The 106,646-nt window shown below is 72.6% G+C and carries 96 protein-coding genes and 2 pseudogenes (1 of these 98 running past the window's edge); 47 read left to right on the forward strand and 51 right to left on the reverse strand.

Annotated elements, in window-relative coordinates; all coding sequences use genetic code 11:
* The 3 genes from ABZ738_RS24725 to rpsD all read right to left on the reverse strand — a co-directional run.
* Positions 1-1,045 carry the 5' portion of a hypothetical protein gene (locus ABZ738_RS24725; protein WP_357216802.1) on the reverse strand. It extends 317 nt beyond the left edge of the window, so only the first 1,045 of its 1,362 coding nucleotides appear in the window; the start codon lies at positions 1,043-1,045; its stop codon lies beyond the left edge, outside the window.
* Complete coding sequence (locus ABZ738_RS24730) at positions 1,042-1,347, reverse strand: DUF6403 family protein (protein WP_176094479.1); 306 nt, start codon at positions 1,345-1,347, stop codon at positions 1,042-1,044. Before ABZ738_RS24730 ends, ABZ738_RS24725 begins: the two co-directional genes overlap by 4 nt.
* A gap of 128 nt (positions 1,348-1,475) precedes the next feature.
* A complete protein-coding gene (gene rpsD / locus ABZ738_RS24735; RefSeq protein WP_357216987.1) occupies positions 1,476-2,084 on the reverse strand; it encodes a 30S ribosomal protein S4 in 609 nt (202 codons plus the stop codon).
* A gap of 47 nt (positions 2,085-2,131) precedes the next feature.
* Here rpsD and ABZ738_RS24740 point away from each other — a divergent pair, with 47 nt between their 5' ends.
* The 3 genes from ABZ738_RS24740 to ABZ738_RS24750 all read left to right on the forward strand — a co-directional run bounded on the left by ABZ738_RS24740 (position 2,132) and on the right by ABZ738_RS24750 (position 5,750).
* On the forward strand, positions 2,132-2,845 hold the full coding sequence (locus ABZ738_RS24740) for a DUF2470 domain-containing protein (protein ID WP_357216806.1): 714 nt from the start codon (positions 2,132-2,134) through the stop codon (positions 2,843-2,845).
* 36 nt (positions 2,846-2,881) lie between these two features.
* Positions 2,882-3,610: a DUF2470 domain-containing protein gene (locus ABZ738_RS24745; RefSeq protein ID WP_357216809.1), complete on the forward strand. Its 729-nt coding sequence runs from the start codon at positions 2,882-2,884 to the stop codon at positions 3,608-3,610.
* Between the two features lie 118 nt (positions 3,611-3,728).
* Positions 3,729-5,750, forward strand: coding sequence for a copper resistance protein CopC (locus ABZ738_RS24750; protein WP_357216812.1), 2,022 nt, complete (start codon positions 3,729-3,731; stop codon positions 5,748-5,750).
* A 19-nt stretch (positions 5,751-5,769) separates the two neighbouring features.
* Here ABZ738_RS24750 and ABZ738_RS24755 read toward each other — a convergent pair whose 3' ends face one another.
* Complete coding sequence (locus ABZ738_RS24755) at positions 5,770-6,954, reverse strand: MFS transporter (RefSeq protein WP_131054551.1); 1,185 nt, start codon at positions 6,952-6,954, stop codon at positions 5,770-5,772.
* A 130-nt stretch (positions 6,955-7,084) separates the two neighbouring features.
* Here ABZ738_RS24755 and ABZ738_RS24760 point away from each other — a divergent pair, with 130 nt between their 5' ends.
* Positions 7,085-7,222 (forward strand): hypothetical protein, encoded by a 138-nt coding sequence (locus tag ABZ738_RS24760; protein ID WP_161595005.1) that lies wholly within the window; start codon positions 7,085-7,087, stop codon positions 7,220-7,222.
* Here ABZ738_RS24760 and ABZ738_RS24765 read toward each other — a convergent pair.
* Positions 7,209-8,189, reverse strand: a complete 981-nt coding sequence (locus ABZ738_RS24765) for a winged helix-turn-helix domain-containing protein (protein ID WP_131054550.1) — start codon at positions 8,187-8,189, stop codon at positions 7,209-7,211. The two genes, ABZ738_RS24760 and ABZ738_RS24765, sit on opposite strands and share 14 nt — an antisense overlap.
* 58 nt (positions 8,190-8,247) lie before the next feature.
* Between ABZ738_RS24765 and ABZ738_RS24770 the strand changes: the two genes are divergently transcribed.
* The 3 genes from ABZ738_RS24770 (at position 8,248) to ABZ738_RS24780 (ending at position 11,178) form a co-directional block, all read left to right on the forward strand.
* On the forward strand, positions 8,248-9,447 hold the full coding sequence (locus tag ABZ738_RS24770) for an MFS transporter (RefSeq protein WP_357216816.1): 1,200 nt from the start codon (positions 8,248-8,250) through the stop codon (positions 9,445-9,447).
* 148 nt (positions 9,448-9,595) lie between these two features.
* Positions 9,596-10,474: a hypothetical protein gene (locus ABZ738_RS24775; protein WP_131054548.1), complete on the forward strand. Its 879-nt coding sequence runs from the start codon at positions 9,596-9,598 to the stop codon at positions 10,472-10,474.
* A 152-nt stretch (positions 10,475-10,626) separates the two neighbouring features.
* Positions 10,627-11,178 carry an adenylate kinase gene (locus tag ABZ738_RS24780; protein WP_357216821.1) on the forward strand — a complete coding sequence of 184 codons (552 nt, stop codon included), beginning with the start codon at positions 10,627-10,629 and terminating at the stop codon, positions 11,176-11,178.
* 27 nt (positions 11,179-11,205) lie between these two features.
* Here the strand turns inward: ABZ738_RS24780 and ABZ738_RS24785 are convergent, their stop codons facing one another.
* The 3 genes from ABZ738_RS24785 to ABZ738_RS24795 form a co-directional block, all read right to left on the reverse strand.
* The gene (locus tag ABZ738_RS24785; protein WP_176094472.1) at positions 11,206-11,841 is read right to left on the reverse strand and encodes a response regulator transcription factor; all 636 of its coding nucleotides are present in this window, start codon (positions 11,839-11,841) and stop codon (positions 11,206-11,208) included.
* Positions 11,813-13,948, reverse strand: a complete 2,136-nt coding sequence (locus ABZ738_RS24790) for a sensor histidine kinase (protein WP_357216824.1) — start codon at positions 13,946-13,948, stop codon at positions 11,813-11,815. The genes ABZ738_RS24785 and ABZ738_RS24790 overlap by 29 nt, the downstream gene beginning before the upstream one ends.
* Positions 13,949-14,075: 127 nt before the next feature.
* A complete protein-coding gene (locus tag ABZ738_RS24795; RefSeq protein WP_357216827.1) occupies positions 14,076-14,807 on the reverse strand; it encodes a hypothetical protein in 732 nt (243 codons plus the stop codon).
* A gap of 177 nt (positions 14,808-14,984) precedes the next feature.
* On the opposite strand from ABZ738_RS24795, the gene ABZ738_RS24800 reads away from it, so the two are divergent.
* Together ABZ738_RS24800 and ABZ738_RS24805 are read left to right on the forward strand one after the other, a co-directional pair.
* Positions 14,985-17,012, forward strand: a complete 2,028-nt coding sequence (locus ABZ738_RS24800) for a hypothetical protein (protein ID WP_357216830.1) — start codon at positions 14,985-14,987, stop codon at positions 17,010-17,012.
* Positions 16,999-17,913 (forward strand): hypothetical protein, encoded by a 915-nt coding sequence (locus tag ABZ738_RS24805; protein WP_357216833.1) that lies wholly within the window; start codon positions 16,999-17,001, stop codon positions 17,911-17,913. The genes ABZ738_RS24800 and ABZ738_RS24805 overlap by 14 nt, the downstream gene beginning before the upstream one ends.
* Positions 17,914-18,021: 108 nt before the next feature.
* On the opposite strand, the gene ABZ738_RS24810 is transcribed toward ABZ738_RS24805, so the two are convergent.
* Positions 18,022-19,236: a S8 family peptidase gene (locus tag ABZ738_RS24810; protein WP_357216836.1), complete on the reverse strand. Its 1,215-nt coding sequence runs from the start codon at positions 19,234-19,236 to the stop codon at positions 18,022-18,024.
* A gap of 261 nt (positions 19,237-19,497) precedes the next feature.
* On the opposite strand from ABZ738_RS24810, the gene ABZ738_RS24815 reads away from it, so the two are divergent.
* The 4 genes from ABZ738_RS24815 (at position 19,498) to ABZ738_RS24830 (ending at position 23,753) form a co-directional block, all read left to right on the forward strand.
* Positions 19,498-20,586: an aldo/keto reductase gene (locus ABZ738_RS24815; protein WP_131054964.1), complete on the forward strand. Its 1,089-nt coding sequence runs from the start codon at positions 19,498-19,500 to the stop codon at positions 20,584-20,586.
* Positions 20,587-20,601: 15 nt separating this feature from the next.
* Complete coding sequence (locus ABZ738_RS24820; RefSeq protein ID WP_357216840.1) at positions 20,602-21,216, forward strand: TetR/AcrR family transcriptional regulator; 615 nt, start codon at positions 20,602-20,604, stop codon at positions 21,214-21,216.
* Positions 21,217-21,479: 263 nt separating this feature from the next.
* Positions 21,480-22,805, forward strand: coding sequence for a cellulose binding domain-containing protein (locus ABZ738_RS24825; protein WP_357216843.1), 1,326 nt, complete (start codon positions 21,480-21,482; stop codon positions 22,803-22,805).
* Between the two features lie 168 nt (positions 22,806-22,973).
* Positions 22,974-23,753: a DUF4184 family protein gene (locus ABZ738_RS24830; RefSeq protein WP_357216846.1), complete on the forward strand. Its 780-nt coding sequence runs from the start codon at positions 22,974-22,976 to the stop codon at positions 23,751-23,753.
* Here the strand turns inward: ABZ738_RS24830 and ABZ738_RS24835 are convergent.
* A complete protein-coding gene (locus ABZ738_RS24835) occupies positions 23,695-23,907 on the reverse strand; it encodes a hypothetical protein (protein WP_131054241.1) in 213 nt (70 codons plus the stop codon). The genes ABZ738_RS24830 and ABZ738_RS24835 overlap by 59 nt on opposite strands.
* Before the next feature lie 176 nt (positions 23,908-24,083).
* Positions 24,084-24,881, reverse strand: a complete 798-nt coding sequence (locus ABZ738_RS24840) for an SAM-dependent methyltransferase (RefSeq protein WP_131054242.1) — start codon at positions 24,879-24,881, stop codon at positions 24,084-24,086.
* A 150-nt stretch (positions 24,882-25,031) separates the two neighbouring features.
* Here ABZ738_RS24840 and ABZ738_RS24845 point away from each other — a divergent pair, with 150 nt between their 5' ends.
* Positions 25,032-25,592: a hypothetical protein gene (locus ABZ738_RS24845; protein WP_357216851.1), complete on the forward strand. Its 561-nt coding sequence runs from the start codon at positions 25,032-25,034 to the stop codon at positions 25,590-25,592.
* Between the two features lie 228 nt (positions 25,593-25,820).
* Here ABZ738_RS24845 and ABZ738_RS24850 read toward each other — a convergent pair whose 3' ends face one another.
* Entirely contained in the window at positions 25,821-26,615 is a 795-nt protein-coding gene (locus ABZ738_RS24850; RefSeq protein WP_357216854.1) for a phosphohydrolase, read from the reverse strand.
* Between the two features lie 269 nt (positions 26,616-26,884).
* Between ABZ738_RS24850 and ABZ738_RS24855 the strand changes: the two genes are divergently transcribed.
* A complete protein-coding gene (locus ABZ738_RS24855) occupies positions 26,885-27,838 on the forward strand; it encodes a DUF559 domain-containing protein (protein WP_357216857.1) in 954 nt (317 codons plus the stop codon).
* Positions 27,839-27,864: 26 nt separating this feature from the next.
* Here the strand turns inward: ABZ738_RS24855 and ABZ738_RS24860 are convergent, their stop codons facing one another.
* Complete coding sequence (locus ABZ738_RS24860) at positions 27,865-28,158, reverse strand: hypothetical protein (RefSeq protein ID WP_357216860.1); 294 nt, start codon at positions 28,156-28,158, stop codon at positions 27,865-27,867.
* The gene (locus ABZ738_RS24865) at positions 28,155-28,433 is read right to left on the reverse strand and encodes a DivIVA domain-containing protein (RefSeq protein WP_357216863.1); all 279 of its coding nucleotides are present in this window, start codon (positions 28,431-28,433) and stop codon (positions 28,155-28,157) included. The genes ABZ738_RS24860 and ABZ738_RS24865 overlap by 4 nt, the downstream gene beginning before the upstream one ends.
* 325 nt (positions 28,434-28,758) lie before the next feature.
* On the opposite strand from ABZ738_RS24865, the gene ABZ738_RS24870 reads away from it, so the two are divergent.
* The 6 genes from ABZ738_RS24870 (at position 28,759) to ABZ738_RS24895 (ending at position 34,496) form a co-directional block, all read left to right on the forward strand.
* Positions 28,759-28,998 (forward strand): winged helix-turn-helix domain-containing protein, encoded by a 240-nt coding sequence (locus ABZ738_RS24870; protein WP_357216866.1) that lies wholly within the window; start codon positions 28,759-28,761, stop codon positions 28,996-28,998.
* A gap of 175 nt (positions 28,999-29,173) precedes the next feature.
* Positions 29,174-29,368 carry a hypothetical protein gene (locus ABZ738_RS24875; RefSeq protein WP_357216869.1) on the forward strand — a complete coding sequence of 65 codons (195 nt, stop codon included), beginning with the start codon at positions 29,174-29,176 and terminating at the stop codon, positions 29,366-29,368.
* A gap of 84 nt (positions 29,369-29,452) precedes the next feature.
* Positions 29,453-30,685, forward strand: a complete 1,233-nt coding sequence (locus tag ABZ738_RS24880; RefSeq protein WP_357216872.1) for a hypothetical protein — start codon at positions 29,453-29,455, stop codon at positions 30,683-30,685.
* Positions 30,686-31,169: 484 nt separating this feature from the next.
* Entirely contained in the window at positions 31,170-31,826 is a 657-nt protein-coding gene (locus ABZ738_RS24885) for a hypothetical protein (RefSeq protein ID WP_357216990.1), read from the forward strand.
* Positions 31,827-32,004: 178 nt separating this feature from the next.
* Complete coding sequence (locus tag ABZ738_RS24890) at positions 32,005-34,176, forward strand: EAL domain-containing protein (RefSeq protein WP_357216875.1); 2,172 nt, start codon at positions 32,005-32,007, stop codon at positions 34,174-34,176.
* Entirely contained in the window at positions 34,173-34,496 is a 324-nt protein-coding gene (locus tag ABZ738_RS24895; RefSeq protein WP_131054247.1) for a hypothetical protein, read from the forward strand. The genes ABZ738_RS24890 and ABZ738_RS24895 overlap by 4 nt, the downstream gene beginning before the upstream one ends.
* A gap of 84 nt (positions 34,497-34,580) precedes the next feature.
* On the opposite strand, the gene ABZ738_RS24900 is transcribed toward ABZ738_RS24895, so the two are convergent.
* The 8 genes from ABZ738_RS24900 to ABZ738_RS24935 form a co-directional block, all read right to left on the reverse strand.
* Complete coding sequence (locus tag ABZ738_RS24900; RefSeq protein WP_357216878.1) at positions 34,581-37,415, reverse strand: AAA domain-containing protein; 2,835 nt, start codon at positions 37,413-37,415, stop codon at positions 34,581-34,583.
* A gap of 374 nt (positions 37,416-37,789) precedes the next feature.
* Positions 37,790-39,352: a pectate lyase gene (locus ABZ738_RS24905; protein WP_131057113.1), complete on the reverse strand. Its 1,563-nt coding sequence runs from the start codon at positions 39,350-39,352 to the stop codon at positions 37,790-37,792.
* A gap of 71 nt (positions 39,353-39,423) precedes the next feature.
* Positions 39,424-40,785, reverse strand: a complete 1,362-nt coding sequence (locus tag ABZ738_RS24910; protein WP_357216993.1) for a pectate lyase — start codon at positions 40,783-40,785, stop codon at positions 39,424-39,426.
* Between the two features lie 211 nt (positions 40,786-40,996).
* Positions 40,997-42,160 (reverse strand): Gfo/Idh/MocA family oxidoreductase, encoded by a 1,164-nt coding sequence (locus tag ABZ738_RS24915; protein ID WP_357216882.1) that lies wholly within the window; start codon positions 42,158-42,160, stop codon positions 40,997-40,999.
* An 86-nt stretch (positions 42,161-42,246) separates the two neighbouring features.
* Complete coding sequence (locus ABZ738_RS24920) at positions 42,247-43,737, reverse strand: mannitol dehydrogenase family protein (RefSeq protein WP_357216885.1); 1,491 nt, start codon at positions 43,735-43,737, stop codon at positions 42,247-42,249.
* A complete protein-coding gene (locus ABZ738_RS24925) occupies positions 43,728-45,029 on the reverse strand; it encodes an enolase C-terminal domain-like protein (RefSeq protein WP_131056985.1) in 1,302 nt (433 codons plus the stop codon). The genes ABZ738_RS24920 and ABZ738_RS24925 overlap by 10 nt, the downstream gene beginning before the upstream one ends.
* The gene (uxaC, locus tag ABZ738_RS24930) at positions 45,026-46,456 is read right to left on the reverse strand and encodes a glucuronate isomerase (RefSeq protein ID WP_131056983.1); all 1,431 of its coding nucleotides are present in this window, start codon (positions 46,454-46,456) and stop codon (positions 45,026-45,028) included. Before uxaC ends, ABZ738_RS24925 begins: the two co-directional genes overlap by 4 nt.
* Before the next feature lie 24 nt (positions 46,457-46,480).
* Complete coding sequence (locus ABZ738_RS24935) at positions 46,481-47,809, reverse strand: Gfo/Idh/MocA family oxidoreductase (RefSeq protein ID WP_357216890.1); 1,329 nt, start codon at positions 47,807-47,809, stop codon at positions 46,481-46,483.
* Positions 47,810-48,048: 239 nt separating this feature from the next.
* Between ABZ738_RS24935 and ABZ738_RS24940 the strand changes: the two genes are divergently transcribed.
* The 6 genes from ABZ738_RS24940 to ABZ738_RS24965 are packed head-to-tail and all read left to right on the forward strand — an operon-like array spanning position 48,049 to position 53,962.
* Positions 48,049-49,179, forward strand: coding sequence for a LacI family DNA-binding transcriptional regulator (locus tag ABZ738_RS24940; protein ID WP_357216893.1), 1,131 nt, complete (start codon positions 48,049-48,051; stop codon positions 49,177-49,179).
* A gap of 19 nt (positions 49,180-49,198) precedes the next feature.
* On the forward strand, positions 49,199-50,542 hold the full coding sequence (locus ABZ738_RS24945; RefSeq protein WP_357216896.1) for an extracellular solute-binding protein: 1,344 nt from the start codon (positions 49,199-49,201) through the stop codon (positions 50,540-50,542).
* 31 nt (positions 50,543-50,573) lie between these two features.
* Positions 50,574-51,557, forward strand: a complete 984-nt coding sequence (locus ABZ738_RS24950) for a sugar ABC transporter permease (protein ID WP_131056866.1) — start codon at positions 50,574-50,576, stop codon at positions 51,555-51,557.
* Complete coding sequence (locus ABZ738_RS24955; protein ID WP_176094442.1) at positions 51,557-52,441, forward strand: carbohydrate ABC transporter permease; 885 nt, start codon at positions 51,557-51,559, stop codon at positions 52,439-52,441. The genes ABZ738_RS24950 and ABZ738_RS24955 overlap by 1 nt, the downstream gene beginning before the upstream one ends.
* A complete protein-coding gene (locus ABZ738_RS24960) occupies positions 52,425-53,054 on the forward strand; it encodes a hypothetical protein (RefSeq protein ID WP_357216900.1) in 630 nt (209 codons plus the stop codon). Before ABZ738_RS24955 ends, ABZ738_RS24960 begins: the two co-directional genes overlap by 17 nt.
* Positions 53,051-53,962 carry a PmoA family protein gene (locus tag ABZ738_RS24965; RefSeq protein ID WP_357216903.1) on the forward strand — a complete coding sequence of 304 codons (912 nt, stop codon included), beginning with the start codon at positions 53,051-53,053 and terminating at the stop codon, positions 53,960-53,962. Before ABZ738_RS24960 ends, ABZ738_RS24965 begins: the two co-directional genes overlap by 4 nt.
* 10 nt (positions 53,963-53,972) lie before the next feature.
* Here ABZ738_RS24965 and ABZ738_RS24970 read toward each other — a convergent pair whose 3' ends face one another.
* On the reverse strand, positions 53,973-56,594 hold the full coding sequence (locus ABZ738_RS24970; RefSeq protein ID WP_357216906.1) for a CHAT domain-containing protein: 2,622 nt from the start codon (positions 56,592-56,594) through the stop codon (positions 53,973-53,975).
* A 168-nt stretch (positions 56,595-56,762) separates the two neighbouring features.
* Between ABZ738_RS24970 and ABZ738_RS24975 the strand changes: the two genes are divergently transcribed.
* Genes ABZ738_RS24975 through ABZ738_RS24985 form a run of 3 tightly spaced genes read left to right on the forward strand, consistent with a single transcriptional unit; the run spans position 56,763 to position 59,173 of the window.
* Positions 56,763-58,085, forward strand: coding sequence for a S8/S53 family peptidase (locus tag ABZ738_RS24975; protein WP_357216909.1), 1,323 nt, complete (start codon positions 56,763-56,765; stop codon positions 58,083-58,085).
* 16 nt (positions 58,086-58,101) lie between these two features.
* On the forward strand, positions 58,102-58,734 hold the full coding sequence (locus ABZ738_RS24980) for a sigma-70 family RNA polymerase sigma factor (protein ID WP_131056670.1): 633 nt from the start codon (positions 58,102-58,104) through the stop codon (positions 58,732-58,734).
* Positions 58,709-59,173 carry a hypothetical protein gene (locus ABZ738_RS24985; RefSeq protein WP_357216913.1) on the forward strand — a complete coding sequence of 155 codons (465 nt, stop codon included), beginning with the start codon at positions 58,709-58,711 and terminating at the stop codon, positions 59,171-59,173. Before ABZ738_RS24980 ends, ABZ738_RS24985 begins: the two co-directional genes overlap by 26 nt.
* Positions 59,174-59,226: 53 nt before the next feature.
* Here ABZ738_RS24985 and ABZ738_RS24990 read toward each other — a convergent pair whose 3' ends face one another.
* Positions 59,227-60,252, reverse strand: a complete 1,026-nt coding sequence (locus ABZ738_RS24990; protein ID WP_357216916.1) for a hypothetical protein — start codon at positions 60,250-60,252, stop codon at positions 59,227-59,229.
* A gap of 150 nt (positions 60,253-60,402) precedes the next feature.
* On the reverse strand, positions 60,403-61,410 hold the full coding sequence (locus ABZ738_RS24995) for a LacI family DNA-binding transcriptional regulator (RefSeq protein WP_131054782.1): 1,008 nt from the start codon (positions 61,408-61,410) through the stop codon (positions 60,403-60,405).
* 139 nt (positions 61,411-61,549) lie between these two features.
* Here ABZ738_RS24995 and ABZ738_RS25000 point away from each other — a divergent pair, with 139 nt between their 5' ends.
* From ABZ738_RS25000 to ABZ738_RS25015, 4 genes are read left to right on the forward strand one after another with little or no spacing between them, the layout of a single operon-like run.
* Positions 61,550-62,857: an extracellular solute-binding protein gene (locus tag ABZ738_RS25000; RefSeq protein ID WP_176094434.1), complete on the forward strand. Its 1,308-nt coding sequence runs from the start codon at positions 61,550-61,552 to the stop codon at positions 62,855-62,857.
* Positions 62,854-63,858, forward strand: a complete 1,005-nt coding sequence (locus tag ABZ738_RS25005) for a sugar ABC transporter permease (protein WP_131054784.1) — start codon at positions 62,854-62,856, stop codon at positions 63,856-63,858. The genes ABZ738_RS25000 and ABZ738_RS25005 overlap by 4 nt, the downstream gene beginning before the upstream one ends.
* A gap of 1 nt (position 63,859) precedes the next feature.
* On the forward strand, positions 63,860-64,720 hold the full coding sequence (locus ABZ738_RS25010) for a carbohydrate ABC transporter permease (protein ID WP_131054785.1): 861 nt from the start codon (positions 63,860-63,862) through the stop codon (positions 64,718-64,720).
* Between the two features lie 60 nt (positions 64,721-64,780).
* Positions 64,781-67,111, forward strand: a complete 2,331-nt coding sequence (locus ABZ738_RS25015; protein WP_131054786.1) for a glycoside hydrolase family 3 N-terminal domain-containing protein — start codon at positions 64,781-64,783, stop codon at positions 67,109-67,111.
* Between the two features lie 61 nt (positions 67,112-67,172).
* Here the strand turns inward: ABZ738_RS25015 and yidC are convergent, their stop codons facing one another.
* The 19 genes from yidC to ABZ738_RS25110 form a co-directional block, all read right to left on the reverse strand.
* Positions 67,173-68,087: a membrane protein insertase YidC gene (gene yidC, locus ABZ738_RS25020; protein ID WP_131054787.1), complete on the reverse strand. Its 915-nt coding sequence runs from the start codon at positions 68,085-68,087 to the stop codon at positions 67,173-67,175.
* A gap of 172 nt (positions 68,088-68,259) precedes the next feature.
* The gene (locus ABZ738_RS25025; protein ID WP_357216923.1) at positions 68,260-68,541 is read right to left on the reverse strand and encodes a DUF6412 domain-containing protein; all 282 of its coding nucleotides are present in this window, start codon (positions 68,539-68,541) and stop codon (positions 68,260-68,262) included.
* 72 nt (positions 68,542-68,613) lie between these two features.
* Positions 68,614-69,384, reverse strand: a complete 771-nt coding sequence (locus ABZ738_RS25030) for a hypothetical protein (protein WP_176094431.1) — start codon at positions 69,382-69,384, stop codon at positions 68,614-68,616.
* Between the two features lie 14 nt (positions 69,385-69,398).
* A complete protein-coding gene (locus ABZ738_RS25035; RefSeq protein WP_357216926.1) occupies positions 69,399-69,851 on the reverse strand; it encodes a hypothetical protein in 453 nt (150 codons plus the stop codon).
* Positions 69,852-69,971: 120 nt separating this feature from the next.
* A complete protein-coding gene (locus ABZ738_RS25040) occupies positions 69,972-70,889 on the reverse strand; it encodes a hypothetical protein (RefSeq protein WP_357216929.1) in 918 nt (305 codons plus the stop codon).
* The gene (locus ABZ738_RS25045; protein ID WP_131055574.1) at positions 70,886-71,476 is read right to left on the reverse strand and encodes a phage tail protein; all 591 of its coding nucleotides are present in this window, start codon (positions 71,474-71,476) and stop codon (positions 70,886-70,888) included. The genes ABZ738_RS25040 and ABZ738_RS25045 overlap by 4 nt, the downstream gene beginning before the upstream one ends.
* Positions 71,457-74,045, reverse strand: coding sequence for a putative baseplate assembly protein (locus tag ABZ738_RS25050; RefSeq protein ID WP_357216932.1), 2,589 nt, complete (start codon positions 74,043-74,045; stop codon positions 71,457-71,459). The genes ABZ738_RS25045 and ABZ738_RS25050 overlap by 20 nt, the downstream gene beginning before the upstream one ends.
* The gene (locus ABZ738_RS25055; protein ID WP_176094426.1) at positions 74,042-74,500 is read right to left on the reverse strand and encodes a GPW/gp25 family protein; all 459 of its coding nucleotides are present in this window, start codon (positions 74,498-74,500) and stop codon (positions 74,042-74,044) included. The genes ABZ738_RS25050 and ABZ738_RS25055 overlap by 4 nt, the downstream gene beginning before the upstream one ends.
* Entirely contained in the window at positions 74,497-74,835 is a 339-nt protein-coding gene (locus ABZ738_RS25060; RefSeq protein WP_357216936.1) for a hypothetical protein, read from the reverse strand. The genes ABZ738_RS25055 and ABZ738_RS25060 overlap by 4 nt, the downstream gene beginning before the upstream one ends.
* A complete protein-coding gene (locus ABZ738_RS25065) occupies positions 74,835-76,430 on the reverse strand; it encodes a phage baseplate assembly protein V (RefSeq protein WP_357216939.1) in 1,596 nt (531 codons plus the stop codon). The genes ABZ738_RS25060 and ABZ738_RS25065 overlap by 1 nt, the downstream gene beginning before the upstream one ends.
* Positions 76,427-77,170: a hypothetical protein gene (locus ABZ738_RS25070; protein WP_176094424.1), complete on the reverse strand. Its 744-nt coding sequence runs from the start codon at positions 77,168-77,170 to the stop codon at positions 76,427-76,429. Before ABZ738_RS25070 ends, ABZ738_RS25065 begins: the two co-directional genes overlap by 4 nt.
* Positions 77,170-77,682, reverse strand: coding sequence for a hypothetical protein (locus ABZ738_RS25075; protein ID WP_357216943.1), 513 nt, complete (start codon positions 77,680-77,682; stop codon positions 77,170-77,172). Before ABZ738_RS25075 ends, ABZ738_RS25070 begins: the two co-directional genes overlap by 1 nt.
* Positions 77,683-78,889: 1,207 nt before the next feature.
* Complete coding sequence (locus ABZ738_RS25080; protein ID WP_131054719.1) at positions 78,890-79,369, reverse strand: phage tail protein; 480 nt, start codon at positions 79,367-79,369, stop codon at positions 78,890-78,892.
* A gap of 1 nt (position 79,370) precedes the next feature.
* Positions 79,371-80,633, reverse strand: a complete 1,263-nt coding sequence (locus tag ABZ738_RS25085) for a phage tail sheath subtilisin-like domain-containing protein (protein WP_131054720.1) — start codon at positions 80,631-80,633, stop codon at positions 79,371-79,373.
* A 22-nt stretch (positions 80,634-80,655) separates the two neighbouring features.
* Positions 80,656-81,345 carry a carboxypeptidase-like regulatory domain-containing protein gene (locus ABZ738_RS25090; protein WP_131054721.1) on the reverse strand — a complete coding sequence of 230 codons (690 nt, stop codon included), beginning with the start codon at positions 81,343-81,345 and terminating at the stop codon, positions 80,656-80,658.
* On the reverse strand, positions 81,342-81,953 hold the full coding sequence (locus ABZ738_RS25095; RefSeq protein ID WP_131054722.1) for a glycine zipper family protein: 612 nt from the start codon (positions 81,951-81,953) through the stop codon (positions 81,342-81,344). Before ABZ738_RS25095 ends, ABZ738_RS25090 begins: the two co-directional genes overlap by 4 nt.
* A gap of 12 nt (positions 81,954-81,965) precedes the next feature.
* Positions 81,966-82,301 (reverse strand): hypothetical protein, encoded by a 336-nt coding sequence (locus ABZ738_RS25100; RefSeq protein ID WP_131054723.1) that lies wholly within the window; start codon positions 82,299-82,301, stop codon positions 81,966-81,968.
* An 84-nt stretch (positions 82,302-82,385) separates the two neighbouring features.
* The gene (locus ABZ738_RS25105) at positions 82,386-83,135 is read right to left on the reverse strand and encodes a DUF3153 domain-containing protein (RefSeq protein ID WP_357216950.1); all 750 of its coding nucleotides are present in this window, start codon (positions 83,133-83,135) and stop codon (positions 82,386-82,388) included.
* A gap of 213 nt (positions 83,136-83,348) precedes the next feature.
* Entirely contained in the window at positions 83,349-84,335 is a 987-nt protein-coding gene (locus tag ABZ738_RS25110) for a LacI family DNA-binding transcriptional regulator (protein ID WP_176094419.1), read from the reverse strand.
* Between the two features lie 168 nt (positions 84,336-84,503).
* Between ABZ738_RS25110 and ABZ738_RS25115 the strand changes: the two genes are divergently transcribed.
* A complete protein-coding gene (locus ABZ738_RS25115; protein WP_176094418.1) occupies positions 84,504-85,793 on the forward strand; it encodes an MFS transporter in 1,290 nt (429 codons plus the stop codon).
* 86 nt (positions 85,794-85,879) lie between these two features.
* On the forward strand, positions 85,880-86,215 hold the full coding sequence (locus tag ABZ738_RS25120; RefSeq protein ID WP_176094417.1) for a hypothetical protein: 336 nt from the start codon (positions 85,880-85,882) through the stop codon (positions 86,213-86,215).
* 31 nt (positions 86,216-86,246) lie between these two features.
* Here ABZ738_RS25120 and ABZ738_RS25125 read toward each other — a convergent pair whose 3' ends face one another.
* Positions 86,247-87,008, reverse strand: a complete 762-nt coding sequence (locus ABZ738_RS25125) for a class I SAM-dependent methyltransferase (protein ID WP_176094416.1) — start codon at positions 87,006-87,008, stop codon at positions 86,247-86,249.
* A gap of 171 nt (positions 87,009-87,179) precedes the next feature.
* Between ABZ738_RS25125 and paaI the strand changes: the two are divergent.
* Both paaI and ABZ738_RS25135 read left to right on the forward strand, forming a co-directional pair.
* Positions 87,180-87,620 (forward strand): annotated as a pseudogene (paaI, locus tag ABZ738_RS25130) (hydroxyphenylacetyl-CoA thioesterase PaaI); the annotation flags it as partial.
* 166 nt (positions 87,621-87,786) lie between these two features.
* Entirely contained in the window at positions 87,787-88,353 is a 567-nt protein-coding gene (locus ABZ738_RS25135; protein WP_357216997.1) for a dienelactone hydrolase family protein, read from the forward strand.
* Positions 88,354-89,004: 651 nt separating this feature from the next.
* On the opposite strand, the pseudogene ABZ738_RS25140 reads toward ABZ738_RS25135, so the two are convergent.
* Positions 89,005-90,246 (reverse strand): annotated as a pseudogene (locus tag ABZ738_RS25140) (adenylate/guanylate cyclase domain-containing protein); the annotation flags it as partial.
* Positions 90,247-90,383: 137 nt separating this feature from the next.
* On the opposite strand from ABZ738_RS25140, the gene ABZ738_RS25145 reads away from it, so the two are divergent.
* From ABZ738_RS25145 to ABZ738_RS25165, 5 genes are all read left to right on the forward strand, one after another.
* A complete protein-coding gene (locus tag ABZ738_RS25145) occupies positions 90,384-93,269 on the forward strand; it encodes an AAA family ATPase (protein WP_131056253.1) in 2,886 nt (961 codons plus the stop codon).
* Positions 93,270-93,353: 84 nt separating this feature from the next.
* Positions 93,354-94,124: a DUF5995 family protein gene (locus ABZ738_RS25150; protein ID WP_131056251.1), complete on the forward strand. Its 771-nt coding sequence runs from the start codon at positions 93,354-93,356 to the stop codon at positions 94,122-94,124.
* Positions 94,125-94,381: 257 nt separating this feature from the next.
* Entirely contained in the window at positions 94,382-94,777 is a 396-nt protein-coding gene (locus ABZ738_RS25155; protein ID WP_357216956.1) for a hypothetical protein, read from the forward strand.
* A gap of 5 nt (positions 94,778-94,782) precedes the next feature.
* Positions 94,783-96,873 carry an amino acid transporter gene (locus tag ABZ738_RS25160; protein WP_357216959.1) on the forward strand — a complete coding sequence of 697 codons (2,091 nt, stop codon included), beginning with the start codon at positions 94,783-94,785 and terminating at the stop codon, positions 96,871-96,873.
* 174 nt (positions 96,874-97,047) lie between these two features.
* On the forward strand, positions 97,048-98,676 hold the full coding sequence (locus ABZ738_RS25165; protein ID WP_357216962.1) for a hypothetical protein: 1,629 nt from the start codon (positions 97,048-97,050) through the stop codon (positions 98,674-98,676).
* Positions 98,677-98,956: 280 nt separating this feature from the next.
* Here the strand turns inward: ABZ738_RS25165 and ABZ738_RS25170 are convergent, their stop codons facing one another.
* The 5 genes from ABZ738_RS25170 to ABZ738_RS25190 form a co-directional block, all read right to left on the reverse strand.
* Complete coding sequence (locus ABZ738_RS25170) at positions 98,957-99,163, reverse strand: hypothetical protein (RefSeq protein ID WP_117228195.1); 207 nt, start codon at positions 99,161-99,163, stop codon at positions 98,957-98,959.
* 224 nt (positions 99,164-99,387) lie between these two features.
* Positions 99,388-100,485 carry a hypothetical protein gene (locus tag ABZ738_RS25175; RefSeq protein ID WP_357216965.1) on the reverse strand — a complete coding sequence of 366 codons (1,098 nt, stop codon included), beginning with the start codon at positions 100,483-100,485 and terminating at the stop codon, positions 99,388-99,390.
* A gap of 219 nt (positions 100,486-100,704) precedes the next feature.
* A complete protein-coding gene (locus ABZ738_RS25180; protein ID WP_357216968.1) occupies positions 100,705-102,054 on the reverse strand; it encodes an NAD(P)/FAD-dependent oxidoreductase in 1,350 nt (449 codons plus the stop codon).
* 14 nt (positions 102,055-102,068) lie between these two features.
* Positions 102,069-102,416 (reverse strand): TcmI family type II polyketide cyclase, encoded by a 348-nt coding sequence (locus ABZ738_RS25185; protein ID WP_131056046.1) that lies wholly within the window; start codon positions 102,414-102,416, stop codon positions 102,069-102,071.
* 144 nt (positions 102,417-102,560) lie between these two features.
* Positions 102,561-103,367, reverse strand: coding sequence for a BTAD domain-containing putative transcriptional regulator (locus ABZ738_RS25190; RefSeq protein ID WP_357216972.1), 807 nt, complete (start codon positions 103,365-103,367; stop codon positions 102,561-102,563).
* Positions 103,368-103,676: 309 nt separating this feature from the next.
* On the opposite strand from ABZ738_RS25190, the gene ABZ738_RS25195 reads away from it, so the two are divergent.
* From ABZ738_RS25195 to ABZ738_RS25210, 4 genes are all read left to right on the forward strand, one after another.
* The gene (locus tag ABZ738_RS25195; protein WP_131056042.1) at positions 103,677-104,003 is read left to right on the forward strand and encodes a TcmI family type II polyketide cyclase; all 327 of its coding nucleotides are present in this window, start codon (positions 103,677-103,679) and stop codon (positions 104,001-104,003) included.
* Positions 104,000-105,688 carry an acetyl-CoA carboxylase carboxyltransferase subunit alpha gene (locus tag ABZ738_RS25200; RefSeq protein WP_357216976.1) on the forward strand — a complete coding sequence of 563 codons (1,689 nt, stop codon included), beginning with the start codon at positions 104,000-104,002 and terminating at the stop codon, positions 105,686-105,688. The genes ABZ738_RS25195 and ABZ738_RS25200 overlap by 4 nt, the downstream gene beginning before the upstream one ends.
* Entirely contained in the window at positions 105,685-106,425 is a 741-nt protein-coding gene (gene accB, locus ABZ738_RS25205) for an acetyl-CoA carboxylase biotin carboxyl carrier protein (protein WP_357216979.1), read from the forward strand. The genes ABZ738_RS25200 and accB overlap by 4 nt, the downstream gene beginning before the upstream one ends.
* Before the next feature lie 11 nt (positions 106,426-106,436).
* On the forward strand, positions 106,437-106,646 hold a 210-nt coding region (locus tag ABZ738_RS25210), incomplete at its 3' end, for a biotin carboxylase N-terminal domain-containing protein (protein ID WP_357216982.1).

Here is a 106,646-nt window from a genome sequence, read left to right on the forward strand (position 1 = left end):
CCAGGAAGCCCGCCACACAGGCCGCGAAGATCCAGGGCAGGGCGGGCAGCGCCACTCGCAGCGGATCCAACGGCCGGTAGGGCAGTGGGCGGTCGAACAGGCCCGCGTACCGGATGTCGGTGACCCGGCCCAGGTAGACGCCGAGCACGTTCTGCTGCGGATAGTCGTAGCGGCTGAGCCGGTCGCCGAAGTGGGCGTAGAAGCTGGTCCCGGCGAGCTCCGCGAAGTCCGCCGCGCCCGGACCGTGGTACTCGACCCAACTGCCGTACATCACCACCAGCGGCTGGTCCGGAAAGAGCCGGTGCAGCGCCGGCCCGTACGCGGGAAGCGGCTCGCCGTACGGCTGGGCGGGCAGGGCGACGTACCAGGCGCCGTCGGGGAAGGCGGTGTCGGCGTCCTTCGGCACCTGGCGCAGCGTGGCGCCCTCCGCCACGTGCAGCCCGTCGGCGCGGAGGTCGGCGGTGACGGTGTCGAGTTCCGTCCCGCTCGGGTCACGCCAGCGCAGCGTGTCCTGGTCGGCCGGTCGCGGCACCTTGCGCAGCGCGGTGATCAGCGCGACCAACTGGCCGGTGACGTCGCCGGTGGCGAACTGGGCCCGCCAGCCGGGCAGGGTGTCCGGGGTGGCCTGGAACATGCCGCCGCTCACCTGCGTACCGATCACCCGGACGGTGGCGTTCTCGACCTCGCGGACCCGTTTGCGTTCCTCCTCGTCCAGGCCGGTCGGGGCGACCAGGATCCGGGTGTCCTCGCCGCCGATCGCCTCCCGTACCCGCTGCTCGTCCCAGCGGGCGACGGCACCCGGCAGGCGTACCACCGGGTCGGCGTCGACCAGGGCGGTCATCTCCTCGGTGGACGGCACGGTCGCGTCGCTCAGCTCACCGGCGGAGCCCTCCTCGACCTGCCTCGACACCGCCGGTGACTGCCCGTAGCTCACATCGATGCTCTGCCGCTGGGCGAGCAGGAAGACCGCCAGGACGACGACCGCGACGGCGAGCAACGCCCAGCGCAGCGGTTCGGCGCGTCGGACGCCTCGGGGCGCGGTCACCGCCGCGCCTGCCACAGCGCGTCGGCGCGGCGGGCGAAGTCGGCCGCCGCGCGGGCGGCCGTGACGCCGCCACGGTCGGCGGCGAGCAGTTCGGCGCGGGCCAGCAGGCCGTCGGCCTCCGGCAGCCGGGTGCCCGCCGCGTCGCGGCTGACCGTGGCGCTGTCGATCGCGGCCCGGGCGGTCGACCAGGCCACGAGGCGGTCCTGCCGTCGCGACCGCAGGCGGGGCAGGAGGGTGGTGAGGAGTCCGGCACCCAGCAGCAGTACGCCGCCGGTGAGCCAGGTGAGCAGGGATGGTGACATGTGCTCCCGCCATCCGAGGGGGTCGGTAGGGCTACCTGTCTAGCGCACCGGTACCAACCCTCCGCAGGCCACCCCTGGTGCCGGTGGTCCGGCCGGTGCCCGTGGGCGGCTCCGGCCGGACCGCGCGGTCAGCGGGAGTAGTACTCGACGACCAGTTGCTCGTCGCAGCGCACCGGCACCTCGGCGCGCTGCGGCAACCGGATCAGCCGTGCGGTCAGCCCGGCCAGGTCGACGTCGAGATAGGGGGCGGTCCGTTCCGGGGCGTGCGCACCGGCGGCGGCCACCACGAACGGCGTCTTGGCGCGGCTGCCCTCGCGGACCGCGATCACGTCGTCGGGACGCAGCCGGGCCGAGGGGCGGTCCACCCGCCGTCCGTTGACGTTGACGTGACCGTGGGTGACGGCCTGGCGGGCCTGGTAGATGGTGCGGGCGAGACCGGCGCGCAGGACCAGGGCGTCCAGGCGCGTCTCGAGGTCGATCACCAGTTCCTCGCCGGTCTTGCCCGGACGGCCCACGGCGCGTTCGAAGGCCAACCGGAGCTGCTTCTCCCGCAGGTCGTACTGCGCCTTGAGGCGCTGCTTCTCCAGCAGCCGGACCTTGTAGTCGCTCTCCTTGGTCCGCGCCCGACCGTGCACACCGGGTGGGTAGGGCCGGCGTTCGAAGTACCGCACGCACTTGGGGGTGAGCGGGATGCCGAGGCGGCGGGAGCGCTTGATCTTCGGGCGGGACTGGTTCATCATCACCTCTCTAGTAAGGTAAGGCTAACCTAATGGGAGGTGGGGCATTGAGCAAGGCACCCCTGGCGGCGACCACCGCCACACCGGCCGAGCGACTGCGTACGCTGCTCGCCGCCGCGGACTCGCTGCGCCTGCGGACCACCCGCCACCGCGCGGACCTGATCGGACGGCACTCCCTCGACGCCGACGGGCTGCTCCGGGTGGCGCTGCCCGCCCACGCCGAACTGGCCCGACACCTGCTGGACACGGGGGAGGTGCCGGCGCTGGTCGAGATCACCGACCTGGCACCGGTCCCGGCCCGCCACCGGGTCCGGGCGCGGGCCAGGCTCACCGGCTGGCTCACCCTGGACGACCTCGACGGTGGCGACGTGACCGCCTTCCTCGCGCTCGCCACCGCCGACCTCGTCGACGCCGACGGCGACGCCACCGTCGACCCGGACGACCTGGCCGCCGCCGACCCCGACCCGCTCGCCCCGTACGAGGCCGACCTGCTGCGTCACCTGTACGCCGCACACCCGGAGACGCTCGGTGGCCTGACCCGTCTGGTGCCGGCCGACCGGCGGGCCGGTGCCGGCCGGGTCCACCCGCTGCGGCTCGACCGGCACGGGATCGTGCTGCGCCTGGAGGTGCCCGAGGGGCACCGGGACGTCCGGCTCGCCTTCGCCGAGCCGCTCACCGGACCGGACGACGTCGGCGCGGGGCTGTCCCGCCTGCTCGGCGGCGAGCCCGGCTGCCCCACCTGCGTCCACCCCCACCCGTGACCTCACCCCGGCCGTCCGCCCGAACGGAGCCCGCCCATGCAACCCAGTAGCGCCGAGATCGCCCGCACCCTGGCCGGCAGCACGACGCTCGCCACCGTGGTGGCGTACCGCGGGCCGACCGTGACCGACGTGCGGCACGGTGCCGCCGACGACGGCCGCATCCTGCTGTTGTGCCGACGGGACGAGCCGCTCGCCGGCATCACCGGCTCGGTGCTCGTGCACATCGCGGACGTGCCGCCACTGCCGTTCTCGCCGACCTGGGGCCGGTTGCGGGTCGGTGGCCGGGCGACCCCGCTGGCCGGGGCCGCCGCCCGCGCCGCCGCCGACGCGGTGGCGGCCACCCTGCCCGACCCGGACCTGCTGGACATCGGTGCGGAGACGGTCATCGTGGAGGTGGTGCCGAAACGCGTCACGCTCGCCGGCCGGGACCGGGACCTGCCGGTACGCCTCGTCGACTACCGGGCCGCCGCGCCCGACCCGATCTCCGCGATGGAGCGACCGTTCCTGGTCGACCTGGTCGACCACCACGGCACCCGGTTCTATCCGTTCCTGCGGCGGCAGTTGGTCGCCGCCGGGGTCGACCTGCCCGCCGACTGTCTGCCGTGTCCGCTGCGGCTGGACCGGTACGGGCTGCTGGTGTCGATTCCCACCCCCAGCGGCGGGAGCGCCTGCTACCGGCTCTGCTTCACTCCGCCGCTGAACGGGCAGGAGGACCTGGTGCAGCGGCTGCATCCGGTGCTGTTTCACCCGTGCGACCGGCACTGATCCTCGCTGTTTCGTCGGAGGTGCCGACAGGTTGAGTCGGGGAGGGCATAACTTTTGCTATCTGAATAAAAAGATGACGGGCTATTGAACGAAGCCCTGCCGTCGCAACGATGACCGGATGCGTCGACTCCCAACGGCTCCCCGACGCGTGGTCTCGGGCCTCCTCGCGCTCGTCCTCGCCTCGGCCGCCGTCCTCCTCGGGTCCACCCCACCGGCCGCCGCCCACGGCACCCTGGCGGTGTCCACACCGGCCGAGGGCGCCACCGTCGACACACCACTGACCACAGTGGAACTGCAATTCACCGAGCAGGTCCGGGACGACGCGTACTTCGCCGTCACCGCGCCCGGCGGCGCCCGGGTCGACAACGGTTGGACACACGGGACGCCCACACCCCTGGACCGCCCGGTCCGGGAGTACTTCCTGGTCGACGGTGTCTTCGAGCCACGCGAGTACGCCACCGGCTTCCCGGCGGTGCTGACCCTCGCGCACCTGCCCGCGACCGGCCGCTACTCGGTCAGCTACCTCTCCGTCGCCTCCGACGGCGAGACCGTACGCGGCACCATGAGCTTCCGCTACACCGGACCGGTCACCAAGGCACCCGCCGGCTGGAAGGCGCCCACGGACCAGCCCGCCCCGGCACTGCTCGCCGCCGCCGAGCAACACGGGACGCCCGGGTCCGGCGCGACGCCCGCCGCCTCACCCGAGGCGGCCCCCGCACCGGCGATGACCGAGCCCCCCTCATCTTCCGGCGACGGCGGGGGCGGCCCCGGATGGCTCGCCTGGCTCACCGGCGCGGTGGCGCTCGGCGCGGCGGTCGCGGCCCTGCTCGTCCTGCGTCGCCGCCCCACCACCGGCGTCCCCGCCGGCCGATCGCGCCCCACCCGCCCCCGGGGTGACACCCGCCGGACCGGCACCGGACGTCGATCCGGCGCGAGCGCGGTCCCGGCGACCACCACGAAGAAGCCGGCGTCGGCGCGGAAGCCCGGCGGCGGCGGAGTCAGGACGTCCACGGTGACCGCCTCCACAGCGAACGCCGGCCGGACCTCGACGGTGGCGACGTCCTCGGCGCGCGTACGCGCGACGTCGGCGGCCGATCGGAGGCCCTCGGCGGGCGTCCCGGTCGGTGCGCTCGCCACCACCGAGCGGGAAACGCCGGTCGTCGACCCACCGGACGACTCGGCACCGGCCCGCACCGGCCCGGAGAACCGACGCGGTGACACCCGGCTGGTGCTGCTGGTCGGTGGGCTGGTGGTGGCCCTGCTGGCCGGATTCGGGCTGGGCCGCCTCGGCACCGGCGAGCCACGCACCACCAGCACGGGCGGCCAGCAGGCAGCCGCCGCCGGTTCCCCGGTCGCCGGAGCGGTGGCGGGCGACGGACACCAGCACCCGTCGGGCACCGGTCCCCACACGCACCCCGGCGACGGCACCGGCCAGGCGACCGGCACCGAGGTCAGCGTGAGCGGCTACACCCTCCAGCCGGTGCTGCGGACGCAACAGGCCGGCAAGGCCCTCGACTACCGGTTCCGGATCCTCGGCCCCGACGGGCAGCCCGCCACCCGGTTCGCGGTGGTGCACGAGAAGCCGCTGCACCTGATCGTGGTCGGCAACGACCTCGGCGGCTACCAGCACCTGCACCCGACGATGACGCCGGACGGCACCTGGAGCGTCCCGCTGACCGTGGCGAAGGCCGGCGACTACCGCGTCTACGCCGACTTCTCCGTCACCACCACCGACGGTCGACAACTGCCGTTGGTGCTCGGCGTCGACCACCACGTCCCCGGGGCGTACACCCCGGCCGGGCTGCCGCCGCCGCAGCGGGAGACGACCACCGGACCGTACGCGGTCGCGCTGGAGGGCACGCCCACGGTGGGCGTGAGCACGCCACTGGCACTACGGGTCACCCGCACCGGCGGCACCGAGCCGGCCCGACTGGACCGCTACCTGGGCGCGTACGGGCACCTGGTGCTGATCCGGGAGGGGGACCTGGGTCTCGTGCACGTCCACCCCGAGCAGGAGCTGGTCGACGGCGCGGTGACGTTCTGGCTGACCCCGCCCAGCCCCGGCCGGTACCGCGCGTTCTTCGACTTCCAGGTCGACGGCGAGGTGCACACGGCCGCGTACACGGTCACCGTGACGTGATCGGACTCACGGCGGGGCGCTACGAGGTAGTGGGACCCCTGCGGAGCAGGACCGGTGCTGCCGCGAGCGTGGCGACGACTGCGCCGAGACCCGCGACGAGGAGGCTGGTCGCGCCGCCGAGGACCACCACGGCCGGTCCACCCAGCGCGGTGCCGGAGAGGTTGGCGCCGTTGAGGAGCGCCGAGGCGCAGGCGAAGGCACGACCCCGCACCTCGGCGGGTACCTCGGCGTGGATGAGGTTCCGGACGGCCAGGTTCTGCAGGGCGTTGGCGATGCCGGTGCACACGAAGCCGACGAGTGCCACGGCGAGGACGGGGAGCACGGCGACGACGGTCAGCGCCACACCCATGAGGAGCCCGGCTCCCGCGAGCACGCGCGGCTGGGCGGCCACCGGCACGCGGGGCGCGAGGAGGACCGACGCGGCCACCATGCCGACGGCGTGGGCGGTGAGCAGCAGTCCGTAGCCGACATCGGTGGTGCCCACGTCCTCGCGGGCGAAGAACACCCGGGCGGTGCTCATGGTGGCGGTGAAGACGACCGCAGCGGCCAGTGCGGAGACGGCGGTGACCAGCATGCGGTTGCGGCCCAGCACGACGACGCCCTCGCGCACCTGCTGCGACCAGTGTGCGCGAGCACCGGACACCGGCTCGCGGCGCACCGCGACGGCGGTGACGACCATCGCCATCAGCACGAACGACACCGCGTCGATCAGCAGTGCGCCCCGACTGCCGAACGCGGCCACGAGGATTCCGGCCAGGGCCGGCCCGAGGACGTTCCCGACCGCCCGGAAGGCTTCCAGGCGCCCGTAGCCGTACGCGACCCGTTCCTCACCGACGACTGCGGGCACCAGGAGCAACAGTGCCGGCGAGACGACGGCGAGACCGGCCCCCAACGCGGCCACGAGCAGCAGCGTGACGCCGACGTGATCGGTGAGTGCCACGACCACCACCACGGCGGCCTGCACCAGGGCGACCGCCGTGACCAGACGGCGGCTCTCCACCCGGTCGATCAACGGCGCGGCCAACGGCCCGATCACCACGATCGGCAGCACTCCCACCACCACGAGGGCGGAGATCAGGACCGCTGAGGCGCCCTGCTCGTAGAAGCGCAAGGTCAAGGCCACCAGCGCGACCTGGTCACCCATCGAGGAGATCGCGTAGGCCATGGCGACTGCGGTCAGCGCGGAACCGCCGCGAATCGGCATTCGACGATCCTGGCACGTCCTGCACGGTCGTGCCGCCTCACCATCCGCGTGTCAGGACCCGTCTGTCCGATGCTCGCGGTGGATCTGCCGCCGGAGGAAACTGATCGGGCTTCGGATACGTCCGATCGGCATGAAGATTCATCGAAGCGGGCGGCTGGTGGTCCTTCCTCTGCTGTTGCTGACCTCGCCGGCCGTTTACCGCGCGTTCTTCGACTTCCAGGTCGACGGCGAGGTGCACACGGCCGCGTACACGGTCACCGTGGAATGACCGGTCCGGCCGACGCGCCGACCCCGGCCAGGGCGGCGCCGCGCGCGGTGTGCCAGTACAACACCTCCCGGCCCGACCTCCGCCGGGTCACCATGCCGGCGTCGCGGAGCACCCGCAGATGGTCACCGACCGCGCCCAGGGACAGCCCGGTGATCGCCGCCAGTTGCGACGTACTCAGCGGATTCGTCAACCGGACGAGGATGTCCGCGCGGTTCGGGCCGATGAGCCGGTCCAGCCCGTCCGGCATCGGTGGGCTGTCGTCGGCGAGGATGCCGCTGGCCGGATAGACCATGCCGAAGAGGGTCGGCCGGTCCCACAGCACCCAGCCGCGCACACAGTGTGCCGGGACGAACACCAGATGCTCGGCCCGGTCGAGCGGCAACGGCGGTGCGGGGTAGTCGTTGACCTGGAGGTTGCCCTCGCCGAGCCACCGCACGGTGGGCTTGAAGTCGGCGAGTACGCCCGCCCAGCCCTGGGTGCTGAGCCGGGCGGTACGGGCCACCACGTCGGCCCGCAGGCGGCGTTCCCGCGCCGGCCACTCCGGTCGCACGGTCTGCGTCCACACCCAGTCGAGCAGGGCCAACACCTGGTCGACCAGGCCATCGCCGCACAGCAGGTCGGCGAGTGGACCCGGGCGGGCCGCCCGCAGGTCGGCGCGGATCCGGTCGTCGTCGCGCCCGGCGACCACCGCCAGTTCCTCGGCGAACGTCGGTGCCGCCGTCGCGGGTGCCAGGGTGAGGAAGTCGGCGGTCCAGCGCGGCTGGAACGCCGCCGCCAGCAACGCCGGCAGCAGCGGCCGGGCCGCCACCATCCGCTGGTACGCGTCGAGGTGCGGGCGGCGCCAGGCATGCTGCCACGGTCGACGTGGGCTGTGTAACGCCCGCAACGCGGCGACGGTGTCGGTCATCGGCGAGATGACGAAGCGGCTGTGCGCCAACAGATCCACCGGTACCTGCCAGACGGACATGTTTCGCCTCCAGCCGTAACTGTAGGGCGCGCGGCGACCTGCGCCGAGGATCGTCGGAGTGAGAACCTACTCGGAGCTGTTCGCCGTCCACGAGTTCCGCAACCTCTTCGTGGCCAACTGCGCCGGCATCGCCGCGCACACCACCTCGGCGCTGGCTCTCGGCTCGCTCACCTACGTCGCGACCGGGTCGGCCCTGCTCACCGCGCTGAGCATGTTCGGCGCGCCGCTGGCCAGCGTGCTCGGCAGCCTGACCCTGCTCTCCGCCGCGGACAGCCTGCCGCCGCGCCGGGCGCTGACCATCGCCGCGCTCGTCGCGCTTGCCGGGGCGGCTCTCCAGGCGCTGCCGGGGCTGCCGTTGTGGGCCAGGTTCGCCCTGATCCTGACGGTTGCGTACGTCGGGTCGGTCACCGGCGGCGCCCGCTGGGCGCTGCTCAACGACATCCTGCCGCCCGGCGCGTACGTGCTCGGCCGGTCCACGCTGAACGTGAGCGTCGGCGTCATGCAGATCGCCGGTTTCGGGGCGGGTGGCGTGCTGCTGGTCTGGCTGAGTCCGTACCAGGTGTTCCTGGTCGCCACCGTGCTGCGGGCGGTGGCGGTGGCGGTGACCTGGTTCGGGCTGCGGGAGCGACCGGCCCGGGCGGACGCGTCGACCTCGACGGCCCGGACCATGCGGATCAACCGGGAACTGTGGGCCGATCCGGGACGCCGCTCGCTCTACCTCAACCTGTGGGTGCCCAGCGGCCTGGTCGTCGGCTGTGAGGCGCTGTTCCTGCCGTACGCCGGTGACCGCGCCGGTTTCCTCTTCGCCGCCGGCGCCCTCGGCATGCTCACCGGTGACGTCCTGGTGGGTCGCTTCCTCGGGCCGGCTACGCGCCAGCGTTGGGTGCTGTCGCTGCGACTGTTGTTGCCGTTGCCGTACCTCGCCTTCCTGGTCCGTCCGGAGCTGCCGCTCGCGGTGCTCGTCGCCATGGTCGCCTCGGTCGGTTTCGCGGCCTCGCTGCCGTTGCAGGAGCGGCTGCTTGCCCACTCCCCGCCACAGGCCCGTGGCCAGGTGCTCGGCCTGCAACAGAACGGCATGCTGACCGGGCAGGCGGTCTGCGCGGCGCTGGCCGGCGCGGTCGCCGACGTGATGCCGACCCATCGGGCGGTGGCCGTGCTGGCCGCCCTGTCTCTGGCGACGACGCTGCTACTCACCCGAGGACTGCGCCGCACCCGGCCAGAGGTGTCGCCGATCACCGCCGAACCGGCCCAAGCCTGATGCGCTGACAGCCGAGGACGAGATGTAAGGAAGGGACCCCTACTAACGTCTGGTGAGGTAAAGGGGTCCCTTCCTTACATCCACGCCCGACGCGCGCGAAAGATGACGGCGGAAGAAACCGATCGGGCTCCGGATACGTCCGATCGGCATGAAGATTCATCGAAGCGGGCGGCTGGCGGTCCTTCCCCTGCTGTTGCTGACCTCGGCGGCCTGCGGCCAGCAGGGGGCCGGCGGCGCGGGCGACGCCGGTTCTCCCGAGCGCTCCTACTCGGCGGACTCCGTGGTGTTCCGGATGGACTACGTCGGCGGGTTCGTCACGCCGGCCATGCTGGCCACCCGCCTGCCCGCGATCAGCGTCTACGGCGACGGGCGGGTGATCACCGAGGGGCCGACGACGTTGCAGTATCCCGGCCCGGCCCTGCCCAACCTCCAGGTCCGCACGATCAGCGCCGACGAGGTCGAGAAGCTGGTGGCGCAGGCCCGGGCGGCGGGCGTCGGGGGAGTCTCCGACCTCGGGACCCCGCCGGTCGCGGACGCCGCCTCGACCCGGTTCACCCTCCTGGGTGACAAGGGCGTCGAGGAGTCCGAGGTCTACGCGCTCGGCGAGGCCACCGGCACCGACAGCGGCCTGAGCGCCGAGCAGCAGTCGGCCCGGGACAAGCTGCGCGCCTTCGCCGAGTCGCTGACCGACCCGTCGGGCCCGCTCGGCGACACCCTGGAGGACACCACCGCGTACGCGCCGACCGCCGTCGCGGCCGTCGCCGAGCCGTGGGTCGCCGACAGCGAGGCCGGCGAGCAGCCCGAGGTGGCCTGGCCGGGGCCGGCACTGCCCGGTGCCGCCCTCAGCAAGGACCTCGGGTTGGGCTGTGTGACGGTCACCGGTGACGAGGTGCGCACGCTGCTCGGTGCGGCGGCGAGCGCCAACATGGCGACGCCGTGGACCTCCGACGGCAAACAGTGGCGGGTCACCCTGCGGCCGCTGCTGCCCGACGAGTCGGACTGCGGCGACCTCGCCAACCGGCGTTGAGTCCGACCGGGCGGCCGGGCCGGGTGCACCGGCCGCCCGGCGGATCCCGTGCCGACCAGGATCGTGGTGCCAAGTGACCATCCAGGGGAGGATCCGTACCACGATCTGGGCCCGGTCGACCGCGCGAAGATCACTCGGTAGGCTGCCGCGCGATGAACAGCCCGACTCGCATCCTGGTGTACGGGGTGCACGGCTCCGGCAAGTCCACCCTCGCGCAGCACTTGGCCCACCGGCTCGGGCTGCCCTGGCACCCGGTCGACGACCTGCTCTGGGAACCGGGCTGGGTGGAGGTGCCGGTCGCGGTGCAGCGCAGCCGGATCGAGGCGATCTGCCGCAAGGAGCGGTGGATCCTGGACGGGGCGTACCACGGCTGGCGGGACGTACCGTTGGCCCGGGCCGACCTGGTGATCGGCCTGGACTATCCGCGTTGGCTCTCCTTCCGGTGGCTGCTGCGCCGCACCCTGGACCGGCTGCGGACCCGGGAGGAGATCTGCAACGGCAACCGCGAGTCGCTGGGCAGCGTGCTCTCCTCGGAGTCCGTCCTGGTCTGGCACCTCACCGGGTACGCCCGCGAACGCGCGCGGATGCGCGCCTGGCAGCGTGACCCGGCCGGGCCGCCGGTGCTGCTGTTCGACACCCCGCAGGCGCTGGAGCACTGGCTCGCCGCCCTACCGTCCCGCCCGCCCGACGCACCGTCCCGCTGACCCGCCACACCAACGCGCCGCCCCGGCTCAGAGGCCCTGGCGGCGGGCCACGCTGATGGCCTGGGCGCGGTCGGCGACCTGGAGTTTGGCGAAGATGTTGGAGACGTGGTTGCGGACCGTCTTCGTGCTCAACCCCAGCCGGGTCGCGATCTGCGGATTGGTCAGGTGCGCGGCGATGAGCGTGAGGATCTCCCGCTCGCGTGCGGTGAGTTCGGGGAACGCCGGTTCGGCCCGGTCCAGCCCGGCGAAGTAGCCCATCAGCCGGGTGGCGATGGCCGGTCCGAAGATCGCCTCGCCGTCGGCGACCACCCGCACCGACCGGATGATCTCCAGTCGGCGGGCGCCCTTGAGCACGTACCCCCGGGCACCCGCGCGCAGCGCGGCGAAGACCGAGTCGTCGTCGTCGGCCATGGACAGGATCAGCACCCGCACGTGCGGGCTCATCCGGACCATCCGCTCGGTGGCCGCGATGCCGCCCATCCCCGGCATGGTCAGGTCGAGCAGCACCACGTCGGGTTGCAGCCGGGCGAGTACGGCCAGCGCCTCCTCGCCGCTGGCCGCCTCGCCGCACACCTCGATGTCGGGGCTGGTGGCGAGCAGCGCGCGCAAGCCGGCCCGGAACGGCGCGTGGTCGTCAACCAGCAGGGTCCGGATCTGGTCCATCGGTCTCCTTCATACCGGTGAGCAGGGTGGCGGTCACCAGCGTGCCGGCGCCCGGTGTCGAGGTGACGACGCAGGAGCCGCCGAGTTCCTCGGCCCGTTCCCGCATCGTGTGCATGCCCACGCCGTCCGGCCGGTCGGGTCGGCGGCCCCGGCCGTCGTCGCGGATCTCCAGACACAGCCGCCCGCCGGAGACCCGCAGCCGCACCCGCACCTGGGTGGCGCGGGCGTGCCGCCGGGCGTTGGTGAGGGCCTCCATGGCGATGCGGTAGGCGGCCACCTCGGCCGCCGCGGAGAGCTCCGGCAGCACCGGTGGGGCGTCGAAGACCACCCGGGGCCCGTCGTCCGGCCAGCCGGCGATGTGCGACCGCAGTGCCCCGATCACGTCCATGGTGTCCAGCGCCGGTGGTCGCAGACCGTTGACCAGCCGCCGGACGTCGGCGACGGCGGTCTGGGCGTCCACCACGATCTCCTCCAGCAGCCGCTGGGTCGGCGGACCCGGTCCGAGTTCCTGGGCCGCCTCGGCGCGCATGGTCAACCCGGCCAGCGTCGGCCCGAGGCCGTCGTGCAGGTCGCGACGCAGCCGCCGCCGTTCCTCCTCGCGTGCCAGCACCAACTGCTCGCGGGAGCGTTGCAGGTCGGCGGCGAGCGACTGGGCCCGGTCCAGGGCACCGACCGCCTGCACCGCCACCCCGATGTGCCGGGCCAGGTCGCGCAGCAGCCGCAGTTCCCAGGCACCGAGCGTGGTCTCCCCGATCCGGGGGCCGAGCAGCAGGTGACCGACGGTGTCGTGGGCGGCCAGCGGAAGCCGCACCGGGTCCGGTGGCGGGACACCCAGCCGGTACGACCGGCCGTCGACCGTCTCGATCTCCACGTAGGAGAGCTGGAGCGCCTCGCGGACCGTCGCCGTGCTGGTGGCGAGGACGGCGGCGGCGTCCTGGGTCTGGTCCAGCCGCTGCCCCAGCCGGGCCAGCACCGCGTACGGGTCGTCGCGTTCGCCGTACACGAGAAGGTTGACGCGGCGTTGCAGCCAGCCGCGCAGCGGCGCCAGGATCAGCGCCGCCACGGCCGCCGCGACGAACGAGACCGGCAGGCTCGCGGAGGCGTCGAAGCCGGCCCCGAGCAGACCGACGACCAGCACGTACGCGCCGCCGACCGCCACCGACAGGGCGACGAACACGGCGGTCCTGCTGATCAGCAGGTCGATGTCGAAGAGCCGGTGTCGCAGGACGGCGATGCCGATGGCCACCATGATCAGCGCGCCGCTGAGACCACCGGCCAGGTCCCAGAGCAGGTTGCCGTGCGGCCAGATGGTCGGGTGCGCGTCGGTCAGGCCGGCGACGAGTCGGGCGACCACCACACCGACCGCGAGCGCGACCGCGTACCCGAGCCACTTGACCTGCTGTCGGCGGACGCCCTGGGCCTGGCGGGCCTGCCACACCACGGCGCAGCCGGCGGCCACGTAGATGATCGCGCTGGCCAGGGTGGCCACGGCAGCGGTCGAGTCGGCGACGGGTTGCCAACCCGGTACGCCGAGCGGGTTGACCGCGCCGACCGGGCTGACCTGTTCGTTGGCGCCGGGTCGCAGCGCCCCGGCGACCATGGCGGCGACGCCGAGGAGCACCACCACCCAGACCGCCGGCCGCCATCGGGGCGACAGCAACCGGCCGTCGGGGAAGAACACCGGGATCAGCGCCACGGCCGCGTTGCCGGGCACCCAGAGCCAGTTCTGCGGCCAGGCCAGCACCTCGGCGAACGGCACCCGACCGGGTGCCACCACCAGCCCGTACGCGGCGTACTGGCCGCACGCCTCCTGGAGCGAGAAGCAGAACCCGCTGGTCAGGGCCAGCCAACCGATCGGGTTGTCCGGACGGTGGGCGGCGATCGCCGCGCCGACGATCGCGCACGAGGTCACCAGCAGCAGGTGTGACATGTCGCCCACCGAGCCGCCGTTGAGCACCGCCAGACCCACCGCGACGGCGGCCAGTTGCAGCGACGCCCCGCACAGCGCCCATGCGGCGCGGCGCGACCAGGCCGGGCGCGGTCCGCGTACGGCTCGCGTCCGGGCGGCGTCCGTGACCGGCGCGACGGCGGTGTTCTCGGTGGTCATGGCGTCGCCGAGACTAGACCGTGCGGGCGGGTCGGCGGATCGGGCGACCGGCCCGGCACCGCCGTCGCCTCGGTGGGCTCGTGCCCGCGCGTGGCCCCGCCGGTGCCGTACCAGGACCCCCGCACGGTCAGGGACGCCCGCCCGGACGTGGGCGCATCGCCAACGCCACCCCGGCGACGACCAACCAGATCCCGCCGGGGACCAGCGAGATGTACTGCACCGGCGCGAGCTGGGTGGCCGCGACCAGCACGGCGATCACCGCGCTGAAGACCGCGAACCAGCGGCTCACCGAGCCGTGCCGGAACCCGCCGACCGCGACCGCGGCGGCGGTCAACCCGATCCCGCCCCAGAGCCAGGCCATGGTGGCGTAGATGGTGAGCTGCGGCGCGATCACGTCCGGGTCGTACTCCGCCGCCGCGTTCAGCGAGAAGAACAGCTCGGTGGAGATCCCGCCGCCGATCAACAGCCCGACCAGCACCAGGCCGACCCCACCGGCGGCGAGCGTCGGGACCAGGCTGCCGGCCGGTTCCTGCGCCCCCAGGTAGCGCCGCAGCCCGGCCGCGAAGACCGCCAGGCAGACGATGGCGACCACGGTCACCACCTGGTGGGCCCACACGTACCCGGCGCGGTCGGCCAGGGCGGCGACGTAGCCGGCGTTGTCGGCGCGGTACTGCTCGGCGGGGGCGGTCAGGCTCGCGGTGGTGAGGATGCCGACCAGGCCGACCAGGCCACCGAGAGCACCGGTCAGGGCCCAGAGACGCGGCGGGCGTACGGGTGCCGGCGGGGGATCGCTCGGCGGGTTCTCCGACGTGGTGGCGGGATACATGGTGGTCTCCTTCTCGGGCGCAGGGTGCGTCACCTCGCACCCTGCCGCCGGGCCGACCCGGTCCGCATGGGGCGTCGCGGCCCACCGGCGCGTGAGGTTCCCGACCGGCCGGGACATCGGTCCCTGGTGACCGGGATCGGCCTGCCGGTCTGATGCCGGGGGTGGCACTGCCCGGTGCCCCACCGCCCAGCAGGGAAAGGACCCACACCGATGACACGCACCTCCTGCCGGGCACGAGGTGTCCCCGCGCCACGCGGCGTCACCCGCCTCCGGTGGCGACCACCGGTGATCGCGCTGCTCTGTCTGGCGCTCGTCGCCTCCGCCTGCACCGCCGACCGTGACGATCCACCGCCGTCGGGCGGGGTCGACCGTCCCGCCCTCGAAGCGGTCGCCGCCACGTTGCCGGCCGATCCGGTGGAGGCGGCCGAACGTCTGGTCACCGAGATCCATGCCGCAGACCCGACCCGGTCGGCGGCGGCCACCGCCGAACTGCTGCGCCGCGCCGGCCACCCGATCGTGTCGGTACGCGGGCCGGTGGTGGCGATGCCCGACCAGGTGGCGCTGCACGACGCACCGGTCTACGCCGAGCTGCTGCCGCTGCTGGCCGCCGCCACCCGGGCGGGGGACCGGTACACGGTGGACCAGTTCGCCGAGCTGCTGGACGCGGTCGGGCTGACCCGGAAGAAGATGACCTTCGCAGAGGTCACCACCGCCGTCGCCGGCTGGGCCCGGGAACCGGACCACCATCCGATCTTCGTCACCGCGGCAGCCGGCGTACGGGCCCTGTCGGGGCACCGGCAGCAGGTGCTGTTCGCCGGGGCCGACCCGGACACGGCGTATCTGGACCCGTTGCAGACGGTCCTGCTGCTCGGGCACGCCACCAGCCGTCTGGTCGAGGTGGTCGACGATGCCCAGCCCCGGGCGGCGGCCCGGCTCGGCGCGTTCGACCGGTTGGTCGGCGGCGGGGTCGCGTACGCCTCGGACGGGCCGTGCAAGGCGCTCACCCGACGGTTCGGGGCGCCGCAGGACCCGGTGGCCAAGGGGATCGTCGACTCGGCCAAGGGCTACCTGAAGGACAACCTGGTCAAGAATCTCTCCGACGAGGCACAGAACCGGGTGGGCAAGGCGGACGAGGTGTGGGGCAAGTCCGCGGCGGCGGCGAGCGCGATCCTGTTGCTGCTGGGCGCCCGGCTCTCGCTGAGCGCCGACAAGACCAGCACGCACTTCAAGCACACGGCGGGCAGCCGGGCCGAACACGTCCTGCTGACCGCGACCGCGACCTTCGACCTGGAGACGGCGCTCGAAAAGATCGACTGTTACGCGTTGGCCGGGGTCACCGTGCCCAGGAGCGGACCGCTGAAGGACTTCACCGTCCGGTTCAGCACTATCCAACCGCAGGTCGGCACCATCCAGGAGGGCGGCACCCAACTGCTGAAGGCGGTCTCGGCGGACAGTGTGAAGTCACAACGGGGCGCCAAGACCGGCGCCGACGGCGTGGCCACTCTGGAACTCAAGCCGCCGGTCGAGGATCCGAGCGGCGAGGGCGAGAAGCTGACCGGCCAGGCCACCTACATCGCCTCGCTGGACAAGGAGAGCCTCCCGTTCGAGCTGGGCGACGTCTACGGACTGCTCAGCAACCCGGTCGGCTTCGGCGTGGGCAAGAACTTCGACCTGCTCCGGGACGTCCTGGTCAAGGCGGGCCTGCCGGCACAGCAGATCACCATCGAGGTCACCTACCACGGGTCCGACATCGTGCTGGCCCAGGGCGCGGGCGAGGTCAACCTGATCCTCGCGAAGCTGCCCAAGGTCTACGTCGACCTGGTGAGCTGCGCCGGGCTCGCCGGACCGTTCACCGGCACCGCCGGCTACAGCGGCGCGCAGAGCGGCCAACTGTTGCAGATGGCCGGCGCGGCGACCGGGGTGCACGTCCCGAAGGGCTTCGCCGGCAAGGCCAACAGGATCAGCGTCACGCCCAACAACCAGGGTGGTCCGGAACCGTTCTTCATCATGAAGGGTGAGGGCGGCAACCAGTTCCTCGACGGCGTCCTGCGGTTCTATCCGTTCCTGAACACCCGGGCCGAGATACTCGCGGACTACCGGGTCGGCCGGCCGGTCGGCGACGTCGAGATCCTGCTCGCCGGCAGTTCGTTCCCGTTCAGCAGGCTCTCCTGGCCGGTGGTCCGGGTGACCACCGACCCACGATGCCCCAAGGTGAGGTACTTCCATGACGAGACGTGACCGGTGGCGCACCGGTGCGGTGACGTTCGGCGCGGCCGTGGTGCTGGCGCTGACCGCCTGCACCGGCGGCGGGTCCACCCCGGACACCGCCCCCGAGGGGCGGCCGGGTGGTGGCGTCGGTGCGATCGACGACGGCGCGACACCGGCCGCCTTCCCCGGGCTGTACCTCGCCACCGACGTGGTGCCGGTCGAGTCCGCCGACACCCGGATCACGCTCGCCAGCGGGCGTCGGTGCCGGGACCTGTCCGCGATGCTCGCGGCCGGTCAGTGGCACCGGGTCGACCGGCTCACCTTCGGCACCCTGGGCAGCGCCGAGGTGGCCCTGCTGGCCGGCTTCGGCGGGGTCGCGGGCGACCTGCTGCGCCGGGGTGACCGGCTGATCTTCGCCGGCCTGGAGGGCGATCCGGCCTGCACGGCCACCGTGGCCGAGGTGACCCGGGGGGAGATCGGCATCGAGGGTCGGGGGCTGCCGGGGGCGTCACCGGGCTGGGTGGCGACGACCCGGTGCTACCGCTCCAAGGCCGACGGCGCGCTGACCGTGAGCCTCTATTTCGACACCGAGGCGAAGGTGGGCGGTCAGGGCCAGTTCGTGCTGACCCGGTCCGGCGACCGGTATCAGGTGGACGACGACACCTCCGCGCTCACCCTGGTCCTGCTGCGCCACTCCGGGCGCTATCTGACCAGTATGTCGGCCGTGTACGCCGAACCGAACCGCCGCCCGGCCGGGCTGAGTCAACTCGTCGCCGGTGACTCGTTCCGGGCCGAGGTGACGGTACGCGACGGGACGGCCGACCGGCCCGCCGGCACCGTCGAGATCGCCGGCCTGGCCGACGAGAGCCGGGGTGGGGCTGTCTCGGTGTCGCTGCCGTTCGCCTGCGCCCACGTGACCGAGATCCGCTAGTCGGGCGGGGGCCCGGCCCGACAGCGGCGGGCCGTCGAGTCCGAGCGCGCGGGTGCGGAGAGGCCGGGTGTCCCTGCCGGGGGAGCGGCGGGGACACCCGGTCTCCGGTTACAGGTTCTTCTTGTTCAGCAGGAGGTTCGGGGTGCCGGAGAGGCTGCCGGTGACCACGCCGCTGGTGCCGTTGGCCACGATCCAGTTGTGCACCGTCGCCTGGCTCGCGTCGCCGTTGGTCGCCTTCCAGAGGGCGGCCACCCCGGCGGCGTGCGGCGTCGCCATCGAGGTGCCGTTCAGCGAGGCGGTCGTCGAGGTGGGGTACGTCGACACGATGCCCGAGCCGGGGGCGTAGATGTCCACGCAGGAGCCGACGGAGGAGTAACTGGCCCGCGCGTCGGTGTTGGTGGTGGCGGCGACCACCAGCGCGGCGGTCAGGTTGCGCGGCAGCCGGTCACACGAGTTGCCACCGGTGTTGCCGGCGGAGGCGGCGAGGAACACGCCGCTGTTCATCATGTTCGTCAGCGCGGTCGCCAGGCTGGCGCTGTAGGTGTAGTTCCAGGAGGCGTTGGCCACCGCCGGCTTGTTGGCGTTGCGGGTGACCCAGTCCACCGCACCGATGGCGGCCGACAGCGTGCCGCCGCCGGAGCAGTTCAGCCACTTCACGCCGTACAACCGGACGTTCTTGGCGACGCCGTGGCTGGTCCCGCCGATGGTGCCGGCGACGTGCGTGCCGTGGCCGTTGCAGTCGGTGTTGTTGGTGTCGATGGCGTTGTAGGCGAACTGAGCGCGCCCGCCGAAGTCCGGGTGGTTGGCCTGGATGCCGCTGTCGATCACGTACGCGTGCACGCCGGTGCCGGTCGAGTTGTAGGTGTAGCTGCGCGACAGCGGCAGAGTGGTCTGGTCGATCCGGTCGATGCCCCAGGCCGGCGGGTTGGTCTGGGTGGCGTCGACCACGTCGTACTGGAGCACGTCCCGCTCGATGCTGAGCACGTTGGCGTTGTGCGCCAGCTCGGCGACCTGCGCGGCGGTGAGGCGGGCCGCGAAGCCGTTCACCGCCCGGCTGAAGTAGGCGGAGGGGGCGGCCTTGAGCGCGCGGGCCGGCGCGGTGGCGTCGGCGCCGGGCTTCATCGTGACGACGTACGCGCCGGGGATCACCGCGACGTCTCCGGCGGCCTGCGGGGTGGTGACCGGTACGGCGGTGGCCCGGTACGGCCCGCCCGCAGCCACCGCGGGTTGCGGCAGTGCGAGCAGGCTGGTGACGACGGCGGTCGCGGTGATGCCGGCGGCGAGTACGGCACGACGCCGGCGAGGTAGGCGTGCTTGTGACACGGAGCCTCCTTGGAAGCAGACCACCCGTAGTGGATGATCTTCGATGTCAGGAGGCTAGCGGCGCGCGGGCCGACATATAAGTCTGTGGATGTTACGGATTGGTACCGAGGTGGGTCGCGGGTGACAGACGGGGTTTGGCTCCCCACCCGAGGTGCCCGAGAGATGCCGCGCGACTGCCCGGTGCGGCGCGGGTCGCGGCCCTCCGGGCGGGCCGGGAGTTCTGGACTTGTCAGTCCAATTTTGCCGCGTCACAGTGACGCCATGAATCACTACTACCTGCTCGGCCGGTCCGGGCTGCGGGTGAGTCGACTGGCGCTGGGCACGATGAACTTCGGCACCGGCGGCTTCCACGCCGCGTACGGCCGCACCGAGGCGCAGGCGGAGCCGATCTTCCGGCGCTACCTGGAGTCCGGCGGCAACCTGATCGACACGGCGGACTTCTACACGGCGGGGGAGAGCGAGCGGATCCTCGGCCGGCTGATCGACTCCGCGAAGGTCCGCGACCGGCTGGTGCTGACCAGCAAGTTCACCAACACGGTCGACCCCACCGACCCCAACGCCAGCGGCAACGGCCGCAAGCACATGATCCGTGCCGTGGAGGAGTCGTTGCGCCGGCTCGGCACCGACTACCTCGACCTGTACCTGCTGCACACCTGGGACCGGATCACCCCGGTCGAGGAGGTGGTCCGGACCTTCGACGACCTGGTCCGCGCCGGCAAGATCCGCTACGCCGGTCTCTCCGACGTGCCCGCCTGGTACGCCGCCCGGGCGCAGAGCGTCGCCGAGGCGCACGCGATGACCCCGATGGTCACCGTGCAACTGCCGTACTCGCTGGTGGCGCGGGACATCGAACCCGAGTTCGTGCCGATGGCCCAGACGCTGGGGCTGGGCCTGACCGCGTGGAGCCCGCTCGGCGGCGGCCTGCTGACCGGCAAGTACCGCCGAACCGGCGACGGCCTGTCCGGGGCGGGACGCCTCGGCGACGGAACCCGGCCGGTCGGCGACGCCGAGTGGCGCGTGGTGGAGACCCTGCAGAACGTGGCCGGTGAACTGGACCGGCCCATGGCGCAGGTCGCCCTCAACTGGGCGATCACCCAACCGGCCGTGGGTTCCGTGGTCGTCGGCGCGAGCAGCGCCGACCAACTCGACGGCAACCTCGCGGCCCTCGACTTCGAGATCCCCGGCGAACTGCGCGACCGGCTCGACGCCGCCAGCGCCCGGCCGCTCGCCGCCCCGTACTCGATGTTCACCCCGGCGTACCAGTCCTGGATCGTCAGTCCCGGCCTCGGCATCGGCGACAAGCCGACCGGCTACGCGCCGCCGGTGTTCAATGGCCCGGTAGCCGCCTGACCTCGGGAGGACGAGTTGCCGCGTGCGCTGACCCGCAAGGGCGAGCAGACCCGCGCCCGCATCGTCGCCGGTGCCGCCGCCGAGGTGCGCGAGCGTGGCGTCAACGAGGTACGCCTCGACGACGTCATGGGGCGCACCGGCACCAGCAAGGGGCAGATCTTCCACTACTTCCCGGACGGCCGGGAGGAACTGCTGCTCGCCGTCGCCCAGCACGAGGCAGACCAGGTGCTCGCCGACCAGGAGCCGGCGCTCAGCGACCTGACCACCTGGCCGGCCTGGCAGGAGTGGCGTGACCTGCTCGTCGCGCGCTACCGCGCCCAGGGCATGTCCTGTCCGCTCAGTACCCTGCTCGGGCCGACCGGTCGGCGTGGCCCCGGCTCACAGGCGGTGGTCGCCGGGCTGATGACCCGCTGGCAGGCGCGGATCACGGCCGGCGTCCGGCAGATGCAGGCGACCGGCCAGATCGCCGCCGGGTTGGACGCCGACCGGGTCGGGTCGGCACTGCTGGCCAGCATCCAGGGCGGCGTGCTGCTGATGCTCTCCACCGGCAGGATCGACCATCTCGAGGCCGCGCTCGACTTCGCCCTGGACGGTCTGCGCGCCTCGGCCCCGACAACCACCGGCCGCTGATCCGACTGGTGGGCATGACGCACCGGCCGGCCGCACCCGGCGGGGCGGTTCCGCAGGTTGCCATCGACTCCTTGCTATGTTATCGCTCACAGGTTACCGTCCCTACGGGAGTGAGGGGCACGCGCCAACGCTCGGCCGCGTTCGTGAATCGGCGCGGCCGAGCGCACGGCACCAGGCCGGTTGATGGGCATCCCGGCCGTACCCACCACCACGGCGCCCCCGCGCCGCCCGCGCGTCCACGCGACGCGGAATGGAGTAACACGATGTCCAGGCGTAGATCGTTCTTCGGGCCTGTGCTGCTCGCGGCCCTCCTCCTGGTGGCCGCCGCCGCCACGGCGGTGACCGACAGCCTCGGCCGCACCGCCGCCGCGGCCGAGATCGGCACCCTCGCCGCGACCGCCGGGTGCGGCAAGACCCCGACCCTGCGCAGCGGTACGCACACCATCCAGAGCAACGGCAAGAGCCGCAGCTTCATCCTGCGGGTGCCCGACAACTACCAGAACACCAACCCGTACCGGCTGGTCTTCGGTTTCCACTGGCGCGGCGGCACCGCCACCGACGTCGCCACCGGCCAGACCGTGCAGCGTGACGCCTGGGCCTACTACGGGCTGCTGCCCCTGTCGAACAACAGCACCATCTTCGTCGCGCCGCAGGGACTGAACAACGGATGGGGCAACTCCGGCGGCGAGGACATCACCTTCGTCGACGACATGCTCCGCGTGATCGAGTCGGACCTGTGCGTGGAGACCACCCAACGCTTCGCCCTCGGCTTCAGCTGGGGCGGCGGGATGAGCTACGCGGTCGCCTGCGCCCGGCCGAACGTGTTCCGCGCGGTCGCCGTGTACGCCGGTGGCCAGATCAGCGGATGCAGCGGTGGCACCGGCCGGATCGCCTACTTCGGGGCGCACGGCATCCGGGACAACGTCCTCGGCATCGCCGGTGGCCGCTCCCTGCGCGACCGGTTCGTCGGCAACAACGGGTGCACCGCGCAGAACCCGCCGGAGCCGAGCCAGGGCAGCCTGACCCACCGGACCACCACGTACTCCGGATGCGCGGCCGGCTACCCGGTCGTCTGGGCGGCGTTCGACGAGGGACACATCGCCGCCCCGCAGGACGGCGCTCCCGGTGACAGTGGCTCGCGGACCTGGCTGCCGGGCGAGACCTGGCGCTTCTTCACCCAGTTCGGCGGCACCACCCCGCCGCCGACCACCACCCCGCCCACCACGACCCCGCCGACCACCACACCGCCGACCACCCCGCCCCCGGGTGGTGCGTCCTGCCGCGTCACCGCCACGGTCAACGCCTGGAACAACGGCCTGACCGAGGACCTCACCATCACCAACACCGGCAGCTCGGCGGTGAACGGGTGGTCGCTGGTCTTCACGCTGCCCTCCGGGCAGACCATCACCGGCGGCTGGAACGCCAGCTACTCGCCGACCTCCGGGCAGGTGACCGCGAGGAACGTCTCCTACAACGGCACCATCGCGCCCAACGCGTCGGTCAGCATCGGATTCCAGGCCAACCACACCGGCAACACGGCCCGACCCGGTGCGTTCACGCTGAACGGCGCCACCTGCACCGTCGCCTGACCGCGCGGGGGCGGAGCCGGGCGGGCTCCGCCCCCGCTGATCGGGCCGGTGCCCGCCTCAACGTGGCGGAGCGGCGGTGCCCGCCTCAACGTGGCGGTGTAGCTGTTCGCGCGTCGGCGTGTCGCACAGCCACACTGCCACGATCAGGGATGGGCTTAGGCTGCGGCGGTGCCGTTGACCTTTCCCGCGCATCTCGCGCCGGTGCTGGCGCTCAAGGTCTGGCGGCCCCGATGGTGCGACGGGGTGGCACTGAGCACCGGTGCCGTGGCCCCGGACGTCGCGTACCTCGCCGTCGGCGCGGACGGCCGGACAATCGCCGACACCCACTCCTGGCCCGCGCTGTTCTGGTGGTGCCTGCCCGTGGCGTTGGCGTACGCGGCGGTGGTCCGGTTCGCCGGTCCCGACGTCGCGGTCCACCTGCCCGGGAACCGGTGGTTCGGCTGGCGGGGGTACGCGCTGCGTGGTGCGGTGCTGCCGTACCGCCTGTGGATCACGGTCGGCTCGGCGGTGCTCGGCGCGGCGAGCCACCTTGGTTGGGACTGGCTCACACACACCGACGACTGGTTGCGGGTGCTGTTCGGGGTCGACTGGTCCCGGGTCAGCGGCGTGGCCTGGTGGACCGTGTCGGACCTGACGAGCACGGTCTTCGGCAGCGCGCTGGCGGTCGTACTCGCGGCTCGGATCGGTCGGCGCGGCGGGCGGGAGGCGGACGGAGGTGCCGTCCCGGCCCGCCGGCCGACCCTGTTCTGGGGTGTCGCCGGGGTGGTCGCCGTGGCCGGTGCGGTGTGCGTGGCGGCGCTGCCCGGTGCCGACCTGCTCGCGCCGACCGGCGTCCGGCTGTTGCACCTCGCCGCGCTGGCGCTGCTGGCCGGTGGCCTGGCTGTCCGGGTCAGCTCGCGGCGCGGCGTCTGGCGGCGTACGGCAGGGCGAACAGGTACAGGCCGGTGACGAGCAGCAGGAAGAGCGGCGGCAGGGGCAGGAAGAACACCCACTCGGCCGGTTCCTGCTGCCCCATCACGACGACGGTGACGATGACGACTGCCACCGTGAAGACGATCGACGTCCACCGGTGCACCTGACGGACCCACGCGTTGCCCTTCACCGGGGCCTCCCTCCGGACCGAGCCGCCGCACCGGCACTCTGCCGGTGGTGTGCTCGACCGGAAGTCAGGCTATGGTCGGGGCGCTGACCTGCGCTTCTCGATTCCTGACCGGTCCGTGCACCGGTTCACACCGGGCCATCCCGAAGGCCCGGCAGATCACCCCGGGTGGGCGAGGGTCAGGGCTTGCGGCCCACCGCACCGTACGCGTCGATCGCCACCGCCTCCGGGTCCGCCGGACGCCACAGCGGGATCGGCACCAGGCCCGGCTCCACCAGCGTCAGTCCCTCGAAGCAGGTGCCGAGCTGTTCGGGGCTGCGCAGGATGTAGGGCACGCCGCCGCTCTGGGCCAGCCGTTCGGCACCGGAGACGACCTCGGGGCTGGTGTCGGTGCCGTCCCAGAGCACGAGGTGGCTGCCGGAGGCGGTGGCCGCCATGGTCCGGCCGACGATGGCGCGTACCACGTCCAGGTCCGGCTCGTAGCCCATCACGCCCATGTACATCACCGCGACGGGCTTGTCGAAGTCGAGCGTCTGCGCGGCCTCGGCGAGGATCTTCTCCGGGTCGTGGTAGTCGGCGGGCACGTACGTGGTGACGCCCTCGGAGGTGGTGCTGGACAGCAGCGCGCGGGCGTGGACCAGCACCATCGGGTCGTTGTCGACGTAGACGATGCGCGAGTCGGGCGCGATGGCCTGGGCGACCTCGTGGGTGTTCTGCATGGTGGGCAGACCGGTGCCGATGTCGAGGAACTGCCGGACGCCCGCCTCGGCGGCCAGGTAGCGCACCGCCTGGATGAGGAACTTGCGCGACTGCTGGGCCATCACCACGATCTCGGGGTAGACCTCCGCCACGGCGTCACCGGCGGCCCGGTCGGACTGGAAGTTGTCCTTCCCGCCCATCCAGTAGTTCCAGATCCGCGCGGCATGCGGCACCTCGGGCTGGAGCTTCGCGGCGAGTTCGGGATCCGGGCTGGCCATTCCTAGCTCCTGTCGACGGGGTCGGCTGACGGACCTGCGGATGATCACATCATCGTACGCAGGCTCCGTCCACTGTCGAAGGTGAAGGTACCGCCTTGAGCGGGATTCCCATGCCCCGTCACCTTGCCCGAGGGTGGCAGGCTTCGGGTGGTGGGAAGCCTGCTGGCACAACTGCCTGCCCTGATCGGTGTCCTGATCGGCACCGTCGGCACGATCGTCGCCACCTCGCTGGCCGACCGGTCGCGCTGGCGGCGGACCCAGACGGTGCGCTGGGACGAACGGCGGCTCGACGCGTACGCGGAGTTCGCCCGCGCGCTCAAGGAGGTGCACGCCACCGCCGGTCGGTTGTTGCCCGGCCGGAAAGGCCCGCCGGTGGACCGCGAGCGGGAGTTGGCCAACCTCGTCGAGGCCGACTTCCGGCACACCCTCGCCTGGGAGAACGTGCTGCTGCTCGGTGACGGTCCGACGGTGACCGCGGCCCGCGCGTGGCGCGACGCGGTCTGGGCGATCGAGCGTCTCGTCCGAGGTGTGCCCACCGACGCCGAGCTAACGGATCTGCTGCACCGGGCCAACGAGGCGCGCGACCACTTCTACGACGCGGCCCGGGACGGCCTGGGCGTCGGCGGTGGCTCGGTCGCCCAGGCCACCCTCTTGCAGAGCCGCCTGGGCGACCGGGACCTCCCGTTCACCCGTGACGTTCACCCGGGGTGAGGAGTACGCGCGTTCATCTCGACAGGCACGCGGAGTGGCCTGCCGTCGCTGGCGATGACGGCGAAGCCGTGACCGTCGGACAACCCGCTCGCCCGCAGCGCGTTCACCCCGTCGGGCGCCAGCGTCGGGAACGCCCCGCCCAGCACGTCCCGGCTGTGGCGTGGCCCCGCCACCAGTGGGTCGAACCCGACCTGAGGTAGCGCGACGGCAAGTGTCGCAGCGACCCGGTCAGGCGGGGTGGGCCGGTTGGTCGAGGATGGCGCTGAAACGCTCCTCGGCCAGGTCGAGCTGGTCGAGGATGTGCCGCCGTACCGCATCGGAGAGCGGAGTGTCCGCCCGGGTGACCAGATCCCGATAGACCGGCACCAGCGGCCGGTACTTCCGCGCCAACGACTCGACCTTCGGCCCGACCGAGTGGATCACGCCGACCCCGTTGTCCGTGAAGTCGGAGATCTTGACGACCCGTGCCCACGGCTCCCGCTCCAGGCTGGCGGCGACGTGCTCGTGGTACTGCTCGTCACGCCCCCGCCCCGGGTCCCACGGCGGATTGGTCACCGCCGCCACCAGCCGCGCCACCCGAGGCCCGAACCGCTCCGCGAGCACCTCCAGCGCCGCCCCGGTCCGGTCGGACTCGCCCTGCTCGCCGGTCGCGGTGTCCTGGCCGGAGCCGTCCTGGCCGATGCCCCCGGACCCGCTCGCTTCTCCGCACCCGGCCAGCTCGGCCGGGTGGTCCTCGACCGCGTCGTGGAGCAGCCCGGCGACGATCACGTCGACGTCGCGTACCTCGTAGTAGTGCATCATCCGGATGGCGACCCGGAGCAGGTGGTTGACGTACGGCTCGCGGGATCGCCGGTCGTCCCGGTGCAGCCTTGAGGCCAGTGTCAACGCCTCGTCGAGGCGCTGCTGATGATCCTCGTCGAAGACCTTGATCTCCAGCCGGAACCGCTCCCGCAGACCGGCCTCGCCGTGCATCTCGGTGATCGCGTGCATCGGCATGGTGGCCAGATACGGTGGCAGTTCCATGCGTCTCTTATAACCGATCGCCCCGGCCTGCGGGGGACCACCAGTCCGCCGCAGCGCCCTGCCGCGCCGCCGCCTTCTTGTCGTGGCAGCGTGGCTGGTCGACACGCCGCTGCGAGAACAGCCACACTGCCACGCTAAGACGAGGCACCTTCCCGGCCGCCATAGCAGACGGGGGGCCGGGGCGGGGGTTGTCCACAGCGGGCCGCCCATCCACAGGTACGGCCGCTCGGGGCTGTGGAACCTGCGGGCCGGGTGGCACGGTCGGGGGCGTGGACGTGGTGCTGGCGGAACTGGTGGAGCGCGGGCACGGCCTGGTGACCCGGGCCGTCGTCGCACAGGTCGTGCCGGCGTGGATCCTGCAACGGGCGTGCACCACCGGCGAGCTGGTGCGGGTCCTGCCGGAGGTGTTCGCGGCAGCACACCTGCTGGACGAACGGAACGATCGCGCGGCCAGCCCACCGCTCAGCCGGATCGGCCCGGACCTCGGCCGCCGTGCGGTCGCTGCCTGGATTAGCGGGCGCGGCGCGCTGAGCCACCTCACCGCCCTCGACGTCTGGGGGTTGCGTGCACAACTGCCCGGGGACCTGCTGCACGTGAGCGCCCCGGCCGGCAGCGGCCTACGAAGCTGGCCCGGTGTCCGGGTCCACCGACGACGCCACTTCAGCCTCACCTCACCGTCGGTGCTGGTACGACAGGAACTGCCGGTGACCACCATCGAGCGAGCCCTCGTCGACTCCTGGCCGATGCTCTTCCCGGCGGAACGGCGGACGCCGATGATCAGGGCGGTGAACGACCGGCTGACCACCCCCGAGCGGTTGCGGGCCGCACTCGATGGCACGACGCGGGTGCCGGGCCGGGCAGGGCTCAGCACACTGCTGACCAGGCTCGCCGAGGGCTGCCGAAGTCCGTTGGAGATCTGGGGCCACGAGCGGGTCTTCACCGGCCCGGGAATGCCGACGTTCCAACGGCAGGTACGCGTCCGGCTCGGTCGGCGTACCGTCTACCTCGACCTCTACGCCGAGCCGGAACGCGTCAACATCGAACTCGACGGCGCCGCCGTTCACGGTGATCCGCGACAGCGCGAGATCGACTTGCGTCGCGACGCACAACTGGCCGCTCTCGGCATCCTGGTGGTTCGCTTCGCCCATCGTCGGCTCGTGCGCGAGCCGGAGACCGTACGCCGAGAAACCCTCGCCATCCTGGCCAGCCGTCGACCCCGTTGATGCCCGGCACCGCACGTGCTCAACTGTCAACCGTCCACCACCGCCCTGGTGCGACGTGCGGAAGGGCGAACGAGCCGCGCCGACTGCGGCGGAGTGCTGGCGGCGGGGCGGAGACCGGCTATTTGGACGTAGATCTCGCGTTTGGTGGTGGCGGTGCCGTGCCGGTCGATGACGTACCCGGTCAGCCAGATCCAACCGTCGTACGCCTGTCGGTCGCTGGTCGAGACGACGCGCAGGGTCAGTGCCCGGCCCCCGGCGAACTGCACCGAGGCGTGGCCGTCGATCCGGAGCAGGTCACCGGGGGCCGGGCGCGCGATCACCAGCGGGCCTGGTTCGGCGGTCGGCAGTGCCGCGCGTGCATCGACTGCCAGTCGCGCAGCGCCCGCTTGAGCCGCTCGTTCTCGTGGGCGAGCTGATGGACCTGCTGGTGCAGGTCAGCAAGATCGTCGGCGACCGTGGCCTGGAACTCGCGTACCTGATCGGGGTCGGCCCCACGGCGGCGCGGGGCGAACGTGCGGGTACGTACCTCGTGCGGGGTCAACCGGGTCGGGCGCCCGGTCCCGTAGGGCTGGCCACCTCGATACACCTGGGCCACGACGGTCCTTTCCTCAAGGGCTGTCTGGAGCGTGGAGGGTCGGTGCGGTGGTACGTGGAAGGGCGGACCGTGCGTGGCCGGCGTCCGCACGGCCCGCCCGCTCGGCCGCCGCAGCCCAGTTCGGCGGTACGACGACAGAGCAGCTCACAGGGTCGGGACGGGCACGCGCACCCGCCCCGACCAGGGGGAACGCCTCTGCTCCTCGTTGCCACGCAAGGGGAGAGGCGTGATTCAACTTAGCTGCCCCAGTCATCTGAGTCAAACGGTGAGTTGTTGTGGAGTGTCGTTGCGTGATCGAATTGGCATGCCACGCAAGGGGAAGGTCATGCCAATCACCGCCGACTACATCCGTATCGCCGACGAGATCGTTGCCGACATCAGAGCCAACCGGCTCACGCCGGGGGACAGGCTGCCCTCGATTACGCAGCTTGCGGCGAAGTACAAGGTCAGTCCGTCAACGGTCAAGCAGGTCTACGTGCGGCTGGAAGCACTTCGGGTGATCTGGCGGCACCAGGGCAAGGGTGTCTTCGTAAACGATCCGAAGACCTGGATGCGGGAGCCATAGGTAGCGGCTCGGCGACGGAAACAGCCCTAACGGGTACCCCGTCCCGTGAGCGGGACGATTAGAGTCGTCGCGTGGCCGACCGGAAGCTGCTCTTGTCGGACCTGCAGAAGCCGGTCAACGACCTGCTGGGACCACCGCGAACAGACCCACGCCCGCGCCACGCTGATCGTCACCCGTGAGTAGGGGCGGCAGGGTCAGCGACCTGCTACCGCTGCCGGTCGCGTGGCTGCGCGAGATCGTTCCCTGCGTACGCCGCTGGCACGACGAGTTCGATGCAGAGTGGGGTTCGTCGCAGGCCGCAGTCCATGCCGATCTTCTCGCCGACACGACCAGTCGCGGTCGGGTCACCGACGAGGCGCTGGCATCGTGACGTCCCCCGAGGCCACTCGGGGCCGGAAGGCGAAGCAGTGAGTACGTCGTTGATTGCCCCTGCCCGCACCGTCAGGAGATGACGATGGACGACGACATTCAGCTCATCAGTGACGGCGACGGGTTGGCCGTCATCGGCGATCCGGTGGCGGTCGAACGCTTCCTGGTCTCCGAGGGGCTGCCGTCGAAGGATCTCGGTCTGCACCGGCTCGGACTGTTCCTGGGTGGCGCTGCGGGCGCGGCGCAGGCAGGTGCTGAGTTCGCCGCCCACTCCGGCCGCTGGATGAAGCTGACCGAGGAGTCCGCGCGGGCCGCGTCGAAACTCCCGATGGTCACGAACTCGACCACCGGCAACCTCCACGCCACGCTGCGGGCACCCTCCGGCGAGTTCGCCAAGAACCTCCAGTTCGTGAAGGGCGGATTCGCCAACCCTGCGCTCCTGTCCGGTGCGGCGGGACTCATGGCACAGCTTGCGATGCAGCAGGCCATGGAGGAGATCACCGACTATCTCGCGGTGATCGACGAGAAGGTCGACGACGTGTTGCGCGCCCAGAAGGACGCCGTGCTGGCGGAGATGGTCGGGGTGGGCTTCGTCATCGAGGAGGCTATGACCATCCGACAGCAGGTGGGCCGGGTCTCCGAGGTGACCTGGTCGAAGGTGCAGACCGCGCCCACGACGATTGCGGACACCCAGGCGTACGCGCTGCGTCAGCTCGACGCACTCGCCGAGAAGCTGGAGCGTAAGAGCAGCATCGGTGATGTCGCCAAGGCGGCCAGGGAAGCGGAGTCCAAGGTCCAGGAGTGGCTCGCTGTCCTGGCACGCTGCTTCCAACTACAGGACGCGGTCGCCGTGCTCGAACTCGACCGCGTCATGGAGGTGTCTCCGGACGAGCTGGACGACCACCGCCTCGGCCTGAAGACCGCCCGACGCAACCGGTTGGACCTCATCGCCCGGTGCACCGAGCGCCTGATGGCGCGCATGGACGCGGCTGCCGGGACGGCCAACACCAAGGTGCTGATGCATCCGTTCGACGCGCCGGCGGTGGTGCAGTCGAGCAACCACGTCTCGACCGCCATCGTCGACTTCCAGGGGCGGCTCGGGATCGAGGGGGAGCGACAGTCGTCGGAGGCGAGACGGTGGGCGGACGCGGCCATCGAAGTGCGGGACAAGGCGTTGGAGGCCGGGGCGGACGGCGTCGACGTCGCGCGACGCTTCGGTAGCGACACCTTCGACCGGGCCAAGACGGTGACGGGCAGGCTCTCCCACCGGATAGCCGAGCGAGCCGCCCGTCTCCGCGGAGCTGACGAGCAGACCTGACCGGGCGACGCTCCGAGCGTGTCCACCTGTTCCGCGTGCCCGCGCAATTACCCGTCGACGTCGTCAGGACCGCCTCTGTTTCGGAACGAATCTGACGACCCTACGAGGGAGATCCGGATGAGCCGTGAAGCCTGCAGCACTCCAGGATCGACACTGCGGGTGGGTACGATCTTCGTTCGTCCACCAAGCCTGATATAGGTAGGCAGAGGGTGGCAGGCCACCGGGCAGCAGGTTCGAGATCTCGTCGAGTGTGAACCTGACTTCACCACTGCGTCGGTCAAGTTGGTCTCGGAGAGCGTCATATTTGGACACGCCACCTACTCGTGAGCCGGATTGCCGATCGTAGGGCGATTCGCCGTCTGGTAATGGCGCAGTCTATTGACGGCCGCAGCAGGCATGCTTCGTCCGATCGGCTGGACCGGAGCCACCGTCGGCCCTCTGCGGCGGCGCTGTCAGCGGTACGCAGACGATGACAGGCTTCGCTATGGTCGGCGCCGGGAAATCGGGCGAGAGGGGTGCCGTGGCAAAGTCGGGTGGGGTCTTCTGCTTCGAGGGCCAGTGGGATGACGACCTCACGGCGCGAGGATCCGTCCTGCCGACGCTCGAACTTCTCGAGCGCCTGGGCAGTGTCCGATTCGTCTACCGTGACACCGCCACTCCCCAAGAGTTGCGATACTTCTTGGAGCGCTGGCTGACCCGTAAGTACGCCGCCTATGAGGTCGGCTTCTTCGCGCTCCACGGGTCGCCGAGCGAGGTTCATCTGTCCGCCTCGTACTCGGTCAGCCTGAAGGAGATCGCGAGCTGGATGTCCGGTCGATGCGCCGGCAAGCGCCTCTACTTCGGAAGTTGCTCCGCCCTGCGTGCCTCGGACAACGCCCTCAAGGAGTTCCTGCACGAGACGCAGGCGTCGATGGTGTGCGGCTTCACCAAGAACATCGACTGGATCGAGTCGGCGGCGTTCGAGACAGTGATCCTGAACCGGCTCGTCAACGGCGGCAAGGTCAACAGCGTCGAGTTGTTGGCCCGCTCGGCGCGCTGGGCGCCGTTGGCGCAGCACCTCGGGTTCCGGGTGGTCTATCGGAATGGTGGCCAGCCGCTGCCGACTATGCGGCCGTCGGAGGAGTCCGACGTGCGCCTGTGAGAGGGCGCGACGTGGTCTCGCACGTGTCCATCCGGTCGCGCCTGATTCCGGACTCAGCGGCTGGTTGACGGGAATCTGACCTTGCGCGGTCCGATGTGGAGAAACCGATAGGGTTGCTCACGGCAAGCAGGCGAACTCGTGCCGTGACCGTGTGACCGATCGCCTCCGGGGGTGTGCGATGGCGCCGAGCAAGCGACAGGCCGTCCTGATCGGAGTCAACCAGTGCGGCTACGACGTGCAACTGCCCGCGCTGCGGTATGCCGAGAGTGACGCACAGGATCTCCGGGCCGTGCTGCTCGACCAGGACTACGGCACCTTCCACGACGGTGACGTCAAGATGTTCCTCGGTGCGGACGCCACGTGGCGTGACATCAAGGCGTATCTGCGCGGGATCGCGTTCGAGTCGGGCCCCTCGGATGTGCTGCTGGTCTACTTCGCCGGGCATGCGCTGGTGCCGGAGTGGAACGAGCAGCTCGACGCGTATCTGGTCACTGCTGATCTGGATCCGGACGCGCTGCCCCGGGAGCCGGACAACGGCCTGCGGATGTCGTTCCTCAAACGGGATGTGTTCGAGGCGTTCGCGGGCACCTCGTTCCTGGTGTTGGACTGCTGCCAGGCGGGCATCTATGCGGACGCCGACCGGCGACATGCGGCGGCGATAGAGACCTACCGCACCCAGGTCGACCGGCACAGTGCGTTGCTGGCATGCCCGAAGGGCGGGGTGGCCCGGGAGAGCACCGACTACGGGCACGGTGTGTTGACCCACCACGTCCTGCGGGCACTGCGTGGCGAGGCGGCGGACGAGGCTCGCCGGGTGTCGTTCGCCCGGATGGCGGCGTTCGTGGCTGAGCAGGGCATCGACCCGCCGCCGGCCCAGTGGGTGAAGACCTACGGGCCGGCGATACCGCTGACCCAGCCGCCCGTGTCGCGGCACGATCGGCAGACGTTCAACACACCGGCCAATCCCGGCGTCATCCGGCCCTGCAAGAACCCGTTGGAGGACCACGCGAACTCGATCATGCAGTTGCTCGGCCGGATGTTCCGCGGCGCGAACCGGCCGAACCACCACGCCCAGCAGGTCGAGCTCATCCGGTACGCGGTGGACGCCGACTCGGTGGCGGTGGTGCAGTTCGCCGGTGACGGCATCAGCGTGGTGGACAAGACCTCACGCTTCGACTACGAGTTGCTCCGGCCGATGCTGGAACTCGCCGCCGACGAGGCCGTGCAGTACCGCACCTCGATGCCGGGTCATGAGGTTTCCGACGGGGCCCGTCGGCGCATACTCTGCGTACCCGTCAAGGCGGTGGACGACAGACTGGTCGCCTACGCCGTGGTCGACCCGGCCCCCGCGCAACTGGAGATGGGCGAGCCGCTCGCGGTGATCCTGCGAGCAGTCTGGGATTCCGACCCGATCAACAAGCCGGTCGAGTCCGAGATGATCGTCATGACGGCGCTGCGGGCCGCGTTCGGCCGGATGCCGACACCGGTGTACGAATACGCCTTCACCAGCTATCAGAAGCTGGTCGACTCGCTGACCATGGTCTTCCAACCGGTGGTGGAGTTGAGCCGACATCCCACCGGGGTGGGGGTGCACAGCTTCGAAGCACTGGCCCGCCGCAAGGAGGGCGACACCGGAGCACCGATGCCGGTCCTGCAGATGGCGCACCAGTGGGGCGACCGGTTCATCATCGAGCGCGACGCACTGCTCGTCTCGAAGGCCATCCGCTCGTACGCCAAGGCCGCCGTCGCCGCCAACTGGCAGGGCATCAAACCGCTGTCGGTGAACGTGGCGGTCCGCTCGCTGTTGCGCGACTCGTACCTGCATCAGGTGAGCCGGGCACTCGTCGAGGCGGACGTCAACCCGCAGACCCTCACCCTGGAGATCTCCGAGCAGGATCCGATCATGCCGGGGCCGGGTGAGGACTGGCCGCAGAAGCCGCTGGAGTACTTCCACCGTCGTCTCACCACGCTGGCTCGGGACCTGCACATCAACTTCGCCGTCGACGACTTCGGTGTGGGCCACGCGTCGCTGGCGCGAATGGCCGAGTTGCGGCTCACCCAGATCAAGGTCGACCGGGCGGTTCTGCACCATCCACTGGCCGTCGAGGAGTTGGAACTGGTGGCGAAGGTCGCCCGCTACGCCCGTGACCAGGGCGATGCTCCCCATCCGCGAGCTGTCGTGGTCGAGGGGTACGACGAGAAGGCACCGATCGCCCTCAAGCAGATCTGGGATCTCGGCATTCACCACGTCCAGGGCTACTTCTGCGGGGCGGTGGCGTCGACGAGCCTGCAACCGCTCGACCGGCAGATTCAGGAAGAGATCGCAGCCCAGGTAAAAGGAGAACGATGAGCGTCGTCAAGCTTGAGTTGCCGGCGGACGTGCTGAACGAGATAGATCTGCCGTACGAGGGAATTCGTGGGCTGGACGCCCTCACGCTCGCCGTCGAAGGGGTCGCGGTTATGGCCAACCTCGCCACCCTCGCCGCTGTGCAGCCACAACTGGGTGCGTTGGTCGTCGCGATTCGCAACTGGCGGTTGCGCGACAATCGGCAGACTGTCGTGTTGACGGTCAAGGGCCGCGGTATCGACATGCGAATCGACCTGCCGCGCAACGTGGATACCGCGAGGCTGTTGAAGCACCTGCAGCCGATCTTCGAGGAAGAACGGTGACGTGTCTTCTGCGGATCCGGGACTTCATCCACCGGCACGAGCGAGTTGCCATTCCTGACCCCGGCTGTGACGCCACGACAGGTACTACCGCGCCTTCACCATCCGGGCGGTGAGGTCGAGGGCGGCGCGGATCGGGTCGTCGGACCAGCGGCTGGCGAACACGTCGTACAGGCACCAGCCGGCGCGGGCCAGAGTGCGTTGCCGTTCCACATGGGCGTCCACCCCGTCCGGGTGAACGCCGCAGATCACCCCGACCGCGTTCGCGTCGGCGCCGACGCAGAGGTCGATCCGCCAGCGGCCGACCGGGTAGCCGGGGCGTACCGGCACGCCGATCCGGTCGAGTTCGACGGCGACGGCGCGGGCCCACGGCTCGGACGCGGGTGCGTCGGGAGCGCTGGACACCGGCGGCTGTGCGGCGTACCGGAGGTAGTCGGCGACGATGCCGTCGGGGGAGCGCAGCGAGGTGACCACCGTGAGCTGCTTCCGGGCCCGGGTGACCATGACGTTGAACAGGTTCGGGTCGGCCAGGAAGCGGTGTCGGCCCGGCGGGTCGTCGTCGACCAGCCCCAGCGAGACGATCACCACGTCCGCCTCGCTGCCCTGGAACGCGTGCACCGTGCCGGAGCGCAGGCCGAGCCGTTCGATCTCGTCGACGTCGTACGCCGAGAGCAACGCCGCCTCCACCGCGTCGGCCTGCGCGCGGAACGGGCTGATCACCGCGATGCCGCCGCCGGGCGGCTGGGTGGCGAGCTTCCCGACCAGGTCGAGTACGGCGTCCACCTCGGCCTGGTTGACGCCGTCCACCACGGCGGCGTCGGTGGTGGTCAGCACGTCGATGGCGTCGACACGTTCGGTGCGGGGGTGCCGGGTGACCAGCTTGAGCCGGTCGCCGTAGAACCGCCGTGCGGAGAATCCGATCAGGTGCGGCGTGGACCGGTAGTGCTCGCCGAGCCAGGTGACCGGTGCGGCACCGGCCGCCAGGTCGAAGGCGCTGGACCGGCGTACGTCGAGCCGGTCGGCGAAGCGGTCCAGCCCGTGCCGGTGCAGGGTGGCGGTCACGTCCTCGTCGGAGACGAAGGAGACGAACCGTAGTTGGCGCGGGTCACCGGCGACCAGGGCGTGCCGGGCCCGGGCCAGCACCGGGGCGGCCCGCAACTGGTCGACGTGCGCCGCCTCGTCCAGCACGACCAGGTCGAACATTCCGGAGACCGGCGGCAGCAGGTCCTCCACGTCGGCCACCGTGCCCACCCAGAGCGGCAACGCCCGCACCAGTGCCTCGGCGTCCAGCCCGGCGAGCATCTCGCGGCGACGGTTGCGACCGGCCCGCAGGGAGGTGCCCAGGGCTCCGGCGGCACGTCGGCCCTCGCCGGTCCACCGTCGCGCACTGGTGACCTGGTGCCGCAGCGCGGTGCCGACCGCCTCGGCGAGCGCGGCGTCCGCCTCGGCCAGCGCCGACCAGGCGGCCGACAGGTCGGTGCCGCCCTCCGCCGGCAGTCGCGCCGCCGCGCGTACCGCCTCGGCGGCCTCCACCGCGGCCCGGAGCCGTTCGGCGGGTAGCTGGGGACCGGCACCGGTCAGGCGCCGGAGCCGTCGGGCGGCTCGGGCCCGGCGCAGCCGGGGCCACCAGCCGGTACCCGCCCGACGCGTGTCGGCCAGGGCCCGCCGGATCGCGGCGAGGTCGGCGTCGGGTGCGAAGACCGCCGGGGCGTCGTGGCCCAACGCCGGCAGCAGGGGCTGCCAGCCGGGCAGGGTGGCGGCGAGTCGTTCCTGCTCCAGCGCCGCGCTGATGCCGGAACGGACGGCGGCCACCCGGTCCCGGGCGGCGGCCACGGCGGCGGCGTCGTCGCGCAACTGGGCGTCGTCCACTCCGGCCGCGATCCCACCGGCGAGGTCGGCGGCGACGGTCTCCCGTCGCTCGGCGTCGCCGAAGAGGACCGGAGGCGGGCCGGGATGCCGACGCAGCAGTTCGCCCAGCACCTCCGCGGCGTGCGCGGACTGCGTCGCCACCAGCACCGAACCGCCCCGGCCCACGGTGTCCAGGGCGGCGGCGACCAGGGCGTGACTCTTGCCGTTGCCGGGCGCACCGGAGACCACCACCACCGCCTCGGTCCGGGTCCGCCGGACCACGTCCCGCTGCGCCTCGTTCAGCGCCAGCGGCGACAGTACGTCGTCCCGGTCCGCCCCGCCGCCGATGCCCTCGTCGGCGCTGCTGCTGGCGCTGTTGCCGCCGGTGCTGCTGTCGGTGCCGGTGCCGGTGCCGTCCGGCGTACCGGCCGGGCCGAGGTAGATCCGGGCCAGGGCGGTCCCGGTCAGTCCGGGGCGGCCCGCCCAGTTCAGCAGGGTGTCCCGCAGCCGGCCGGCGAACACGTCCCGGGTGACGAACAACGCCGCCGAGGCCACACCGGTCAGGGTCGTCTCGTCGACGCGGCGCGGTGGCCTCGGCACGACCCGGTCGACCGTCAGGCCGGCGGCCTGGGCCGCCGTGGTCACCCAGGCGGCCGTGCCGGGCGCGGTCAGCCAGCCGGGGCCGGCGAGCCCCGGCGCGGCCTCCAACCGGGCGGCGAGGTCCCGATCCTCGATCAGCGAGGTCAACTCGAGGTCACCGGCGGGAACCACCCGGTAGGCGCGCCGCCCGCGTTCCAGGCGTACCGGTTGGGCCAGCAGCGGCAGCCGCACCCGACGTCGGACTCCCGCCACGTCGACGCCGCCGACCAGGAACGCCAGGCCCAGCCGGAGGATCCGCTCGTCGCGGTGCAGTGCGTCCAGCGCCGCCAGCCGGTCCAGTCGAGCGGTACGCGGACCCCGGTGCGGCTCCGGCAACCAGATCAGCGGACGCCCGGTCCCGGACACGTCGAACACCCGCTCCGCGCCGGCCGGAGCCAGGTCGGCGAGAGCGGTGAGGATCGTCGCCGCGCGCATCGCCCGCCGATTCTGCCGTACGCCGTCCCGCCCGGCCGCCCGCGTGCCCCGATCCGCCGGGCGTGGCTGGTGGGCCTGGCCTGGTCCGCCGGGCGTGGGTGGTCGGCCTGGCCTGGTCCCCCGGGCGCGGCGGGTCGGCCTGGATGTTCCACCCGGCCCCCTTTGCTCTGCTTCACCCCACGCACTGGTTCCACCCGGAAACCGTTGCGTCGGTTGAAGCAGAGCAAAGGGGCCAGCGAGGGGAGTGGTGGCGGCGATTACCGGCAGCACACCAGCACACCAGCGCGGCAGCGCGGCAGCCGCGTGGCGGCACCGGGTGGAGACGGCGGTGGGCGGGAGCCGTCGACGGCTCCCGCCCACGTGGCGGTCGGTTGTCAGGCGTACGTCTCGAACTCGGCGACCCTCGGCGTACTGCTGGAACTGGTGATCTCGAAGGTGACCTTGCTGAGCGAGGTCGAGGCGAAGCTGATCACACCGGCGGTGGTGCCGGAGGCGAGTACGGCCCCGTTGCCGTGGTTGATGACCCGCCAGCCACGGATGTTGCCCACGGAGCCGGACGCCTCACGGATGTTGATCCGGGAGATCGTCTTGGCGGAATCCCACTTGATCGAGATGGAGCCCGTGGCGCCCGACGGCGACCAGGCGGTGCTCATGTTGCCGTCCCGGACGTCGCCGTAGCTGGTGCCGCTGGCCTTGCTGGAACCGTCGGAGCCGGCGCCGATGCTCAGGTTGGTGCCGCTCGGCGGGTTCGTCGGCCCGGGGGTGGGGCTGGTGGTCGGTCCGGGCGTCGGGCTGGTCGGCCCCGGGGTGGGGCTGGTCGTCGGGTTCGTCGGCGTGCAGTTGCCGTTCGACGTCCGGATGCCCTTGTTGGCGCCGGCCGTGTCCCGCACGATGGTCGGCACGCAGCTCGCCGCGTCCATCCGGTACGAGTAGGGGATGCTGACGCTGGTGTTGGACGTCGGGTTGGGACCGGCCGGGTTGTTGTCGCCGCTCCGGCTGGACCAGGTCACGTTGTCGAAGGTGTTGCCGCTGACCTGCCAGTAGCCGGCCTCGCTCGTGTAGAACGTGCCGAGCACGTCCTTGGCGTTCTGGAAGTAGTTGTTCTCCACCTTGGCCTGCCCGCCGGCCCGCGAGTTGATGCCGGACTCGTTGATCCGCAGGTAGTGGTTGTTGTAGATGTGGGCCACCCCGCCGCGCAGCAGGGGCACCCGCGAGTCGAGGTTCTCGTACAGGTTGTTGTGGAACGTGACGAAGCCGTTCGAGCGGTCGCTCTCGCTGGAGCCGATCAGGCCGCCACGACCCGAGTTGCGCAGGATGCTGTACGACAGCGTCACGTACTGCGTGTCGTTCTTCATGTCGAAGAGGCCGTCGAAGCCCTCCGACTCGCCGCCCGACGCCTCCAGGGTGACGTGGTCGACCCAGACGTTGCGGACGCCGCTCTCCATGCCGATCGCGTCACCGCCGTTGGAGGTGGGCGAGCCGGACTTCTTGACGTTCCGCACCGTCACGTTCTGGATGATGATGTTGCGGGCCTCGCGGATGTGGATGCCGAGCTGGTCGAAGACGGCGCCGTTGCCCACCCCGAGGATGGTGACGTTGCTGATCTGCTTGAGCTCGATCACGTCGGCGGCGGTGTTGCAGCTCGACCCGGACACCTTGGTGGTGTTGCCGTGGTTGATGGTCCCCTCCACCTGGATGGTGATCGGGGTGCTGCTGCTGGCCCGGTTGCAGAGGGCCGCGTGGATCTGGGTGCCGGTGGTGGCGCGTACCGTCTGGCCGCCCGCGCCGCCGGTGGTGCCGCCGTTGCGGGTCGCGAAGCCGGTGGCGCTGCCGACAGCGGCGGACGCCTGGGGGGTCACCAGGGTCACGCAGACCGCGGCGCCCACGGCTGTCGCGGACAGCCCCGCGAGGAGTCGCAGTGCGACTGTTCGTCTCATCCTTGCCTACCTTCCTATCGGTGGTGGTACTGCTACAACCGGGTGTGGTCGCCGGGTCGCCTGAGGGACGGTCAGAGCGGCAGGCGGTCGGCTCCGGCGAGCGGGCCGACGACGAGGGGCACCAGTGGTGCCGGGAGGACCGGTCCGTGCCGCAGCGTCGGCGTCCAGCCGGCGTCGGGCGACAGGTCGGGGTCGTGTGCGACGTTGTACGCGGCCACCAGGTCCACCGGGCGGGGTAGCTTGCCGGCGGCCTGCACCCAGTTGCCCCGGGTGGTGATCGCGGTGCCGCTCCAGTCGTAGAGCAGGTCGGCGGCGGTGATGCCGGCGCCGAGCGTGAAGTGGTTGTTCTCGGCGTACACGGCGGACTGCACGCCGACGCCGATGGCGTACTCGAAACCGTCGCCGGTCAGGCGGTACTGGTTGTTGTAGAGGTCGACCTGCCCGAAGCGGACCCGGGGCAGCCGCTGGAGTGCCTCGTCGAACAGGTTGTGGTGCAGGGTGACGTTGAGTCGGCCGACGTCCGGGCCGACGGTGTTGGAGGAGCCGATCAGCATCAGCTTGTCCCGCCCGTCGAACCGGTTCCAGGAGGCGGTGACCAGGCTCGCCGTGTGCGTGATGTCCAACGCGCCGTCGTGCACCTGGTACGGGCGCCCGAAGTGGATCGGTTGGCCGCTGTCGGGGTTGTCGCCGTCGGTGAACGTGTTGTGGTCGATCCAGACGTTCTCGCTGCGGCGGACCGAGACCAGGTCGTACTGGGAGTTCCAGTTGCCCGTCTCGCCGTCGGTGGGGGACCAGGCGGGGAAGCAGTCCCGGGCGTCGTCGAAGGTGATGTTGCGGACGATGACGTTGGTTGCCCGGTCGATCATCAGGGTGAGGCCGGTCAGCCGTGCCCCGCGCAGCCCGACGATGGTGGTGTTCGGGCCGACGTTGATCTGGGTCTGCCGGGTCTGGTTCGTCACCGACCGGACCCGGGCCTCCTCCACCGGTCCGCTCGGTGCGACCCGGCCCCACGTCGCCGGGTCGTACGCGGCCAGGTAGGCGTCCAGTGAGTACCCGGGGTCGGCCAGGTCGGTGCAGTCGAGCAGTCGCCCGTCGGCGTCCTCGAACCCGTCGATCTCGCCCTTGACGAAGATGATCTTCGGGGTGGTGTTGGTCGCGTTGGTGGCGTTGTTCCCGCCGAGCGCGGCGACCAGGTCCTGGCGACTGTCGACCACGTGGACCTGGTCGGCGGTGGCGGCGGAGCCGCCGGTGGTGCCCGGTCCGGCCGCCGCCCAGCCGTCGTTCGTCGGCAGCGCCTGTCGGCCGATCTGGCGGGCCGGCACGGACAGGGTGTCCGGGCCGCCCGTCGGGCCGGGGTGCGCCGTCGCCGGGGTGGGTGCGGCGGTCAGGGTGAGAATGATCAATGCCGCACCGGCGGCAATTCTGTGCATCAGCTCGTCCCGTTCCCTCGTCGTTGTTTCTCTATGTGACGAAGGTTACGGTTGTGTTTTTATTGTGGTCAATATTAATGATGTGCAGTTTTGTTGCAGAAAATGCTTTCGGCCGGCATCGTCCCGACCTGCCCCGGTCGGGATACCGCTGGTCATCGCGGGGTCCTCAGTCCTGATCGGACCGGCGATGTTGCAGTGGCGTTGCGGTGTCCCCCTATTTTCCTCCGGTCGGATCGGTCCGCCACGGAGCGACCGACCACGGCACGCCCAGCTCGGTCGGCAGTACGCCGCTCTCGGCGGCCCGGCGCAGCACGTCGTTGACGCCCGGTATCCGTAGCACCCGCTGCGGCCCGTCGCCGACCGCCTCGACGAGATCGTCGCCGAGCAGCGTCGGCTCGGGTGCCGCCTGCAACGCGGTCAGCACCGCGGTGAACGGGGCGGTCCGGGCCAGCGGCGCGATCAACGGCACCCGGGGATCGGCCCGGTGGTCGAGCAGGTTCTCCAACAGCCCCCGCCGGCCGGGCACCTCGCGCGCCCGATCCTGGCCGGGCAGCAGCAGCCGGTCCGTCGGGTACTCCAGCACGGCCCGTCCGGCGTCACCGGTGACGATCACCTCGCCGGGCACGAAATCCTCACCGGCCAGCGTCACCGCGGCCACGATCGGCGGGCCGTGCCGCAGGCGTACCCGCAGCACGGCGGTGTCGTCGACCTCGATCGGCCGGACCCGGTAGCGCTCCACCTCGACGGCCACGATCTCCGCCGGCTCACCGGTGACCGCCTCGGCCACCGCCAGGCACTGCATCACCGCGTGCGCCAGCGGGTTGGCCAGCGCGCCGTCGAGCACCGGTCGCCCGTCCAGGCTCCGGCGACCGGCCCATGGCGAGCGGGCGTAGTACGCGTCCGGACGCTGCCAGGCGGCGACCGTGGCGATGCCGGTGACCATACCCAGTCGGCCGGCGCTCACCGCGTCGGTCAGCCCGGTGAGCGCGGCCGACCCGAGCGCCTGGAAACCGACCTGCGCCACCCGGCCGGTGCTGACCAGCGCCCCGGCCAACTCCTCGTGCTCGGCGGTGCAGAGCACCGGCGGTTTCTCCAACAGCAGGTCGGCACCGGCGGCCAGCGCGTCCCGGGCGATCGGCAGGTGGGTGTGGGGCGGGGTGCAGATCACCACCACGTCCGGCCCGACGGCCGAGAGCATGGCGCGGTGGTCGGTGAAGACCCGGGCGCCGGGGGGTACCGGTGCGGCGGGCTCGTCGTCCAGCGGTCGCGTGTCCACCAGCGCGACCAGTCGCAGCCGGCCGGCGTCGTGCAGTGGACCGAGCACCCGACGGTGCCAGCGCCCGTGCCCGTTCGCCCCGACCAGCGCGACCCGTGGCACGGCCGTCGCGGGCGTTGCGGCCGTCGGGGTGTTAGCAGGGGACCCCTGCTCTACCTGAGGCGTTAGGAAGGTGCCCTTCCTTTCACTCATCCGGCACCGGCCAGGGTCGCGGGGACGCCGTGGCGGTGCAGGTCGGTCAGCCAGGCGGTGACGTCGGCGCGGACCTGGGCGTCGGCGGCCACCTCGGGCGGAACGACCTCGTCGAGAGCGAGGACCGCGTCGACGGCCCCGGCCGGGGTCTGCGGTGCGGCGGCCAGGGCGGTGCGGATCCGCTCCGCCAGCGGGTCGTCCAGCGGCAGCGCCCGACCGTCGTCGGCGGTGCCCTGGGCGAACCGGATCCAGGCGGCCACGACCAACGCCGCCCATCGGGCGGAGCGGCCGGACGCGCGCAGGTCGGCGATGGTGTGCAGGATCCGCTGCGGCAGCTTCTGCGAGCCGTCCATCGCCACCTGGAGGGTGCGGTGCCGGATGGCCGGGTTGCCGAAGCGGGCCAGCACCTGCTCGCCGTACTCGACCACGTCGACGCCGTCGGGCGGGGTGAAGCTGGCCGCCACGTCCTCGGCGATCAGCCGCCGCAGCACCGTCGCCAGGTGCGGCAGGACGAGGGCGTCGGCGATCGTCTCGCACCCGGCGAGCGCACCGAGGTACGCGGCGGCCGAGTGCACCCCGTTGAGCCCGCGCAGCTTCAGCCGCTCCCACGGCCCGGCGTCGGCGCAGAGCACCGCACCGGCGCGGTCCCAGGCGGGCCGCCCACCGGGGAAGTCGTCCTCGATCACCCACTGGGTGTACGGCTCGGCCGCCACCGCCGCCAGGTCCTCGACACCGAGCGCCCGGCGGGCCTCGGCGAGGGTCTGTGCGGTGCTGGCCGGCACGATCCGGTCGACCATGGTGCCGGGGAAGCCGACCTGTGCCTGGACCCAGTCCAGCGCGGCCTGTCCGGCGCCCGCGTACACCAGGGCCTGGGTGACCAGGCCGCGCAGCCGGCGGCCGTTGGCGGGCAGGTTGTCGCAGCTGACCAGCGCGATCGGGCCGGCGTCGGCGGCGGCGCGGGCCAGCAGACCGCGCACCAGCAGCCCCGGCACGGTGGCCGGTGGCCGGTCGCTGGTCAGGTCGGCGACCAGCTCCGGATCGGGGCGCAGCGTCCCGGCCGCCGGATCGAGCTGGTACGCCTTCTCGGTCACCGTCAGCGTGACCACCCGGATCGCCGGGTCGGCCAGCAACGCCACGATCGCGCCCGGGTCGGCGGCGGCCAGCCGTACGTCGGCCAGTGCCCCGATGACCCGGGTCTGCTGGTCGTCTGCGGAGAGCGTGCTCACGCTGAACAGGTTGTCCTGCGCGGTCAGTGTCCGCACCAGATCCGCGTTGCGCGGAGCGACACCGACGATGCCCCAGTCACCCCCGGCCGACGCGAGCGCCTGCTCGGTGTAGACGGCCTGGTGGGCGCGGTGGAACGCGCCGAGCCCGAGGTGCACCACGCCGGCCGGCACGGTGCCCGGACGGATCAGGGGACGGGACTGCACCGGTAGTCGGCGCAGGGCGCCCAGATCGAGTCGGGACGCGCCCACGGTCACCGCCACGTCGGGCCGTCCGGGAAGCGGAAGGTGGCGATCGACTCGGGACGCATGGTGGCGCTGTAGCCCGGCTCGGTCGGCAGCAGGTACCGCCCGTCGCGGGTGCGTACCGGGTCGACGAAGTGTTCGTGCAGGTGGTCGACGTACTCCACCATCCGGCCGTCCAGGCTGGTGCCCACCCGCAGGTAGTCGAAGATCGCCAGGTGCTGGACGTACTCGCAGAGCCCGACGCCGCCCGCGTGCGGGCAGATCGGTACGCCGAACTTCGCGGCGAGCAGGATCTCGGCGAGCACCTCGTTGACCCCGGCCACCCGGCAGGCGTCGATCTGCATCACGCCGATCGCCTCGGCCTGCAACAACTGCTTGAAGATGACCTTGTTGGCGGCCACCTCGCCGGTGGCGACCCGGCATCGGCCGCCGGTCAGCTCGGTCATCGCGCGGGCGATGCGGGCGTGCCCCAGGACGTCGTCGGCGTGCGTCGGCTCCTCGATCCAGTACGGGTCGACCTCGGCCAGCGCCGTCATGTTGGTGATCGCCTCGTCGACGTCCCACACCTGGTTGGCGTCCATCATCAGCAGCGCGTCCGGGCCGATCTCGGCCCGGATGATCCGGGCCCGCCGCAGGTCGTCCTCGGGCGGGCCGCCGACCTTCATCTTCATCGCCCGCCACCCCTGCGCGTACGCGTCCCGGGTCAACGCCCGGACCTTGTCGTCCGGGTAACCCAGCCAGCCCACCGACGTGGTGTACGAGGGGAAGCCGTCCCGCTCCAGCAGGGCCAGCCGGTCGCCGAGGCCGTCACGCCCCTTGTCGAGGATGGCGGCGGCGTCGTCCGGGGTGAGCGCGTCGGTGATGTGCCGGAAGTCGACGTTGGCCACCAGTTCCTCGGTGGACAGCTCGGCCAGGTAGCGCCACATCGGCTTGCCGGCGAGCTTGGCGCGCAGGTCCCACACGGCGTTGACCAGCGCGCCGGTGGCCATGTGGATGACCCCCTTCTCCGGGCCGAGCCAGCGCAACTGCACGTCGGCGACGAGCGAGCGCCAGAACGCCACCGGCTCGGCGGTGATCTCCTCCACCGTGCGTCCCCGCACGTGGTGGGCGAGGGCCCGCACGGCGGCGCAGGTGATCTCGTTGCCGCGACCGTTGGTGAAGGTGAACCCGGCGCCGGTCGGACCGTCGTCGGTGTGCAGCTCCACGTAGGTGGCCGAGTAGTCACCCCGGTTGATCGCGTCGGAGCCGTCGCCGCTGGCGGCGGTCGGGAACCGCACGTCGTGCACGGTCACGTCGGTGATGGTCGTCATGCTTGCTTCTCTCCGAACTTGAAGACCTGCTTCGGCAGCCGGTACGCCAGGTCGACGATGGTCTCGGCGGCCTCGTCCATGGGCAGCCGGTGCTCGGCGACCAGCCGGGCCAGGAAACCGGCGTCGATGCGGCGGGCCACGTCGTGGCGTACCGGAATGGAACAGAACGCGCGGGTGTCGTCGACGAACCCGGCGGTGTTGTAGAAGCCGGCCGTCTCGGTGACCGTCTCGCGGAACCGGCGCAGCACCTCGGGGGAGTCCAGGAACCACCAGGGCGCGCCGAGCACCAGGGCGGCGTACCCGCCGGCCAGCGGTGCCAGTTCCCGGGTGAAGGTGTCCTCGTCGAGCGTGTAGAGCACCACCCGCAGCCGGGGGTCGTTGCCGTACGCGTCCAGCAGCGGAGCCAGCGCGTGCACGAACTCGGTGACCTGCGGGACGTCACCGCCCACGTCGCGCCCGTGCCGGGCGTGCAGCCACCGGTTGTGGTTGCGCACCGCCCCCGGGTGCAACTGCATGACCAGCCCGTCGTCCAGCGACATCCGGGCGAACTCCAGCAGCATGTGGGCCTGGAACGCCTCGGTGTCGCCCGGTTCGGCCCGGCCCCGGCGGGCCCGGTCGAACAGCGCCGCCGCGTCCGCGCCGAGGTCCAGGGTGCGGGCGGTGAGGTGCCCGTGGTCCGACGAGGTGGCACCGGCGGCGATGAACGCCTCCCGGCGGGCGCGCAGCGCGGCCAGATAGCCCTGGTACGTGCCGGTGTCCTCGCCGGTGATCTCGCCGAGCCGGTCGACGTTGGCCGACCAGTCCTCGAACTCCAGGTCCACCACGTTGTCCGGCCGGAAGGTGGTGACCACCCGGCCGCCCGGACCTCCCCACCCGTCGGCGGCGAGCTTGGCGTGCCGACCAAGGTCGTCCAGGGGCGACTCGGTGGTGGCCAGCACCTCGATGTTGAACCGCTCGAACAGTGCCCGGGGCCGGAAGTCCGGCTCGGCGAGGCGGGCGGCGAGGGCGTCGTACACGTCGTCGGCGGTCTGCGGCGACAGCCGGGTGTCCAGGCCGAAGACCTCGGTGAGGGTCTGCTCCAGCCAGAGCCGGGACGGGGTGCCCCGGAACAGGTGCCAGTGCTCGGCGAAGCGCCGCCAGATCCGCCGCCCGTCGGTCTCCACCGGGCTGCCGTCACGGGTGGGCACGCCCAGCTCGGCCGGGAGCACCCCCTGGCTGAACAGCATCCGGGTCAGGTAGTGGTCGGGCACGATGAGCAGCCGGGACGGGTCGGGGAACGGCTGGTCGTCGGCGAGCAGCCCCGGGTCGACGTGCCCGTGCGGCGAGATGATGGGCAGCCGCGCCACCAGCGCGTACAGCTCGCGGGCCAGGGCACGTTGGCCGGGCTCGGCGGGTAACAGCAGGTCGGGACGGGTCGAGGTGGGCACGGGGTTCGGCTCCTGGGGTCGAGGTCAGTCGAGGGTGAGCAGGTCGGCGACCCGCACGGGGGCGCCGGTGTCGAAGGACCGGTTGGCGGCCAGACCGGTGAGCAGGGCCAGCGCGCCGTCGCGGGCGCTGGCCGCGCGATCCAGCGGATCGGGTACGCCGCCGAAGAGCACCTGGGTCATCCGGGCGTCCGCACCGCCGTGGCCGTGCCGGGTGTACCCGTCGACCTCGATGCGTCGGGGCGGGGACCAGAAGGGGCGCAGGGTCAGCGTGGCCTGACCGCCCTCGGCGGCGGCCTCGGTGCCGTGCAGGGCGGCACCCTTGAGCGCACCGGCGGCGGCCGGGCTGACGAACTCGCTCTCGGTGACCTCCAGTTCCAGCCGGCCCCGGCTGCCGTTGACCATCACCCGGTAGCCCTCCCACGGTGCGTACGCGGTGAGGTGGTAGGTCATCGTCGCGCCGCTGGAGTAGGTGGCCAGCACCGCCATGTCGTCCTCGATGGTCACGCCGGGGGCGAAGACGTTGCGGTCGCGGTGGTAGCCGTCGGCGGCCTCGGCGTCGAGGTACAGCTCGCGCAGCCGGGGGTGCTCGGCCAGGCGCAGCGCGAACGGGTCGTCGGCGGCGGCGGGGGCGGCGTGCGCCCGGTCGTAGTCGCGGGCGTAGCCGTGCCGGCGGCCGTCGTCGCCGTAGAAGAACAGTCGGCCGGCGGCGTACACCTGCACCGGGGTGGCGTCGAGCCACCAGTTGACCAGGTCGAAGTGGTGGCTGGCCTTGTGCACCATCAGCCCGCCGGAGCTGGCCTTGTCGCGGTGCCAGCGTCGGAAGTAGTCGGCGCCGTGGCGAACGTCGAGCAGCCACTCGAAGTGCACCGAGCCGATCTCGCCGACCGCGCCCTCGGCGAGCAGCCGTCGCATCTGTTCGTGCAAGGGGTTGTAGCGGTAGTTGAACGCCACCGTCACCCGTCGCCCGGTGCGGCGTACCGCGTCGAGGATGCGGTGGCAGCGGGCCGCGTCGGTGGTCATCGGTTTCTCGGTGACCACGTCACAGCCGGCGTCCAGCGCGGCCACCACGTACGTGTCGTGGGTGACGTCGACCGAGGTCACCAGCACCACGTCGACACGTTCCTCGGCCAGCATGGTGGTGAAGTCGTCGGCGTGGTACGTCGGCAGCCGAGCGTGGCCCAGCTCGCCGAGCCATCGGTTGTGGGCGTCCATCCGGGCCTGGTTGACGTCGGCGAACGCGACCAGTTCGGCGGTGTCCGCGTGGTCGCGGACCAGGGCCCGGACGAACATCTCGGCGCGGGCGCCGGTGCCGACGACGGCGTACCGGGCACGCTTGCCGGGTTGCGGTGACACAGACCGATCCTCCTCGATCTTTATGCAAACCTTTGCAGTGAAGTAACCACGATCGATTGGTCAGAGTCAACGAGCGGCCGAGAATCGGCGTCGTTTGACCCTATTCATGGGGTTTGGAGTGCATGGCGAGAGCCCGTCCGAAACAGAGCTGTAATCAAGTGCCGTTGACAGTGGAGCAACCGTTTGCATTAATTGGCGACACCCGTGACCGCCGACACACATCGATGAAGGGGGCCTGAGTGCCAGTCACCATCCGGGACGTCGCACGGGCCTCCGGCGTGCACATCTCCACCGTCTCCCGCACCTTCTCCGCGCCCCACCTGGTCAACCCGGAGACCCGGGTGCGGGTGCTGGCCTGCGCCGAGGACCTGGGCTACCGGCCGAACCGGGCCGCCCGGGCCCTCATCACCGGCCGGACGCACAACATCGGCCTGATCATCGCCGACATCGCCAACCCGTTCTTCCCGCCGCTGATCAAGGCGGCGGAGAGCCAGGCCCGCCACCGCGACTACCACGTCTTCGTCGCCGACACGAACGAGGACGCGGCCGCGGAGGAGGAACTGGTGCACGCCCTGGCCAAGCAGGTCGACGGCGTGCTGCTGTGCAGCCCCCGGATGAGCAACAGCCTGATCGAGCAGCTCAGCCGCGAGGTGCCGCTGGTCGTGGTCAACCGCCAACTGGCGGGTCTGCCCTGCGTCCTGATGGACGTCGGGCAGGGCGCACGGACCGCCATCGAGCACCTCGTGGGCCTCGGTCACCGGCAGATCGCCCTGCTCGGTGGACCGCGCGGCTCATGGACCAGCCGGGAGATCCGTCGCGCCGCCAGCGCGGCGGCCCGGACCGCCGGCGCGGAACTGACCGTGCTCGGCCCTAACCCGCCCACCGAACACGGCGGCCTCGCCCAGGCGGAGCCGGTCCGCCGGGCCGGCGTCACCGCCGTGCTCGCCTACAACGACCTGATCGCGATCGGGCTCCTGGAGGGGCTCGACGCACTCGGGGTCGGGGTGCCGCAGGAGATCAGTGTCGTCGGGGTCGACGACATCAGCCTGAGCCGGCTCACCCGCCCCAAACTGACGACGGTGGCCACGCCGACCGCGGCCGCCGGCCGGACGGCAGTCGACATGTTGCTGCAACAGGACACCGATCTCCCGCGTACCAGCCGGGGCAGCGGTGCCGGGGCGACAGTCGGCGTCCGTCGTACCACCGCACAGGTAATGCTCCAGACCGAGTTGGTCATCCGCGACTCCACCGGGCCGGGACCACACGCCGGCCGGGAACGTCCTGGCGCCACTGCCGTAGGCCCGGGCCCGCATCGCCGTGCGGACCCGGGCAGCCCGATCGTGGCCGCCGGTGACGTCGTCGCCTCCTAACGCCAAGGAGTGAGCGCACATGCACCCCGCAACGCACCCCACCGCGAACGCGTCCGACGGGCGCACCTACCGTACCCCTCTGCTCCGCCGACGGTTGCTGCGCGGCATGCTCGCCGCGGTCGTGGCCCTGCCGCTGGTCGGCGCGGCCGCCGCCTGCGGCGGTGACGACGCCGGCTCCGACGGCAAGGTCAAGCTCTCCATCTTCTGGTGGGGCGGCGACGCCCGGGCCCAGCTCACCGAGCAGGCCCTCGACCTCTACACCACGAAGAACCCGGACGTCACGTTCGAGAAGGTCTGGCAGGCCAACCAGGGCTACTTCGACAAGCTGGCCACGCTCACCGCCGGTGGCAACCCGCCGGACATCTTCCAGATCGACGACAACTTCCTCGCCGAGTACGCCGCCCGCAACGCCACCCTGGACCTGAAGAAGTACGCGGACTCCGGCGACCTGGACACCAGCAAGTTCCCGCCCAGCCTGCTCCAGTACGGCGAGGTCGACGGCAAGCTCGCCGGCCTGGCCGCCGGGGAGAACACCCAGGGACTGGTCTACAACAAGACGCTGCTGACCAAGAACGGGCTGCCCGAGCCGACCACCGGGATGAGCTGGGAGGAGCACATCGCCTGGGCCGAGCAGGTCAGCAAGAAGGCCGGTGTCCCCGGCACCCAGGACCCGAGCGCCGACTACAAGGCGTTCTGGGTCTGGCTGCGTCAGCAGGGCAAGGACCTCTACGCCGGCACCGACCTGGGCTTCACCGCCGAGGACGTGACCAGGTGGTTCGAGCTGTGGAAGGGCGCGCGGGACCGGGGCGCCACCCCGACCCCGGACATCATCCACGAGGGCAACGCCACCGACATCACCAAGCAGCTCGTGGTGACCGGCAAGTCGGGCACCTCCTGGGTCTGGGTCAACCAGATGCCGGAGCTGAAGAAGAACACCGCCGACGAGCTGGGCGTCGTCGCGTACCCGGGTGACCCGAGCGCCCAGTGGGCCCGCGCCTCGATGTACTGGTCGGTCTTCCGGGGCAGCAAGAACGCCGACGTCGCGGTGGACGTGATCAACTTCCTGGCCAACGACCCGGAGGCGGTCAAGCTGCTCGGCACCGACCGAGGTCTGCCCTCCAACATGGACCTGCGCCGCGTGGTCAGTGACGACACCACCGACCCGGCGATGAAGCAGTCCATCGAGGTCGAGAACACCCTGGCCGAGACGTTCGGCGAGGCGCCGCAGGTGCCGATCAAGGGCCACAGCAAGGTCCGCGCCGAACTGATCAAGGCCGCCGAGAACGCCCAGTACGGGCGGGCCACCCCCGCCGAGGCCGCGGCGCAGTTCGTCGAGGCCAGCAAGGCAGCGATCGCCTCCTGACGCCGCCGCGAAACCCGGAGAGGAGCAGTTCGTGGCCCTGACCACGGCGCCCGACCCGACCCGCCGCGGCACCGGATCCGTCCGGCCCGACGCCACCCGGCGCGGGACCGGACGGATCCGGCACGGGGAAGGTCTGGCCGGTTACGTCTTCCTGTCGCCCTGGCTCATCGGTCTGATGGCCATCACCGCGATGCCCATGCTGTTGTCGCTCTACCTCAGCTTCACCAACTACGACATCCTCACCCCCTGGTCCGAGGTGGAGTGGGTCGGGCTGGCCAACTACGAACGGATGTTCACCAGCGATCCGTCGTGGTGGCACTCGGTCCGGGTCACGCTCAGCTTCGCGCTCATCGCCGTACCGCTGAAACTGGCCGCCGCCCTCGGCGTGGCGCTGCTGCTCAACCGGGCCTGGCGCGGGGTCGGACTGTTCCGGGGCCTGTTCTATCTGCCGTCGCTGCTCGGCGGCAGCGTGGCGCTGGCCATCGTCTGGGTGAACATGTTCAATCGGGAGGGGGCGTTCAACTCCTTCCTGGCGCTGTTCGGCATCGAGGGCAAGCCCTGGGTCAACGACCCGGACTGGGCCCTGGAGACCCTGATGGTGCTGGCCATCTGGCAGTTCGGCGCACCGATGGTGATCTTCCTGGCCGGGCTCAAGCAGGTGCCGACCGAGCTGTACGAGGCCGCGTCGGTGGACGGTGCCGGCGCGTTCCGGAAGTTCGTCAACGTGACGCTGCCGATGCTCTCCCCGGTGATCTTCTTCAACCTGGTGCTGGAGACCATCAACGGGTTCCAGGGCTTCACCGCCGCGTTCGTGCTCAGCAACGGCACCGGCGGCCCGGTCGACTCGACCCTGATGTACACGCTGAACCTCTACATCACCGGCTTCACCGACCTGGAGATGGGCTACGCCTCCGCGATGGCCTGGGTGTTCCTGATCGCCATCGCCCTCATCACGGTCGTCTTCTTCAGCACCGGCCGGTTCTGGGTGCACTACTCCGACGGGGAGGACCGCTGATGGTGGCGAGCACCGTGGCGCCACCCGTGGCGACCCGCCCGCAACGCCCGCGCAGCCGCTCCTGGCTGCGGCTGATCGTGCTGCTGGCCATCGTCGCGGTGGTGCTCTACCCGCTGATCTGGATGATCGGCACGTCGTTCAAGTCGCAGCAGGAGATCGTCAACAACATCGGGCTGCTGCCGGAGACGTTCACCCCGGGCAACTACACCAACGGGTGGACCAACTTCGACGTCGGCTTCGGCCGGTTCTTCTTCAACAGCGCCATGGTCAGCCTGCTGACCGTGGTCGGCAACGGGGTGAGCTGCCTGCTGGCCGCGTACGCCTTCGCCCGGCTGAAGTTCCGGCTGCGCGGGATGTGGTTCGCCGTCATGATCGGCACCCTGCTGCTGCCGGGGCACGTGCTGATCGTGCCGCAGTACATCCTGTTCCGCAGCCTCGGCCTGGTCGGCGGCGACTGGCCGTACCTACCCCTGCTGATCCCGCAGTTCCTGGCCACCGAGGCGTTCTTCGTCTTCCTGATGGTGCAGTTCATGCGGAGCATCCCGCGCGAACTGGACGAGGCCGCCCGGATCGACGGCGCCAACGCGTTCGGCATCTTCCGGCACGTCATCCTGCCGCTGAGCCGGCCCGCGCTGGTCACCACCGCGATCTTCTCGTTCATCTGGACCTGGAACGACTTCTTCCGGCAACTGGTCTTCCTGTCCAGCCTGAGCGACTACACGGTGCCGGTGGCGCTGACCCTGTTCATCGACTCGACCAGCCAGAGCGCGGTGGGGCCGATGTTCGCCATGTCGGTGCTGTCCCTGCTGCCGGTCTTCGTGTTCTTCGTGGCCTTCCAACGGATGCTCGTCGAGGGGATCAACACCAGTGGACTCAAGGGCTGACGACGACCATCGGCGCCCGCCGCGCCGTGACTGGCGGGACACCGTCCGCGACGCCGCCGACCTGGCGCTGGTCGGCATCCTGACGGTGCTCACCGCGCTGCCGGTGCTGACCGCCGGCGCCTCGGTCGGCACCGCCAGCGCCGCCGTGCACGACTGGCTCGCCACCGGCAGTTGGCCGACGGCCCGGCAGACGCTGTCCCGGTTCGGCCGGGGCCTGCTGCCGGGCCTGCCGGTGGCGCTCCTCGGGCTCGTCGCCGTGGGCCTGCTCGCCGCCGACCTGGTGGCGCTGGCCACCGGCCGGGTGCCCGGCGGGGCGCTGGCGTTGAGCGTCACCACCGTCGTCGCGGCGGGCCTGCTCGGGTACACCGCCGCGGTCGTGGTCGAGGTGGGCCGCACCGGCGGCACCGGCTGGCGGTCGGCCGCCAGCCGGGCCGCCCGGGCCTGCCTCGACCACCCCGCGCACTGGGCCGCGCTGGCCGGCACCAGCGTGGTCGCCGCGCTGCTCGGCGTGCTGGTCACCCCGGTCGCGGTGCCGATCCTCGCCGGGTACGCGCTGGCCGCCGTGCACGCCGTGGCCCGCCGCCGGTCGGTCGTCGAGGCGGAGCTGTCGTGACCACCGCCGACCCGGTCGCCGGTACGCCCACCGCCGACGACGATCCGCACCTGGTCGTCGCCGGCACACCGGTCGCCCGGTACGTGCTCGCGCCCGACCTCGACGTCACCCACGGCCCCCGGCCCTACCTGCACCCGGTACGCACCCTGGCCGGCACCCCGGTCACCGACGCGCTCCCGGCCGACCACGTCTGGCACCTCGGCGCCTCGCTGGCCGTGCAGGACGTCGACGGCACCAACCTCTGGGGTGGACGCACCTACGTCCGCGACGTCGGCTACACCTGGCGGGGCGACCACGGCCGGATCGTGCACGCCGGCTGGGAACACCGGGCGGACGACCGCCTCGACCATCGGCTGCACTGGGGTGACCCGTCCGGTGCGGTGCTGCTCACCGAGCGGCGTACCCTCACCGCCTTGGCGCTGCCCGCCCCCGCGGACGGGATGTCCGACACGGGCCCCGAGGGTGCCTGGCGGCTGGAGGTGACCAGCACCCTCACCGCCCCCGCCGACCGGGACGTGACACTGGGCAGCCCGGCGACCAACGGCCGCCCCGGCGGGGCCGGCTACGGCGGCTTCTTCTGGCGTGCCGTGGCGGACGGGCAGCCCGAGGTCTTCAGCGACTCGTCGACCGGCGAGGAACAGGTCAACGGCGGCGACGAACCGTGGGTGGCGATGCGGGCTCGGGCGCCGGGCGGGGCGGCGTACACCCTGGTCTTCAGCGGCCTCGGGCCCGGCGACCGGTGGTTCGTGCGGACCTCGATGTACCCGGGGGTCTGCGTGGCGTTCGCGTTCGAGGAGACCGTGACGATCCCGGCCGGCTCCAGCCGGCACGGCCGCTATCGGGTCGTCGTCGCCGACGGTGCGCTGGATCGCGCCACCGCTGCCGCGCTGGTCGGCGGCGCGTCCTAGGGACGCCCGGTCATCCGGCGCCCAGGCAGACGAACGCGGCTGCGGTGGCGCGGGCGGCGCTGTCGCCGGAGGCGACGAACGCCTGCTGGGCGTCGGCGAGAGCCGACGCCGGGCGGGCGCCCGCCCACATCCGCCGGTGCAGGTCCACCATGAGCGCGGTGGTGGGTTCGGCGGGCACCGGCAGGACGGTGGCGACCAGGCATCGGGTGCCCAGCGCCAGCAGCACCGCGGCGAAACCCATGATCTCGTCGCCGGGACGCACGTCGGTCAGCCCCGATTCGCAGGCGGAGAGCACCACGCAGCCGGGTGGCCGGGCGACGCGCTCCCACTCGTAGGCGAACAGCGGCCCGTCGGCCAGCTCCAGAGTGGAGAACTGGGGATTGTCGGCGCGGAAGGTGCCGTGCGCCGCGATGTGCACCATGCCGGCACCGTCCAGCGCGGCGGTCAGCGCACCGGCGGTGGCGTCCGGCCCGACGAGCGACCGGGCTCCCGGCAGCACCTCGGCGAGCCGTCGCACCTCGGCCCGCCCGGCTGCCAGGCGCGGACCGCTGGCCAGCACGGGCGGACCCGCCCAGGTGGTACGCCGGTCCGCCTCGAGCCAGACCGTCGCCGAGGGGGCGACCGTGACGGCCCGGCCGGCGCAGGTGGGCAACCCGGCCCATCCCACCGAGTGCAGGACCCCGACCGGGACGATCACCAGGGGCCGGTCGGCGAGGTGTCGCCGCAACGGGTCGAAGAGTTGGCTGTCGAGTGCCGCCGCCGCGTGTGCGGCGCCGGCCCGTGCGGCGGAGGGATCGCCGCCGACGATCAGTCGCCGCAGCCCGAACCGGTGCCATCGGGCCAGTCTCGCCGCCTCGGCGAGCGAGCCGAGGTCGTGCAGGCTGGCCCGGCCGTCGCGGACCAGCACCGCCCCGAGCCGGTCGCCGTGCGCCACGAGTTCGACGAGTACCCGGGTGCCGAGCCGGTCGGCCAGCCGACGGACACCGGGCGGGGCGGTCACCCCGACTCCGCCGGGTACCCGCCGGGCGAGGTCCCGGATCCGCTGTTCGAGTCGGGTCTGCCGGCCGCGCAGGGCGCGTACCGGACGTCCGGCCAGGACCGCGTCCTCCAGGAGGCCGCTGACGAGCCGGAGTTCGGCGAGCGCCGCGACCAGGTCCGGATCGTCGGGTGGCAGCGCCGGCCGCATCCGCAGCGCGTTGGCCCGCCACCGTTCGGCCCACGCGAGGACCTGCGCCGGCGCCCCGGCCCGGATCGCGATGTCCAGACCCTCGGCCGCCAGTTCCTGCCCGTACGCCCCGCTGCTGGCCCGCAGTTCGGTGGCGCCGAGCGACGTCCGGTGCCGGTCGAGCACACCCAGCCCGCGACGGAGCGCGCGGGCCGCACCCGCCTCGTCACCGCCCAGCCGCCGGGACAGGGCGAGGGCGTACCAGCCCTGGGCACGTCGCGGGGCGGTGCCCCGGGCCCGCGCGCGGGCGGCGACGGTGAACAGGGCCCGGGCGCGGTCGGGGCGACCCGTCGCGGTGGCCAGCAGGCCGGCGTCGATGCGGGTACTCAGCGCGGGATCGGACCAGCCCGTGCCGTCGAGCTGGTCGGCGGTCCGCGTCATCGCCGTGAGCAGGGCCGTGGTCCGGGTCCCCCGGCGGGCCTCGGCACGCAGTTCGACGTGCCGGGCGAACGCGGCCCAGGTGCGGCGGCCCTGCCGTCGGAACCGGGTCCGGGCGGCGGCGGCGGCCTCGGTGGCGGTGGCCAGGTCCCCGGCGAGCAGGGCGGCCCGCGCCTGCGCCAGCAGCGCCTCGGCCAGGTCGGAGGCCATGCCACGGCGGCGCAACTCCCGGATCGCGACGGCGGCGATCTCCACCGCCTCGTCCACCAGGGGCACCGACAGCAGCAACTCGAAGCGGTCCAGCAGCAGCGCGGGCCGGGGGACGCCGAGACGCCGGTACTCCTCGCCGACGGCGGCGAAACAGCGCAGCGCCGCCGCGATGTCGCCCCGTCGACCGGCCGCGATCCCGCTGTTCCACCGGGCGTCGGCCGCCGCGAGGTCCAGGCCGAGCCCCTCGAAGACGGCTGCCGCCCGGGACAGGTCGTCGGCGCCGCCGGTGGTGCCCCGGTGGGCGTTGAGCAGGCCCCGGTTGTTGCGGGCCCGGGCCTCCAGCAGGAGGTCGCCCTCGCGCTGGGCGATGTCGATGGCGAGGCCGTAGTCCCGCACCGCCTCGTCGTACCGGCCGCGGTAGTGCAGCACCACGCCCCGCTGCATCCGGCCCCGACCGGCGTCGGCCCCGGTCAGTTCCGGCAGCGCGGCGGTCACCGCCCGCAGCGCCGCCGCGGTGTGCCCCGAGCTGGCCAGGACGTACCCGAGGCTCATCCGGGCCAGCGCCCGGGTCCGGGCCGTGCCGGCGGTCCGCACGGCCCGACGGAGGTGGCGCCGGGCGCCGGAGAGGTCGTTGAGTTCGCGCAGTGCCAGACCGATGGCGCGGTCGGCGGTCGAGCGCTCGTCGGCGTCGGACCGGGCGGCGAGCACCCGCTCGGCGATGGTGATCGCCTGGCTGGGGGAGCGCTGGACGGTGTCGAGTGCCGCCTGAGCGGTCCCGGCGCCGTCAGCGGTGCGGTCCGGCACGGGCAGAGAGGTCACCACCCGCTGAGTATCGTCGATATCTCCCCGAGTGGTCGACGTGTGACGGTGAGTATGTCTTTGGCATTGACATGCGCCGATCGCTTGGAAGAATTGACCGGAGACCGGGAACCCGCCGCACCGGACCACCAGTGACGTGCCGCCTCCCGAGTCGCCTGGGGAGGACCCGTGCTGCCCGACCGTCCCACCGCGCCACCCGTCACCACCCGGCTCTCCCGACGGCGCCTCCTGGCGGTGTCCGCACTGGCCACGGTGGCGGTGCCACTGGCGTCCACCGTACGGCCGGCGCCGGCCCTCGGCGACGACACCGTCGCCGACGACAAGGCCTACCAGCTCGCGTTCACCGCGATGCTCGACGCCGACCGCACCGTGCGGCGCCACGCCGCACCCGGCCGGGAGGTGCTGTACCGACCCCGGCAGGTGCTCACCGCCCCGGCCGACGCCCAGCGCGTCGCCGCCTGGCTCAGGGCCAGCGGCAACCCGGTGACGTTCGGCGTCGGCTTCGGCGGTGTCGCCCGGCTGGTCTTCGCCGCGGAGGCCGACATCCCCGCGCTCGTGACGAAGCTGCGCGACCCCCGACAGTGGCCCGGAGCGCCGGTGCCGCTGGTCCAACCGCACCACGTGCTGCTCGGCCTCGGCAACATCATGGGTAATCCGGGCGGGCCGCCCCGCGCTCTCGCCGCACTGCCACCGCCGGATCCGGGGAGGCAGGCCGAGGGGGCGGGGGTGACGGTCGGCATCTGCGACACCGGCATCTGCCGGCAGGCCGGCAACCGGCACCCGCAGTGGCTGGGCGGCGCGTACCTCCCGGAGGTCGACGACGAGGACCCGCTCTACGTGCACACCGACGTGCTCGCCCCGCAGGGCGGGCACGGCACGTTCGTCGCCGGGGTGGTGCGGCAGGCCGCACCGGGCGTACGCCTCGATCCCGAGGCGGCGCTGGCGCCCACCGGAGTCGGGGACGAGTCGATGCTGGTGGCCGCCCTGAGCCGGCTCTCGGGCGAGGTGTCGGTGGTGAACCTCTCGCTGGGCGGCTTCACCCTCGACGACCAACCCTCGCTGCCGCTGGCCAACGCGGTGGCCGCGATGCCCCCGACGACGGCGGTGGTGGCGGCGGCGGGCAACGCCGGTGTCGCCCGTCCGGTGTGGCCGGCCGCGCTGGACCGGGTCCTGGCGGTCGGGGCCGTCGAGACGGACACCGCGGGTGTGGTCGTCCCGGCGGACTACAGCGGCCGGGGGGCGTGGGTCGACGCCTGCGCCCTCGGCCGGCGGGACAGCACGTACGTCGAGGGGCGGCTGCCGCTGCCCGGACGACCGACCCGGCTGTTCCACAGGTACGCCACCTGGGCCGGTACGTCGTTCGCCACGGCACATGTCTCGGGTCGACTCGCCGCCCTGATGACCGGGGCGGGACTGAGCGCCGACGCCGCCCGGCTGGCCCTGCTCGCGGCGCCGCGTTGGCACCCCGACTACGGCGTGCTCGTCGGATGAGCGGCAGGGCGGCGTGGTGACCGATCGGAGCGTGCGGGCCCTGGTGTCCGCCGCGGCAGACGGGGACGAGTCGGCCTGGACCGAGCTGGTGCGCCGGTACACCCCGCTGGTGTACTCGGTGATCCGGTCGCACGACCTGAGCGGCGCCGACGCGGCCGATGTCAACCAGACCGTGTGGCTGCGCCTGGTGGAGCACCTGGAGCAGGTACGCGAGCCGCAGGCGCTGGCGGCCTGGTTGGCCGTCACGACCCGACGGGAGTGCTACCGGATGTCGCGTCTCGTCCGGCGGACCCAACCCGTCGACCCCTCCGACGGTTCGCTCGACGCCTACCACGGGACGTGGGCCGACGTCGCGCCGCCGGAGGAGGACCTGTTACGGGCGGAACGGCGGCAGGCGCTGCGGGAGGGTTTCGCCCAACTGCCCTCCCGGTGCCAGGAACTGCTCTCGCTGCTGATGGCCGAGCCGCCGCCGAGCTACCGGCAGGTCTCCGAGCGGTTGGGCGTACCGGTCGGCAGCATCGGACCGACCCAGGCCCGCTGCCTGCGGCGACTGCGCGACTGCGCGGTGCTGGCCCCGTACCTGGGACTGCGGCCGGACACCGGACGGCAGGGGGGTGACCGCGATGGAGCCGTGGCCGCCGGTCGATGACGGCAGGTTGGCGGCGGAACTGGTCGCCGCGCTCTGGGACTCCGAGGGAGTGCCCGAGGAGCATCTGACGGCGGCGCGGGCGGCGTTCGCCCGGCGGCGGACGGACGCCGAGGTGACCCTGGCCGAGCTGACCTTCGACTCGGTGCTCGAGCCGGAGTCGGCCGGGCTCACCCGCTCCTCCGGTTCGGCGCGCAGCCTGTGCTTCCGGGGCGACGGGATCGTGCTGGAGATCGAGGTCAGCGACGCCGGCATCGTCGGTCAGGTCTCGCCGGCCGGTCGTGGTCGGGTCAGCGCCCGGACCGTGGGCGGAGTCTACGACGAGGCGACGGTCGACGCGGTGGGTCTCTTCTCGCTCGGGGTGCCGCCGACCGGGCCGGTGCAGCTGCGTGCGTACACCGGCGACCACGTGGTGGCGACCGACTGGGTCTGCCTGCGCTGACGCCACGAGGGTCGTGAGCCCCCTCCGACCCACGACCCTCGCTGCGGTGCGAGCTACCGCTTGACAGTGCTGATCAGATACTGCACACCACCGAGGTCGGTCGACCGGGCGCCGCTGCTGTCCGGGCCGAACTGGGTGACGGTGAAGGAGATCTCCCGCTGGCTGTCGGCCGTGGCCGAGAAGAGCAGCGAGAACTCCGCGCGCTCACCGGGGTTCAGCGCCAGGTTGCCCAGGCTGGCCCTGGTGGGCTCGACGATCTCCACCTGCGTCCGGCCGACGGCGCGGACACCCGTGCCGACCGCGCCCCCGGCCCGCCAGCGCTCGAAGAGGTCCGGGCCGAGATCGACGACGACCCGACCGCCGATCGCCTGGAGCGGCTCGGCCGCCGCGAAGACGACCTCGTTCCTGGACGGTACGGTCAGCGAGTTGCCGATGGCGAACGGCCGGACGGCCGGCGATCCGCCCACGGCGAGCTGGACCGAGTCGACGTTGCGCCACGCGATGTTGTTGTTGTGCCGGGTGTTCGTGCTGATGTCCGGGCCCTCGAAGGTCATCGGGTCGGTCGCGGACACCCAGCGGGCGAGCAGGCAGAAGTGCCCCGGCCCGGGGACTCCGGTCCAGGGGATGGTGACCGTGGTGACCCCGGCGAAGGAGACCACGTTGGCCGCGCCGATCTGGGTCCAGTGGGTCGGCCAGACCGCGCCGCCGCCCGGCGTGGTCCGATAGACGCGAAGCACGCCGTTGCTGGCGCCCGAGCCGTACGGGCCGGGGTTGCGCAGCTTGATGAAGAGGTAGTTGGTGACGCCGACGATCGGGTTCTGGCTGACGGCGCACTCGATCGCGGTGGGGCAGACCTTGATGTCGGGGCTGGCCCAGAGCGGGTTCAGCGCGTGCGGCTCGACTCCGACGTCGGCGGTGGTGTCCTTGATGTAGACGTCGGTCCGGGCGGCTGCGGCGGCGGCCGGGACCGCCTCGACCGGCACCGCGGCGGCGGCGGTGACGGCCAGCAGACCGGTCAGCATCGCGGCGGTGAGCCCGACCACCGCGGCGCGGCGGACCCGTCTTCCTGCACTGCTCATGACAGGTTCTCCTATCGAAGGAGCGTGCGCCGGTCACGGTGGGTGTCCGTACCGTTTCGGCGCGATGACGTTCTTCAGGAGCCGGTAACCGGGCCGGTGATACCTGTCGTCAGATGGTGCGAGGACGGGCGAATGCCCCGCCGGGCGGCGTCAGGCGGGGAACGGGCGGCAGGAGGCGCGGACCACGAGTTCGGTGGGGAGCCGGATGTGGGAGTCGCGCTCCACACCGGCGATCAGGTCGACGAGCAGCCGCAGCGCCTCGGCGCCCATCCGCTGGATCGGTTGCATGATGGTGGTCAGGGGCGGGTTGGTCAGCGCCGACTCCGGGACGTTGTCGAAGCCGATCACGGAGACGTCGTCGGGCACCGACAGGCCCATGCTCTGCGCCACGTCGATGGTCGAGATGGCGGAGAGGTCGTTGCCGGCGAAGACGGCGGTCGGCCGGTCGGGGAGGGCGAGCAGTTCGGCGGCGGTGCCGGCGGCGCTCTCGATCCGGAACCCACCGACGCGGACGAGCCGTTCGTCCACGGTCACGCCCGCGTCGGCCATGGCCTGCCGGAAGCCCGCCTCGCGCAGGCGGGACGACTCCAGGTCGGCGCGGCCGGAGATGTGCCCGATGCGGCGGTGGCCGAGCGAGAGCAGGTAGTTGGTGGCGAGCACGGCACCGGCGAAGTTGTCGGAGTCGACGGTGGGCAGCCCGGACGGCCCGGTGTGCGGGTCGACGGCCACCACGTGGAAGCCCTGCTTGGTCTCCACCACCGTGGGGGTGACGATCACGGCGCCGTCGATGAGCGTCCCGGAGAGCCGGGCCAGGGAGCGTCGTTCCCAGCCGACGGCGGCACCGGCCACGTCGCCGCTGGAGTACGCCAGCAACTGGTAACCGGTGCCGGTGACCTCCGACGAGGCGCCCTTGAGCAACTCGGTGGAGAACGGTTCGAACTCGGCCACCAGAATCCCCAGCACGTTCGTACGGTGGCTGCGCAGGCTCTGCGCGCCGAGGCTGGCCTCGTAGCCGAGTTGGTGGATGACCTGCTGAACCCGCTCCACGGTCGCCTGCGCCACGCCGTACCGGCCATTCACCACCTTGGATACAGTCGCGACCGAGACGCCGGCCGCTCGGGCCACGTCCGACATGTTGACACGCTGCGGGAACGCCACGCCGACGATGATAGAGGGCTCGACGAGCGCTGCCGACGGCGAGTCGAAAACGTTATCGACACCGATTGACACTGAGTTACACGGCTGTAAAACTCGCCGGCAGGCCGAGCACCGCGACTGATACGTCGAGGAGATACCGATGGCTTTGAAGCGCCGCGTAACCACCGCCATAGCGCTGTCCATCACCACCGCACTGCTTGCCGCCGGATGTGGCGGCGGGGGTGAGTCCGAAGCTCCGGAGAGTGAGCTGTTCAAGAACCCGGTGACCCTGACCTGGTGGCACAACGCCTCCCAGGACGGGCCCGGCAAGACCTACTGGGAGAAGGTCGCCGCCGACTTCACCGCGCTCCACCCCACGGTCACGATCGAGATCGAGGGGATCGAGACCAACCAGCTCCAACGCACCCGGCTGCCCGCCGCGCTGCTGAGCAACGACCCGCCGGACATCTTCCAGGCGTGGGGCGGCGGCGAGATCCGCGAGCAGGTCGAGGCCGACTACCTCAAGGACATCACCGAGCAGGCGAAGTCCGAGGTCGACAACATCGGTAGCGCCGCCGAGATCTGGCAGGTGGACGGCAAGCAGTACGGTCTGCCGTACCGGATGGGCATCGAGGGCGTCTGGTACAACAAGGACATGTTCGAGCGGGCCGGCATCGCCGCCCCGCCGACCACGTTCGAGGAGCTCAACGACGCGGTCACCAAGCTCAAGGCGATCAACGTGATCCCGATCGCGCTGGGCGCCGGTGACAAGTGGCCCGCCGCGCACTGGTGGTACAACTTCGCCCTGCGCGCCTGCTCGGTGGACACGCTGAAGAAGGCCAGCGCCGAGACGGTCTTCGACGACCCGTGCTTCGTGAAGGCCGGCCAGGACCTCAAGGCCTTCATCGACACCAAGCCGTTCCAGGACAACTTCATCGCCACCCCGGGTCAGAACGACCCGACCAGCGCCAACGGTCTGCTCGCCAACGGCAAGGCCGCCATGGAGCTGATGGGCGACTGGAACAAGGGCTCGCTGGAGACGGTGACCAACGACAAGGAGGCGCTCGACAAGTTCATCGGTTGGTTCCCGGTGCCGGCGATCTCCGGCTCCGCCGGTGACCCGAAGGCGGCGCTCGGCGGTGGCGACGGTTTCGCCTGCGCCAAGAACGCCCCGGGCGAGTGCGTCGAGTTCCTCAAGTACATCGTCAGCCCCGAGGTGCAGAAGGGCTACGCGCAGACCGGCACCGGCCTGCCCGTCGCCAAGGGTGCCGAGGACGGCGTCCAGGACCCGGCCCTGCGCTCCATCCTGGAGGCGACCACCGGTGCGACCTACGTGCAGCTCTGGCTGGACACCGCGTTCGGCAGCACCGTCGGTAACGCGATGAACGACGCGATCGTCGCCATCTTCGCCGGCAACGGGACTCCCGAGCAGGTCGTCGAGGCGATGAAGGCGGCCGCGCGCAAGTGACCGCCACCAACCCCACCACACTGGACCCTGCCGGCGGTGCCTCCGCGCCGCCGGCGGGGCTCCGGCCCGTCCGGCGCCCCTCGAAGGACCGGGCCGCCGAGACCCGACGCAAGTGGTACGAGATCATCGGTCTCACCACCCCGGCGATCGTCGTCTACGTGACGTTCGTCCTCGTACCGATGGGCTTCGCGCTCTACTACAGCCTCTTCCGCTGGCGTGGAGTCGGACCGCCCACCGAGTACATCGGGTTCGACAACTACGTCATGGCGTTCCAGGACCCGATCTTCCTCGACGCGTTGCGCAACAACGCCATCATCGTCTTCGGCTCGCTGCTGTTGCAGGGCCCGGTCGCCCTCGGCGTGGCCCTGCTGCTCAACCGGCACTTCCGGGGCCGCACCCTGTTCCGCCTGCTGGCCTTCGTGCCGTACGTGCTGGCCGAGGTCACGGTCGGCATCATGTGGAAGCTGATCCTGACCCCGAACGGCAGCCTGGACGCGCTGCTCCAGTCGATCGGGCTGGGCGGCCTGGTGCAGGCATGGCTGGCCGACCTGGACATCGTCATCTGGACGCTGCTGTTCGTGCTTACCTGGAAGTACGTCGGCTTCGCCATCATCCTGCTGCTCGCCGGCCTGTCCAACGTGCCGCAGGAGTTGAACGAGGCCGCCGCCATCGACGGCGCGAGCTGGTGGCAGATCCAACGGCACGTCACCCTGCCGCTGCTCGGCCCCACCATCCGGATCTGGATGTTCCTGTCGATGATCGGCTCGTTGCAGGTCTTCGACGTGATCTGGGTGACCTCGGTGCCCGCCGTCCGCTCGCTCGGGGCCTCCGCCACCATGGCCACCTACATGGTGGACAACGGGTTCTTCGCCCGGCTGTGGGGGTACGGCAACGCGGTGGCGGTGATCCTCTTCGTCATCTCGTTCGTCGCGGCACTGCTGTTCCAGCGGTTCCTGCTGCGCCGTGACATCCAGGGTGCCACGACCGGAAGGGCGAACTGACGTGACCGCCAACGCCACCCTGTCCCCGTCCCGCCGGCGTCGCCCGGTGTCGTGGGGCAATCCCCTCACCTACGGGCTGGCCCTCGCGGTCGCGGCGGTGTCGATCGTCCCGGTGCTGTACGTCATCATCGGAGGCTTCCGCACCACCCCGCAGATCGTCGCGAACCCGGCCGGTCTGCCCGACCCGTGGGTCTTCGACAACTACGCCCGGGTGCTGACCCAGAGCGGCTTCTGGACGCAGGCGTTCAACAGCGCCGTGATCGCGCTGGGCACCACGCTCGGCGTCGTCCTGCTCGGGGTCTGCGCCGCGTTCGTGCTGGCCCGCTACACCTTCCGTGGCCGTGAGGTGCTCTACACCTTCTTCACGCTCGGCCTGCTCTTCCCGGCCGGCGCGGCGATCCTGCCGCTCTACCTCATGCTGCGGGACATGAACCTGATCAACTCCTACTTCGCGGTGATGCTGCCGCAGATCGCCTTCGCGCTACCGTTGACGATCGTGATCCTGCGGCCCTTCCTCTCCGCGATCCCGCGCGAACTGGAGGACGCCGCCGCGATCGACGGCACCGGCCGGCTCGGGTTCCTCTGGCGCATCATGCTCCCGCTGTCGCGGCCCGCCCTCGTCACCGTCGGGATCCTCGCGTTCGTGGCGAGCTGGAACGCCTTCCTCCTGCCGCTGCTCGTCCTCGGTGACGCCAGCCTGCACACCCTGCCGTTGGGCGTGCAGAACTTCTCCAGCCAGTACACCTCGGACACGGCCGGAATCCTCGCCTTCACCTCGCTGGCAATGCTGCCGGCACTACTTTTCTTCACGTTCGCCGAAAAGCAGATCGTCGGTGGCCTGCAGGGCGCGGTCAAGGGCTGAGCGGCGCGGCCGGACGAGAGCCGACGCGACGCCAGCACAACACAAAGGGGAAAGCACAGCATGACTGAGGTCCACGGCGTGGTCGGCGCACCGGTCCCGGCACAACCGGGTCCGGGCCACGACCGGCACGACCGGTCCGACCGGCCGGACGGCGAGGCACGGGTCCGTGAGCTGCTCGGGCGGATGACCATCGAGGAGAAGGTCGCCCAGCTCGTCGGCTTCTGGGAGAAGGAGGACGGCGAGACGGTCGCGCCCTTGCAGGGCGAGTTCGCCGACGTCGGCAAGCTGGAGACCTTCTCCCGGCACGGGCTCGGGCACCTCACCCGGGCGTACGGCACCCGGCCGGTCGACGCCGAGGCCCGCGCGTCCTGGTTGTGGAAGTTCCAGTCCGACCTGGTGACCGGCACCCGGCTCGGCATCCCGGCGATCGTCCACGAGGAGTGCCTCACCGGGCTCTCCGCGTGGAAGGCGGCGACCTACCCCACCCCGCTGGCGTGGGGCGCCGCCTGCGATCCGGAACTCGTCACCGAGATGGCCGAGGCGATCGGGGCGTCCATGCGGGCGCTCGGCATCCACCAGGGGCTCTCCCCGGTGCTCGACGTGATCCGTGACCCCCGCTGGGGGCGGGTCGACGAGTGCATCGCCGAGGACCCCTACCTCGTCGGCACGATCGGCACGTCGTACGTGCGGGGACTCCAGGCGCAGGGGGTGCTGGCCACGCTCAAGCACTTCGCCGGCTACTCGGCCTCCCGCGCCGGGCGCAACTTCGCCCCGGTGCACGCCGGTCCCCGGGAGCTCGCCGACGTGCTGCTGCCGCCGTTCGAGATGGCGATCCTGGACGGCGACGCGCGGTCGGTCATGCACTCGTACGCGGAGATCGACGGCGTACCGGTGGCGGCCGACCCGACCATGCTGACCGGGATCCTGCGGGACCGGTGGGGCTTCGACGGGACGGTGGTCGCCGACTACTTCGGCGTGGCCTTCCTGAACCTGCTGCACCACGTCGCGGCCGACAACGCCGACGCGGCGGTGCAGGCGCTGACCGCCGGCGTCGACATCGAACTGCCGACCGGCGACGCCTACCTGACGGTGGCCGAGTCGGTGCGGTCGGGCCGGCTCGACGAGGCGGTCGTGGACCGGGCGGTGCTGCGGGTCCTGCGCCAGAAGGAGGCGCTCGGGCTGCTCGACGCCACCTTCGACGACGAGCCGCAGCCGGTCGACCTCGACTCGCCGGAGCACCGGTCCATCGCCCGCCGGCTCGCCGAGAAGTCCGTCGTCCTCGTCGCCAACCAGGGCGTACTCCCGCTGCCGGCCGGGCGGCGGGTGGCGGTGGTCGGGCCGAACGCGGACCGGGAGGGTGCGCTGTTCGGCTGCTATTCCTTCCTCAACCACGTGCTGGTCCAGCACCCCGACGTGGAGACGGGCATCGAGGTGCCGACTGTCCTCGCGGCGGCCCGGGCCGAGTTCGGCACCGACCTGGTGAGCTGGGCGCGGGGCTGCGACGTGGACTCCGAGGACCGGTCCGGCTTCGACGAGGCGGTGGCCACCGCCGCCGCGGCGGACGTGGCGGTCCTGGTGGTCGGCGACCACGCGGGACTGTTCGGGCGTGGCACCGTCGGCGAGGGGTGCGACCGGGAGGACCTGGAGCTGCCGGGTGTCCAGCGGGAGCTGGCCGAGGCGGTGCTGGCGACCGGTACGCCGGTGGTGCTGGTGCTGCTCACCGGTCGGCCGTACGTGCTCGGCTGGGCGATGGACCGCTGCGCGGCCGTGGTGCAGGCGTTCTTCCCCGGTGAGGAGGGGGCGGGCGCGATCGTCGGGGTGCTCTCCGGCCGGGTCAACCCGTCGGGGCGGCTGCCGGTCAGCCTGCCCGGATCGGCCGGGGCGCAGCCGTTCTCGTACCTGCACCCCACCCTCGGCGAGGGCAGCGAGGTGACCAACCTGCCGGCGACCCCGGTGGCCTCGTTCGGTCACGGCCTGTCCTACACCACCTTCGAGTACGCCGACCTGACCGTCCCCGCCACCGTGCCGACCGACGGGGCGCTGCCGGTGACCGTCCGGCTCACCAACACCGGTGCGGTGGCCGGCGACGAGGTGGTCCAGCTCTACGGTCGTGACCTGGTCGGCTCGGTGACGCGGCCGGTGGCCCAGTTGCTCGGCTACCGCCGGGTGCACCTGGAGCCGGGCCAGTCGGTCACGGTCGAGTTGACGGTGCCCACCACCCGCCTGGCCTTCTCCGACCGCAGCCTCACCCGCGTGGTGGAGCCCGGCGACGTCGACCTCTGGGTGGGCAGCAGTGTGCGCCGGGACGCCGAGGGGCGTACCACGCTCGTCGGTGACACCGCCGTGGTGACCAACGCGTCGCCGCGCTGGACCACCACCGACGTGCGCTGACGTCTGTCACCGGTGATCCCGGTACGCCGCCCGGCAAGGGGGCGTACCGGGATCTCGGCGTCTATCGGCCGCGTGTCGCGCCCCGGCGGGCGGTGGTCGGCTTCGCGCCCGGCCGGGGTGCGAGCGACCGGGCCGGGGGTGTGGCGCGGGCCGGGGTGGCCGTGGCTCCCGCCTTCGGCGTGCCGCTGGTCGGCGGCGGGTACTTCCGGAGGACCCAGGTCTGCTGGGCGAGGGAGAACAGGTTCGTGGTCACCCAGTAGATGATCACTCCGATCGGGAAGATCAGACCCGAGACGAGCAGCGAGAACGGGATGCCGTAGAGCATCAGCCGCTGCACCATCCGCTGCTGCGGGTCCTCGGCCCAGCCGGTCCGCAGGATCATCTGCCGGCTGCTCAGATAGGTCGTGGCGATCATCGTGACGATCAGGATCGCGGCGACGATCCGGACGGTCGTGCCGTCCGCGCCGAGCAGCGACAGCTCCTGCGCACCGGACCGGAGGCTGGCCGCGATCGGCGCGCCGAACAACGTCGCCGACGAGGCGCTGTCGAACTGGGTTACCGTCCAGCCGTACAGCGTCTTCATGTGCTCCGGCATGGTCGGCTTGAGATGACGCAGCACGTGGAACAGGCCCAGGAAGACCGGGATCTGCACCAGCATCGGGAGGAAGGCCGTCAGCGGGTTGGCCTTCTCCGTGCGATAGAGCTCCAGCAGCTCCTTCTGCATGGTCTCGCGGTCGTCCTTGTGCCTCTCCTGGATCTCCTTGACGCGCGGCTGGAGCGCCTGCATCGCGCGCTGCGACTTGATCTGCCGGACGTAGACCGGGAACAGCACACCCCGGACGGTCAGCACCAGGAAGACGATGCCCAGCACCCAGGCCCAGTCGGTGCCGAGCGCGGCGGCGTCGCCGAAGAGCATCTGCCAGGCGCCGTGCCAGAAGAGCAGGATGCCCGAGATGGCACCGTAGACGACGGCCATCATCGGGCTGAACAGGGCGCTCACCGGAGGGCTCCGGCAGCGTACGGTGAACGGAAAACGGATGAATCGGACATGCGGGTACCCCTCGGAACACGACGACGACTGGTGACGGGCGGAACGAGTCAGCAGCGGTCGGCGAGGAGCGGCAGGTGGAGCGAGCGACGGTGAGCGCTCAGACGACCGCGAGGGTCGCGGTCGGTGCCCGGGGGCGGGCCCGGCCGGCGGCGTCCGGATCGCGGTGCCGGGGCACGCCCGTGCGCCCGGCCCGTTCCCGGAGCAACCGTCGGGTGATCCGCAGGTCGGGGACGGTGACCACCCGATGGACCAGGTTCGCGGCGGCGAGCACGGCGGCGAGCAGCACACCGGTCGCCGCGGCCGTGCCGGACAGCATGCTGGAAGCACCCACGTCGGCGAGTACGCCGACGAGGTACCAGATCATGCCGAGCCCGATCACGGCACCACCATATCCGCCCCGCGCACCCAGGTCTGCGTCATCAGAATCGGCCGCCCTCGGAAAGCAGAACACCTAGCGGTCGGGATCGGGCTCGGCGCGCAGGGCGGCGGTGGCCCGTAGCGCCTTCACGATCGCCGGGATCGCGCCGATCAGCAGCACCAGCGCCCAGACGATCCCGATGATCGCGAAGAGCAGCGCGCCCAGGTCGTCCAGGATGCTCACCAGGATCACCGGCACCAGATTGTGCAGGAACTCCAGCAGCACCGTGCAGAGCAGGCTGGTCAGGATCAGCAGCACCAGGCCCTTGTTCTGGAGGAACTTCGGCTGGGCCAGCACCAGCAGACCGGCCCAGGCGAGCTTGAGCAGCAGCACCAGGCCGAGCAGCACGGCCGCGTCGCCGACCGGGAAGAATCCCCACAACGCCAGGTACGCCAGCGTGCCGAACGGCGGAGCCAGGAACAACGACACCATGACCATCAGCTCGACGAAGGCGACGATCAGCGCCACGAACGCCACGATGACCAGGACGATCGAGAAGATCAGGGTGGCGACGCCCTGCACCCGACCGTGGATCCGTTCGGGCAGCACCAACCCCAGACAGAACAGCCCGGTGGTCCAGAGCGCCGCCGCGTCGACGAGCACCAGATAGCCGGTGCCCCGGCCGGACGGCTCGCCGACCCCGCTCACGTCACCGACCTCGACCCCGAGGTCACCGGCGCTGTCGGTCAGCGCCGCACCGGCGTCGCCGCCGCCCAGCAGCAGCCCGGCACCCAGCTCGACGCCCACCGCCAGCACCAGCGCCAGCATCGCCAACAGCAGGAACGGCTTGCGCAGCGCGCCCATCCCGGCCTCCCGCCTCAGTCCCGCGCGATCGTGACCGGACAGCCGCCGGAGCAGCTCACCCGTACCGTGGTGGCCCGGTCCACGGCGATCCGGGCCACCGCGCCGGTGCCGTCGTCGGCCGGCGTGACGTCGTCCTCGACGGTGAACTCGGCGTCCCCCGGGGCCGGCGCCTCGACGGTGAACGCCTCCGGGCTGCGCAGGATCAGCGTGCGCAACCCACCCGGGTCGGCCACCCGCAGCGCACAGTCGCCGGTGACGGCCAGCACCCCGGGCGCCTCGGCACAGTCCGCGTCGACGGTGGCCGGGTCCACCGCCGACGTCCCGCCGGCCCGCCCCAGCAGGTCGACCAACCCACTGCGCGCCGACGGATCCCCCCGCCCCCCGCCCCCCACTCCCACCGCCACCACGAACAACACCACCAGCAGCACCCCGAGCGCCCCCAACAACACCTTCTGCCGTCCCGTCACCACTGCACCTCGCTCTCGTCGCACGTCGTCTCGTCGCGTTGATCAAGAGGTTTGCGTCGGGAAGAGGTGCTGAGCCGACGCAAACCTCTTGATCAACCGGGGTCAGGGGGGTCAGGGGGGTCAGGGGGTGGGGGGGAGTTCGGTGAAGCGGATCGCGTCCACCCCGGCGAAGTAGCGGTCGGTGCTCTGCGTCTTGCCGATCGCCACCAGGGTGATCTGGTGCGGGCCCGCCGCCAGCGGCACCCGGGCCACGTCGACCCAGTCGGTGACCCGCACCGTGGGGGAGAAGCCGATGAAGGGGTCACCGACCTGCCGGCCGTCGATCAGGAACACCGTGTTGGCGTAGTCGGGAGCCGTGGTCCGCACGGTGGAGAACTGCCAGACGGCCTGGGCCGGCACCTCCACCGTCACGGTCACCCGGTCGTTGATCGCCCGGCCCAGGAAGAACAGCTGGTTCTCCTGCGACCAGGTCACCTCGCAACAGTTCGGCTGCACCGCCACGGCCGCCGCCGAGCCGGTCGGCGACTCGACCCGGGCACCGGTCACCAACGTCTCCGCCTCGACGGTCACCACCCGGGCCTGCGGCGGCGGATCGTCCTCGCGCGCCACCAGGAACACCACCACCGCCGAGACCACCAGCACCAGCGCCGCCGCGGCGGCGATCCACGGCCAGGGCGTACGCTTCGGCGGCGCCACGGCCCGCACCTCGTAGGTGACCCGGCCACTGGAGCGGGAACTCTCCTCCGGCGCGGTGTTCGCCGAGTACGCGAAGCCGGTCATGTCGTAGCGACGCGGCGGCGTCCCCGCCGGCACGGCCAGCCGGACCAGGAACGACACCGAGCCCTGCCCGGGCACCACCCGCTGCGGTTCGGTGACGGTGAACCAGGAACGCTGCGTACCCTCGCCGGGCGCCACGTCGAACACCACCGTGTCCGGCGCGAGCCCCGGGTTGGAGACGGTGAAGGTCAGCTCCCCGGCGTTCCGGACGTCCAGGGTGAACTGCTCGGCTGCGGCGACGACGGTCCATTCGGTGGTCATGACGGCTCCTCCGGAGCGGGATCGGGCGGGGTGGGAACGGGGGAGGGCGACGGCACACTGGCCCGGCCGACCGCCGGTGCGCCCGCCACGACGGTGATCTCGGCGGTCACGGCGGCCGGCTTCTCCGCCGCGACGATCCGGCTGACCAGGTCGAGCTGGTCGGCGGCGGTCGGCGGCACCCGGACGACCAGGTGGAACGGCCGGTCGGCCGGCTCGTCGAGGACGAAACCGGTGACGCCGGTGGCCAGTTCCAGGGCGGTCCGCAGCCCGTCCGGGGTGCCCCGCCAGGTCGCCAGCGCCGCCCCGTGCGCGACCAGGTCACGCAGCCGGCTCAGCGGCAACGGCAGTGGGGCGTCCCGCCGGGGCGCGGCGACCACATGGTCCATCGCCACCCACCCGGCCAGGTACGCCACCATCCCGCCCGGTGCCCGGTACGGCGCGAACAGCGCGTCGACGTCGGCCAGCACCGCCTCGTCCGGCGCGTGCAGCGCCTCCATCACGTCCAGCAGCGCCCACAGCACGCTGCCCGGCACGCAGGCGCGCTGGTAGGCGGCGGGCAGCAGCCGCTCAATGGCCGGTCGACGCATCCTGCCGCACCACCTCGATGTCGTGCTCGCCGGAGCAGAGCAGCCAGGTGTCCGGGACGGTGACCACGTCGGCGGTGGCCTGGTTGGCGCTGGCCGACCAGTCGACCGCGTCGCCGCTGCGGTGCACGCCGCGTTCCCCACCGGCCAGCACCAGCCGGTCCGTCCCGGCGGTGGCGGCGATCGCGTCCACCGGCACGAACCGGGTGCGGTCGCGCAGCGGCAGCCCGCAGTTGACCGACACCGACGACCACTGCGGCTGTGCCGCGACCGTGTCCAGCCGCAACACCCCGCCGCTCTGCGTGGCGGCCAGCGCCTGGGTGCCGCTGAAGGTCAGGTCCCGGCAGGTGCCGCCAATCCAGCCGGACTGCATCGCCTGCCACTTCACGTCGGACTCGAACAGCCGGGCCCGGAAGCACCCCTGCCCGGGCCGCTTCGGGTCCGGCTCGCCGGCACCGCTCCACAGCAGCGTGGCCGGGCCGTCGTACTGCACGGCGAGCAGCCGGTTGTCCACGTTGGCCAACCCGACGTGGGAGAAGCTGCCGGGTCGGCCCGCGTTACCGGAGAGGTAGACCCCGAATCCGGCCTGCGCGGCCACCGCCACCCCGGGTACGCCGCGCTCGGAGACGAACGCCCGCACCGCGTAGAAGCCCCGGTCGGCGTCGGCCGGGTCGACCAGGATCTGCAACGGCACCGCACCGGGCAGCAGCGACACCTCGTACAGGCCGGTGTCGGTGGCGACCAGCAACGCGCCCGCGCCGTCCCGGTCGATCCAGGCCAGGTCACTGATCCGCGAGTCCAGATCGGCCAGCAGCGACCAGGTCTCGCCCAGGTCGGCGCTCAGGTGCACCCGGGATCCGCCGCCGGACCGGACCGTGGCCACCGCCACCGACCCGGGCCGGGGCACGATGCCGGGCCGCACCGGGGCGGGTGCGGGCGCCACCCGCTGCACGGTCTCCCCGTCGAACCGGCCCGCCGGCTCCCATCCGGCACCGGCGTTGGTGGAGCGGAACAGCACCGGGCCGCTGCCCGCGTACCAGGTGCGGGGTTGGTACTGGTCCGCGGCGAGCGTGCGGACCTGCTGGTCGGGGGCCTCGTCGACGACGAACCGCACCGACTCGACGTAGCGCACCCCGGGCTCGGCGTGCTCCAGCAACCGGTACACGTTGGACGCGCGCAGCGGCTCACCGAACGCCCAACCGGCCGGGTTCAGCGGGGTGGGCAGCGGACTCAGCGTCTGGTGCAGCCGGTCGTGGATGCGCCGCCGGACCGCCTCCGCGTCCTCCTCCCGGCGCACCACCACCCGGGCCCGGATCGACACCGCCTTGTACCGCGCCCAGCTCGCCCGGCAGGTGGTGCCGAGCGACCGGCGACGTTCCAGGTCCGCCTCGACCCGCAGCCGCGCCTCCTCCACCTCGTGCCCGCGCAGCACCTCCACCGGCAGCCGGCCGCCGGGCCGGGCGTCGTCCGGCACGTACGGCACCAGCACCACCTCCACCTCGCCGGGTCGGGCGAAGCTGTAGACGGCGGCCCGGGTGAAGGCGCGGGCCCGGCTCACCCCGCCGGAACCGGTGGCCAGCACCTCGAAGTCGCGGGCGGTCACCGCGCGCTGCTGGGCGAAGAAGGCGTACGGGCCGCGCAGCAGCACCGACTCCATCGCCTCCATCTCCCGGCCGCCGGCCGCCGGTGCCGGGTTGACCACCTTCACCCCGGGCAGCGGGTCCCGCAGGCTGGTCAACGTCCCGGCCGCCACGTTGCCGGCGGTGCCGCCACCGGCGCGGTACCAGAGCCGCACCTGCCGTCCGGCCGGCGGTACGGCCGCGACCGGGGCGTCGTCACCGGCGGAGTCCGACCCGCGCAGGTCCAGCGCCGGGGCGAAGGTCACCGTGCCCGAGCAGCGGTCCACCAGGTACGCCTTGTCCTGCGCTCCGAGGCCGGCGAAGCTGTCCACCGCCCGCCAGATCTCGAAGGTCCGCCCCTCGTGCTCGCGGGCCGCCGCGCCCAACTCCACCGAGCCGGTCGGCACCTCGACGCCGAGCAGCAGGTCCAACGGTTCGGCGGTCCGGGCCAGCGGGGCCCGCCCGGCCCGCAGCACCTGCCCCGGCGCGCCGGTGCCGACGCCGAGCAGTTCCGCCTCGACCGGCTCGCAGTGGTGCATCCGGACGGTCACCTCACGCTGGCCGGCGGCGAGCAGCGCCGGCTCGCAGGTGACGAAGACGACCGGTCGCGGGTCCGCGCCACGCGCCGCCGCGACCCGGGTACCGGCCGGGATCCGCAGCGCCTCGTCGTCGGCGCCGGTCCGGGTGAACCGCACCTCCGCCCAGGCCGCCGAGGGGGCGTGCCGGGTCACACCGAGCAGGTTGAGGAAGGAGACGTACGCCTTCTCCGGCAACTGGTTCAGTCGATAGATCATCACCTCGGTGAGGTGCGCGAACGCCTCCAACAGGGCGATGCCCGGATCGTGCGCGGACAGGTCGGTCCAGCCGGGGCAGGACTGCCGGATCCGCTCCCGGGCCTCGGTCACCAGGTCGAGGAAGGTCCGGTCGTCCAGGTGCGGCACGGGCAGGGTCATCGCCCCTCCTCAGCGTCGGGGTCGAGGGTCGGCCCCGACGGGTCGTCGTCGGTGGGCAGCAGGTCCACGGAGAAGACCAGTTGCCCGGGGGTGAGGCTGGCCCGGATCCGGTAGTCCAGCCGGATCACCAGCCGCCACGGGTCGTCCGGGTCCGGACCGGCGTCCACGTCGAGCACGTCGATGCGGGGCTCCCAGCGGGTGACCGCCGCGCGGACGTAGTGGATGGCCAGCCCGGCGGTGGTGTCGTCGTTCGGGGCGAAGACCAACCGGTGCAGCCGGGAGCCGTACCCGGGGCGCATCAGCCGCTCGCCCGGCGTGGTGGACAGCAGCAGGAACAGCGCCTGGCGTACGGTCTCGTCGCCGTCGGTCATGGCCAGCCCGCCGGCCGCGGTCAGTCCGAGCCCCCCACCGCGCCCGGCGTCGAAACCCGCGCCGAGGAACCGGATCGCCCTCACCGGTCGGCCCCCAGGAACGCCTGCCGGGGATCGCGTACCCGGTACCGGAACTGGCCCGGCGGGCTGCCGTCGGTGAAGCCCTCCAGGTGCGACAGCACCACCCGGTGACCGTCCACGCGGACGAAGTCGCTGTAACCGACGCGCACCGGCTCGGTCTTCGTACACGGCTTGACCGTCGCGCCGTAGTTCGGGCAGGCGACGATCTTCCGGCCCTTCGGGTCGTCGGCCACCAGCACCGGTACGCCGACCACCCGCACCCACTCCTGCGACTCCTCGTTGCGGATCCGGCCGTCGTGGTCACACCTGATCACCGAGTCGCGATGGATCCAGCGCATCAGCCACCTCCTCCGTGATGGGTGCGGGCCAGGCTGCGGGCCCGCTCGGCGGCGGTGCCCGGGTCCTCGCTCGCCTCGGCGTGCAGGAAGTCGACGCTGCGGGCGCGCACCACCATCGCCCGGCCCGGGGCGGAGAGCACCAGGTCGGCGGCGGCGTGCAGGGTGACCAGGTCCGGGGTCAGCTCCAGCCAGCTACCTGTGTCGGTGCTCAACCGCAGGCTGCGGGCCACGTCGTCGACCACCACCTGCTGCCCGCCCGAGGTCCGCAGCGACCAGCGCCGGGCCCGCCCGTCGTCCACCCCGGTGTCGTACGGCGTGACGGCGCCGAACAGCGCACCGAGCACCACACCCGAGGCGGGTTCCCCACCGGGCAGCGCCACCAGCACGGTGTCCTGCGGATCGGGCAGCGCCACCAGTCCCTTGCCCCGGCCGGCACCCGGGCAGAGCACCGCCAGCCAACCCGCGTCCGCCCCGCCGTACGCGGGCAGTTCCACCCGCACCCGCCCCAGCCCGTCCGGGTCCGCCACGTCGGTGACGGTGCCCAGGGTGACCACCGCCGGAGCGGGTGACCCGGCCGGCGGCGCCGGAGGCGGCACGGTGGAGAACCGACTCAGGTACCCGTCGGCGTCGACGGTGTGCACCACCTCGGTCAGCACGTACGTGCCGGCCATCGACTCGGCGACCCCGGTCAACCGGATCCGCCGACCGGGACGCAACGCGGGATCGCCCTCGGCGGTGCCCTCGGCGGTGACCAGCGCCGCAGCGCGTACGTCCAGCCGGGCCTGAGCCAGCGCGGCGATCTCGTCGTCGCTGCGGCCCGGCTGGTCCAGCGCGGTCCGGGTGCCGTCCGCGCCCACGTCGGCGGGATCCGGGTCCACCGGGGTGTCCCGCCCGCACCGGGGCACGGCGGCCTGCGAGGTGAACGCTTCGGCCCGCTGCGGGTGCCAGCCGAGCGCGGCGCTCTCGCCCACGGCGGCGTCCGCGTTGACCGCCAGCCGCAGGCCGTGCACGTCGCGGCCGAGCGCGAGCGGGATCGGCGCGCCGTACCCGTCGAGCGTCAGCAGACGCAGCACGTCGTCGTCGACACTCAGGTGCAGCCCGGCCCGGCCGGTCACCTCCACCAGCAGGTCGAGGTCGCTCGGGCGGTGGTGCGGCAGCCGGTCCAGCCGTGGCCCGTCGACCTCGGCGTCGACCCGCAGTCCCAGGTCGGCGCAGAGGTCGGCGGCCAGCTCGGCGGCGGTCACCGACTCGAACACCCGCAACCGCTGCCGCTTGCGCAACCGGTGCAGCGCGTCGTACGCCCGGATCCGCAGGATCGCCGCGCCGTCGGCGGCGTACTCGACCTCGACGGCGGTGACCTCGCCGCCGAAGAGCGCCGCCGGGTACCCGTCGAGGCGGACCTCCAGGCGCGCGCCGACCCGCGCCGTGGCGACCGGCGGCGCGTCGCCCGGCCCGGTGGTCAACGCCACCTCGCACTGCGTCGGTCGGTTCAGCCGGGCGGCCACCCGCACCGAGAGCACCCGTCCGGTGCCCCGGCCGGCCAACGGGCCGCCGTCGAGCAGCACCGTCAGCGCCCGGGGCGCGCCGCCGCTCATGTCCCGTCACCCGTCGCGGCGACGGTGCCCGGCAGCGGCGGTACGGCCAGCGCGGTGCCGGCGGGCACGGCGAGCGGGTCGGTGATCCGGTTGTGTTCGGCAAGCAGCCGCCAGCGCAGCGGCGAGCCGAGCGCGTCGTGGGCGAGCAGGTCGAAACGTACGCCGGTGGAATCGGCCGTGGCGGTGCCGTCCCCGGCGGCGACCAGGGCCGTGCCCGGCGCGACGGCCGGCGTCTGTGCCTCGGCCAGTTCCTCGGCGAAACCCTCCTCGGCCCGGGTGGTGTCCTCGGCGACCCGCACCAGCTTGAGTCGCAGCCAGGACCGGCGCGGCGACCCCGTGGCGGTGAACGCGTCGAACCGTTCCGCCACCGCCACGATCACCCCCGGCACGTTCCAGGTCTTGCCCCAGACCAGCCGCACCAGCGGCGGCCGGACCCAGCCGTGCTCGACCGCGGAGTTCTCCGCCAGCATCCAGAGCGGACGGGTCAGCGCACGCACGTCAGTCGGTCGGACCTGGCCCTCCGCGAAGTCGGTGTCGAAGAGCAGGTCGAGAACGAGTTCGGTACGCCCACCACCGGTGAACACCAGCGGGTCGTCGGCGAGCCCGGCGCCGGTGAGCTGACTGCCGGTGCTGCCCCGTCGGCGTACTCCGGCCAGCCGACTGACCTGCACGGTCTCCGGGTTGAGCAGGCAGTCCACCCGCTCGCCGGTGGCGTCGACGAGGAAGGCGACCCGTTCCATCAGCCGCCCGCCTGTTCCCGGTCCAGTCGACGCAGGTGGGCCGCGGCGGCGTCCTCCGGCTCGGGGATCGCCCAGAGTGCCCGGTCGTCGGGCAGGGCGGGCCACGGGTCGGACCCGTCCCGCCCGCCACCCTTCCGGACGTCGGTGGCCCCGTCCGGGCCCAGTTCCGGCCAGGGCCCGCGCGCCGGTGCCGGCCGCTGACCGGTGCCGGCCGGCAGCCCCGCACCGGGCCAGAGCCCGTCCCCGTACGCACCGTCCGCGCGCCGCCACCCGACCTCGCCGCCCCTCCCGGACGGACCGTCCCCACCCGCCGCTCCCCACCGCTCCGGGTACCGCGTCCCGTCGGGCCCGTCCCCACCCGACCACGCCGGATGCCGATCCCCGTCGCGTCCGCTGCCGGGTGATCGCGCCGGACGCCGCTCCCCGTCGGACTCCCGCCCCGATACCTGTGACGGCGAGATGTCCGGGTCGGAGCTGACCAGGCGTAGCACCGCCCGATTCCGGCCCGGCACCGATCGCGGTGCTTCGGGCGGATCCGTCACCGACCGTGAGTGCCCCGCCGTCGACCCGGAGCCGGACGACGATCCGGCGGACGCCACCGGAACGTCGGTCTGTCGGTCGGCACCCGAGCCCCGCCGTGGTCGGCCCGACACGTCCGCCACACCGGTGCCGGTCACGCTGGTCGCCGGGTCCGTCCCCTCGCGGGGCGGATCCGCGCGACGCCCGCGTCCGCCCGCCCACGGCATCGTCGCGTCGCCCACCGCCGGACCCACACCCTCCCCACCGGACGCCACCCCGCTGACGCCCTCACCTGCCTTCGGTGTGTTCGGTCCGCTGATCTTCGGTGTGTTGGGTCCGCCGACGCCCGCCGCTGCTCCCGGTGCGCGTGCCCCGCTGACGCCTGGGGCTGCTTCCGCCGTGCCCACACCACTCACCGAGGGCGTGCCGCCCGTGGACGGCCGCGGCGCACCCTCCATCCCGGCTCCTGTATCGGCTCCGCTTCCCGTACGTCGACCTCCCGGTACGCCGTGGTCACTCGACGCCGGGCGTACCGCCGCCGGACCGGTCGCCGGTCCCGTCGTCGCGCCGGTCGTCGCGCCGGTCGCCGGTCCGGTCGCCGGTCCGGTCGTCGCGCCGGACGTAGGGCTGGTCGTGGGGCCGGCACCTGTCCCTGCTCTGCCCCTTTGCTCTGCTTCACTCCACGCAACGGCCGTCGTGCGGTATCCCGGGCGTTGCGTCGGTTGAAGCAGAGCAAAGGGGCCGGGGGAGGACCTGTCCCTCCCCGGTGACGCGACGTGAGCCGACGAGACCCCGTCGCCCCAGCCGCCGCCGGGCGGCCGTCGCCCGGCCCACGGATCGGTCACGTCCACCGGTCCCTCCGCCGCACCAGGCGGCAGATCACCAGGCGGCAGAGCACCAGGCGGCAGCTCGGCCGCGAGGTCGCGGAGCAGCCCCGGGGCATGGGCGGCGATCAGCCGCAGCCAGTGCTCCGGGGGGCGGTCCGGATGCCGGTACGCGACCGCCTCCCACACGTCCGACGGCGCTGCGGCGTCAGTCCCGTGGTCCGCGTCGCCGACCGCGTCGCCACGCGGGCCCCCGGTCGCGCTGGCGCGGATGCCACCACGCAGGTCGTCGTCCCTCTCGTCGTCGGTGGTGTCGACCAGACCGGCGAACCGGTCCACGGCACGCGCGGCGGACCGGAGCCGACCGGCGACCCAGCTACGCGGGCGTGGGCGCGGCACCGCCGGTCTCCAGTTCCAGGCTCTCGTAGCGCAGCGTCAGCGCCGCGATGGCGATCTCCTGGCCGAGCGTGTTGAGGTGTGCGCCGCGCCATCGGGTGGGCCAGGCGTTGAGCAGGTTCCAGCGCAGCACCTCGGCCGTGCCGACGGAGTCGAGCAGCACCACCGAGACGTTGCGGCGGTCGCTGGTGCCCCGGGCGATCGTGTGCACCCAGTCCCACAGCTCCCGGGACGCGGTCAGGCCGAAGTGCAGCGTGACCGGGCCGTACTCGACCTGTCCGGGGATCATCCGGATCCGGTCGTTGCCCTGCTCCCGGTACGGCTGGGCGGGGATGTTCACGTCCAGGCCGCTGACCTCGGTGAAGTGGCCGTTGGTGACCCCGTTGACCAGCAGCTTGAAGTTGTACGCCCGGTACGGGTCGACCGGGGCGCCCGGCTGCGGAGTGGCCGTGGTCGGCATGTCAGCCTCCAATCGTCTCGGTCTCGGTGCCGCCGGCCCACTGGCTCAGCTTGAACACCACGAACTCGGCGGGCTTGACCACCGCGATGCCGATGTGCGCGACCACCATCCCGGCGTCCCGGACGTCGGCCGGGTTGGTCTCCTCGTCACACTTGACGAAGAACGCCTCCTCGGGCGTACGCCCCAGCAGCGCGCCGTCGCGCCACACCCGGGTCAGGAAGGCGCCGATGTCCCGGCGGATGGAGCGCCACAGCGTGTAGTCGTTCGGCTCGAACACCATCCACCGGGTGCCGTTGGCGATGGCCTGCTCGATGGCGATGGAGAGCCGCCGGACGTTGAGGTACCGCCACTCGCTGGCCTCGGCGGCGAGTGTCCGCGCGCCCCAGACGCGGATGCCCTCGCCGGGGAAGTACCGGATCACGTTGACGCCCTTGGGGTTGAGCACGTCGTGCTCGGATCGGGTGACCAGATGACCCAGGTCGACGGCACCGCGTACCGGCTCGTTGGCGGGAGCCTTGTGCACGCCGCGCAGGGCATCCGTGCGGGCCCAGATGCCGGCCAGGTGCCCGCTCGGCGGGGTGAGCACCAGGTCGCCGCTGAGCGGGTCGCGGACCCGGAGCCAGGGGAAGTACAGCGCGCCGAAGTCGGACTGCCGGGGCCGGTGCGCCTGCGGGCCGCCGCTCGACCCGGTCGTACCCCCGCCCGCGCCGCCGGAGCCACCCGAGCTGGCGGGGCTGTCGCCGCCCTCGGTGGGCTTCGCCGCCCGACCGGAGCCGGCCGTGGCCACCCGGGTCAAGGTCGAGATGTCGTCGATGTCGGGAGCGGGATCGCAGATGGCGACCATCGTGCGGGTGCGCTCGGCCAGGCTCAGCAGCGCCTCGTGCGCGACCGCGTCGTGGAAGCCGGGCGCGGCCACGATGGAGATCTCGTCGATAGCCTCCAGCAGGTCCAGTCCGCCGCGCTGGCGTCCGCTGCCGGTGAGCGCGCCGCCCTCGCCGACGTTGACCACCCAGCAGCGGGTGCCCCCGTTGTCGAGGAAACCGAAGACCGCGCGGGCCAACGGGGTGCTCTCGAACTCGTCACCGTCGGCGTAGAGGCGGAGGAACTCGGTCCAGTTGTTCACGGCGAGGGCCTCGCCGAGACGGGCCGTGCGGTCCGGAGCCACGCCGACGAAGGCTGCCGTGCTGGTGCCGACCGGTCCGATCGGCCGGGCACCGGCAGGCACCTCCTCGACATAGATCCCGGGTGAGAAGTAGCTGGGCATCGGTCCTCCCGTACGGGTCGGGTCAGCGGGTCGGTGGCGCGCAGACGATGACGATGTCGGTGTCGGTCGGGTCCACCTCGGCGGTGAGCACCTGACCCCGACCGGTGAGCCGGAGCCGTACCGTTCCGGGCTGCTGCGGGTCGTGCGGCACGCCGACGACCCGGAACCGTCCCGCCGGATCGGTCCGGGTCGCGTACGGCTGACCGACGACCTCCACCCGCATCGCGGCGAGCGGCTGGTCGGCGGGACCGACGACGCGGCCGTCGAAGGTGAGCATCTCCAGTTGCCGCAGCCGCAGCGGACGCAGCACCGGCGGTGCCGGCTCGTGCGGGTGGGTGACCTGCACCGGTACGTCGATCAGCAGGGCCGGCCGGGGCGGGACGCCGAGGGCCACCCACAGCGCCGGGTCACCGGCCTCCAGCACGAGCGTGTGTCCGCTTCCTCCGGTCGCCGCGACGAGCACCCGGTCCAACGTCGCCAGCGCCTCCGGCCCGTCTGCGGCGAGCAGGTAGCGGGCGACGAGCCGGTACGGCTCGGGGCCGCCGCTGCCCCGGGTCTGCCGGGCCGGGCGCAACTCCAGCGGCCACAGTGTCAGCCCGCCCGCCGCCGGACCGGACCCGGGCGGACCGACCGGGACGGCGTCTCCCGCCGCCCCGGCCAGCCACTCCGCCAGCTCGGCGGTGGCCGTCTCTATCGGGCCGCCTCCGGTCATCGCGGCGGCGTCCCCTGGATGCGGTACGCGATCGCCTCGTTCCACACGTGCGGGTAGACGCCGATCTCGAAGTACCGGGTGAAGCGGTTGATCGGGGCGCCGGTGTGGTCGTGGTAGAGCAGCCACACCGGCGCGATGGTGAACAGCACGTAGTTGGCCAGGACCAGCGGGATGTAGAGCGGTCCGAGCAGTCGGGCCTGGAAGATGTGCACGTCCTCGTGGCGCTGGATGCCCGGCCCGGAGCCGGCGCAGACCGTGCCCAGCGTGGTGGCGTAGCGCGGCGAGACGCCCTCCACCACGTTGACCCGGCAGCTGTGCTGCGAGGTGGCCCGGTCCAGCGAGTGGCCGAAGACCAGGTGCACCGCGAGGTAGGTCGCGCCCACCACCGTGTTCAGCAGGCTCCACGTGTGGTCGACGACGAACAGGAAGATCCCTCGGGCGTCGGCCCCGTAGACCCGGGCCGAGGTGATCGACCATCCGAAGACGATGCCGACGACCAGACCGACGCCCGCCCCGACGAGCAGCCCGACGGGTCCGCCCAGCAGCCCGCCGAGGACCGTGCCCGCCGCGACGTGGACGGCGGCGCTGATGACTCCGAAGACGGCCATGACGGTTCCCCTCTAGGCCCAGGAGCGGATGAAGCGGGGCTCGTTGCCCTGCGCCAGCCGGGTCGGAGTCGCCTGCCGGTTGCCGGGAGGCAGTTGGTTGACGCCGAGGGCGGCGGAGAAGATGACCAGGCCGTTGAAGAAGGCGATGATCCACTTCTCGGCGCCCGCGTCGGTGGCGAAGGCCGCGGTGAGGTACGACAGCAGCAGGGCGATACCCAGCGCGATCCATTTGCGTGCCGTGTCGGCACTCGGGCCGATCAGCCCGCCGATGACGTTCGTGGCCAGCAGCGTCGCGGCGCTCGCGCCGGTCAGACTGCCCAGCGCCGCCCAGGTGAAGAGATCGTTCATCGCCGATCTCCCTTCGGTTTCGCGTGGTGCGAGGTGGGATTTGGTGCCGCCCGCCGGGCGGGCGACGGTGCCGGCTGACCTGCGTCAGCCGGAGCCCGGCACGCCGCCGGTCGTGGTGTGCGGTGCCGGACCGATGGTGCCCGGACCACCGGAGGTGCCCGGTCCGCCGGGCGTCGGTGCGCCGCCGTCCGCCGGGCCCGTGCCGGGCCGACGCAGCAGCAGTACGACGAGCGCCGCGACCAGCAGCAGGATCACCGCACCGGCACCGACCAGCAGCCACGGGAAACTCCCGCCGCTCTCCTCGTCCGCCGGGGCGGACGGTCGGGGTGGTGCCTCGGCGACGGCCCGCAGCTCCGGTGGCTTCGGCTGGTTGCGGGCGACCCGCCAGGTGACCGTCCGGTCGTTGACCTGACCGCCCGCGCCGACGTCCAGCACGCGTCCGGGAAACGTCACCGAGATCTCGAACGACATCAGCGTCATGAAGTGCGCCTGATTGGCCGGATTCTGTTCGGCCACTTTTCCGCCGTACTTCTTCGGATCGAGCGGAAGAGTGAACACGTACCGGTCGTCGCCCTGTCGGACGATGCTCAGACTTTCGCTGTCGAATTGATCGAGCGGGACATTCCGGTAGTTGATCTGAGAGCCGTAGTGGGTGGCGTCCTCGTACCGGCTCTCGGTGCCTTCGGGCAGGGCCGGGATGTTCTGCCGAAGCTCGGCGAAGCCGGCCTCGACCGTCTTGTTGTTGGTGGTCAGCACGGTGCGTTCGGCGGTCAGCAGGAGTTGTCCGCTGACCGTGTCGTCGGCGTTGACGGTCAGCCCGGCGTTCAGTTGCATACAGCCGGAAAGAACCGCCAGAAGGACGAGACACGCCGCGCCGCGGAGTATCCTGGTGCGCCCGGGCCCCGATTTCATGGGCTCAGTCTGTGCGTTCGCCGCCCGAGCCATCAGTCAGCGATCAGTCAGATGGCAGTCGCCGATCTTACCGATTTCCGGTCACATTCGGCCGAGTCCCCGTACCGCTGAATTGGATATCCTGAAAGATTGTGGTCAGGCGCTGTCGCGGCGCACCAGTGCGGACGGGAAGCGGGTGCGCATCGGGGCGTGCCGGTGCTCCAGCACCATGGTGGCGGCGGCGCTGGCGATCTGGCGTACCGGGTGACTGGCGGTGGTCAGGGCCGGAGCCGTCACGGCGGCCAGCGGGATGTCGTCGAAGCCGGTCACCGCGACGTCGCCGGGCACCTGTACGCCGTCGGCGCGGAGCCGACCGATCACGCCCAGCGCGGTCGCGTCGCTGATCCCGACGATCGCGTCCGTGTCCGGCCAGCGGCGCAGCACCTCGCGGGCGGCGGAGCGGCCCCGCTCCACGGAGAAGTCGCCGACCACCTCGCGCGTCGGCAGGCCCGCGTCGCGCAGCAACCCCCGGTACGCGTCCACCGAGCGGTTCGCGCAGGTCAACCACGGGGGGCCGGTGACCATCGCGATCCGACGGCGACCGCCGGAGTAGAGGTGACGGACGATGGCCTCGGTGGCGCCGCCGTTGTCGATGTCCACCGACGGCACGGTGGCCGAACCGACCCCGATCGACACCGCTCGCCCCCGCAGCCGGCGCGGCACCAGTTCCAGCAGAGCCGGGGTCGTGTTGACCAGGATCAACCCGGTCACGCCCCGGTCGTCGGTCAGCCGGACCAGCCGCTCCGGGGCGTGCAACGGCACCCAGTCGACGGTGACGCCCAGGCCGTGTGGTGCGCAGACCCGCGCGGTGGCGCCGAGCACCTGGTCGACGTAGCTGTCGTCGAGCACGGCCGGGTCGGTGCCGGCAACCGCCACCAGCAGCCGTACGCCGGTGCCGTGCACCAGCGCCCGGGCGGCCGGGTTGGGTACGTAGCCGAGCTCGTCCACCGCGGTGCGTACCCGCTCCCGCGCGGTCGGTGACGCGAACCCGTTGCCCGCGATGACCCGTGACGCCGTGGAGCGGGAGACTCCGGCGGCTCGGGCGACGTCGTCCAGGGTTGCCGGCCGGCGTGCCGTGGTCATTGGTGTCTCCCTGTTGCCCTCGGCCCGCCTGGTACGCGGGCTCCCACCCGCATCATGCCTCGCCGGACGCCCGGGGGTAAGGACCGGAGATGGATTGTGGTGGTAGCGCTCCCAGGTGTGTGATCGTTGCCTGCGCTCCCACCGCCGTCGAGAGGACCGGGAAGTTCCATGGATCCCGTCATCAGCACGCCCGCGACACCACCGGTCACCTCGGGTCCGCCCCGGGCGGTGCTGGCCGCCCGCAACGGCGTGGCGGTGGTGTTCGCGCTCAACGGGTTGGCCGTCGCGACCTGGTTCTCCCGGGTGCCGGCGGTCCGCGACGGGCTGGAACTCAGCCCCGGTCGTCTCGGCCTGCTCCTGCTCGCCATGTCCATCGGCGCGATCGTCGCGATGCCCACCGCCGGTCTGCTCACCCAGCGTCTCGGCGCGGCCCGCGCGGTGGTGTTCTCCACCACCGTGGTCGCCCTCGGCCTCACCGTGGCCGGGGTGTCGGCGGTGGCCGGCTCGTTGCCCGGGGTGGCGGTGGGCCTGTTCGCGCTCGGGTACGGCTCCGGCAGTTGCGACGTGGCGATGAACATCGAGGGCGCGATCGTCGAACGCCGCCTGGGCTGGACGGTGATGCCCCGGTTCCACGCGGCGTGGAGTCTCGGTTCGGTGGCCGGTGCCGGTCTGGGCGCCGGGGCCGCCCGGCTCGGCCTGCCGGTCGCCGTCCACCTCGGGGTCCTTGCGGCGGTGGTGCTCGTCGGCACGCTGCTGGGCGCCCGCGCGTTCCTGCCCGCCGCACCCGGTGCGGAGAGCGAGGGCGCCGGTGGCGGTCGAAAGTCCCTGCTCGCCGCCTGGCGGGAGCCGCGCACCCTGCTCATCGGTCTGGTGGTCCTGGCGGCGGCGTTCGCCGAGGGCAGCGCCAACGACTGGATCGCGGTCGCCTTCATCGACGGGTACGGCTTCAGCGAGGCAGCCGGCGCGGCGGTCTTCGCCGTCTTCGTGACCGGCATGACCGTGGGCCGGACGCTCGGCACGGTGGCCCTGGACCGGTGGGGGCGGGTGCCGGTGCTGACCGTGACCATCCTGCTCGCCATCGTCGGCGCCGGTGTGGCGATCCTGGCCGGCTCCGGCCCGGTCGCGGTGGTCGGCGTGGTGCTGTGGGGGATCGGCGCCTCGCTCGGTTTCCCGGTCGGGATGAGCGCCGCCGCCGACGAGGAGGAGCACGCCCACGTCCGGGTCAGCGTGGTCGCGGTGATCGGGTACACCGCGTTCCTGGCCGGACCGCCGTTGCTGGGGCTGCTCGGTGACCGGATCGGCACGCTGCACGCGTTGCTGGTGGTGCCGTTGCTGCTGCTGCCGACCCTGCTGCTGGTGCGGGTCACCCGTCCGCCCGTCTCCGGCGCCACGGGGGAGCCGGAGCGGGCGGGCGCCCCGGAGCCGGAGCGGACGGGTTCTCCCCGTCCGGAGGCGTAGCGACCAGGGCCCGTACATCGGCCGTCCAGGGAACTGCCAGGTCCGGGTGCTGCACTGGGAGGCGCGCCGAGGAGAGGAGCCGGGCAATGGGCTGGTTCAGCCGGCGGCCCCGGGCCGCAGAGGGCACCCCGACGAAACTGGACCGCGAGGCGACCCCGGAGGACCTCGCCTCCCTGGAGGAGTTCGCGACCAGCCGGCAGGGGGTGGAGTTCTATCTCGAACCGGAGACCACCGCCACCGACACCACCGTGGTCGCCATCGCGCACGACGGTGAGTGGATCCGGCGGCGTACCGGGACGCCCCGGGCCGCCGGGAAGATGGCCCGCAAGCACGCCATCCCGCTGTACGAGGCGACCAAGGTCGGGTACCCGGAACGGATGCGGGCCTGGAACCGGGCGCACCCGGAACGCCGGGCCCGCTGACGGGTCCGTCCGGTGGCCGCCGCGCGGGCGGTCACCGGACGGCGACGACCGCCGCGTCCGCGCCGCCGCGCCAGAGCGTGCCGACTTCGGTGAAGCCGGCCTCGGAGAGCGCGCCGAGATGCCAGGAGACCGGTGGGCTCCACTCCTGGCTGTGTCCCGTCGGATAGATGGCGTGCCGCCGTTCGACGAGTGGGCGCAGCTCCGGGTCCTGCGCGGCGTGCTCCCACCACTGCGCCCAGTTGGGCACCGCGCCCGCCGCGTAGCGCGCCGCCCGGCGCGCCTCGGCCCGGGCGAGCAGGCGTGTGGTCAGCTCGGGCAGGGTGTCGTCGGGCATGTGGTCGGCGTTGACCAGCAGGCCGCCGGGGCGCAGCACCTCGCGGACCTCGGCGTAGAGCCCGGTCAGCCGGTCGGCGGGCAGCCAGTGCAGCGCGGTGGCGGTGAGCACCGCGTCGTAGTCACGGTGCGGCAGGGCGTCCACCCAGTCCGGCCGGTTGAGGTCGGCGGTGACGATGGTGGCCCGGTCGCCGAGCGAGGCGGTGGCGAGGGCGAGCAGGGCCGGATCGAGGTCGACCAGGGTCACCTCGGCGTCGGGGAAGCGGCGCAGCGCGCGCAGCGAGATGGTGCCGGTGCCGCCGGCCAGGTCCAGCAGTCGTGGCGCAGCGGTGGTGTCGCGGACCGCGTCGACCGCGTCGAGCATGGTGGTGAAGCGGTGCTCCCGGTCCGGCAGGTACGCCTCCTGTTGCCGGTCCCAGCTCTCCTGCCACGCGGCGGCATCGGTCATGTAAGGACTCATGGCGAGCAGGCTAGTTACATCGGCGGGTCGGTGTCCAGTCTTGTTGCCAACAATGTGCAACTGCGAGACAATGGCGGGGCGATGATCAGTGCCGGGCCGGATCGGGGACACCGATCCGGCCCGGTCGTCGTCACGGGACCCGCCGCGCCGGGCGCACCGGGCGGCGGTGGCATGATGGCGGTCCCCGGGGCGCAGGGCCCCGCCGACCACGCCGGGAGCCAGGTGGACCCGCGCACCGCCGCGCACGAGATGTTCGAGGCCGACGTCGCGTCGAACCGACTCGGCATCGAGTTGGTCAGCGCCGCGGGCGGCGCCGCAGTGGCCCGGATGCGGGTCACCGACAGCATGGTCAACGGCCACCGCATCGCCCACGGCGGCTTCGTCTTCCTGCTCGCCGACACCGCCTTCGCGCTGGCGTGCAACAGTCACGGCCCGGCCACCGTCGCGGCCGGCGGCGAGATCACCTTCGTCCGCCCGGCCCGCGAGGGGGACGTGCTGTCCGCCCGGGCCACGGAACGGACCCGGTACGGCCGCAGCGGAATCTACGACGTCACGGTGAGCCGCGCGGACGGACAGGTAATCGCCGAGTTCCGGGGTCACAGCCGGGTCCTCCGGCCGGACGCCGGTGCCGGGGACGGCGTAGCGGCTCCGGCGCGGCCGGACGGCGCACCGGAGTCGGCGTCACCGGACGGCGGACGGGCCGGGGTCGACCGAGACTGACCGCGCCACCCGCGCGCGGCGGTCCGACGGTGTCGGTGCCGTCCGGCACGATGAGCGGATGGCACATGTCGCACTCTTCCACTCTGTGTACGGGCTGCGGCCCGCGGTGCGGGACGCGGCCGACCGGCTGCGCGCCGCCGGACACCAGGTGCACGCGCCCGACCTGTACGAGGTGCCTGCCGTGGACACCGTCGAGGAGGGGTTCGCCCTGCTGAGCCGGATCGGGCAGGAGACGGTGCTGGACCGCGCCCGGGCCTCGCTCGACGGGCTGCCGCCCGACACCGTGCTCGCCGGGTTCTCGATGGGCGCCGGGGTGGCCGGCGCGATGCTGGCCGAACGCCCCGACAGCGGCGGCCTGCTGCTGTGGCACGGCACCGGTGGCGCCCCCGCCGACGTCCGAGCCGGGCTGGCCGTCGAGTTGCACCTGGCCGATCCGGACCCCTACGACCCGCCGGGCGAGGTCGACCAGTGGCGGCAGGAGATGACCGCCGTCGGCGCCGACGTCACCGTCTACGGCTACCCGGGGGCGGGCCACCTGTTCACCGATCCGGCCGTGTCCGACCACGGCCCGGCCGCCGCCGCGCTCGCCTGGGAGCGCGCGCTGGCCTTCCTGGCCGATCGCTGACCCCGACCACGCCGATCCCGACCACCCCGATCCCGGCGCCGCCGTGCCTGCCGCCGGTCGCGCCGCCGATGCCGGCCGCGTCGAGCCTTCCGCCGGTGCCGGCTCGGCGTCGGCGTCGGAGGTCGGGACACCGGCCCGGCGGGTGAAGGTGGCCAGCGTCGCCCGGGGGAGCCGGGCGACGGCGACCTCCCGTAGCGCCGGATCGACGAAAGCGTGCCCGCCGGTGGGCAGCCGGACGAGCAGGCCCGCCCCGGTCAGGGCACGCAGGGCCGCCTCCACCTGCGCCGCCGCCCAGCCGAGTGCCCGGGCCAGGTTGGCGACCGGGCAGCCGGGCGGCAGGGCGGCGACCGCCATCAGGGCCGCTCGCCGGGTGCCGTCGAGCCGGTCCAGCCGGGCTTCGGCGGCCCGCCGGATGCTCTCCGGCACCGGCAGCCGCGCCGGGTCGGCCCCGGCGAGCGACCGCACGTACGCCACCGCGCGTCCGGGGTTGCCGCCGACCAGCGGGATCAGCCGACCCACCATACCGCCCGGCTGACCGGCCCGGCGCAGCAGCCGGCGCAGCAGCCGGCCGACGGTCACCGCGTCGAGTGGACGCAGCCGGACCCGGGCCGTCGGCCGGGCGGAGTCGACACCCGCCCCGGTGCCGACCAGCACCAGCGGCAGGCCGTCCGCGGTGGCCAGGTCGACCAGCGCGTCCAGGTGACGGCGCAGTGCCGGGGCGGCCCGGTCCAGGTCGTCCACGGCCACCACCACCGGCTGACGACGGGCCAGCCCGAGCAGGACGTCCCGCCAGCGCACCGCCGCCCGGGCCCCGGCGGCGCCACCGACGCCGGCCACCAGATCGTCCACTGTGTCCAGCGCCGCCGCCAGGTGGTCGCCCGACACCGACCCGCCGAGTGCGGCGGCCAGCCGGTCGCGGAGCACACCGGCGCTTGCGGCGGGGGTACGGCTGCCGGCCAGCGTCCGCACCAGACCCACGACGGGCGCCAGCGGCCCGTCCGGGTACGGCGGGCAGGCGGTCAGGCACCACCGCACCGGCATCCCGTCCACGGTCGGCGTGCTGCGGGCCAGCTCGCGCAGCAACCGGCTCCGCCCGCTGCCCGACGGACCGGTCAGCACCAGCCGCCGGACGCCGCGTCCGCGTACCGCCTCGGCGAGCTGTTCCCGGACGGCGGCCAGCTCCCGGTGCCGGCCGACCAGCGGCGTGTCGTGACGCGGAGGCCGGGGCGGCAGCGTGCCCACGGCGTGCCAGACGCCGACCGGCAGCGTCTTGCCGCTGACCGTCACCGCCGGCACCGGGCGCAGCGCGATCAGGCCGGCGACGGCCCGGTGCGTGGTCTCGCAGACCGCGACACCGCCGTGCGGCGCGTGTTCCTGCAGGCGGGCGGCGAGCGTGATCACCGCGCCGCTGGCCATGCCGTGCCCGCCGTCGCGCCCGGCGGCCAGGTCCACCACGGCCTCGCCGGTGGCCACCCCGACGCGGACCCGCAGCCCGGGCGCGGTCTCTAGTGGCCGGCGGTCCAGGGCACGCTGGACCTCCAGCCCGGCCCGCACCGCCCGGTACGCCTCGAAGCCGTCCCCGGCCCGCGCGCCGAACAACGCCATCACCGCGTCGCCGACGTACTTCTCCACCACGCCGTCCCAGCGCCGCAGCACCCGGGCGACCGTGCGGAAGTAGACCCGTTGCAGTGTGCGGACGTCCTCCGGGTCGAGCCGGTCGACCAGACGTGTCGACCCGACGATGTCGACGAAGAGGACAGTCAACGTCCGTCGTTCCTCAGCTACCGGCCAGCGCCCCCGCTGAGCCGGCTGACCTGCGACAACCGACATGGGCATCGAGATCGCACCCGCCTCTCCCCCCGTGCGTGCCAACGATGTCCCGGAGACTGTCATCCCCGGTCCGACGGCGGATCTGCCGAACGACGTATGTCGGCCGAGCGCAACCTTCGGTCGCAATGTCGACGCGAGTGGGGGAGGGGCGGCGCGGCGGCGGTAGAACGGGGGCGGCGGCTGTGACTAGGCTGCGAGCCATGGCCAGCGACGTGGACACCACACCGCTCGTCGGTCGGGCCGACCTGGTGGCGACGGTACGCGCCGCGTTGCTCGACGACGTGGCGCCGGGAAACACGGCCGGGGTCTTCCTCACCGGCGAGAGCGGCGTGGGCAAGACCCGGCTGCTGCACGAGGTGGGCGGGCAGTTGAGCGCGGGCGGTGCGCTGGTGCTCACCGGTTCCTGTCTGGACATCGGCGACGCCTCACCGCTGCACCCGTTGCGGCAGGCGTTGCGGCGTCTCGACGCGGACCTCCCGCCGGCCGCGACCGCGTCGGTGCGCGCGTTGCTCGGGGTGTTCGCCGAGGACGCCACCGGGCCGGACGGCGCGGGGGCGCTGCTGGAGCGGGTGTCCCGGGGACTGGGCGTCATCGCCGGTGGCCGTCCGCTGGTGCTGGTGCTGGACGACCTCCAGTGGGTCGACCGGACCACCCGACAGTTGCTGCTCTATCTGCTCGCCGGTCTGGGCGACCTGCAACTGTCGGTGCTGGCGGCGGTGCGGTCCGAGTCGTTGCAGGGCGCGCACCCGCTGCGTCGCGTGTTGACCGAGTTGCGCCGGCTGCGGTCGGTGCGGGTGCTGGACCTGGCGCCGCTGGACCGCGCCGCCACCGAGGAACTCGCCGCCGCGATCGTCCGGGCCCCGGTCGCGCCCGAGGCGGCCGACCGGCTGTGGCAACGCAGCGGGGGCAACCCGTTCGTGGTGGAGGAGTTGTCCCGGGACCTGCGCGACGGCCGCGACGACCTGTCCGACACGTTGCGCGAGGTGTTCCTGGCCCGGGTGGACGCGTTGCCGCAGCCGGCGCACCAGGCCGTGCACGCGGTCGCCGCCGGGGTGGAACCGGTCGAGCACCGGCTGCTCACCGAGGTGGTCGGGCTGCCCGAGCAGGACCTGCTCACCGCCGTCAAGGCCGCCGTCGCGCACCGGCTGCTGGTCGGCTCCGAGGACGGTTACCGGCTGCGGCACCGGCTCGTCGCCGAGGTGCTGGAGGACGAGCTGCTGCCCGCCGAACGCGCCCTGCTGCACCGGCGTTACGCCGAGGCGCTGACCTCGGCGCCGGGTGAGCTGCACCAGGCCCGGCTGGCGCACCACTGGCGGTTGGCCGGTGAGCCGGATCGGGCGTTGCCGGCGGCGGTGGCCGCCGCCGAGGAGGCCGAGCGGCTGTACGGCTACGCCGAGGCACACCGCCACTGGTCGGTGGCGGTGGATCTGAGCCAGGGCCGGGCCGGGGTCGACCGAGCGGTGCTGCTGGGCCAGGCCGCCGAGGCCGCACACAAGAGCGGCGAGTACGCGCGGGCGCTGACGCTGCTGGAGGAGTTGGCCGCCACCGACACCGGCCCGCCCGCCTGCGAGCTGCACATCCGGCGGGCACGATATCTGGCCGCCGCCGGACGGTCGGCGTTGGCCGAGGTGGAGTACCAGCAGGCGCTGGACGCCGCCGACTGCACGCCCCGGCAGCGGGCCGCCGCCGCCGCGCACCTGGCGGAGCTGCTGGTGCACCTCGGCCGGTACGCCGACGCGGGCCGGCGGGCGCGGGAGGCGCTGGCCCTCGCGGAGCAGGTCGAGGGCGCCACCACCGAGGTGGTGCTGGCCAGCGCGGCGTTGGGCTTCTCCGAGGCGTACCTGGAGGATCCGGACGCCGGGCTGGCGGTGCTGCGGCGGGCGTTGGACACCGCCGAGCGGGCCGGCCGTCCGGAGGACGTGGCGCGGGCCTACCTGCACCTGGCGGAGCTGCTCACCGGGCCGCTGAACATCCTCGAAGAGGGGGTGGTGGTGGCCCGTCGGGGTGCCGAGCGGGTGGCCGAGCTGGGATTGGGTCGTGCCTACGCGACCCGGCTGCTGGCCGTCGCGACCAACGGGCTGTTCCGGGTGGGGCAGTGGGCCGAGGCGGAGAAGGTCGTCGCGGCGGCGCTGCGGCACCGCCCGTCCGGCGCGGACGCGGTGGAGATGCTGCTGGCCCGCTGCCGGCTCTCGGTCGGGTACGGCGACGTCGAGGCCGCCGACCGGGACCTGGACGCGGCGGCCACCATGCTGGCCGGTGGCGGTGCCCGGCACGTCATCCCGCTGCTCACCCTGCGCGCCGGCCTGGCGATGTGGCAGGGGCGGCACGACGTGGCCCGGCACGCGGTGCAGCGCGGCCTGACCGAGAGCCGCTCCGACGATCTGGTGATCCTCGCCGTGCTGGTCTGGCACGGGCTGCGCGCGGAGGCCGAGGCGCACGCCAGCCGCACCGTCGCGGTGGACCAGAACGCGGTACGCCGGTTGCGCGAGATCGCCGACCGGGTGGCCGGGCGCAGCGTGCCCGCGGCCCGGCCGGTACGCGACGTCGTCGACGGATATCTGGCGCTCTGTGCCGCCGAGGTGAGCCGCCTCGACGACAGCGACCCGGATCTGTGGGGCCGCGCGGCGGCCGAGTGGGACCGCCGCAACCACCCCTACCCGGCGGCCTACGCGCGGCTGCGTCAGGCCGAGGCGCTGCTGGCCCGCCGTCGCCGTACGGCGACCGCCGGTCGGCTGCTCCGGGAGGCGTACCAGATGGCGCAGGGACTCGGTGCGGTGCCGTTCACCGAGGAGATCCGTACCCTCGCCGGTCGGGCGCGGGTGGAGTTGGAGGAACGCCCCTCCGGGCGGGTCGAGCCGCCACCGGGTGCCGGTGACGAGCTGGCCGCGCTGACCGCGCGCGAGCGCGAGGTGCTCGCCGCGGTGGCCGAGGGGCTGACCAACAAGGAGATCGGCCAGCGCCTGTTCATCAGCGAGCGGACCATCGGCGTGCACGTCTCGCACATCTTCGACAAGCTCCACGTCCGCACCCGGGTCCAGGCGAGCGCCATCTTCCTGCGTAGTCGGGTGTCGGTGTCGGATACGTAGTTCTACTGATGTCGGCGGTGTCCCCGCCTGAAAGGCTGTGCCCGGCGTCGGGGAGACCGGGGCCGGGAGCAGCGAGGGGGCAGCGTGAGTGAACCGGTCTGGGGGCCAGTGCACCGGGACATCGTGGACCTGCTCGCCGATCACCCGGCCGACGTGCCCGCCGTCGTCGACCACCTGACCAAGCTCCAGGACATGCTGGTCCGGCTGCCACCGCTGCTGGACAGCTGCCCGCTGGCCGACTTCAACAAGCTCTACCTCACCATCACCACGAGCGTGTTGGACGGCCTCTACGCCGACCGGTTCGTCGACCCGGTCTTCCTGTCCCGGCTGGACGTCGAGTTCGCCGCCCGCTACTTCGACGCGCTGCGGATGTGGAGCGACTCCAGCCCCAATACGCCCAAGGCGTGGGCCTGCCTCTTCGACCGGATGCGCGGCCCGGACGCCCGGCCGTTGCCGTCGGCGGCTGCCGGCGTCAATGCGCACATCAACTTCGACCTGCCGTTTGCGCTGGTCACCACGTTCGACTACCTGGAGTCGGAGCCGGTCGAGGGCAGCGACCAGCACCGCGACTACCTGGAGATCAACAAGATCTTCGCCGACAAGATCCCCGGTCTGCGTCGGGGCTACCTGGAGCAGTGGCAACTGCTCATCGACATGGTCAACGGCGACATCGACGACTGGTACCAGGGTGAGCTGGTCGAGTACACCCGTGATGTCGCCTGGCGCAACGCACAACGAATCTGGCGATGCCGGCACGACCCGCATCGACACGAGCGCGAGCGCGCGCGGCTGGACCAGACGGCCGCCGCGCTCGGTCGGTTGCTGCTGTCGCCTCTCGGGGCATTCCTGCAGTAGCCGGGACGGGGGGTCCCCGCGCCTCGCCCGACGGCGAGGCACGGGGGCATCCGACCCGCCCGGGCGCCGTCGCCCGGTGGTGAGCACGGGGGGAAACAGGAGGCCGGCCGGCCTGGGGGGTGTCGGCCGGCCTTCGCGGGGTACGCGGCGCCCATGACCGCTGCCTTCCGGCGTCCCGCCGCACGGCCCCGCCCGCGTCCCGCCGCACCGCCTCGTCCGAGTCGGCCGGGGGACCGGGTCGGCCGACGGGTCCGGGGATGACCACGCACCTCTTCCCGTTCCGGTTCGACCCGGTGCTGCGCCCGCTCCTGGCCCTGCTCGGGGTACGGCCCGCCACCGCCTGGGTACGGGTCGACGGCGACACACTGACGGTGCGGTTCGGCCCCTGGCGGCTGCGCACCGAACGGGCGAACGTCGTGGACACCCAGACCACCGGCCCGTACCGCTGGTGGCGGGTGGTCGGCCCGCGCCTGTCCGCCGCCGACCTCGGAGTCACCTTCGGCAGCTCCACCGCCACCGGGCTCTGCGTCCGCTTCGCGCGACCGGTGCCGGCGCTGCTGCCGGGCGGCCGTCCGCGCCATCCCGGGCTGACGGTGACCGTCGACGACCCCGCCGCACTGGCCCGCGCACTGGCCGTACCGCCCGGCGGCTGACCGCGATGGGGGACGGGACCAGAGCGCGACGGGGCCGGGACCGGCGCCGCCCGGCGTCCGGGACACCGGAGCCGTCGCTGCGGGCGGCGCGGGACCCGACCCGCCCCGGCGAACGGGCCGGCCGACGGGTCACCGTGCCCGACCGGGTCGCGGTACCGGCCGGACCGGCCCGGCCGGAGAGCCGGCTGCGCCGGTGGCTCTTCGTGCACCAGGTGCAGCCGGTCGGCCCGGAGACGGCCGAGGGGCAGACGAAAGCACACGCCTGGTGGCGGGTGATGTGCCTGACCGGTGTCGACTACTTCTCCACCCTGTCGTACCTGCCGGGCATCGCCGCGCTGGCCGCCGGGGCGCTCTCGCCGCTGGCGACTCTGCTGATCGTGGCGCTGACCCTGTTCGGCATGCTGCCGATGTACCGCCGGGTGGCCGGGGAGAGCCCGCACGGCCAGGGGTCGGTGGCGATGCTGGAACGGTTGCTGCCGTTCTGGCGGGGCAAGGTCTTCGTACTGGTGCTGCTCGGATTCGTCGCCACCTCGTGGATCGTGACGATCACGCTCTCCTCCGCCGACGCCACGGTGCACATGTTGCAGAACCCGTACCTGCCGGACGCGTTCGGCGGGACCGCGGTGGCGGTCACGGTCACCGTGGTGCTGCTGCTGATCCTCGGCGGGGTGTTCCTGCTCGGCTTCCGGGAGGCGGTGGCGGTGGCGGTGCCGCTGGTCGCCGTCTTCCTGGTGTTGAACGCGGTGATCGTGGTGGTGTCGCTGACCGACCTGGCCGCGGATCCCGCTCCGCTGGCGGACTGGACGGCGGCACTGACCACGGACGGCGGCGGCCCGGGTGGCGTGGCGCTGACCGCGGCGCTGGCGTTCCCGCTGCTGGTGCTGGGGCTCTCCGGCTTCGAGACCGGGGTGAGCATGATGCCGCTGGTCGCCGGGGAGGGCCGGGACGCCGAGGCCCGGCTCGCCGCGCGCATCCGCAACACCCGGCGACTGCTCACCGCCGCCGCGTTGATCATGTCGGTCTACCTGCTCTCCACCACGTTCGTCACCACGCTGCTCATCCCGCCCGAGCAGTTCGCGCCGGGCGGTGCGGCCAACGGTCGGGCGCTGGCCTACCTCGCGCACGAGCACGTCGGTGAGGCGTTCGGCACCGTCTACGACCTGAGCAGCGTGCTCATCCTCTGGTTCGCCGGTGCCTCGGCGATGGCCGGGTTGATCAACATCGTGCCGCGCTACCTGCCGTCGTACGGCATGGCGCCGGAGTGGGCCCGTGCGGTGCGACCCGTGGTGATCGTCTACACGTTGGTCTGCATCGTGCTGACCGTCGTCTTCCGCGCCGACGTCGACGCGCAGGCCGGCGCGTACGCGACCGGGATCCTGGCGATGATGGTCTCGGCGTCGGTGGCGGTGACCATCGCCGCAATCGCCCGGCGCCAGCGCGCCGCCTCCGTCGGCTTCACCGCGCTCACCCTGGTGCTGGTGTACGCCCTGGTGGAGAACGTGATCGAGAAGCCGGACGGGATCGCCATCTCCGGCCTGTTCATCCTCGGCATCATCGCCGTGTCGCTGGTCTCCCGGGTCAGCCGGACCACCGAGCTGCGGGCGGAGCGGGTCGAGTTCGACGAGGTGGCGCGGCGGTTCGTGGCCGATTCGGTGGCGCACGACGGCCGGTTGCACGTGATCGCCCACAAGCGGCGCAGTGGCGCGGTCAAGGAGTACACCATCAAGGAGCGCGCCCAGCGGGGGCTGAATCCGGTGCCGGGCGCCACCGACGTGCTGTTCCTGGAGATCGACGTGGTGGACCCGTCCGGGTTCCGCCACGTGCTGCGGGTCTGCGGCGTCGAGGTGGGCGGGTACCGGGTGCTGCGGGCCAGCAGCCCGGCCGCGCCCAATGCCATCGCGGCGATCCTGCTGGCGCTGCGCGACGCCACCGGCGTACGCCCGCACGCGCACTTCGAGTGGTCCGAGGGCAACCCGATCGCGCACCTGCTGCGGTACCTGATCCTGGGGCGGGGCGACACACCCCCGGTGGTCCGGGAGATCCTGCGCAAGTCCGAGCCGGACCCGGCCCGGCGGCCGGGCATCCACGTCGGCTGACGAGCCGAGTCCCCTCTGATGCAATATGAACGCGAGTGGCTTACTTATTCACGTATGCCGGATTTGGGTTCTTGATCCTCGTACGGTGACCTCTGGTGGCGGAGGCGACGTCCGCCACCCCGCGCCCGCTTCGGCGCGGCCGTGTCTTCGCATGCACGAGAGGCAGGAACCTTGATGTCCACCTACCGAGGCAGCCCTGGGTCGGGTCGACCCGGACGGCGGTCCCGTTGGCTGTTGGCCGGCGGCCTGATGGCGGGAACTTTGGTGGTCGGGGCGGCGGGCGTGACCGCCGTCGCCTCGGCCACCGAGAGCCGGACACCGGCCCCGAGCACGGGTCGGGCCGCCGCGATGTACTCCGACGTTCCCGGTGTCCCGGACGCCAGTCCCGGTGCGAACCGGCAGCGGCCGGATCAGCAGGGCCCGGACCGCCAGCGCCCGGAGTGGCGGCACGACGGCGGCGACGCGGACGGCACGCGGGGCGGCCACCGCGACGGCTCGGCCTCCGGACGCGGCGACGACGCGTCCGCCGACCGGCTGCCGACCCGCAACGGTCGCCCGCCGCAGGGCGAGGCGATCCGGGTGCCGTGCGACTCCGCCCGACTCGTCGCGGCGCTGGTCCGCGCCAACGCCGAGGGCGGCGCGACACTGCACCTGGCCGAGAAGTGCACCTACACGCTGACCCACGCCTTCGTGCAGGTCGACGAGTACGACGGCGGCATCCGCGACGCGCGGGATGCCGCGGACGCCGCCGAGACCCCGGGCGACGCCGAGGCGCCGCCGCGCAACCCGGCGGACGACACGGCCGGACTGCCGGTCATCTATCACGGGATCACCATCGAGGGCTCCGGCGCCTCCATCGTGCGCGCCGCCGACGCCGAGGAGTTCCGGTTCTTCACCGTGCGGGACGGCGGTGAGCTGACCCTGCGGGACGTGACCCTGCGCAACGGCCGGTCGAAGGTGGAGGGCGGCAGCCTCTTCGTCGTGCACGGCGCTACCGCGGTGGTCGAGGGCGTGACCGTGGTGAACAGCACCTCGCTGTCCGCCGAGGGTGGCGGCGGGGGCATCTTCAACGACGGCAACCTCCAGATCAGCGACAGCCGACTGATCGGCAACCGTGCCGCCGGTGCCCAGGGCAAGGGCGGGGGCCTGCTCAACGGTGGTGTGATGACCATGCACCGCACCGAGTTCCGACACAACAGCGCGGTCAGCTACGGCGGTGGCCTGGCCAACTTCCGGGCCGCCGGTGACGTGTACTCCTCCACCTTCGTGCAGAACAACGCCGGGCAGGGCGGTGGAATGGCCAGCTTCTCCGCGCGTACCAAGGTGTTCGACAGCGCGGTGATCGGCAACAGCGCCCAGACCGGCGGCGGCCTGGCCAACTCGGACGCGGTGCTGATCCTGCGCCAGATGACGATCCGGGACAACCTGGCCGCCGTGGCCGGTGGCGGCATCTCCACCGTCCAGGGCCTGCTGCCGCTGGACGACAGCGTGATCCAGGACAACACCACCCGGGGCAACGGTGGTGGCATCTACGCCGAGAAGTCCAACCTGCTGGTGCGCGGCAGCGACGTGCAGGACAACGCGGCGGTCGGACCACGGTCCCGGGGTGCCGGGCTGTTCGTCACCGCCGGCACCGCCTCGCTATACCGCAGCCAGGTGACCGGCAACCGGGCGACCGTGAAGGCCGGTGGCGCACAGGTCGAGCGGGCTCAGCTCAAGATCGACGACGACACCGTCGTGATCGAGAACAGCCCCACCAACTGCGAGGGGAGCCGTCCGCCGGTGGCGCACTGCTTCCGCTGATCCACCCGTACGTCCGGCCCTCCGCCACCCGGTCCTCGAGACCACGGCGGAGGGCCGGATCCGTCCTGGACCGTCCTGGGCGCCGGGCACCTCCGTCCCGGGACCGTCGCCCTATCCCCAAGATCACGCTCGATCCGGGATCGAGTGGCCTCGTGGCACGACGGAAGCCACTCGATCCCGGATCGAGTGGCTTCCGCATTACACCGACAGGTGATGTCGGGTGGCGCCGGGTGAGCGTCGACGCGGCGCTCAGCGCCATCCGCCGCCGACCCGGGAAGCGTCACTGCGAGGGCTGCGGCAGTTCGCACTCGACCTGCGGGTTGGCGCCGACGTAGTTCAGCGGCCCGGCGACGATGGTCACCAGTATGGTGCCCAACTCGGCACAGTTGGTCTCCTCGTTGTCGTAGTAGCCGCGCTGGCCGGCGGCGACCGCGCCGATGATGAGCCAGATCACGACCAGGACTCCGAATATCGACGTGCCACGCATGGCTTCCTCCACGGTCCGGTGGGTTGCACGGTGCCGGGCCTTGTACCCAGTCGGACCGAACGGTCAAACGGAGGTCGGCGTGGCCCCGACGACGAGCAGAGCGACGGCGACTCCGACCCGCAGCAGGGCCACGGGGTGTACCCGCCGTGACGACAACGAGACGGGCCGCCGACCCGGGACGGTCCGAAGACCCGTCCGCGTCGGCGGCCCGTGGGGGCGATCGGTCAGTCGGTGCCGCCGGCCGCCAGCACCTTCGCCTGCTGCGGCCAGGTGACCAGGCTCGCGGTGGCGCGCAGTCCGGCACCCTTGATGACCTCCCGCAGCGCGGCCTCGTCCAGCTCGGCCAACTGCCGGTACGTGACGATGCCCGCACCCTGCAGCGCGGCGGCCATCTTCGGCCCGACCCCCTGGATGCGCCGGAAGTCGTCGGCAGCCCCGGCGGCAGCGGGTGCGGCCACTACGGACGCGGCGGTCACCGGCTCGGCAGCGGGCCCGGCAGTGACCGGCTCGGTGGCGACTGCCTCCGTAGCGACCGGCTCGGCGGTCACCGGCTCGGCAGGGGCCGGCTCGGTGGCGGGCGCGGTGGCGTCCGGCGACGCGGTGGCCTCGGTGGTGACCGGTGCGGTGGTGGTGGCCGCCGTGGGGTCGGCGGCCGGGGTGGGCCGTACCGGCGGGGTGGCGACGGTGGGCCGTTCGGCGGAGTCGGTCTCGGCAGGTCCGTCGAGGGCGGACACCGGCTCCGGCGCAGTGCTGTCGGCGGGCGCGACGACCGGGTCCGGGGTGACCGGCTCGGTGGTGACCGGAGCGTCGACTGCCGGCTGTGCGGCGACCGGCTCGGCGTCCACCGCAGGCGCGGTCTCGACCAGCGCCGGGGTCGGCTCGGCCTGGACGGCGGCGGAGGGCTCGCCAACGGTGCTGGTATCCGCAGCGGCGGTGGGTTCGGTAGCGGCGGTGGTCTCGGCGGCGGGCGCGGTCTCGGCCAGCGCCGGGGTCGGCTCGGTCTCGACGGCGGAGGTCTCGGCGGCGGAGGTGTCGGCGGCGGTCGGGACCGTCTCGGTCTCGACGGCGGTCGGGGCCGGTTCCGCGATGGTGGCGGCGGGGGGCGGTGCGGTCTCGACGGCGGCGGGGGTCGGCTCGGTCTCGACGGCGGCCGGGATCGGCTCGCTGACGGTGGCGGCCGGGCTCGGCTCGCTGGTGGTGGCGCTCGCGGTGGTCGACGCGGGAGGTTCGCCCCGTCGGCCGCGCAGCAGCACCCAGCCCACCGCCAGACCCGCCAGCAGCGCCACGAGCAGTATCAGCCAGCTCCCGAAGGAGTCGCCCACGGTAAACCTCCCTGAAGTCCTACGTCCGAATCGTCGCGAAAAAAGCTCGCCGCAGCTTCGCACACGTGGGGCCGGGGCAACAGGCAGGCCATGTAACAGTCCGTACTCGCGGGACGGGGTTCACCGCAGGTGTCCGGCGCGGAACGGACGGTGTGGACACGGTGGGTACACCGCGACCCCGGCACGGGGTCGGCCGTGCCGGGGTCGGGTCGGGACGGATCAGTCCTCCTCGCCGCGATAGGTGTAGAAGTCGTCGACGAACTTGCGCCGCAGCGGCGGTACCCGGCTGGTGACCCGGAAGTACCCGCGCGCGCCGAGCAGTGCGAGTCGGCCGAACACCGGCTTGTACATCCGGTCGTCCCCGCTGGTGCCGCTGCGGTTCAACGAGTCGGCGACCCGGGCGAAGCCGTACGGCAGCATCGTCGCCTCGTAGTCGGCCACCGCCTGGACCAGCGTCTTCTCGCCGGCCACGGCGCTGACCAGGTGTCGCCGCAGCAGGTTGGCGTCGCGCAACGCGGTGTTGGCGCCGACGCCCCGGCCCGGCGTCATGGTGTGGATCGCGTCACCGAGTAGCGTCACCGTGCTGCTCTTCCAGGGCGGCACCGGCTCCGACGTGGACACCCGGATCGGCAGCGCGCTCTCCGGGTCGGCGCGACTCAGCAGTTCCCGCAGCGTCGGGTGCCAGTTGGCGGTCAACTCCAGCGCCACCTGGATCAGTTCCCCGCCCCGGCGGCGCAGGACGTCCGCCGGGAAGCGCCGCGCAGTGCTCCACACCACCAGGTTGATGTTGTCGCGGGTCGGGTCGTGCCGCAGCCCCGGCCAGTCGGCCAGCAGGGCCGCGTCGGCGGGTGGGACGTCCGGCTTGAGTCGCCCGTCGCCGTCCCACTTGAACTCCATCACGTGCAGGACGCCCATCACCCCACCGGTCCCGAAGATCAGCGAGATGCCGCGCCGGACGGTCTCCGGCAGCAGTCCCCGGGTGTGTGCGGTGAGCGGGATCCGGGTGGCGATGTTCACGGTGCCGGCGTCCCGGACGGTGGCGTGCGGCAGGTACTGCCGGCGGACCGCGGAGTGCGTGCCGTCCGTCGCCACCAGCAGGTCGCCGACGGCGCTGGTGCCGTCGGCGAAGTACGCGGTGACCGTGCCGTCGTCGTGCTGGTCGTAGTGGGTGAAGGTGCGGTCGAAGTGCACCACGTCCTCCATCCCGGTCAACAGCACCTGACGCAGTGTCATCCGGGCCACCGAGCGTTCGGTGTCCACCGGGTCGGTGTCCGGCCGCAACGGGAACGACGCGGTGTGCCGCATCCGCTGGGTGAGCACGTTGAAGTAGCGGGGTGAGCGGGCACAGGTGGCCAGGTAGATCCGGAACAGCTCCGGCGGCAGGCAGTCGCGCAACGCCCGGCTGCCGGTGGGCCCGATGCCCACCCGGTAGCCGAGCAGCCCGTCGGCCCGGGTCCGGTGCCGCTCGTACACGGCGACGCTGATCCCGGCCCGGCGCAGCCCGTGCGCCAGACAGAGACCGCCGGTGCCCGCGCCGATGACCAGGACGTGCGGTGTGCGGGTGGACATCAGCCGACCGCCGGTCAGCCGGCCACGCGGGGTGCCGGGACGTCGGCGGCGTCCCAGCGGTAGAAGCAGCTGGCGATCGCGTCACGGGGGGAGCGCCAGGTCGGCAGGTACGGCGAGGTGTGCGCGGAGAGTCGCTCGTTGACCTCGCGGTACAGCGGGTGGTTGCGGGCCGCTGCGAGGGCGTCCGTGCCGACGTCGTCGGTCTCCATCAGGTGTACGCACAGGTCGTGCAGGCAGTACAGGGACCGGTGGCGTACCCCGGTCAGGCTGGGCAGTTCGGTCGCGTCGGACTCGGCGAATATCTGCGCCACCCGTCCCTCCGCGCCCGGGATGATCCTGTTCACGATCACTAGACGGCTCATCGGACCCCTCTCACCGGTGTTCCCGCCCGGACGTCTCGCGCCGGGCCACGGACGGCTGTCCGATGTCACCCTCTCCGGTGGACTGTCACCTGCCCGTCAACGCGACCGGTCGGGCCGGTGACGCGACCCGCGCGGTCCGGCGGATCAGCGGGTCCGGAACCGGGCACGGCCGCCGGGGTGGCTGGTTTCGGCGGGTACCCGGGTGGCCCGGCGGATCGGTTCCAGTGTCTCGTCGAGCAGCGCGCTCATCGCCGGGGACGGTTCCAGGCGCAGCTCCCGCAGCAGCAGGTCGCGGTAGACGTAGAAGGCGTGTACCGCCTCGAAGGCGTTGCCCTCGGCGAGGTGGATGCGGACCACCAGCCGGTGCGGCGTCTCGCGTAGCGGTTCGGCGGCCATCGCCTCCAGCGCCGCCTCCAGCGCCTCGCCGTGCCGCCCGGCGGCGAGGTGCTGGGCGGCGACCTGTTCCAGCATGTGCAGCCGGAGCTGGCGCAGCCGTTCCCGGTCGGTCAGCACCCAGTCCTCGTACCAGCCGGGCAGCAGGTCGTGCCGCCCGGCGGCGAGCGCCTCGGTGGCGTCCTCGGGCGCCTGGCCTTCGCGTACCCGGGCGGCGGTCTCGACCAGCCGGTCGACGTCCACGGCGACCGTCGGGTCGAGGCGGATGGTGTCGGCGGTGGTGGTCAACGGGCAGTACGGGTCCTGCCGCAGTCGCCACAGCGCGGTGCGCAGTGAGGAGAGCGCGCGGTCCTCGCCGGCCTCCGGCCAGAGCAGACCGGCCAGGTGGGCGCGGGTCGCGTCGGGTCGCAGCCCGATCAGCGCGATGATCCGTTGCAGTCCCCGGGGCACCACCACCGGAGCGGTGTCGTGGGTGAGCCGGAAACCGCCCAGCAGGTGCAGGCGTACCTCGGCGGTCCGGTGTTCGCCGGTGGTCGGCGCGGGTGGTTCGGCGGCCACGGCGGTACCCCCTGCGGGACGGGTCGGTTCCGTCGTGAAGATTATCAATAGCGGTTACTCTGAGTCAACGCTGATGTCGGCTTAGTAACTTAAGCCCCTTCATGAACCTGGCTCTGAACTGCGAACATGTGATGATCATGGCGTTCGCCGGCACACAGGTGGGGCACAGCATGCGTCAACGGAACGTCACCAACCGTCCTCGGGGGCGGGGGTTCCGGTGACGCTCGGGTGACGCGTGGCGGCGCATCGTGGCCGCAGTCGTCCGGGCACCCGGTGGTGTCACCACCGGCCCATGGGGGGAGGTCCAGCATGGACCGCACGCTGATCGTCGCGAAGGTGGACCCGACCGCCGAGGCCACCGTCGCCGAGATCTTCGCCGAGTCCGACACCACCGAGCTGCCCCGGCTGGTCGGTGTCCGGCACCGGTCGCTGTACCGGCTCGGTGACCTGTACGTGCACCTGCTGGAGACCGAGTCGCCCGGCGACGAGGCGGTCGCCGCCGTCCGGGACCACCCCGAGTTCCAGCGGGTCAGCGCCCGGCTGAGCCCGTACGTCTCGCCGTACCTGCCGACCTGGCGGTCCCCGCGCGACGCGATGGCCCGCTGCTTCTACCACTTCGACGGGCCACGGTCGTGACCGCCACCGCGCCGGCCGACGGCACGCTCTGGTCGCGCTGCGGCGGCTGCGCCACCCTGCTCTACCGCAAGCGGCTGCGGCGCAACCTCGACGTCTGCCCCGAGTGCGGTCGGCACGCGCGGCTCGCCGCGCCCGAGCGGGTAGGCCAACTGGTCGACCCGGCGTCCTTCCAGCCGCTGTCGGACCGCGCGGCCGAGGTGGACCCGATCGGGTTCGTCGACGTGCTGCCGTACCCGCACCGGCTCACCGCCGCCCGCGCCGACACCGGGCTTCCCGAGGCCGTGCTCTGCGGCACCGCCACCGTCGGCCGGTACCGCTGCGCGCTCGCCGTGATGGACTTCCGCTTCCTCGGCGGCAGCCTCGGCTGCGCGGTCGGCGAACTGATCACCCGGACCGCCGAGGAGGCGTTGGCGGCCGGCGTCCCGCTGGTCCTGGTCACCGCCTCCGGAGGCGCCCGGATGCAGGAGGGCGCCCTGTCCCTGATGCAGATGGCCACCGTCAGCCAGGCGATCGCCGCGCTGCGGGAGGCCGGGCTGCTCACCGTCAGCGTGCTCACCGACCCGACGTACGGGGGAGTGGCCGCCTCGTTCGCCACCTGCACGGACCTGGTGATCGCCGAGAGCGGCGCCCGGATGGGCTTCGCCGGCCCCCGGGTGATCCGGCAGGTCACCGGACGGGATCTGCCGGAGGGCTTCCAGACCGCCGAGTTCCTGCTGCGGCACGGCCAGGTCGACATGGTGGTGCCCCGGCACGCGCTGCGCGCCCGGCTGACGACGTTGCTCGCCGCCGCGGCCGGCGGTCGTCGACCGGGCGTGGCGTCCCCGTCGTCGCGCCCCGCCGATCCGGGGCCGGACCCGGAGCCGGTGACCCGGGACGCCTGGGCGACGGTCCGGCTGGCCCGGCACCCCGCCCGCCCGACCACGCTCGACTACCTGGAGAGCGCCTTCGACGGCTTCACCGAACTGCACGGCGACCGGCTCGGCGGCGACTGCCCGGCGGTGGTCGGCGGACTGGCCCGGCTCGACGGCCGGCACCTGATGGTGATCGGGCACCAGAAGGGACACACCAGCGCCGAGCTGGTGGCCCGCAACTTCGGCATGGCCAGCCCGGCCGGGCACCGCAAGGCGCTGCGGCTGATGCGGCTCGCCGCGCGGCTCGGTCTGCCGGTGGTGACCCTGGTGGACACCCCGGGCGCCGATCCCGGTGTCGCCGCCGAGGAGCACGGCCAGGCCGCCGCCATCGCGGAGAACATCCTGACGATGAGCGTGCTGCCCACCCCGGTCGTCACGGTGGTCACCGGCGAGGGCGGCAGCGGTGGCGCGCTCGCCCTCGCGGTCGCCGACCGGGTGCTGATGCTCCAGCACGCGGTCTACTCGGTGATCAGTCCGGAGGGCTGCGCGGCGATCCTCTGGCCGGGCCGGACCGCCGCGCCGCAGGCGGCCCGGGCGCTGAAGCTGACCGCCCCGGACCTGGTCCGGCTCGGCATCGTCGACGAGGTGGTGCCGGAACCATCCGGCTCGGCCGCTGACGACCCGGAGGCGACGGCCCACGCGGTCCGCGAGGCGGTGCTGGCGAGCCTGCTGCCGCTGCTGGAGGTGCCGGTCGCCACGCTGGTGCAGCGCCGCCGACGCCGGTTCCGCCGGTTCGGCGCCGCCCGGAGCAGCCTGCGGGCGGGTGCCCGGTGAGCGCCACGGGCGGCACCGCGCCCACCGTCGCCCGTGCCCCGACCGTACGGCCGCCGGTGCCGGGTGTGCCGTCGCCCGGTGTCGCGGCACCGGTCGGGCCACCGCCGGCGCCCACCCCGACGGACCGTGTCCCGGCGCCCACCTGCCCACCACCCGCGACGCACGCGTACGGCGCGACGGATCCGGACCGGCCGGACGCGGGTGCGACGGTCCCGGATGGACCGGAGACGCGGAACGGGGTGGTCACCGAGGCGGCGCTCACCGACCTGCGGCGTCACGTCGTCGGGCTCGTCGCCGAACTGCCCGGTCCGCTACGCCGGCTGCGGGTGTGCGCCGGCGGGGCCGAGTTGGAGGTGGAGTGGCGGCACGAGGCCGGATCCAATCCGCTCGCCCCGGTGCCCGCCCCGCGAACCGCATCCGCCGCTCCGGCCGTACCCCTCGCGTCGTCCGCACCCACCGGGCCGCCCGAGCCGGTCGGAGCCGCTGCGCCGGTCTCTCGGAGCGCGGTGCGCTCGCCGATGGTCGGCACCTTCTATCGCGCGCCGGAGCCCGGCACCGCGCCCTTCGTGGCCGTCGGTGACCTGGTCCGGCCCGGTCAGGTGGTCGGCATCGTCGAGGCGATGAAGCTGATGAACGAGATCACCGCCGACCGGGCCGGCCGGGTGACCGAGGTGCTGGTCGCCGACGGCCAGCCGGTGGAGTACGACCAGCCGCTGGTCGCCCTGGACCCGGCCTGAGGTGGTGGACCGTGTTCGAGAAGGTGCTCATCGCCAACCGGGGCGAGATCGCGCTGCGCATCCTGCGGGCCTGCCGTGAACTGGGCATCCGTACCGCCGTGGTCTATTCCACGGCGGACGCCGACTCGGCGGCAGCGGCAGCCCGGCGCGGCGCATCAGCGCCCGGGCCGAGGACTTGTCCGCCAGCGCGGCCATCACCTGCGGTGACGGGCCGACGAAGG

This window comes from Micromonospora sp. NPDC047793 (genome assembly GCF_040642635.1).
Classification (GTDB): domain Bacteria; phylum Actinomycetota; class Actinomycetes; order Mycobacteriales; family Micromonosporaceae; genus Micromonospora.

Bases quoted from the DNA above. Each gene is read 5' to 3' on its own strand.
- ABZ738_RS24890 (WP_357216875.1), top strand. From the start codon at position 32,005: ATGGCGCCGAGCAAGCGACAGGCCGTCCTGATCGGAGTCAACCAGTGC.
- ABZ738_RS25080 (WP_131054719.1), bottom strand. From the start codon at position 79,369: ATGCCGACCACGGCCACTCCGCAGCCGGGCGCCCCGGTCGACCCGTAC.
- ABZ738_RS24905 (WP_131057113.1), bottom strand. From the start codon at position 39,352: ATGAGACGAACAGTCGCACTGCGACTCCTCGCGGGGCTGTCCGCGACA.
- ABZ738_RS25185 (WP_131056046.1), bottom strand. From the start codon at position 102,416: ATGAGCCGTCTAGTGATCGTGAACAGGATCATCCCGGGCGCGGAGGGA.
- ABZ738_RS25105 (WP_357216950.1), bottom strand. From the start codon at position 83,135: ATGCAACTGAACGCCGGGCTGACCGTCAACGCCGACGACACGGTCAGC.
- ABZ738_RS25120 (WP_176094417.1), top strand. From the start codon at position 85,880: ATGGGCTGGTTCAGCCGGCGGCCCCGGGCCGCAGAGGGCACCCCGACG.
- ABZ738_RS25040 (WP_357216929.1), bottom strand. From the start codon at position 70,889: ATGACCACCGAATGGACCGTCGTCGCCGCAGCCGAGCAGTTCACCCTG.
- ABZ738_RS24840 (WP_131054242.1), bottom strand. From the start codon at position 24,881: ATGGCCAGCCCGGATCCCGAACTCGCCGCGAAGCTCCAGCCCGAGGTG.
- ABZ738_RS25070 (WP_176094424.1), bottom strand. From the start codon at position 77,170: ATGGAACGGGTCGCCTTCCTCGTCGACGCCACCGGCGAGCGGGTGGAC.
- ABZ738_RS24925 (WP_131056985.1), bottom strand. From the start codon at position 45,029: ATGACGACCATCACCGACGTGACCGTGCACGACGTGCGGTTCCCGACC.
- ABZ738_RS25170 (WP_117228195.1), bottom strand. From the start codon at position 99,163: ATGCGTGGCACGTCGATATTCGGAGTCCTGGTCGTGATCTGGCTCATC.
- ABZ738_RS24765 (WP_131054550.1), bottom strand. From the start codon at position 8,189: ATGTCCGTCTGGCAGGTACCGGTGGATCTGTTGGCGCACAGCCGCTTC.
- ABZ738_RS24815 (WP_131054964.1), top strand. From the start codon at position 19,498: ATGAATCACTACTACCTGCTCGGCCGGTCCGGGCTGCGGGTGAGTCGA.
- ABZ738_RS24895 (WP_131054247.1), top strand. From the start codon at position 34,173: ATGAGCGTCGTCAAGCTTGAGTTGCCGGCGGACGTGCTGAACGAGATA.
- ABZ738_RS24825 (WP_357216843.1), top strand. From the start codon at position 21,480: ATGTCCAGGCGTAGATCGTTCTTCGGGCCTGTGCTGCTCGCGGCCCTC.
- ABZ738_RS25180 (WP_357216968.1), bottom strand. From the start codon at position 102,054: ATGTCCACCCGCACACCGCACGTCCTGGTCATCGGCGCGGGCACCGGC.
- ABZ738_RS25030 (WP_176094431.1), bottom strand. From the start codon at position 69,384: ATGGGCGCGCTGCGCAAGCCGTTCCTGCTGTTGGCGATGCTGGCGCTG.
- yidC (WP_131054787.1), bottom strand. From the start codon at position 68,087: ATGGCCGTCGTCTACGGTGCCATCTCGGGCATCCTGCTCTTCTGGCAC.
- ABZ738_RS25085 (WP_131054720.1), bottom strand. From the start codon at position 80,633: ATGCCCAGCTACTTCTCACCCGGGATCTATGTCGAGGAGGTGCCTGCC.
- ABZ738_RS24785 (WP_176094472.1), bottom strand. From the start codon at position 11,841: ATGGACCAGATCCGGACCCTGCTGGTTGACGACCACGCGCCGTTCCGG.
- ABZ738_RS24800 (WP_357216830.1), top strand. From the start codon at position 14,985: ATGACACGCACCTCCTGCCGGGCACGAGGTGTCCCCGCGCCACGCGGC.
- ABZ738_RS25045 (WP_131055574.1), bottom strand. From the start codon at position 71,476: ATGCGTCGACCGGCCATTGAGCGGCTGCTGCCCGCCGCCTACCAGCGC.
- ABZ738_RS24805 (WP_357216833.1), top strand. From the start codon at position 16,999: ATGACGAGACGTGACCGGTGGCGCACCGGTGCGGTGACGTTCGGCGCG.
- ABZ738_RS25090 (WP_131054721.1), bottom strand. From the start codon at position 81,345: ATGACCGGAGGCGGCCCGATAGAGACGGCCACCGCCGAGCTGGCGGAG.
- ABZ738_RS24780 (WP_357216821.1), top strand. From the start codon at position 10,627: ATGAACAGCCCGACTCGCATCCTGGTGTACGGGGTGCACGGCTCCGGC.
- ABZ738_RS25125 (WP_176094416.1), bottom strand. From the start codon at position 87,008: ATGAGTCCTTACATGACCGATGCCGCCGCGTGGCAGGAGAGCTGGGAC.
- ABZ738_RS24880 (WP_357216872.1), top strand. From the start codon at position 29,453: ATGGACGACGACATTCAGCTCATCAGTGACGGCGACGGGTTGGCCGTC.
- ABZ738_RS25165 (WP_357216962.1), top strand. From the start codon at position 97,048: ATGTCCACCTACCGAGGCAGCCCTGGGTCGGGTCGACCCGGACGGCGG.
- ABZ738_RS25015 (WP_131054786.1), top strand. From the start codon at position 64,781: ATGACTGAGGTCCACGGCGTGGTCGGCGCACCGGTCCCGGCACAACCG.
- ABZ738_RS24850 (WP_357216854.1), bottom strand. From the start codon at position 26,615: ATGGAACTGCCACCGTATCTGGCCACCATGCCGATGCACGCGATCACC.
- rpsD (WP_357216987.1), bottom strand. From the start codon at position 2,084: ATGAACCAGTCCCGCCCGAAGATCAAGCGCTCCCGCCGCCTCGGCATC.
- ABZ738_RS24985 (WP_357216913.1), top strand. From the start codon at position 58,709: ATGGAGCCGTGGCCGCCGGTCGATGACGGCAGGTTGGCGGCGGAACTG.
- ABZ738_RS25115 (WP_176094418.1), top strand. From the start codon at position 84,504: ATGGATCCCGTCATCAGCACGCCCGCGACACCACCGGTCACCTCGGGT.
- ABZ738_RS25060 (WP_357216936.1), bottom strand. From the start codon at position 74,835: ATGCGCTGGATCCATCGCGACTCGGTGATCAGGTGTGACCACGACGGC.
- ABZ738_RS25095 (WP_131054722.1), bottom strand. From the start codon at position 81,953: ATGGCCGTCTTCGGAGTCATCAGCGCCGCCGTCCACGTCGCGGCGGGC.
- ABZ738_RS25000 (WP_176094434.1), top strand. From the start codon at position 61,550: ATGGCTTTGAAGCGCCGCGTAACCACCGCCATAGCGCTGTCCATCACC.
- ABZ738_RS24775 (WP_131054548.1), top strand. From the start codon at position 9,596: ATGAAGATTCATCGAAGCGGGCGGCTGGCGGTCCTTCCCCTGCTGTTG.
- ABZ738_RS25065 (WP_357216939.1), bottom strand. From the start codon at position 76,430: ATGAGCGGCGGCGCGCCCCGGGCGCTGACGGTGCTGCTCGACGGCGGC.
- ABZ738_RS24945 (WP_357216896.1), top strand. From the start codon at position 49,199: ATGCACCCCGCAACGCACCCCACCGCGAACGCGTCCGACGGGCGCACC.
- ABZ738_RS24760 (WP_161595005.1), top strand. From the start codon at position 7,085: ATGAAGATTCATCGAAGCGGGCGGCTGGTGGTCCTTCCTCTGCTGTTG.
- ABZ738_RS24990 (WP_357216916.1), bottom strand. From the start codon at position 60,252: ATGAGCAGTGCAGGAAGACGGGTCCGCCGCGCCGCGGTGGTCGGGCTC.
- ABZ738_RS25110 (WP_176094419.1), bottom strand. From the start codon at position 84,335: ATGACCACGGCACGCCGGCCGGCAACCCTGGACGACGTCGCCCGAGCC.
- ABZ738_RS25100 (WP_131054723.1), bottom strand. From the start codon at position 82,301: ATGAACGATCTCTTCACCTGGGCGGCGCTGGGCAGTCTGACCGGCGCG.
- ABZ738_RS24745 (WP_357216809.1), top strand. From the start codon at position 2,882: ATGCAACCCAGTAGCGCCGAGATCGCCCGCACCCTGGCCGGCAGCACG.
- ABZ738_RS24790 (WP_357216824.1), bottom strand. From the start codon at position 13,948: ATGACCACCGAGAACACCGCCGTCGCGCCGGTCACGGACGCCGCCCGG.
- ABZ738_RS25135 (WP_357216997.1), top strand. From the start codon at position 87,787: ATGGCACATGTCGCACTCTTCCACTCTGTGTACGGGCTGCGGCCCGCG.
- ABZ738_RS25050 (WP_357216932.1), bottom strand. From the start codon at position 74,045: ATGACCCTGCCCGTGCCGCACCTGGACGACCGGACCTTCCTCGACCTG.
- ABZ738_RS24955 (WP_176094442.1), top strand. From the start codon at position 51,557: ATGGTGGCGAGCACCGTGGCGCCACCCGTGGCGACCCGCCCGCAACGC.
- ABZ738_RS25145 (WP_131056253.1), top strand. From the start codon at position 90,384: ATGGCCAGCGACGTGGACACCACACCGCTCGTCGGTCGGGCCGACCTG.
- ABZ738_RS24870 (WP_357216866.1), top strand. From the start codon at position 28,759: ATGCCAATCACCGCCGACTACATCCGTATCGCCGACGAGATCGTTGCC.
- ABZ738_RS24730 (WP_176094479.1), bottom strand. From the start codon at position 1,347: ATGTCACCATCCCTGCTCACCTGGCTCACCGGCGGCGTACTGCTGCTG.
- ABZ738_RS25155 (WP_357216956.1), top strand. From the start codon at position 94,382: ATGACCACGCACCTCTTCCCGTTCCGGTTCGACCCGGTGCTGCGCCCG.
- ABZ738_RS24885 (WP_357216990.1), top strand. From the start codon at position 31,170: ATGGTCGGCGCCGGGAAATCGGGCGAGAGGGGTGCCGTGGCAAAGTCG.
- ABZ738_RS25195 (WP_131056042.1), top strand. From the start codon at position 103,677: ATGGACCGCACGCTGATCGTCGCGAAGGTGGACCCGACCGCCGAGGCC.
- ABZ738_RS24750 (WP_357216812.1), top strand. From the start codon at position 3,729: ATGCGTCGACTCCCAACGGCTCCCCGACGCGTGGTCTCGGGCCTCCTC.
- ABZ738_RS24755 (WP_131054551.1), bottom strand. From the start codon at position 6,954: ATGCCGATTCGCGGCGGTTCCGCGCTGACCGCAGTCGCCATGGCCTAC.
- ABZ738_RS25160 (WP_357216959.1), top strand. From the start codon at position 94,783: ATGGGGGACGGGACCAGAGCGCGACGGGGCCGGGACCGGCGCCGCCCG.
- ABZ738_RS24900 (WP_357216878.1), bottom strand. From the start codon at position 37,415: ATGCGCGCGGCGACGATCCTCACCGCTCTCGCCGACCTGGCTCCGGCC.